Raw genomic sequence first — 107,275 nt, 5'->3', positions numbered from 1 at the left:
GTAATCTACTTATACATAGCCGCTGGTTAGCTGAGTCTATACTGTTACCATAAGTGCTTTTTTCTCGATAGGACATGCGAATTGTTATTTGATTGATTAGATATTTTGTGTCTTAACAATCTGAAAATACTGATTGGTTGGTGGCAACGGGCGGGTGAACACCTTTTCCCATTCCGAACAGAGCCGTTAAGCCCCGCACTGCCGATGGTACTGGTGTCACGACCGGGAGAGTAGGCGGCCGCCACCTCAGCTATTAGTGAAGAGCAACTCAAACGGGTTGCTCTTTTTTTGCTTTATAAATAGAGTAAAGACCTGATAACTAGGTTAATAATTGCTCTTTCGGACAAAAAAGGGTTGTTCGACCACCTACTTCCGTTCGACTGATTTTAGCGCCGCAGCGAGGACATTTCGACAATGCTTCGACGTCGTCATAAGGCGAATCATCCCATTGCCGGACGTGTATTAAAAAATCAGTTGGGAAGTCTCGATATCGGGCTTCATGCTTAATCGCTGTAGTTAATACCAAGCTGATGGCTTCATAAAGGGCATTTACTTCTTTGTTTGTTAGTAAGTTGGCTCTTTTCTCAGGGTGTATTTTCGCCTGAAAAAGTACTTCGTCGACAATCCAATTGCCAAGGCCGGCCACAACGGCCTGATCCAATAGCACAGGTTTAATTAACGACCCTCGCTTTTTCAGATTGTTTGCAAACTGGTCAAATGAAATGTTGAGTGCGTCTGGTGCCAACTTCTTTGCTTTTGCGTAGCCTTCAACAGAATCAACCAGACCAATGCGTTCAAATTTTCTGGGGCAAACGAAACCCAGATTAAAACCGCTGGCAAATTCAAAGACGATGCGGGCATGGCGCGGTCTGTCGAGGCTATTGTGATAATAAGCCAGATCGCCGGTCATACCAAAATGCATCCGCAGAATTACGTCTTCCCGGTCCGTATAAATAAACAGGTTTTTGCCAATACGTTCGGTGGAAACGAACTGACGATCAACTAACTGCTGCTGAAGTGTGACATAGTCTGTAGTAAGCAATTTAATGTCTTCTACCAAAATAGACATGATAGGTTGGTGCAGCGATGTAGCTTCCAGATATTGTCGTCTGATCTCGACTTCGGGTAATTCGGGCATTGGTTTGTGACTGATTTTTAGAGACAACAAGCCCACTTCATGAATGTTCGGCAGTAAAAAATTATCATCAGTTCTATAATACCACGCAAATCATGCTACTTTTGCCACTGCAAACGGGGTGTAGCGCAGCCTGGTAGCGCGCTACGTTCGGGACGTAGAGGTCGTGGACGGTCCGCCGCTGCGGTTCGAATCCCGCCACCCCGACATAGATACAAAGACAATGACACAGCTCGTAAACAACGCATGGTGGTGGCACTTTTCCTGCAAGGGATGAAGGTTGCCGCATTATGTCTGTTACGAATACGTACAACAAAAAGGCTCACCGACATCCCGGTGAGCCTTTTTGCGTAATAAGCCCTTCAAATTAAGTTTGATCATGGTACAGGAAATTAATAAAAAGCAGACGTACACAGTGCACACGGTGCATCGTAAGATGCTGGCCGATATCATCACGCCGGTTAGTATCTATTTGCGCGTTCGGGACAAATACCCAAACAGTATCTTGCTGGAAAGTGCTGATTATCATGGGAATGATAATAGCTACTCGTTTATTGCTTTTGATCCAATAGCCCGGTTAACATACCAGAATGGTACATTAAGCACACTCCTACCAGAATTGCAGGAGGAGCATCAACAAACGACTGCGACTAGCATAATTCCTGCTTTGCGCGGTTTTAAAAATCGGTTTAAGGCAGAGAAAAACAGTTTTCCATTTGTGACAAATGGGCTATTTGGCTATCTCGGATTTGCAGCGGTAGAGGGCTTTGAAGATATACACCTCACTGCGCGGCAAGCCGACGAAAATCAGATTCCGGCGGCTGTTTTTCAGGTGTATCGATACGTGGTAGCGATCAACCACTTCAAAGACGAACTCTATCTATTTGAGCATCAGTATGTACTGGATGGTCATGAGCTTGGTGAAAGCAAACTAGACGAGATAGCTGCTTTCATTACCAGTCGGAATTTTGCGCTGTATTCGTTTACGGCTACTGGCGAAGAAACATCCAACTTTACGGATGATGAGTTCCGGAATGTTATTCAGCATGGAATTGACCATTGCAAGCGCGGCGACGTGTTTCAAATTGTCCTGTCGCGGCGATTTCAAACGCCATTTCGGGGCGATGAATTCAATGTGTACCGGGCGCTACGGTCACTGAATCCATCGCCTTATCTGTTTTACTTCGACTACGGCAACTTTAAGTTATTTGGCTCTTCGCCCGAATCACAGATTGTAGTGAAACAGGGGAAAGCTACAATTTACCCCATTGCAGGTACGTTTCGGCGGACGGGTGACGATGCTAAAGACGCCGAACTGGCACAGGCACTATATGACGACCCCAAAGAATCTGCAGAGCATGTAATGCTGGTTGATTTGGCCCGAAATGACCTTAGTCGTAACTGTGACGTGGTCAATGTAGAGACGTTCAAAGAGGTGCAGTATTACTCACACGTGATTCACCTAGTGTCGAAGGTGGTGGGTGATCTGAACGCTGACGCTGATCCGTTGCAGATTGTGGCTGAAACATTTCCCGCAGGTACGTTATCGGGAGCGCCCAAGCATATGGCGATGCAGCTCATTGACCGTTACGAGAACCAAAGTCGGGGTTTCTATTCAGGCAGCATTGGCTACATGGGTTTTGATGGGGAATTTAACCATGCCATCATGATCCGCACGTTTATGAGCCGCAATAATGCTTTGTATTACCAGGCTGGCGCAGGTGTAGTTTCTAAATCTCTGGTAGAGAATGAACTACAAGAGGTGCATAACAAACTAGGCGCTCTCCGGGCTGCTCTCAAGCAAGCACAAGCGATTTAAAAAGTTAGAAACAGTAAACTAAAAAACAGCAAACTCATTTTCGATGAACATTCTTGTTTTGGATAATTACGATTCGTTTACCTACAATCTTGTTTACATACTGCGCGAGTTAGGCCATCGCCCCGACGTGATAAGGAATGACAAGATGACGGTAGAAGATGCTTCCCGGTACGACAAAATCCTCCTCTCGCCGGGGCCGGGTATACCCGATGAAGCCGGTATTTTGAAGCCACTTATTGCTGAATATGGCCCAACCAAGTCGATTATGGGCGTTTGCCTGGGACATCAGGCTATTGGAGAAGTATTTGGTGCTACCCTCGAAAACCTCGGCGATGTGCTACACGGCGTGGCTCATGAAGCTTATGTGCTTGATTCAAACGAGCTACTCTTCGCCGACCTGCCTGAAACATTGACCGTAGGCCGGTACCACTCCTGGTCGGTTGTGCGCGATTCGATGCCTACCGATCTGGTGATTACGGCTGAAGATGAGCAGGGGCGTGTGATGGGAATGCGCCACGCCCGCTACGATGTTCGTGGGGTGCAGTTCCACCCCGAATCGATCCTGACTGTGGGAGGTATGCAGATGATGAAAAATTGGGTCAACGCATGAAAGAGATATTAAATCACCTGTTTGAATACAAAACGCTGGCCAAAGAAGAAGCTAAGCGCGTGGTTATTGGCATTGGCCGGGGCGAATACAACCCCGCGCAGGTGGCCGCGTTTATGACCGTATACATGATGCGAAGCATCCGTGTGGAGGAATTGGAAGGGTTCCGCGATGCCATGCTGGAACTGTGTCTGCCTGTTGACCTCAGCGCCTACGATGCTATGGACGTTTGCGGCACCGGTGGCGACGGAAAAGACACGTTCAACATCTCGACGCTTTCGGCGTTTGTGGTGGCGGGCGCGGGGCAGCGTGTGGCCAAGCACGGTAATCATGGGGTATCTTCCCTGACAGGGTCAAGTACAGTGATGGAAAAGCTAGGCTATCGGTTCAGCAGCGACATAGGTGAACTGGAACGGAAGATTGAAACGGCGGGAATCTGCTTTTTGCACGCGCCCTTGTTCCACCCAGCCATGAAAAACGTGGGACCAATTCGGAAGGAGTTAGGCGTGAAAACGTTCTTCAACCTGCTGGGTCCGATGGTGAATCCGGCACAGCCGAAGAAGCAACTGGTGGGGGTGTTCAGCCTTGAATTGGCCCGCCTTTATGCGTACCTTTATCAACAGACAGACAAGCGGTTTATGGTGCTGCATTCGCTGGATGGTTATGACGAAATATCCCTTACGGGTTCATTCAAGGCCATTTCCAACCGAACAGAGAATCTGATGACGCCTGCTGATCTGGGCTTCGAGTCGGTAACTGCCGAGGCACTGTCGGGGGGTGAAACGGCAGATGATGCCGCCCGGATTTTCCTGAGTGTGTTGAGTAACGAAGCAACTGTGGCCCAGACAAATGCCGTATTGGCCAACGCCGCCATGGCGTTACTCACGGCGGAAAAAGTTACTACCCCCGCAGATGCCGTAGCCATGGCCCGCGAATCGTTGGAAAGTGGCCAGGCGAAGCGGTCTTTCGATCTACTAATGAACTAGTACGCATGAATATTCTTGATCAGATTATGGCCCGGAAGCGGGTGGAGATAGCTGAACGAAAGGCGGTCATTTCGGCCCAAACGTTGCGCGAATCGCCTTTGTTTGGCCGGGTAGTAAACTCCGCCCGGGCCTCTATTCTGGCTCCCGGCTCGACGGGTATCATCGCCGAGTTCAAACGCCAATCTCCATCGAAAGGGGTAATCAATGATCAGGCCGATGTGGCAACAACGACGGCTGGGTACGTAGCGGCAGGTGCTGCAGTGCTCTCGGTGCTGACCGACGAACCTTTTTTTGGCGGCAAACCTGCCGATCTGCAGGCGGCCCGGCAAGCCAATCCTCACACGCCCATTTTACGTAAAGACTTTGTAGCCGATGAGTATCAGTTGCTGGAAGCCAAAGCCTGGGGTGCCGATCTGGTCCTGCTGATTGCGGCCTGCCTAACCCCTGCTGAGGTACGTTCGCTTAGTGCGCAGGCGCATGACCTGGGTTTGGAGGTATTGCTGGAAGTACACGATGCTGATGAACTAGAACGTTCTTTGTGCGAAACGGTTGATTTAGTGGGCGTTAACAATCGCAACCTGAAAACCTTCGTCACCGATATCGGCACGTCGATGCAATTGGTGAGCCATATTCCAGATCAATTTGTGAAAGTAACTGAGAGTGGTTTGCACGATGCTGCTACAATGGCATCGCTGCATACGGCTGGTTATCAGGCTTTTTTGATTGGCGAGGCGTTTATGAAGACAACTAATCCTGCCGGGGCATTGCAGACTCTGGTGAATGAATACAATCCCCTAATTATGCGAAAGCATGCTCATGTAACGGTATGAAGATTAAAGTATGCGGTCTGCGCGATGCGGCCAACCTAATGCAAGTGGCCGATCTGGCTCCCGACTTTATCGGATTTATTTTCTACGATCAGTCGCCACGGTTTGTGGGCGATACGCTGGATGAGGAAGTGGTGAAAGCACTGCCCAAATCGATTCGGAAGGTGGGCGTTTTCGTAAATGCCAGCCCTGACTACGTTTTGCGGACGGTGAAGAAGTACGAACTTCAGTATGTACAGCTTCACGGCAATGAAACGCCCGATTACTGCCGCACGATCCAGAACCGAGGTATCAACGTGATCAAGGCGTTTCGGGTAGACGGGAGTTTTAACTTTTCGATGCTGAACAACTACAAGGCCGTTTCTGACCTGTTTTTGTTCGATGCCAAAGGCGATCAACCCGGCGGTAACGGTGTGGCTTTCGACTGGGGCGTATTGAAAAACTACGACAACGCGAAGCCGTTTTTCATTAGTGGTGGCATTGGCCTGGAGAACCTGGATCAGCTGGACCAGCTAAAAGGCATGAAGCTTTATGGCGTAGATGTGAACAGTCAGGTTGAAACTGCGCCGGGCGTAAAGGACGTAGCTAAAGTAAAAGAACTCATTGCCCGCCTGCGGCCAGTTGAGGAGGAAGAAGAGGCGTAAGCTGAACCTCACTTAAGCAGCGCAAACATTGACAAATAGCATACGAAATACGGTACTGATACTTTCTGTTATGCAAACGACATTTGAACCACAAACCTCTTTCGAGGTATCAAATAAAGGCTTCTATGGCCATTTTGGCGGAGCGTTTATTCCCGAAATGCTTTATCCCAACGTAGAGGAACTACGGCAGAACTACCTGGCCATCATAGCCGAGCCGTCGTTTCAGGCCGAATTTCAGAACCTGCTGACCGACTATGTAGGTCGGCCTACGCCGTTGTTTCTGGCAAAGCGGCTGTCGGAGCAGGTGGGGGCCACAATCTACCTGAAACGCGAAGACCTTTGCCACACTGGTGCCCATAAAATCAACAATACGATTGGGCAGATTCTGGTGGCGCAACGGCTGGGCAAGAAGCGCATTGTAGCCGAAACCGGCGCAGGGCAACACGGCGTAGCTACGGCTACGGTTTGTGCCCTTATGGGCTTGGAGTGCATCATCTATATGGGCGCTATCGATATTGAGCGGCAGAAGCCCAATGTAGACCGGATGCGAATGCTGGGGGCTGAAGTACGGCCGGCGCGGTCGGGGAGTCAGACGTTGAAAGACGCGACCAACGAGGCTATGCGCCATTGGATCAACAACCCCGTCGATACGCACTACATCATTGGCTCGGTGGTGGGGCCACACCCATACCCCGACATGGTGGCTCGTTTTCAGGCCGTAATCTCGCTCGAATCGCGGAAGCAGTTGCTGGAAAAGGAAGGTCGCGAAAACCCCGACTATGTAGTGGCCTGTGTGGGTGGAGGCAGCAATGCCGCCGGTGCCTTTTATCACTACCTCAATGAGCCAACAGTGCGCCTGATTGCTGCCGAAGCGGCTGGTCATGGTGTCGAATCGGGGCATTCGGCGGCTACCACGGCCCTTGGTAAGCCGGGCGTCTTGCACGGTAGCCGGACTATTCTGATGCAAACCGAAGATGGTCAGGTAACAGAGCCTTACTCTATTTCGGCGGGGCTTGATTACCCCGGCATTGGCCCCCTCCACGCCCACCTGTTCGATTCGGGACGGGGTGAGTTCTACAGCATCACCGACGACGATGCCCTGAAAGCTGGTTTCAACCTCAGCAAACTGGAAGGTATTATTCCTGCCCTCGAAACAGCTCACGCGCTGGCTGCCTTAAACTATATGTCGCTGACTAAGAGCGACATAGTAGTGGTCTGCCTGTCGGGCCGGGGTGATAAAGATTTGAGTACGTATACAAAGCATCTGTAATATGACCCTGACCCAGAACCGTATCAATGACCTGTTTGCGCAGAAGAGCGAACGGCTGCTAAACGTCTACTTCACGGCGGGCTTTCCGCAACTGGCCGACACCCGCACCGTGCTGCTAGGCCTGCAACAGGCGGGCGTTGACCTGGTGGAAATCGGGATGCCCTACTCAGACCCCGTAGCCGACGGCGAAACTATTCAGCAGAGCAACGGCGTGGCACTGGATAACGGTATGTCGATCAGGCAGTTATTTAATCAACTGGACGGGTGCCGGACAGACGCCGAGAACCCCATTACGGTGCCTATTTTGCTCATGGGCTATATTAACCCGGTGCTGCAATTTGGGGTGGAAGCCTTTTGCCAAAAGTGTCAGGAAGTGGGCGTAGACGGCGTTATCCTGCCCGATCTGCCTTTTGATCTGTATGTAGATGAGTACAAGGCCATCTTCGACCGGTATGGGCTGCTGAACATTTTTCTGATTACGCCCCAGACGTCTGATGAGCGAATCCGTTTTATCGACGAGGTGTCGGAAGGGTTTATTTACATGGTCTCGTCTGCGAGTATTACGGGGTCGGTGAGTGGCATCAGCGACGTGATGAAGGCTTATTTCGAGCGGATTCAGAGCATGAACCTGCGCAATCCCCGGCTGATTGGCTTTGGTATCAACAATACCGAAACATTCGACGCTGCCAGTGCCAATGCTAATGGCGCCATTGTGGGCAGTGCATTCATCCGGCACTTGCAGGAGCAAGGCACATCGGCCGATAGTATTCAAAGGTTTGTGAACGGCATCCGCGCATAAGCGGGGCCGCCGGGTAAGCGTAACGGTTTGTTAACGAGCCGACAGGTGCTTTTGGCTACCTTTGGCTACGTTTAAAATACAGACTCTATGCGTTTTTCACTGCTCTTCTCGTTTGTTATACTGCTCACTGTGAACCAATTAGCTGCTCAGTCTACTGCCCGCACCTACGACCTGGAAGGCCACCGGGGCTGCCGTGGGCTGATGCCTGAGAACACCGTACCTGCGTTTTTGAAAGCTCTTTCGCTGGGTGTAAATACGCTGGAAATGGACGTGGTCATCAGTCAGGATGGTCAGGTGGTGGTGTCGCATGAGCCGTATATGAATGCCGAATTCTGTATCCGGCCCGATGGCGTTCCCGTAACCAAGGCTGAGCAGAAAGCGCTGATCCTGTATAAGATGCCCTATGCCGATATTAAGCAGTACGACACCGGATCGAATGGAAATGGGCGTTTCCCGGAGCAGCAAAAACAGAAGACCTACAAGCCCCTGCTGAGTGAGGTCATTGCCGCTGCCGAAGCCTACCGGGCTGAAAACAAGCTGCCATCGTTTGGGTATAATATCGAACTGAAAAGCGAACCTGACCAGTATGATGTAAGTCAGCCGCAGCCCGCCCCGTTTTGCCAGTTGGTCAATGCGGTGCTGACAAAAGCCAGCCTCGACCCCTCGCGGATTGTGATTCAGAGTTTTGATTTTGCCGTCTTGCAGGAGTGGAATCGGCAGATGCAGGCCAAAAAAGCCCTTTCAGTACGGCTGTCGGCGTTGGTTGAAAACATACGAGGTGTGTCGCACAACCTGGAAAAACTGGGTTTTAAACCGGCTATTTACAGTCCGGCTTATCAGTTGTTGAGTAAAGATGGCATTGCCGAATTGCATCAGCAGGGCATCAAAGTCATCCCCTGGACCGTCAATAACCCGGCTGACATGCGCCGACTACTCGAATTGGGCGTCGATGGGCTGATTACAGATTACCCGGACCGGGCAAAAGGTCTTTAAACAAGGGACCGCCTGGCAGGTTTGCAGTTAGGAATGCATTCGCGTAAGTTTATCTGTAAATAGCTCGACGCGCCCATCGCTGTATGTCCCTGTTAAACACCACGCTTACCTGGCTTCTTCGTCGTCGCCTGTCCCGTATTGAGGCCCTGAAGGCTCAACCGGGCGTGGCGCAGGCGCGTGTGTTCAGGCGGTTGATTCGACAGGGACGCAACACCGTCTGGGGCAAACAATATCGCTACGCAGGCATCCGGTCGGTGGCAGACTTTCAGGCGCAGGTGCCTATTTCGGGCTACGAGGCCGTTTTTCCATACATCGAGCGAATGATGAAGGGCGAAGCCAAGGTACTTTGGCCATCGCCGGTGCATTGGTTTTCCAAATCGTCGGGTACGACCAACGCCCGTAGCAAGTTCATTCCCGTGTCGCCGGAGGCCCTCGACGATTGCCATATCAAAGGGGGAAAAGATATGATGGCGCTCTACGTAGCCAACCGCCCCGACACCCGTGTTTTCGACGGAAAAGGGTTGTCTATTGGGGGGAGCCTGCACGAAAACCCATATGGTAAGCAGGGCGTGGTTGGCGATATAAGCGCCATTGTGATGAAAAACCTGCCTGTTTGGGGGCAGGTGATCCGTACGCCCCTGCTCAGCGTGGCCCTGATGGACGAGTGGGAAAGCAAGCTTGAGCGCATGGCGCAGATTACGGCGCAGGAAAACGTAACCAGCATTTTGGGCGTACCTACCTGGACAATGGTGCTGATTCAGAAGATCTTAGCCCAAACTGGAAAGGACAGTATTCTGGACGTGTGGCCCAATTTTGAAGTGTTTGTGCATGGTGCGGTGGCGTTTCAGCCTTACCGGAACCTGTTTAGCCAGCAGATTTTTGCCAACAGTCAGGTGGGTTTTCAGGAAGTCTATAATGCGTCGGAGGGATACTTTGCCATTCAGGATGACATGACCCGGCCCAACGAGATGATGCTCATGCCCGACTACGGCATTTTCTATGAATTTGTGCCCGTAGAAGAAGCAGATGGGCTTTTTCCGAAATCATATACACTGGAAGAGGTCGAGCTGAACCGGAATTACGCGCTCATTATCACCACCAATGCCGGTCTGTGGCGCTACAAAATCGGGGATACCGTTCGGTTCACGTCGCTTTATCCGCACCGGATTCGGGTGAGTGGGCGCACCAAGCAGTTTATCAATGCCTTTGGCGAAGAGGTGATCGTGGAGAATGCCGAAACGGCTATTACCCAAGCCTGCACGGCCACCGGCGCGATTATTGCCGATTATACCGCCGGCCCAATTTACATGCGCCATGACCGCCTGAATGGGCCTCAACAAGGAGGACACGAGTGGGTGATTGAGTTTGCCCGAGAGCCTAGCAGCATCGAGTTGTTCACCCAGGTGCTCGACGAGACCCTGCGTCGCATCAACTCCGACTACGATGCCAAGCGCTACGGCGACATGGCTCTATTGCGCCCAGTGGTACATAGCGTACCCCGCAATACCTTCTATGCCTGGATGGCGCAGCGCGGTAAAGCCGGTGGTCAGCACAAAGTACCCCGCCTCAGCAACTCCCGCGATTACCTGGACGATCTGCTGGCAGAAAAATGAGCTCATCCCCTCACTAACTTCTTCTCGATCAGGTAGTTATTGGTTAGCACGGTTTTTTCTGGGTGAAGCACCACCTGTTTGATTACCTCGCAACTGAAAATCTCGTGGTCTTCGCTGTCGGTGCTGGAGAGGACGCGGCATTGGGCGTAGCCGATGGCGTCGGTGAGGTAAGGGCAGCCGCGTTCGTCGAGGGCGTAGGGTAATCGTGCAAACTTATCTTTGTCGCGGCCCGACTGCCGACCGAGTTTCTGAATCAGGTTCGTTTGGTCCTGAGCCAGCAGGTTCACGTTCAGGATGCCACTTTCGCGCACCAGTTCAATGGTATAATCCACTTTATACAGCGCCACAGCTAGGCCTTTTCCACCCAATACGGTCTGCATTACCCAGGTAGCGATGTTGGCATTCCGACGCTCGCCCGAAACCGTGGTGATGGAGTGGACATCATAGTTTTTATATTTCAACAGGCGCTTCGGCATGGCGTTTCAGGGCAACGTTGTAACGGTAAACCTCCAGAGTAAGCAAGACAACAACAGCACCGTATTCAATGATAATCAGCAGGTTGTCTTCGCGAACGGGTGTTTGTCGGTAAGCAGAATACGATAGCCAGACCAGGCCAGACCAAAGCAGAGGATAGCGGAATTGCCAGCGATCTGTTGCTGTGAAAACAGCCGCCATTACCAGCGACGTTATATACCAGGGATGTACCGTAGTAGCCATGGCAAAGTAGACCGTGAGCATCCAAAGCACCCGAACGGCAGGCGGGTATTTTTGGTCAAAGGCAATGCTAAGCAGGACAATTGTGGTGGCTACAGACAGCCACAACCCAATTGAGCTCAACACGTTATAACCAGTAAACCAGTAGCCTGCCGAGCGGATCAGGTAATAGATGCTGGCGTTGAACTCAAACATGCGGAAGTATAAGTCAATGCTTGTCAGCATGTTACGTATCATATCCAGATCGAAAAAAGGCAGGAATAGTAGAACGACAAACCCGCCTGTGATCAATGAATAGGTCAGCCCCCGTCGCCAGCCAAGCCGAGCAATTATAACGGGTAGCAGTATAAGCGGTAGCAGTTTTGTGCAGATAGCCAGTGCCAGTGCCCCCGCCGAAAGCGCCATTCCCCGGCTGGTGTTGCCGTACTGTTGCCAGAACCAGATGGCCAATAACACAAAAAACAGCATGACGGCCTCGAAATGCACATTGCCTGTTAGTTCCAGAATCACCAGGGGATTCAGCCCGTAGAGTAGTGCCAGATTTGGATTCCGGCCAGACCGGCGCAGTAACTGCACCAACAACCAAAGCGATCCTATTTCGGCCACTAGAATGGGTACACGCAGCCAGATCACAACAGCCTGTAAACTCGCTGGCGACAGGCCCGCCGCCAGGGCAAAAAGAGCCTGATTGAGCGGAGGGTAGACAGTATAATAGTTGGATGAGTTGAGTAACTGATACAGCGCCGGATTAGGCGTAAATGATGGCGCTACGCCCCCGGCCATGAGTTCGGCGGGAAGGTACTTGAACGGATTTATGCCGCTTAACAGTAGTTTTCCATCCCAGATGAAGCGGGCGTAGTCGTTAGACAGGGCAGGCATTGCCAGGATCAGTAGGAGGCGAAAAAGTACCGCTGCCGTAAACAAAAAACGGTCTGGTTTTGGCCGAAATTCATTGTCTTTCAGTTCATTGATCAGCAATGGGCGAATACGCAGACTATAGCTCCACAGTAAAAGCAAATACAGACCGATAAGTACCGAAAACTGAGAACGGACCGTATTATAGCCCAGCAGAAAATATAAACAGGCCGATAAAATCAGCCAGCCCCAACGAACCAGCGGTACTCGAAACAGGGTGGGAGCGAGGGTCATGCAACGGCACCAGCCGCGCGGCGGTCGGCGTCGAACGTGCCCGATATGGGGCGCCGAACCGCCGATTGCCGCACGGTGTGGAGCAGCGAATATACGAACACCATACCGAAGCCAACCGTGAGCATGCAGTGGAAAAACAGCATCCGATAATCGTTGAGGTAAACACCCAGCGCAATACCACCTATGAAATAGAGCATCATGATGCCTTCCAGCAGGGTAAGCCAGGGAAGACCTTCTGCTATGTATACATTAGCCCGCCAGGTATCTGACCCATTGGCGACGTTGAATTTTGGCGTACGGACAAAGGGAGTTTTTCGACCTATGTAGCCTTCAATGACGGCAATTGAGTTATGCAGAGATAGCCCAATCATCAATGAAGAGTAAGCCAGAAAATGCACCATAAACCGAATCAGCGACCGACTACCACTCAGTTGCTGATGTGATCGCCAGAACGGAATGCCGTAGAAAAGGAGCAGAATGATCAGGTTGTACTGAAAAAGGTTGATCACGAAATAGGCCGATGCCCATTCGGGGTGGTTGCTGCGAATGTAAAGAACGGGTACGCTCAACACAGCCAGTACAAACACTAACAGAAATGTGGAACTGCTAAATAAGTGGAAGAAGGCGTGTAATTTATTTACAAAAGGCACTTTCGGCGCTCGCAACACCGTCGCCATGATCTTGCGGGCACACTCGGCGGCCCCTTTCATCCACCGATATTGCTGTGACTTCAGGGCAGCCATAGCCACGGGTAGTTCGGCGGGAGAGCCGATATCTTCCCGGTAAATGAATTTCCAGCCTTTTAGCTGCGCCCGGTAGCTAAGGTCAAGGTCTTCAGTAAGCGTATCGCTACTCCAGCCACCAGCGTCATAAATGGCTTTTTTGCGCCATACGCCTGCGGTACCATTGAAGTTCATGAAGAAGTCGGCGGCGTTGCGACCACCCTGCTCAATAAAGAAGTGCGCATTCAGGCCAAATGCCTGCAGCTGGGTCAGCAACGAGTAATCTTCATTCAGATGTGTCCACCGGGTTTGCACAATGCCAATGGCGGGATCGGCAAAGTGTGGGATCGTCTTCAGCAGGAAATCGGGATCGGGCACGAAATCGGCATCGAAAATGGCAATGAAGTCGCCCATTGCCCGATCCAGACCATAGGCTAATGCACCAGCTTTAAAGCCAACCCGTTCGGGCCGACGAATAAGCTTGATGTTTATGCCCTGCAACTGGTAGAAAGCTACTTTACGGGTGCTGAGTTCAATTGAATCGTCGGTAGAATCGTCGAGTACCTGAATCTCTAATTTATCGGCAGGGTAGTTCAGCGTGGCAACGGCATCGATCAGACGTTCAACTACGTACCGTTCATTATAAACGGGCAACTGCACCGTTACGGTAGGCAGGCTATACCACTCAGATGAAGCGGGCACTACAATATTGGCCCGTCGTTTATGTTCGCTGCGCAGGTAGATAACAATCAGGCTAAGCTGCCCCAGGTTATAGGTCAGCAACAGAAGCAGCGTAGCCGAATACACAAACAGGGTAATCCATTCCATACAGTCAGACAGATAAAGTCTGTTGCTTAACGTGTTGATGAGCAGTTTACTAACGCTGGTGTTAAAAGCAAATCAGGCATATTTAAAGATCGTTGTCAGGATCTTGTAACCCGCCAGTATTGTGCCCTTCACCGTACCCGATATTTTGGAATGACCAATTCGGCGACGATACCGAACGGGTACTTCCACACTACGCAGTCCCTGCTTTGCGGCTTTCACCTGCATCTCTACTGTCCAGCCATAGGTCTCGTCGCGCATATCGAGTGCAACCAGACTGCTAAGCCGAATAGCTCTAAATGGCCCCAGGTCGGTAAAATGAACACCATAGAAGAGCCGTATCAGCCAGGTTGCCAGCCAATTACCAAACACTTGTTGTGGCGTCATAGATCCTGACTGCCGTTGCCCCAGCGCCCGTGAGCCAATGACCATATCGGCCGAGTTGGCCAGAATAGGAGCAATTAATTCTACTAACTCTGCCGGATAATCTGAGTAATCAGCATCAAGGAAAACGAGGATATCGGGTTTTTGTTGGCGATTCTGAGCGTAAGCAATACCTCGCAGACAGGCTCTTCCATATCCTTGTATGGGTTCATCGAGCACGGTGGCTCCGGCGGCGGCGGCCTGCACGGCCGTTAGGTCGTTTGAGTTATTATTAACAACTATTATTTCATCTATCCATTCTCTTGGGATATCCCTGACTACTTTCCCTACCGAGTTCTCTTCGTTAAACGCAGGAATGATAACAATAACGGTAGGCTTGGATTGGGCAGGGGTCATGAACGGAATGTAAAGCACTTATGTCTTTGTATATACGAAAAAAGCCGGTAAAGGGTTAACCTTCACCGGCTTTGCTATTTCAGGTCGCCTTAGTCAATCTCGATGACCACATTGGCCGACGCTGGGTGCGCAACGCAGGTAAGAATATAACCGGCTTTAATTTCAGATTCTGACAGGCCGTCTTCTTCATCAAGCGATACCTTGCCTGACACACATTTGCCCAAACAGGCTGTACACATACCCGCCTGACAGGAGTAAGGCAAATCAATATCCTGTTCCAGGGCCGCTTCCAGAATAGTCTGATGAGGTGCCACGGCAAATTTGTATTCATTGCCTTCGTAGAGCACGGTTACGTCCTCATTGCTGCTTGCTGCCGCCACGGGTGCGTTGTCAAGTACTGTGCCAACTGCCTGTGCTGTAGTGGCCGTCTGAAAACTTTCTTTGTGCAATTGACCAGCTGGCACAGAAAATACGCTGAGCGCTGACCGAACCTCGTCCATCAGGCCATCGGGGCCGCAGAGATAATAGTCAGCCAGGCGCAAATTTTCGGCGGGCTGTTTTTCCATGAGCTTTAGTAATGTAGACTGGTTTATGCGGCCGCTAAGGCCGGTCCAAGTGGCTGAAGGCTGGCTTAGTACATGCGTTACCATGAGGCGATCTTTGTAAACTTCAGCCATGGCGTCCAGATGCGCTTTGTAAATGATAGATGCCTCATTGCGGTTGCCGTAGATGAGCCAAACACGGCTCTTAGGCTCCACGTGTAGGATCGACTTCAGCATAGAAAACAGCGGCGTAATACCGCTTCCGGCGCCAATGAGAACATGAAGTCGTTGGGCGGCGGGGTCTAGTTTAGGCACAAATGTACCCAGTGGTTCAAGCGTTTCGAGTACATCACCTTCCTTCAAAAAATCGCATAGATGGTTGGAAACCAAGCCTCCAGGTAACCTTTTTACCGTAACCGAGAGCGATGCATCGACATGAGGCGACGACGACATCGAATAGGAACGCCGAACGGTAGTACCATTGACGGCAAGCGTAAATGTCAGAAACTGACCAGGTTGGTACCGAATAACTTCGCTGATGGGATGCCAGAAATTGACGGTGATAGCGTCGGGTGTTTCACGCACGACGTCTTTTACTTTCAAATAATATCGAGTGGCCATATACTAAATAACGACAAAAAGGCTGCGTTGTTAAGAACGCTGCGACATCGTACAAAGGTCGCTACAAATAGGCGAACACCAGGTTTTGCGTTCGCTTAGATTGGTGAGGAAGTTTAGGAGATTAGGAATATATTTGTTTGGCAGCCAATGAAGTCGAGAGAATCTATCGACCAATTAATAAATTTTCTGCACGGTTTTTGATATGATCTTATTAGCCTCGATAGTTGCGTTAAGTGTAGCTAATCGCGTGGTACTAAGCATTGCCTTATCTGATTTCAGATAATATGTGCTAGACCAAGTGATTTGCCTTTACCTCCTTGTTCTTCTGATTCACTGCGCTGTTGTTGACTGTCTAGCCTCTCAGTCAGCATCAGATTTGTCTAACTGAAACGTTTACACGCCAACCGTGACTTATGATTTTCCTGCAACAGGCTAAGAGGCTTTCTTTATTCATCTTTATCTCAACGGCTTTACTAGCTAACCTAAAGGCTTGGTCACAGACACTGCCTGACGATGGCAAGCGGTATGCTATGTTGGTTGTTTATTCGCCCGATGGACGAGATGACTCACAAACCGCTCGCACGGCCAAAATTTCATTCGAAAAGGGGTGTAATGCTATATCAATTGGTATTGACTGGGAGGAGGTCTTTCCAACACCAACGAGTCCTGGGCGCTGGGAAAACGTTGATTACTTTGTGAAGATGGCTTTGGATAACCGTGCCAAAGTAGCCTTTATGATCAAGACTAGCAGGCGAAATAAAGGTGGTTGGTGGCCCGATGAACAGAACATGCGCGACACAAGGGGAGCTGCCATGTTTATTGATGGGATCTCCCATTTTCGTTTTGGTTATGAACCTGGGATTGTCAAAGCACAAGAATTTATCCGGTTGGTAACGCAACGGTATCAGTACCTTCAACAGCAGGGTAATTTACTGTTCATGTCAATTACGTTTAATCCACAGTGGGAACATGAATATTGGGGAGGAAACTACCCTACAGACGGTGGCCCCGGCTATGGAACGTCATACGATTTCAGTGAGTTGACCATCGCCGACTTTCAACGTTGGGCCGTTCAGCGCTACAAAACGTTAGATGAGGTGAACCGGGTATGGAACACCAGCTTTCGGGCTACAACAGATATTCGCCCACCTATTCCAACGAAGCCAACCAGCTTATTTCCCGGTAAGATAGGTGCTGACTGGTTTGTTTTCCGCCACGGTCTGTTCAAGAGTTTTGTTGATAAGACAACGATGGCTGTAAAATCGGTCGATCCGACTATTCGGGTAATCAATCAGCATGGTGCTGTGTATGATGCTGAAGCAGGAAACCGTGGCACATACGCTTTTAAAAGCCTCAACGAATTCTCTGATGGGGTAAAAGTTAATGATGGTGCTGAAGGTATGCATCAGCTATCCATGGATTTGTTACGCAGTAATGTGAAACCTGGCGACTGGATCATTGATGAAATGGATGGATCCCGGTTTAAAGAATTGACTTTGGAGCAATTCCATAACGGGATGCGCAATAGTTTCAAATATGGAGCAAAAGCCATTACGTTTGCGGGATTCTTTGTCGATTACAATGAGCCATTATTCCGAGCTGTGTTAGATGATTTGAAGCAGCAAAATTTATTAAATGAGCCTGTAGCCGTAGTAGCACCAGCAGGCACAGTTACCTATAAACTCTCAGATATTGTTCGAAGTAACATATTTGAACTGGGTATTTTTGGGGCATGGAATGCTGTCCGTGGTAACAATGAGAAACCAGTACGAATAGTGCTTGACGAAGATTTGCTGCGAAATAGCCCCGGTCTGAATCAGTCCCCCACAGTACAAAACCGGATACCCAACCAAACGGCATCAATAGGAAAGCCGTTTACGTTCGTCATTCCCGACAACACATTCGCCGATGCCGACGGGCGGATTACGTCCGTTACTCTAAGTGGTTTACCTATTGGGTTTAGCTATGACGCTGGTAGTCGCAAAATTAGTGGCACGGGTTCATTGATTGGCTCTACAGAATTGACTGTAACTGCTACCGATGACCAGGGAGCTACGGTGAATGACTATTTTTCATTAGTCGTACAGCGGGCTACGCAACCCCTGCGCCTGCTTGATCCTGTTCTGGATTGCGCCACTGGCCGGTTCGAACTCCGTATTACAGATGGTGATGGTAGCGCCGTTGAGTTTAAAGCAGATAATGTATTTGACTGGACGTCGCAAGCGGTGCAAACACTAGCCGCTGATAAGCGCGTGAATACGGCACTGGTATTGAAAGCTCGCCAAAGCGGAAGTGAAATTAGCCTGAACTACACGAGTACATGCCCGGTGCCTAATCAGCCGCCCGTAGTAACTAATGCGTTGTCGAATCAAACCGGCATTATAAACAAGACACTATCCTACACGATTCCTGAGAATACGTTTTCAGACCCTGATGGTAAGATAGCCTCAATTGCGGTTAGTGGCTTGCCCGCTGGCCTAAATTATGACGGCACGAATCGGCTTATTACAGGCACCGCTTCTGCCACGGGCACTACCACAGTGACGGTAACTGCTACCGACGATAAGGGTGCTACGGTGAGTACCACGTTTACAATCACAATTAATCAGGACGTTAAACCCCTAAAGTTAATCGCCCCTACCCTGGATTGTGCCACGCAACGGCTCGACTTGAAAACGACCGACGGTGATGGCTCAACAATAGAATTTAAGCTGGATAACGGCGTGTGGAGCACTGAGCATTTGTACACATTAACAACTGCTGACGCGAGTGGTAAAGTGCTGGTTATTGTGGCTCGTCAAAATGGCAAGGAAACGGCTCCACTCAGCTATACTACGTCTTGCATCGCACCTAATAAGCCTCCCGTAGTGGCTAATCGCCTTAGCAATCAATCATTTACAGTAAATAAGGCTTCGTCATATACTATTCCTGATAATACCTTCTCGGACCCAGACGGTAAGATTGCCTCGATCAACGTGACGGGGCTACCGGCAGGGATGTCGTACAATGCTGGTACTCATACAATAACAGGTACGCCGTCTGCCACTGGTACGGTTACCGTTACTGTCACAGCAACTGATGATAAAGGCGCTACGGTGAGTACTACGTTTACGGTCACTGTGGCTAAACCATTGGTACTCTTAACCCCGTTACTGGAATGTACATCCGGGCGGTTTACTATGCGCACCGCCGACGGCGATGGAACACCAGTTGAGTACCGTCTTGAAGAAGTGACCAATTGGGGAACTACAAGTGAACTGATCCTACCCGCTGACCGCAAATATGGCGGTGTGCTTCAGGTAAAAGCCCGACAAAGCGGCACGGAAATAGCCCTTAATTACACAAACATATGCACCAGGCCTAATAGAGCACCGATTGTTGCCAGCCCTATTGCCGATCAGGTTATTACGGTCAGTCAATCTAGTACAGTAGCCATTCCTGCCAGTACATTTACCGACCCCGACGGCGATGCACTGACTATTGCTGTCAGTGGCGCTCCTGTGGGGATGACGTATGATGCTACCAGGCGCCTAATTCGAGGGACGCCCGTGTTGATCGGCTCCAGCCGAGTTGTTGTTAAAGCAACGGATCCCAGCGCTGCGGCTGTGAGCGACACGTTCCGGATTACGGTTAGAGCCGCGCCACGATTCAGTGCTACGGCCTCACTTCTTGACGATAAAGGCGTGCTCATCAAAGAATTAATTGATGGCGATCTGCTCGACAGCCGTAAGCTTCCTGCTTTAGTCAACTTAGCCTGCTCACCTAAATCGACATCAGGAAGCGTACTGATGGAGCTGACAGGCAAGGTGCGCAGAACCGTTTATGCGAATACAGCTCCCTACAAACTATATCCCGCTGGTCAGGGGCTAAAGCCTGAGGTTGGTTCGTACCAATTAGCCATCTCTGTCTTTACAGGTCTGAATGGTACAGGTAACTTACTGGGTTCAACCGTAATTCATTTCGACATTGTGCAGATGAACGAGCCAGGTAGTATTGGCGGTAGTAGTGATGAAGCCAAATGATCAGGCTATTGCATGATACTGCATCAGCCCCGACATGGGTGCTTGTAGAAACTGCCCTGGTTTCATGCTCAGTGTGTGCATAGCCTGCCGGACTTCACGGTCAAAATAGTGCCCGATTGAGCCAACCACGTGGATTGAGTACTCTAAATGATGAGGTAGCCGCTGTACGTAAAGCCCTAGAAAATCGGCAAACGATTTTTGAAGCAGTTCCTGCACAAACGGTTCATCTCGATATGCTGACAGAAACGGGGCAAACTGTGCGAAATAACGATTTGGGTAGGGTTTGTTATAAGCATGGTCAAGTACCATCAGCCGGTCGAGGCCATAGCTGGTGGTAAAAGCCTGCGCTAGCCTGTTTGGTAGCTGGTTATGCAAAAAAGCCGTCACCAGTCGTTTGCCAAGGTTGCCACCACTACCCTCATCGCCCAGCCAGAAACCGAGTGAATAGCTGGGGCTGGTCAGCCAAGCTCCGTCATAAGTTGCAGCGTTGGCCCCTGTGCCCAGGATACAGACTATACCAGGCTGGTGTCTGGCAGCACCTCTGGCGGCTCCCAGCATATCGCTTTGCACGTCAATGACGCCTGTTTCTGGAAAAACAACTTTCAACGCATTGGCTACAATAGTGTTGCTGGCAGGGCTGTTGCAGCCTGTTCCGTAAAAAAAAATATCGCCAGGTCTGGTATCACCTAGGGTGGGTAGCAACTGATGTTGCAGCGTTGTAATAATCTGCTGCGTATCCTGAAAATACGGATTAATGCCCTCGGTGCGCAAGGTTAGAACAAGTTGGTTATTTCTAAGCAGGCACCATTCAGTCTTAGTAGAGCCGCTATCGGCTAGTAAGCAATCCATAACTGAACTATCGCTGATGTTCGTGTATGGAAAGATAAACAGTAAATCAACCCCACGACACTACTACTGGCACAAACCAGCTAATTATAAACGGACGAAATGTGGAGGAAAAAGGTCATCGGCACTCCATAAGGAAGCATTACGAAAAGGCTGCTTAGGAGCAATGATTGTCCGTTCATGACCTGTTTTAAGCCAGGCTGCCCACCAACTAAACGTGCTATTAGCAATGATAGCATGTTGTGTAGCATTCATCAACCTGAAATCATCAATATCAGAGAGTCCAGTAACGAGAGTAACGTTCTGTGGGAGAACGAAATCTGACTTCCATTCAGGGTCATCCGAAAATACGTACCAGTTAAGAGATTTATAGCGATTTTGTAAAAATGTTATAGCATCGTTATAATAGGTTTTGGGCAATACGTTAAACATGGGGTTGCTGAGATAATCGCCCCGGCGTATATGTATGGCTACAGATGGACTAGACTGAATTCGCTCCATTAGTCGTGCAGCACAGTCAGATGGAGGGGTTACGATGCGCAGTTCACTACTTATTTTTTCTTGATAGTCTGCGTAATAGCGCCAAGCTTGCCAATATCCCGTTACAAAGGTGCGGCTTGGAAACTTCCACACATTTGAATCATACTGGTAAGTTTGTTCATGAATTCTTATTCGCTTGTAATAAGGCTTTAAGAGGCGATGCCATTGTGTGTCAGCAAAGATGTATTCATCAATTTCCTGCCAGGTGGCTTCTGGTGCGTCAATACCGAAATGTGATAGGCCATACCGCCTGACCTTATAATTGCTTTCATGTTTAAACCAATAGGGATTTGTTTTTAGAGGAACGCCATGGTATAAAGATAATACCCGCCCAAAAGCGTACTGAAACAGTTGATTCCCAAGTCCATCGCTGAGATTGGTGATAATCATAAGTTGAGTTGATAGTGGTAAGTATCTTAAAATTCGTAACTGTTCCTCGAATAAGCATAAGATATACTTGTAGTTTTATTAAGCGGTTAGTAAGTGTTGACAAGACATGTCACGTGTTGCTATAGTTGCAACACGCCAACAGCCTCAAATCGCAGAAAAACTCGTTCATTATGGGGCGCGTCGGCTAATTCATTGGTGAGGTCCTGCCCGGCCCAGTGTTCGTAGTGCTTTCCGTTTCGCCACAGGCGCGAGGGCGTTACGTCGTAGATAACACCCTGATAAGCGCACCAGATTTCATCGCGGTCGTTACCATTGCGTAGGGCCAATTGAGCGCGGCTGTAGCTGGGTAGTTGGTGCTTATCTGTTACCATTTTAGGCCGGAAAATCAAACGAAGAAAAAATTGAAACCTGTTGTATTCTATTTTTGCACTAAACCCAGTACCTTTAGCTTTGCAGGTAACTACAAATTTGGCACATGAAAAACACACATTACGCCCTACTTTTCTCTTTAACCGTGTTAGCGCTTTTGGCTAGCTGCGGAAAAACTCCTGTTACCCCTGTGTCAGATCTCATTAAGAAGAGTTGGACAGCTAGGGTCGTGACCGAAGGTGGTACGGTTAAGTATACGGCTGGTGCTGCCTCGAATCCAACCCCTGGTTATTCAAAATTTATTCTAAACCTGGCTAGTCCGCCTAATGTTACACTGACGACTGTTGACGGCAATACGTTTACAGGTAAATACGAGTTGCAAAATGACAAAACGATTGTGCTAACCGGGTTGACGCCTGTTCCAACGGGAACCAATGGCACTATCTCCTATACCATTGACAGTGTAACGGATGCTGAGCTTAAGGTAACCCGCACCACGGCTGACCCTAAAACGGGCGGTAGCTTGAATTCATACACGCTCAAAAATCCATAGAGTCTATCTCATTGGCGTAACCGGCCGTTTCGGATCACCGAAGCGGCTTTTTTTATGACACCTCTCCAGACCATTGGCGAGCGCGGCCTCATTCAGCGTATTCAACAGGAAAATGCCGCGCCAGTTCAGCCCGGTACCTTACGTGGTATTGGTGACGATGCCGCTGTTTTTGCCCTTAACGATCAACTGCACGGCCTGCTCACTACCGACCTGCTTGTTGAAGGCATTCACTTCGACCTCACCTACATGCCTCTACAGCATCTGGGATTTAAGGCAGTGGCCGTAAACGTGTCGGACATTGCGGCTATGAACGGACTACCCACCCAATTGACCGTGGGTTTGGGCCTCAGCAGCCGTTTTACGGTAGAGGCGGTTGACGAGCTCTATGCGGGCATTCGGGCTGCCTGCGAAGCTTATAACGTTGACCTGGTGGGGGGCGATACCACTACCTCCCGGTCAGGATTGGTCATTGCCATTTCGGTGGTGGGGCAAGTGGCACCTGACAGAATCACGTACCGGAATACAGCCAAACCCAACGATGTGATCTGTGTGACGGGTGATCTGGGCGCGGCTTACCTGGGCCTTCAACTGCTGGAGCGCGAAAAACAGGAATACCTGGCTAACCCCGACATGCAGCCGGATTTGTCGGAAGAGCGAGCCTACCTGATAGGGCGGCAGCTTCGCCCCGATGCTCGCACCGACATGGTTTATGAACTTCGTGACCTTGACGTACTGCCCACGGCTATGATTGACCTGTCGGATGGGCTAGCCTCAGATTTGCTCCATCTCTGCACACAGTCGGGCACGGGCGCGGTCATTTTCGACGAAAACATCCCGATTGATGACCAGACATACCTGGCCGCCGACGAATTCAAGATTAGCCCGCTGACGGCTGCACTGAACGGGGGTGAAGACTATGAACTGCTCTTTACCGTGCCACCACAGGCGTTTGAGAAGCTAAAAAACCACAGCCGCATTACGGCTATTGGTTACATGACCGACATGCCAGATCAGGTTGTGCTGGCCACCAAGGCCGGACAGCAAACTCCCATTCGGGCGCAGGGGTGGAATCGGGCATAAATAATCCTGACGTAGCTTTGCCACCTACTATACTTCACCTGGCATCATCTATTATGACGAAACGCGTTGATGTAGCGGTTATTATTTACGGTAAACCCTACAATACGATTGTGGCAATCAAAACCCTTCTAGATCACAGTCGACAGCATATTGATAAAATTTACCTCTCTTATGAATATCGGCAACCACATAACGACTGGGGAGGGCTTCATAAAATACTAGATTATTTCAAACTAGACCCGATCACGTTCGTTGTTCACCGCCCCACTTATTTTCTGGCTCCAGATACCCACGACGTAGAGAGGACCCGCAACGATGAACGGTACAGGCAGAGCATCATGTTTCAGTATGCACTGGAAAAAACAGATAAACCTTACCTATGCGTTATACACAATGACCTGCTCTTTCACCGCGACATGATTGGTGACATGCTGGCTATTTATGATCGTGATCCCGGCTTGACGGGGATTGGGTCAATAGGTCAATGCTGGAGTTGCCCAGCCTCAATGTTCTTTTCAAAGCGATGCACGTCAACAACAATGCATGAATATGTACCTTCAAAAGAAGAGGCACTTGCGTTGCATAGAGATAATAATACACCCCGAAAAGTGCTTGACATCGAGGTAATTGAGGCTGGTCGGGTTCATCCACTACCCGAATGTAGGCTCAATGAATACTGTGCTTTAATTAATATCGATATCTACCGAGCTAACACCTTGCCTGTGGGCGACGTAGGCTGTTACGGTGGTGGCTGGCGAGGCGCTGATATGGCGACGGTATTTTTCTACGAGATGTTCAATCGTGGATTCAGATTTCAGCATATAGTACTAGAAAATTACCTCGCCCACGCCACTTTCGATGACAGCGGTGCGGGTAGCGAAGCCTACAATAAGGCAGAGCGGTACTGGCTTTCAGAACAGCTGGCCCGTAACTACATCAATGATACGTTTCCCAAGAAGGCTGTCTTCGGGCCTGCTGTTCAATTAAAGACCAAATGGGATTTGGTCAAGCGCAATAGTTGGCTTATGACAATTCACGCTGTCGGGTTAGCCAAAAAGCTCGTTGGGCGGAGTTAGCTGTTCATTATCGAAACCAACTGGCATATAACACGTAGTTATTAGCTGTCCGCATGAAGATTTCTGCCTGTTCTGGTGAAACGGTCTTAAGAAACCGGGCTGGGTTACCTGCATAAATACTACCGGAAGGAATAATCATATTTTGGGTAACAATGGCACCAGCGGCAATAATTGACCCGGTACTCACCACAGCCCCGTCCATAACGATGGCCCCCATGCCTACTAATACCTGATCTTCCAGGATACAACCATGCACAATAGCGTTATGTGCAATGGATACACAATTGCCAATGATAGTGGCGTGTTTTTGATAGGTGCAATGGATGACGGCTCCGTCCTGAATATTGGTCCTTTCGCCAATGGTGATACTGTTAACATCACCACGCACTACTGCGTTGAACCATACGGTACAGTCGCGACCAAAGGTTACGTCACCCACTATGGTAGCGTTGTCGGCGAACCAGCACGAATCGTCAAATTGGGGGGCTACGCCACGTACAGGTTTAATAAAGGCCATATTGCGGGGTTTGAGGCCTCAAATCTCTTTCGTTAATAGAATTAAAACAAACAGATCGGTCGGTACTAACCGAAGTTGGTACCGACCGATCTGTTTGTCAGAACCATTACTTTTTGCCGTCTGCTGGCTGCGCCATCTTATCTAGTGCATCTTCTGTCTGGTCAATCAGGCGATTCGTCTCACGGCGTACCTGCCGGAAGTCATTTTCAGACGTACGCTGCACTTTGTAGGCCTGATCGGTTAGTTGCCGACGCTGATCCTGAAGCGTTTTGGTACCGTCTTCGCGCGACTTGCGGGCATTCCTGTTCTCGTTAGGCGCGGCATTTTTCATGCCGTCCAGTTGCTTGTCGAGTTTGCCGATGGTCTCGTCGAGTTGGGCCATCAGGTCCTGCCGGTCATTAGTAAAACGGTCATTTGTGTTCCCATTCGTACGGTCGCCGGTGTTCGTATCGCGGTAACCATTGCCCAGCTGGCCCGAACCACCTGTCATGCTCGAGTCGCCCATCTCGCGATTACCGTTACTGCCATATGAGTCGCGTCTTGATCCCATCATACCCGATGCATTCGACGAACCATTGTTGTAGCTGTCGTAGCTAGGGTTGCTGTTCATATTCCGGCTAGAATACGAATCGTTGCGCTGCTGCCGCTGCTGCTGATCGTTACGATTACTGTTGTAGCGGTTGCTATCGTCTACATCGTAATTCTGGCCGCTGTAGCCGTAATCGTTCGACATCCGATCATTTGCCGTGCGGCCGTGGTAATTGTTCGACTGCTGGTTATCTCGATCGTTGTCGTTTCGAGTGTTATAACTCTGGTCATTATAACCATTTCGGCTATTGTCGTTGCGATCGTTGTAGCTGCGGTTGTTGTAGCTCCGATCGTTGTTGTTCCGGCTACTGTTGCTGTATGTCTGATCGTTGTAGCCAGGATCCTGGGTATTGTACCGGTCTGAGTTACGGTCGTAGCCGTTCGAGTTGGAAGAACGGCGGCTGTTTGATGAGTATCGATCAGTCTGGTTGTAATCGCGGTCGTTGGAAGAGTCGTTACTGCGGTCTGAGGTATACCGGTTGTTATACGAGCTGTAGTTCCGGTTCGACGCATACCGATCGTCTGATGAGTTACTGTCTCTACCCGATGCATACCGGTTGTTATATGAGCTACCCCGGTCCTGACGTGACGACGTATTCCGGTCATCGTCACGGCGGGCAAACGAACCACGGCCGTCGTCGGATGACCGGGACCGGTCGTTGCGGTCTGATGTCGCCGTTGATTTGCGGGCCTGGTTATCATCTTTATAGAGCCACCCTTCTACCGTTGCGCACGACGATAAGCTGGTGATGGCAGCCAGCATAGCCCCTACTACCCATACGTTGCGTTTCATAACGTTGAAATTTTTAGTTGAGATAAATGTCAACGAATGAACGGCTCAAATTTGGTACCAATGCCGTTTCTGACGCTACAGGGCCAATTCCAATACTGATCTGATTGTAAGATTCTACATAAACTGTAGAATAAATTACCTGTTTTTTGTATCATCACTAGATAGCCTGTCGACAAGTACAGGTAGGCCAATAACAGTTATTTTTACGCCACTCGGAAAGGCCATTTTATAAACTGGTAGCCATACTATTGTTCTTCGAGTCACTTTATGAAGCGAATCTTATTTTTTACACCATTTGGTGGCCGCACCGGTTCGGAGATGTTGCTCTGGAATATTATAAAGCAGCTTGACAACACCCATTATGAGGCAATTATGTATGCCGATCAGGTCGGATCGATGAAAAACGACTTGCCAAGATCGATACCATTTCACACATCGCCATATAATGAAGGGCTACTAAATCGGACGGTTAGTAAAGTGATGAGCGCAGCGGGAATAATGGCTTATGAACGTCGAATTTTAGCTGTACACAACAAATACAAGCCTGATTTTTGGTATCTGAATACCATTATGATGGCCCATATAGCTAAACTGGCTAACCGCGTGGGTGTACAGACGATTGCCCATGTATCAGAAATGCCCTATGTGCTCTACGAACCTGTGAAAAAACATGAACTAGCACAGATGCTGGAAGCTAAACTGGTTTTTGGTTTATCAAAAACAGCCTGTAAATCGCTGAAAATTCTGGGCGTCGCATCACCCAAATTGCTGTATCCATCTATTGATTTGACCGAAATAAATCCCGACCCTAGGCGGGTAGCTGCTCTGCGGAAGCATTACCAAATACCTGATAATGCTTTTGTTTGGGGAATGTCGGGTAGTTTGATCTACCGGAAAGGCATTGATTACCTGCCGCAATTAGCTAGCCGTATGAAACAGGCCGGCCGTACCTGTTATTTTCTCTGGATGGGCGGTGGGTCAGACAATGCTGCTGAATACTATATGCGCTGTGAATTAGCTTATTACGGTCATACAAACGTGATTCTGACAGGAGCGTTAAAAGAAACCTATTACGAACATATGGCTTTGATGGATGCCTTCCTGTTGCTGTCGCATGAAGAAACATTTGGCATGGTCAACATAGAGGCAGCTTATCTGGGAAAACCTATCATCACGTTCGATAGTGGCGGTGTGACCGATATTATGACCGATGGGATGGGTAAGGTAGTTTCTAGCTGGGATGTAGACGATTTTGCCACTGCCATGATTGACCTTATGGATGGCCGGATCGGAGTTGATCCGGCCGTTTCCAGAAGACGAGCGCTTGATTTCGCTCCTGATAAATTATATAAGCAATGGGATGCTTACATGAGTGAACTGAACTGAAACGCTACTCGACTCGCAACTTTCCCGCTCCATGATAACTGCGTAACTCAGGGTTATACATGGCATCGGCGGAGGCGGGGCCGAGGATGAACGTACCCCGTGACACCGCCCGGACCATGTAATAAAACGTTTTTGGCTTTTGGCCCGCCGAGGTGAAGTAGTTAATCCGGTCGTCGCGAACGTCGAAATGATCGGGGGTGCTGGCGTCTTTTGCCCAACTCAAATCCCGCCCGTCGCCATCTTTTGCCTGACTGACCAAGCGCGGGTTTTCAACTTCAAAACCTGCGGGTAACAGATCAGTAAGGACCACGTTCTCCACGGGTAGGCCGGTAGTACTCGCCACCGTCAGCTTCACCACCACCAAATCATTTTGTTTGAATCGGTTCATGGGCGCGCCGTCGCGGGTGAGGAACGTGCGGCGCACGGTGAGGCCCCGGTCTTCGTCGGGCACGCTGCCGCTGATGGGAACGCCCTCACTTTGCCCAAAATAATACAGGCTGCCGGTACCTTTGGTGGTCAGCGTAAGCGGCTGATTAGTAGGTAGTTTGCGCAGAAGCAGATCCTCGCCGGTGAAATTACCCAGGCTTTTACTACCTCCCGCCAGGGTGGCGGTGGCGGTGCTGCCTGCGTTTTGGCGGGCCAATTTACCCAGCGCTAAAAACGCAAATGCAGCCTCCTGCGTATTCAGATACGGACTTTGCTGTACCACCGTATTCAGTTGCCGGGCCAGCGTGGGTACCTGCAAATTATCAGGGTCGGCATCTACCAACGCGCTCAATACCAGCGCGATATTCCGGATGGGTGACGAATAGCTTCCACCCGTTTGTCGCTCACCAGCCGTCAGCGCATACTGTTTGGGCAACAGGGCATTGCTGTTTTTCTCATCACCGAGGCGGGCATAGGCGGTGGCCAAGAGGTAGCGCTCGTCAGTCGAGAGTAGCTTGTCGGCGGCGTCTTTGTAGTAGCTCATGGCGGCGCGGTTGGGCTTGCCCGCGTTGGCCAGCACATAGAGGCCGTAGATGGTGGTTCGGCTAGCTACGTCGCGGTCGGTGCGGCCCCCGGTTTCGTCATACACCGACTCACGTTCCAGAGCCGGGTTGCTCGTGAGCGTGGTAAGCCGGTCGATGGCTTTGCTCTGCGATTCGGCCCGTACCTCGAACCCGGCTTTAGCGGCTTCGGTCATGAAATGTAGGGCGTAGGCTGTGGCCCAGGGGTCTTCGGTGTTTTGGTCCGACCAGAGTGTGACGCCGCCGTTGTACAACTGCCTGCTGTCGATCTGTTGCAATGCCGCCCGGACGTTGGTGGCTGGGTTGAAGTCCGAATCTCCCTGACTAACCGTGTATACGTTGCCCTTCTGCACCGACCGCGTGAGATCGGCAAAATACAGCTGCGGAAAGGCTTTCGAGATCGTTTGTTCCGTGCAACCATACGGGTAGCCCAGCAGATACGTCAGCGTTTTGGCTTGCTGCACTACTGGCGACCGACTGATGGTCAGGCTATTACGCGTGGTGCCGGGCAGGAAATTGCCCGTGAGCGAGATCGTTTGCGTCCGTCCGCCTGCTACCACACCCGCCACGGTGGTCTTTTGCAACGGCGCAGCAGGCCGGACGGTGATGTCGGTGCGCTCCACGTAATTCTTACCCAACGCATTGACTGTCACCGTGATATGCCCCGGCCCAACACCCCCCGTCGAGCGTACCCGGTACGTGACCCGGCTTTCGCGGCCAGCGGGCACGGTTAGTTTTTGGGTGGCCGGTGTGGCGGCTCCCGCGGTTGGCGTTGGCACTACAGCGCCCGTTGAATCGGTGATGCTGGGGGCTGGCGCAGTGCTGGTGACGACTTCCAGCGGCCCACCCACGCTGACCGTGGCCGTGAGACCCGCCGCGTTTTTGGTTGTGTTATTTAACGTCACAGGCAAGGTCAACTCATCGCCCGGCGAAAGAAACCGGGGTACGCCTGCGCTAATGACCACGGGGTCTGAGACGATCATGTTTTTCTCCGCCGACCCAAACGCGTTGTCTTTCCAGGCCACGGCCATCACGCGTAATGATCCCGAAAACTGCGGAATATCAATCGTAAACTCAGCCTCGCCCGAAAAGCCCGTTTTCAGGATGCCACTCCAGAGGGCTACCAGTTGCACCCGCTTGTTGCTCAAGGGGTTAACGCGCCGCTCCAGATCATACCCGTCCCCGCCCGAACTCGACCGGTTGCGGAACATGAGTTCGGGATAAAGCAGCGCGTAACCATCATAGGCTTGCACTTCCAGGGCGCGTTTCTGGAAAAAGAAGCCGTGGGGATCAGGGGTTTTGTCGTTTTTCAACTGTAAAATACCCTCGTCAACCACTGCCACGGTCACTTCGGTGTTGCGGGCGGTCTTGACCCGGATGGTCTGCTTGGTCTTGGAATACGACGTCGCCACGGCCTCAATCGTTACGGGCAGCTTCGTGTCGGGGTTGGTCACGGTGACGGGTGCAAAGCCGTGGGCCACAGTGAGCGGCAGGTCGGTGCCGTCCATGGCGCGGATGAGTGTGGCCGTGACGTAGACGTTGGGCATGTGATCTTCGCCTACGGAAAAAGACCATTGAGCCGCCTTATTTTCGACTGTTAACCATTTCTGTTCCAGCACATTGTTGCGTTCTACCGTCACCAGCATCTTACCGTTAAAGGGTGCCTTGAACAGGACGTTTACCTTGCCACCAGTTTCGTAGGTAGGCTTGTCGAACTCCATTAGTACCTGCCCTTCTGTGCTCACAACAAACGACGAGGCCGTAGTGCTGCCGTAGCCATAGGCGTAAAAGTCGGCGGCGGTGTAGCCCAACACGCCCAGCGCCGCATCGGCGGGTTGGTTGGGCCTCCGTACGCGTACCTCATATTCGCCCGACACCGTGGGCACGTACTTGAACTGCGCAGGTTTGCCCGACAGCCGCAATACGTTGGTATACACCACTTTCTCGCGGCGTTTGGTGTTGTATTTGATACTGCCGCCTTCCTGTTTCTCCATTACCGTCTGGTAGTCGAACCGCACTACCTGCACCTGCGCCGAGGCATTCTGAGGAATACCAGCGGCGTTTAGGCCCACCACTTCTACGGCCAGCGGGGTGTTGGTGGTCAAGTAGCGATCAGCCATACGGACGCCATAGAGCACATCCTGCGTTTGCACCTCGAACCGCCGCAGCCGGTTAACGGGTCGGCCATTTTCGTCGAAAACAGTGATGAACAGTTTGCCGTCCAGCAGGCCCATGTCGTGGTAGGTGGCGGGGATGTCGAAGACCTCGGTAAACTGCCCGGTGCCGTTGGTGCGCCCCTGCCGCAACACTTTTTCGAACGTGCCGGGGGCCGGTTGGCCCGGCACCTGCTGCGCCGACGGGATCGTGAAGGTGTAGTCAGTGTAGCCTTTGGGCGCAAATTCCTTACGTTTCAGTTGTAGTTCGGCCTCATAGGCGCGGTCGGCGGCGGGTGGGCCAAAGAGGTTCTGCGCCGTGGCCGACAGCGTGATCGTTTGCCCTGACCGGTAGGCGTCGCGGTCGGTTTTCACATCGACTTTGATGCGGTCGGGAATAAACTCTTCAATACTCAACGCCTTAGAGGCCAGCAGCGAATTGTTGCCATCGTAGACCTCTACAGTGTAGCTGCCCGTGACGGCGGCAGGGTCGACGGGAATATCGGCGGTGACAGCTCCCTGCTCGTTGGTGGTTTGGCGAAGCTGCTGATACTCGTTACCGTTGGGTAATAAGATCTTGATAGTCAGTGGAATGGCGCCCACGTTCTGAGCGGCGGCTTTGCGCAGAATTGTGTTCAGGTGGATCGTTTCGCCGGGGCGGTAGATGCTGCGGTCACCGTAGATAAACGCATCGATGCCCGCCGCGCTGTTGCGTTTACCATCAACCTCAAACCGCGACGTTTCTACTTCGGTATCAGCCAGATACAGGAAATTGAAATCGCCCGGTTCGGCCTCGCCACCCTGCCGGGCGGTGAGCATGGCGATGGTGAAACCGGGCGCTTTCTCGGCCACCTTCTCGAACCGCGCAAACCCGTCGCTGTCCGTTTTCAGGGTATATACCGTCTGATTATTGCTGCTCACCAGCGACACCTCCACCCCACTCAGCGCGTCGGTGGTCTGAATGGAATTGGCCCACACCAATATATCATCAGCCGATTTCCGCACAATCAGCCCAATATCCGACACCGACACCAGTTGCGTGGCTGATACATAGGCTTCGTTTTCCGACTGCACCGACACCAGGTACGTGCCGCGCAGGGGCCTGCCGGTCTGCGTGGGGCTGGTGTCAGGAATAGACAGGTTCAAAGCCGACGTACCCCGCACTTTAGGTAAATCGCTCGTTTCCACCAGTTTATTGACCAATACCTGGCTTAGATCCCCGTTTTCGTCGTTGCCGTAGGTGAAGGAACCACTTGCTTCGCCACCATCGTTGTAGTCTTCGTAACGATTGTTTTTCAGGAATTGCAGGATATTGTTCTCAAACAACCGGGCAATTTTTACCTGCACTTTGGGTACGTTGGTAATCGTCAGCCCCACGTTTCTTGACCCTTTTGAGGAGAGGTACAGGGCCTTTTTCTGGGCAAATTCCAGTCCGGCGGGCATCTGTCCAAAAAACACATCGCGTGAAACGGGTTCGGCCAGTTTCGGCCCCAGCACCCCGCGCATGGCTGTGGTGAGTGTGAGGACGTAGGTGTCGGTTTCGTTGAAATCGCCGCGAATCAGCAGGCCGTTTTCCGTGAGTTCGGCGGTGGTCTGCACCGTGGGCTGAATGGTGTAGTACTGGCTTAGGTTTTCGTTTTGCAAAGCCTGCGTGGTGGCTACGCGGATGAACCCTTTTTGGGCCGAATAGCCCGTTTGCACGTCGCCCACCTCAAGCCGCTTCGGCGTAGGTAAGGTGGCTGTTTGTTCAATCACATCTTTGCTCTCGTAGGCCGTGCCGGGCACTTTCAGCCCTTTGTCGAGGTGTACCGAAAGTGGCCGTTCGTTGGCCTCAGCGGGGGCGTCGGGCAGGGTTACGACAAGCCCGCCGTTGGTACCCGACATAAGTGCCGACCCTGCCTGACCGGCCTGTATACTGCCCGTAGTCAGTTTTTGTTCTTCCGACTGCATCTGCAAACGGGTAGCTACCTCGGCGGCGGGCAAATCGTAATTAAACACCAATCGTGATTTAGCCACGGGTTTACCCCCGTCGCGGTCACGCGTCCACCAGGTTTCGGTGCCGGTGAGTTGCAGGTAAGGCGTGTGAAACGCAATCTCATCGCCCGACACCGACAGGCCTTTGTCGGGTGCTGCCTTGATGATTTCCTTCGTCAGTTCGGCGCGGTAATTGGTGGCGGGGTCGAAGCTGGTTTCGGGCGAAAAGACCAGTTCGTTCGGTGATGTCCAGCGAAATTTCCCGGCAATAGCAGGTTTGAAGGTAATATAAGGCGTTGATTCCCAGTTGCTTGTGCTGGGGCCAACGTTTTTGTTGAACGAGAAAATCAGGTTCTGCGCCTGCTGAATTTCCTCATTGAAGTTGCGGCCTGTTACCTGAACGGTGTTGGAGAGACGGGCGCAGTGGGTCAATAGCAGGCACAGCAGCACAACGGGCAGCAGGCGGGCGCGGAAGGGAGGGTACATGAAAGGCCGGGGTTAAGACCGGCCAATTAACGCATAATTTGGAAGCGTTGATATATAGGTAGGAGGGTAGTGACTGAATGGCTGATCAGCTGCCCCTTACGTCGGCACAAAACGGCTCTGTCTCGGCACTTGGTTTGACTTTTCGTGTAGAGACACGTAGTTTACTTCTGTAAAAAACCTCAAAAACCATATGAAAACTACCCTGCTTTCTTTCGCCGCGCTGCTCTCGTTATCAGCCACTTACGCCCAAACCACTTGGAAAGCCGACAAAGCGCACTCACGCGTGGGCTTCACCGTAACGCACCTGATGCTCTCTGAAGTTGATGGTAACTTCAAAACCTTCGACGCTAAGCTGACAGCTACTAAACCAGACCTGTCGGACCTGGTAGTTGATCTGACTGCCGACGTGAACACGATTAATACGGAAAGTGACTACCGCGACAACGACCTGAAAAGTGAGAAGTTTTTCGATGTGGCCAAGTTTCCGTCGCTGACGTTCAAAAGCACGTCATTTCAGAAAGTAGAGGGAAAGAAATACAAGCTCATGGGCAACCTGACCATGCACGGCGTTACCAAACCCATTGCGCTCGATGCCGTGCTGACGGGACCGGTGGTGATGGAGAACCCCCGTGGCAAGCAGGAAAAGGCCGGTTTGAAGATAAGCGGCACCATCAAGCGGTCCGACTTTGCGGTGGGTACCATCCCCGTAGCCGTAGTAAGCGATGAGGTGGAGTTGAAAGCCAACGGCGAATTTGTAAAGCAGGATGCTGCTATGGCCGAGAAGAAATAACGGTCGTAGACTTTGCCAGGTGATGAAACAGGCCATCTACGTAAAGGCGTAGGCAGTAGCCTGCTAAACGTCCCAAACTGTGCCGAACACCCCATTTGCCTGTACTGGTCGGTGGGGTGTTTTTACGTTTGTGCCTGTTGAACCAACCACGAACACGGGCATGAAAACGACCCTGCTTATTTCGCTAATTCTGGGCCTGCTACTCCTTAAGCAGACACTACCCTATGCCGAGGGCCAAAACATACAAGCTGACTACCTCAGTCAGCACAAGGCTATTTTGCTGCCCGAAACGCCCCAATCGTATGCCCTTTTCGACACCTCTTTTTACCAGCACGACCTGTTTATGCTGGGCGAAGTACATGGTTATGCCACCCCGCAAACCCTCGACTTTGCCTTACTCAAGCACCTCAACCAGCGGGTAGGGCTGCGGTATTACCTGGCCGAAATGGACGGGGCACAGGCTGCACTCGTGAACGCATACCTCGAAACTGGGCAAACGCCTTTGCTCGACTCGCTGTTTTCGGGTTTCCTCAGACAAACCCACGCGGGCACGTCGCAGTGGGGAAATCAGGAATTCTATAATAAGCTGATACGCATCAGAGCTTATAACCACACCCTGCCCGATTCGGCCCGGATTCAGTTTCTGGGTGTAGACTGGTTTCAGCAGAACGGCTATTATGCCTTGCCGCAACTGCGCGCCATCGTTCGTCAACGACCTCGCCCGGCGGGTGCTTGTCCTGAACTTGATAGTCTGATTCGGGTGTGCCAACAGCCAAAATTGTCTATTGGCCAGGTGCTCCCTTTCGCAAAGGCCATCCGCGCCGACCGTTTGGCACAACCCATTGTGTACAAGCAATGGCTTGAAAATCAAAATATTAACTTTTTTCAAATTATTGAGGCTCTGTGCCTTTATACCGAAAATATTCGCACTCGCGACGAAATTGCCGCCCGACTCACACAGTTCCTGATACGGGAACGCGGGCTGAAAGGCCAGAAATTATACGGCCTCTGGGGCTATACACACGTGATGAAAGCCACGGTCAACAAAAGTCGAGGCGTGGCGGAATTGCTGGGAAAGGCGGGTCTCCGGGTGATGACGATGCCCATTTTGTTCGGCGATAGCTATATGCTTATTCATCGCCGCAACCTGCCGTTTATATTCCGGGACAAAGGCGAGTTTCAGCAATCGAAATTGCTCAATGCCGACGGGCACGTGTTTAAGGTAGATGGGTTTAATGAACTGGCTAAACTGGCCGGTTCGGGTGAAACAACCCTTTTCCGGCTCGATGCGGACGGTTCACCTTACCGCAACGCTCTGCATCTGGTGAAGGTAGGGGGCTTTACCGGTTCTAAAATGTCGCCCGATGACCCTCAAAACCACGTGACAACAGACTACTTTCAGTACGTTTTTGTGGTCAAGAACTCACCTGCGCTTACCGTTTGGGAAAAGGGAAAACAGCAGCTAGTGCCCGATTCTGTTGAGGCCCAGACTACCCCTTCCCCGCGTTAAATTCGTATTTTTGCGGTCTTAAATCGGCACCCGCCGAGCTGACTGCATGATTGCGAAGACGTATTCCCCCCAAGAGATCGAAGCCAAATGGTATCAGTATTGGCTTGATAATAAGCTGTTTACCTCTACCCCCGACGAGCGCGAACCCTACACCATCGTGATTCCACCGCCCAACGTGACGGGTGTGCTGCACATGGGCCACATGCTCAACAATACCATTCAGGACGTGCTGATTCGGAAGGGGCGCATGGAGGGAAAAAACGCCTGTTGGGTGCCCGGCACCGACCACGCCAGCATTGCCACCGAAGCCAAAGTAGTGGCCATGCTGAAAGAGCGGGGCATTTCGAAAAAAGACCTCAGCCGTGACGAATTTCTGGCTTACGCCTGGGAGTGGAAAGAAAAATACGGCGGCATCATTCTCCAGCAGCTTCGCAAAATCGGGGCCTCCTGCGACTGGGACCGCACCCGCTTTACGATGGACCCGGCGCTGTATGAGTCGGTGATCGACGTGTTTGTAGACCTCTATAACAAAGGCCAGATCTACCGGGGCGTGCGCATGGTGAACTGGGACCCCCAGGGCAAAACCGCCGTTTCCGACGAAGAGGTAATCACGAAGGAAGTTCAGCAGAAGCTGTATTATATTAGGTATGAAGTGGTTGGCAGCGTAGAGCGAAGAGCCGAGAGCAAAGAACTGCCTCTTAGCTCTGCGCTCTCGGCTCTAAACTCCGTTACCATCGCCACCGTCCGGCCTGAAACTATCATGGCCGATGCAGCCGTAGCGGTGAACCCCAATGACGAGCGGTATATCCACCTGCACGGTAAAAAGGTACGTATTCCCTTGATTAACAGGGAGATCCCAATCATTCTGGACGAGTATGTTACGATGGATTTTGGTACGGGCGGCCTGAAAGTAACCCCCGCCCACGACCCCAACGACTACGAACTGGGCATCAAACACAACCTACCCGTTATTGACCTGCTCAACGACGATGGCACCCTGAACGAGAAAGCCCAGATTCTGGTCGGGATGGACCGGTTTGCGGCGCGGAAGGCCATTGTGAAGCTGCTGGACGAGGCCGGTAATCTGGAGAAAGTGGAGGAATACACCTCCAACGTGGGCTTCTCGGAACGGACCAACGCCGTGATCGAGCCGAAGCTGTCGTTGCAGTGGTTTTTGAAGATGGAGGACCTGGCCCAACCTGCGTTGAAGGCCGTAATGGAGGATGTGGTGCAGTTGGTGCCGCCCAAATTCAAGAACATGTACCGGTCCTGGATGGAAGCGCCCCGTGACTGGTGCATCAGCCGCCAACTGTGGTGGGGACAGCAGATTCCGGCGTTTTACATGCAGGACGGTACGATCATCGTGGCCAAAAACAAGCGTGAAGCCCTGCGGAAAGTGCAGCACGAAAAGCTGCTCTTCGCCATGACCGAGGCTGATTTAACCCAGGATGAAGACGTGCTCGACACCTGGTTTTCGTCGTGGTTATGGCCTATCTCGGTGTTCGACGGTATCCGCAACCCGGATAACGAAGAGATCAACTATTACTACCCCACCAATGATCTGGTAACGGCTCCCGAAATCCTTTTTTTCTGGGTGGCCCGGATGATCATTGCCGGCTATGAATACCGGGGGCAGGAGCCATTCAAAAATGTGTACCTCACGGGCATCGTGCGCGACAAACTGGGCCGTAAAATGTCGAAATCGCTGGGCAACTCCCCCGACCCGCTCGATCTTATCGACCAATACGGGGCCGACGGTGTCCGCACGGGTATGCTCTTCAGCTCACCCGCCGGCAATGACCTGCCGTTCGACGAAAAACTCTGCGAACAGGGCCGCAACTTCTGCAACAAAATTTGGAACGCATTCAGGTTGGTAAAGGGGTGGACGATAGCAGAAGGCGTAGAGCAGGGGGCTGAGGGTCGCTCCGCATTACCCATCACCTGGTTCAAGGCCAAGCTGAACGCCTCGCTGCTGGAAATTGAAGACCATTTGGGCAAGTTCCGTATCTCAGATGCCCTCCAGAGCATCTACAAGTTGATTTGGGATGATTTCTGTTCGCAATACCTCGAACTCATTAAGCCCGCCTACAACGCCGAAACCGGCACGTCGGAACCGATTAACCGCGAAACGTACGATACCACGATCAACCTCTTCGAGCGGCTGATGGCCCTGGCGCACCCGTTTATGCCGTTTATCACCGAAGAAATCTGGCAGGAAATTCGCGAACGCAAGCCCGGCGAAAGCCTATGCGTAGGTAAATACCCAACGCCGAGGCCCGGCGGTGTAAATACTGCCGTGCTGGCCGATTTTGAGGTGCTTTTTGAGATCATCAGCAGCATTCGTAACATCCGCAATAGCAAGCAGATAGCGCCCAAAGTGGCCCTGCCGCTGGCCATTCGCACGGCATCGCCAGACCGGTTTGCCGAACTAGAAAGCATGATTCGGAAGATGGCCAACGTCTCAGAAATTACGTATGTGTCAGAGAAGCTGAACGCAGCCCGACCCGACAACGCCACGTCGTTCCTGATTAAAGGCGACGAGTTCTACGTTGACCTTGCCGACGAGCTCGACCCAGCGCAGGAGCTTATCAACGCTCAGAAGGACCTCGATTACCAAACCGGCTTCCGCGATTCGGTGATGAAAAAGCTCAGCAACGAAAAATTCGTGGCCAACGCTAAACCCGAAGTAGTGGAGCGCGAACGCCAGAAAATTGCCGACGCCAACGCCAAAATCGCCGCCTTAGAAGAACGCATAAAGCAGTTGCGGGGCCTGTAGAGCCGCAAGATTTTGCGGCTCACACACGCCAGCCACACATCAGGCCACAAAAAATGCCCCTCCAGCGCTGGAGGGGCATTTTTTGTGGCCTATTTATCGCGGATGAACAGCCGTTTTAGCGAGTGCTGAACCTTTCGTATTGGGCTTGGCGGGCGTGAGTAAGACGTGACTACTACTTCGCCCATAAACGCTACGATTTCCTCTTTCATCTTCACCACCAATGCGCTCCTGTTTTCGGGCGTAACAGTCATTTCCTGGGAAGCGAGGCCGATTTGGGTAAAGAACAGGCGTATTGGTTTTCCTTCATCTGCTTTGTAAATGGTCAGCGTAAATGCACCACTGGTATCTGTCACAGTGCCCCGGTTAAGCTCTTTTAGTATCACGTTGATGCCGGGAAGGGGGTGGTTTTGGTCGTCTACAACCTTACCAGCTATTGAGTAAAGCGTATACCCACGGTCTGGTGTACGAACGGGAGCCGCCACTTTTTTCGCTGTTGTTGCTACCTGCACAGGCAGTGGGGGCGGGGTTAAATCCTGTGTTGGTGGACCTTGCTGGGCTTTTGCCGTTTGCCAGCCCATCACCAGCGCCACCGCCCAGCGCAACCAATGACTACCATCCGTTGCAGCAACAGACTGATTATCATACAACGAAGTCTGCAACTGACCGTCGCGGAGGCGGCCACAGACGGGGCCTTCATGCTGCGCAAACCAAGCGACCACTTCAGCATCGGTAAACTGGCTAAAATCCTGCACCACCTTCCGGCAGGAAGCGCAGTGCCGCCCGCCTGCTTCGGGCTGCATCTCATCCCAAGCTTGAGTGCAGGGCGTAGGTATGGCGAGCTTGAGCATGGTTATTTTTTGGCAAACAGCCGTTTCAGAGACCACCAGGCCCTTCTGGGAAGAGGCGCGCGCTTAGCCACAATACCCCCACCCATAATTGTGTATGGAGAGTGGTCCAGCTTAACCAGGATTGGCGGCCCAACCTGTTTGGTCGACACTGTTATGATTGCGTCGCCGCCGCTGATGCGAATTTTCAACGAATCAGCCTGCTGATCGGAGGCAAAAATGGGGACCTCGAAGTTGCCGACTTGATCGGTGTAGAGCTGAACGTCCTGATTCTTCCAGACCCGCACCTGGGCTGGCTCATCGTTGGCGTAACGCACCTGCCCGCGAACAAAGAAAAGGACTGGTTCCTCAGCTTTGCCAATGAGTACGGTTTGTCGGGGAGTCAGCGGGACCGTTGCCGGTAACGCCACCCGGCTGGAAGCTGGATTTGGCGAAGCGGTTTGTGCCTGCGCCGTTTGCCAGCCCATGACCAGTGCCACTGCCCAGCGTACCCACCTGCCCGCCAGGCTAGCGGTTGGCTGGGAGTCATACAGCACTACATTCAGTTGATCGTCTCGTAGGCGGCCGCAAGCGGGGCCATTGTGTTGCGCAAACCAAGCAACTAACTCAGCGTCGGTGAACTGAGTGAAGTCCTGCACCACCTGCTGGCAAGACGTACAGTGCCGCCCGCCTGGTGTGGGGTTCATGTTCGCCCACGATTCGGGGCAGGGTGTGGGGATAGACAACGTTGTGGCCAGGCGCATAGGCGGTTCGTTTACAACAAGATACGTAAATTATGCTCTGTTGCGCCAGGCTGTTTGGCCAAAAACGAGGCACCGGCCCGCAGTACGCCGTGTTCCTACCGCGACACCAGCACTCGTTTTGTCTGTGTACCGCCTGCATCGACAGCCCGAAGCAAATACACACCGGCGGGCCAGGTGCGCACGTCAACGGTGGTATCGGCAGTGGTGGTCAGCTGCCGGTGGTACAAGTGGCCGGTCATGTCGGTCAATTCCATAATCGTTTGCGGCACCAACCCAACCACCTGAAGTTGCTCACCAACGGGGTTGGCCAGCAAGCGCAACCCCGCGTCTGGGCGATTGATCGTGACCGCCCGGACCGGCGAATACGTAAGGCTGCCATCTGTGTCGACCTGTTTCAGTCGGTAATAGCTAACACCGGTGGGGGGAGCCTCGTCGGTAAACTGGTAGGTTTGCGTGGCGGTCGTGGTCCCCATGCCGTTTACCCGCCCCAACTGGACAAACGTCTGTGCGTCGGGGCTACGCTCAACGTCGAAATAGGCGTTGTTGCGTTCGCTCGTGGTGCGCCAGCTGAGGGTGGCCAGGTAGGTATCGGTCGCTCTGGCGGTAAACGAGATCAGCGTAACGGGCAGGTTGGCGCTTTGGCTGCGGTAGAACGTAAAATTGTAGGGCGTCTGGCTCCAGATTGTGCTGGCCGGAAACGATTTGGTTACGCTCCCCTGCGTCTCTATGGCCCCAATGCCGTACCACCCGTTGTTCACGTAGCTGGTCATGGTCACGCCCACCAGGCTAAACTGCGCGTTGTTGATTGTGAAAGCGGGTTGCTGATTGCCCGAAAATGACGAAGCCGGGTACACCAAACCGCCCAGTATTTCGGTGAGGCCCCCGTTGGTGGTGTTGGCAATAACCGCCCGTCCTTCTGTTTTCAGGCCCAGTATCCAAAACTTACCCCCGTTGTTGTCGAGGTCTTTTTCGTTTTCGGGCTGCACCTCCGGGTTAAGCTGACGTGCCCAAAACTGCACCGGAAACCGAGGGCGAAACGGCATAGGGGCATCTTCAATGAACACTTTGCCGTTGGTGTTTTGCGCGGTGTTGGTGTATTCCGACTCCGCTGTGCTGCGCATCACCACCGTACGTTGGCTGTTGTTATGAACCCGTACGTTGCGCAGACCCTCGATGTGCAGAGGTGCGCTCCCGTTGCTGTTGATAACGAATCGGCTTCCGTTATAGAAAGCAAACTTCGCCAGGGTCAGGCCCGTGATCAGCTCGACTGAGGCAGGCACCACAATGTCGGCGTAGACGCAATAGCTGGTGCCATTGTCACCGATTTTGCCTAGGTAAACCACCTTTTTGCCCGAATTGAGCGCGGCCTGAATACCCGCCGTAGCATCAGAAAAGGCGTAGATGGGGTTGGTTGGGTTGGCGCCGTAGGTGGTTACGTCGGCCCAGTCGGCGGGGGTATTGTTGACGTAGTTGGGGGTTTCTTCAATGGGCAGGTTGAGGGTTTTACCATCACTGGCAAACTGCGAGTAGTCCTGCGCAGCCGGGTTGGCCGATGTCAGGTATTCGGTGATGGTAGCGGGCGTAGGGGCGGGCGTGTTGCCCAGTAAAATAGCCGGGTTGTAGCCGGTTGTTTCTACGTTGCGAGCAAACAGCAGGCAGCCCGTGCAGTTTTTTATGGCTGCATTGGCGTTCAACCCGCCATTTAACTTACTGTCAATGAGTACAATACGTCCCTGATTATCAATAGCTGTAACCTGGTTGTTGCTCTGTAGCTTACGAATAGACAGGGTATTGCAGCTGTTGTAGAGACCCGCCGTTTTTTGGTTGGTCAGCGTCACATCTTCAAACGTCATTGAGTATTCGCAGGTGGCCACCCGAATACCAAACTGATGCCTGTCGATGGTCACATCCTTAAGTAGTCCCGGCCCCGGCCACTGTTGTTCCATCGAAATGCCGCAGTAGCCGTTGCCATCGCCCGACACGATTTTTACGTTTCGGATGGCCCCGTAGTTGCTCGTAACGTAGTTTAGCCCCACAGCCCCCGCGTTGCCCGATCCTGTGTTGATGGTCAGGTTATGGAAATAATTGCCAAATGCCTGATTGCCGCCCCGTGTAATAAACATGGCTAGCGGGCTGCCTGCGTTCTGGAATTTGGGTGAATTATCGGCTAGCTTGATGACCGTCTGGTCCTTATCCTCTCCCTGCACCAATAAGAGCGCATCATAATACCCGTTTGGCGAACGAAGGCTGTCTTTTATGAGGTAAGTTCCCTTGGGGACAAACACCGCAATCTGCGAATTGTAGGGGTTTATATAGCTTTTCAGGGCACGCTGAAACGCCTGCGTGTCATCGGTAACACCATCGCCAACGGCGCCAAAGTCGGTTTTGATATTTTTCCAGAATACGTTAGCCGACGGAAAATAAGTTTGTTGCGCGTTTCCGTTAACGGAAACGATTAGCCCGGCAATTAATAAAAGGGCAATCAATAGTCGACGGCGCTGTATGGGGTTCATATATAGTTAGTTGGTAGAACAAAGCAATCATACCCGTGTGATTATATAGTCCTAATTTTTCGTCAACGGACTGTTTATTTTTACTAGTAAATTACACTAAGCGGTTGCGGCCACAGTGAACAGCTAACTGGGTATAGAGCATAAAAAAAGCTCCACCTGCGCAGGTGGAGCTTTTTGGTAGCAGAAAAAAGGTGACTAAACGCCGGCCTCTTTGTTGCCATACTTCTTACGGAACTTGTCGATACGACCGGCGGTGTCGAGCAGTACGTTCTTACCTGTGTAGAACGGGTGCGACTGCGAGCTAACTTCCACCTTTACCAGGGGGTAGGTCTGACCTTCGTGCTCGATGGTGTCTTTGGTTTGAACCGTTGACCGGGTTACAAATTTGTAGTCGGCCGACAGGTCGTGGAATACCACGTCACGGTACTCCGGGTGAATGCCCTTTTTCATTGTATCTATCTGATTATCTGCCTGGTTTCGGTTTCCGACCGAAAAGGACTGCAAAAGTACGACCCTTTTTTTGCTCCTCCAAGCTGCGGCGGCTCATTGTCAACGATTTAACCATTACCTAATAAAAGATCCAAAATTCGGTTGATGAGGCTGGCATTTTTGGGCATTAAAGTGGTACTTTGATTGCGTTCTTCGGAGCCTTCCTCTATCACCGTTAACTAGGTGCAGCACATGACCTTTCGTTCGTGTGTTGGACTTTATCAACCAAATAGCACATTTCTTAGGCCTCACTTTCTATAGGCTTTTTGGTAAGTGCTTTGTCATCAGCAAATAACCATTCTAGTAGGCGTTTACAGATTTTCACTTTTCAAAGGAATCAGGCAAAGGGTGAACCTTTCCACCCTAAATACGTCTAAAATCTAGAATACCACCAAGACCGGGACTACTACTAGATCGCAACATAAACCATTGATAATCAATTGGTTTTTTGTGATTTAGTAGACTTCAGACTAGTTATAGTCATCACTGTACATTGTCACTTAATAAATACCAACGCATCCGCTAACCCAATCAAACACCATGTATGTAATTAAACGAGATGGCCGCCGGGAGTCGGTCAAGTTTGACAAGATCACGGCCCGTATCGAGAAACTATGCTACGGCCTCGACCCCGCTTACGTGCAGCCCGTTGAGGTAGCCATGAAAGTGGTTAATGGTCTCTACGACGGGGTAAACACCACCGAACTTGATAACCTCGCTGCCGAGACGGCCGCGTCGATGACCACCCGCCACCCCGACTATGCTATTCTGGCAGCGCGAGTAGCTATTTCCAACCTGCACAAGGAGACAAACAAGTCGTTTTCGGGTACGATCAAACGTCTCTATAATTACATAGACCCCAAAACGGGTGAAAACGCGTCGCTGATTTCAAAAGAAGTCTACGAGATCATCCGGGAAAACGCAGCCATCCTCGACTCGACGGTGATCTATGACCGCGACTATGGCTATGACTACTTTGGCTACAAAACGCTGGAAAAATCGTACCTCCTGAAGATGGAAGGTCGTATTGCCGAGCGCCCGCAACACATGCTTATGCGCGTGGCTGTGGGTATTCACATGGACGACATCGACGCGGCCATTGAAACCTATAATCTGCTGAGCGAGAAGTGGTTCACCCATGCTACGCCTACGTTGTTCAACGCCGGCACACCCAAGCCGCAGATGAGTTCGTGCTTTTTGCTGACCATGAAAGATGACAGCATCGAAGGTATTTATGACACGCTGAAGCAGACCGCCAAAATCTCGCAGTCGGCGGGGGGCATTGGCCTGAGCATCCACAACATCCGAGCTACGGGCACCTACATTAAAGGCACCAACGGCACCTCAAACGGCATCATCCCGATGTTGCGCGTGTTTAACGACACGGCCCGCTACGTCGATCAGGGCGGTGGCAAGCGCAAAGGCTCGTTTGCGGTGTATCTGGAACCCTGGCACGCCGATATCTTCGACTTCCTGCAAATGAAGAAGAACCACGGCAAGGAAGAAAACCGCGCCCGTGACCTTTTCTACGCCCTCTGGACGCCCGATCTGTTCATGAAACGGGTGGAGGAAAACGATGTATGGTCGTTGTTTTGCCCGCATGAGTGCCCTGGCCTGAGCGACTGCTATGGCGATGAGTTCGAAGCCCTCTACACCCGCTACGAGCGCGAAGGCCGCGCCCGTCGCACGGTGAAAGCGCAGGAACTGTGGCTGGAGATCTTGGAGAGCCAAACCGAAACCGGTACGCCCTACATGCTCTATAAGGATGCCGCCAACCGGAAATCGAACCAGAAAAACCTCGGCACCATTAAGTCGAGCAACCTCTGCACCGAGATCATGGAATACACCTCGCCCGACGAAGTAGCGGTGTGTAACCTGGCGAGCCTGGCCCTGCCGAAATTCATTACCAAAGGCACCGACGGCGTACTGCGGTTCGACCACCAGAAGCTGAACGAGGTGACGCAGACGGCCACGCGCAACCTCAACAAGATCATCGACCTCAACTACTATCCCGTTGAAGAGGCCCGCCGCAGCAACATGCGTCACCGGCCTATCGGCTTGGGGGTGCAGGGCCTGGCCGATGCGTTTATCATGCTCCGGATGCCGTTTGAGAGCGACGAAGCCCGCCGCCTGAACGAAGACATCTTCGAGACGATCTATTTCGGAGCCATGACCGCCTCGCTCGAACTGGCTAAGCAACACGGCCCCTACGAAACTTGGAAAGGCTCACCCATCTCGCAGGGCCAATTCCAGTTCGATATGTGGGGCGTTACGCCCAAATCGAACCGCTGGGATTGGGAAGGCTTGCGGAAGGAGGTAATGGAGCACGGTGTGCGTAACTCGCTGCTGTTGGCCCCCATGCCGACGGCCTCAACGAGCCAGATTCTGGGTAACAATGAATGCTTCGAGCCGTACACGAGCAACATCTACACCCGCCGCGTGCTATCGGGCGAGTTTGTGGTGGTGAACAAGCACTTGCTGCGCGACCTGGTGAAGCTAGGCCTCTGGAACGACGCCATGAAGAACAACCTGATCCTGGCCAACGGCTCGATTCAGCAGATTCCGAACATTCCGCAGAACCTCAAAGACCTCTACAAAACGGTCTGGGAGATCAAGCAGAAGCACATCATCGACATGGCCGCCGACCGGGGCGCGTACATCTGCCAGTCGCAGTCGCTGAATATCCACTTGCAGGATTCTAACTTCGGCAAGCTGACCTCGATGCACTTCTACGCCTGGAAAGCGGGCCTGAAAACGGGTATGTACTACCTCCGCACCAAAGCCGCCACCGATGCCGTGAAGTTCACCGTGGTGCAGCCCCAGGCCGAAGCGCAACTCCAGCCCGCCCTCGCCGAAACCGCCCCCGTGGAAGTCCCCCTCGACTACGTAGGCTACGCCAAGGAACACGCCGCCCAGGCCGCCGCCTCGGCCCCGCAGGTATCGGAAGCCGAACTAGCCTACGCCGCCATGCAATGCTCCCTCGACAACCCCGAAGGCTGCGAGATGTGCGGATCGTAACGAGTTGATATAGAATAAATTAAGCTCCCGATTCTGGCAACAGGGTCGGGGGTTTGTATGATAATCAAATCACATTGATTCAAGACTTAGGAAACAGTCCCAACCGTTCCCGCTGCTCTAACGTCAACTGGCTTAGATGATAGTCAGCAGCATCTAATTTTGTCCAACGTTGAGAAAACTCTCGCCATTGAAGACCTTTAGGTAAGCGGTTTTGTGCCAGTTCGAGGTGGATAACGCGGCGGTTGGCAAAGCTGGTGCTCTTTGAAGATGCATGAACCAATAAGGGACGCATAACCAGTAAACCCCCTTTGGGTACATTGCAGGTAACGGCTTTAGTTTTGTCTAATGCCTGTATGTCAGGATCGGTTAGAATACCTTGTTGATGGCTACCAACTAACACTTTCAATGCGCCATTGGTCTCATTACAATCGTCGAGATGGATGCGGACGGTGTATAGTTGGTTTAGGTAATAGGCTGAAGGCTGCACACTCCACTGCCCATGGCGATTCGTCCAATTCGTCCAACCGTAGACATTTTCTTGCCTATCAACGGAAATCTGTAGATCCTGATGCCACGGCACCGTCCAGTTAGATCCGGCGAGCTTATCGAAATAGATACCTTTAACCCCATGATAATAGTGACCAATCAGTTTATCAAGTAAGATGTTGAATGGCCGCTGCCAAAGTAACTTAGGTAGAGAAGGCACTTCCTGAAGCAGATTTCGGATAGCAAAGACATCTGCGGATTGCCGGATGTTTGGGCTGTGTGCACTTACCACATTGATAGCTTCAGCTAATCCGTCAAGTTGGGATGTCGAAAAGACGTTTGGAACAACAGTAAAGCCTCTTTGTGCTAATTCAACTTTTGCTTGATCGTTCATACGGCAAGTTTACTGCGTAATAAATAGATTTTATCCTCGCTTAACAACCTACTACCATGAACGATACCACACCTGAAATGGCTGAGCTGCAAAAACGGCTGATTATGAGCCTGTCGGAAGGGGAGCGGTTCAAAATGGGGTTGCAAATGGCGGAGGATGGGTGGAACCTGATGCTGTCGGGGATACGGTCGCGGCACCCTGAAACGGCGGGTGATGAGCGGGCGTTTCGGCGGGCGGTGCTTGCGCATCTGCAACGCTTCGACCCGGCGGGGTACGGCTGGATACGGCCGGAGGATGTCTAGCGGCTATTCCTATTTTTGTTGGTTATCCGGTAAGGTACTGGCCCGTTAGTTGCATGACGTGCTGAGGGCTAACTATTTTTCCATCAACCATGCGCTTACTGACTTTATTTATGGCCCTGATGCCGTCGCTGGCGTTGGCGCAAACGGCTTATGATCAGCAAATTGCGAAACATCGGCAGGCTTATCGGGCTGAGTTTCTGGCTTCGGCTGGGAGTCCGCTGAAGACGCAGGAGGCGGTGTCGTTGTTGCGGTTCTATGCACCTGATCCTGCCTATCGAGTGGTAGCTACGGTGCTGCGAACGCCCAAAGCGCAACCCGTTGCCATGCCTACGCATACGGGCCAAACCAGCGAACAAGTGTCCTACGCGCAGTTGTCGTTTGTGTTGAACGGGCAACCACAAACACTGGTGGTGTACCGCAGCCTGGCCCTGGCCAACAACCCCCTCTACCGCGATTATTTGTTTCTGCCGTTCAAAGACGGCACCACCGGAGGGGAAACCTACGGCGGTGGCCGTTACCTCGATTTGCGGATGGGCGAGATCAAGAATGATTCGCTGGTGCTCGATTTCAACAAGGCTTACAACCCCTACTGCGCCTATAGCGAGGGCTATTCGTGCCCCATTCCTCCGGCTAGTAATAAACTGGCTGTCAAGGTGTTGGCTGGTGAGCGGAATTACGATAAGACACATTGAAAATTGCTTTCACCCTAGCGTAAACGTATCGGCATCTAGGTAAGCAGGAAATTTGGCGCGGAAGGCTTGCAGGCTTTCCAGCGAGAGGGTCTGCTGATGAACCGCCTCCGTGTCGTATTGCCGGAACAGGACATCGCCCTTGAAATCAATCAGGGCCGTACCGCCGGTATATGGGTGTCCGATACCGTCGGTGCCGACGCGGTTGACGCCCGCTACGTAGCTTAGATTTTCAATGGCGCGGGCCTGTAGCAGCGTGTCCCAGGCGGTTTGGCGGGGGGCGGGCCAATTGGCTACGTAGAGCAGCAGGTCATAATCCAGCATACCGTCGGGGTAGGCGTGGTTGCGGCTCCAGACGGGGAAACGGAGGTCGTAGCACACCAGCGGACAAATGCGCCAGCCCCGCCACTCGCACACAAGGCGCTGATTGCCAGCCATATAAGCCTTCTCTTCGCCCGCCATGCGGAACAGATGCCGCTTATCGTACGATGCCCATTGCCCGTCGGGTTGCATCCAGATCAGGCGGTTATAAAACCGTTTGCCCGCTGCATTGCCTTCCTGCACCACATAGCTGCCCGTAATGGCTGCGTTGGTTTGCTCGGCCATTTGGCGCATCCACCGGAACGTGGTCAGGTTCATGGGTTCGGCCACAACAGCGGCTTCCATCGTGAAGCCCGAGGTAAACATTTCGGGCAACACAATCAGGTCGGTAGGCTGGGGGAGGGTAAAGATCGTCTCCTCCAGCATAGCGCGGTTCGCCACGGGATCTTGCCAATGCAGGGCGGTCTGGAGGAGGGTGATGTTCATGAAGCTATTTCAAGAACCGCATCTTATACTCCACGTCTACGTTGCCTTTGGTGATGTCGGCGAGGCGTTTTTTGAGGAGTTGGCGTTTCAGCGGCGACATATAGTCGGTGAAGAGCTTGCCTTCGATGTGGTCATATTCGTGCTGAATAATCCGGGCGGCAGTGCCTTCGTAGGTCTCTTCGTGCTCGTTCCAGTCTTCGTCGACGTATTTGATCGTGACTTTTTCGGGACGATACACATCGTTGCGGATGCCGGGAATGCTCAGGCAACCTTCTTCAAACGCCCACTCGTCGCCGTCTTCGTCCAGGATTTCGGCGTTGATAAACACCTTTTTGAAGCCCACCAGCGTGGGGTCAATGTCCTCCTCATTTTCGCCTTCGGTGAAGGGTTGCCCATCAACGACAAACAGCCTGACGCTCTGCCCAATCTGAGGTGCGGCCAGGCCTACACCCGAGGCGGCGTACATGGTCTCGAACATATCGTCGCTCAACTTTTTCACGTCGAGCGATCCTTTTTCAATCGCTTTGGCCTTTTTCCGCAACACCGGGTCGCCGTAGGCTACTATTGGGAGAATCATACTTTATTGAATGTACAATGAACAATGAATAATGTACAATGCGGTCCGACGGGTCGGCTTCGCGCTGTAGATGTCCGAACGCGAAGCCGACCCGTCGGACCGCATTGTACATTATTTATTGTTCATTGTACATTAGTTTTGCTTTCCATAAATGACTGGAGGATGATCGTAGCGCTCACCATGTCGATGTTGCCTTTCTCGCGTCGGTCTTTTTTCGAGGTTCCCCCCGCAATCATAGACTGCAACGCCATACGCGAGGTAAACCGTTCGTCGTGCTGATGAACGGTTTGTTCGGGGAACATCGTTTTCAACTTCTTGATCAGCCCCCGCACGGGTGCTGTGGTGTGGGTGTCGGTGCCGTCGGTGTTGGTGGGCCAGCCGACCACAAAACCCTCAACAGGTTCGGTAGCGACGTAGGCCTTGAGCCGGTCGAGCAGGGTGTGGGTGGGCACTGTTTCCAGGGCCGTAGCAATGATTTGCAGGGGGTCGGTCACGGCAAGGCCGGTCCGTTTGTTTCCGTAATCAATTGCTACTAACCGCGCCATATCAGTGGCAAAGGTACGAACTGGATGACGGCTTTGCGTTTGGTGCCGTTTTCGTAATACTTATTACAGCGTCTCTTCATCGCAAAAACGATCAAAACCTCTAGACATCAACCCTACTTTCAGCACGTTATCTCTTGTCCATAACTCAGCGTCAATCTCAAGTGCGAGTGCTACATACGTGGTGTCATTTTCGTCAATGCCTTTGCAAAGGTGAAAAGCTTCAAAAAAATTAGCTGTACTAATTAACTCTTCGTTATACAGATGAATTTTCTGTAGAATCTGACTAAGGTAACTCAGCACTTCCTCTTCTGACGCTTTCGCCTTCTCTACAATCCGGGGGCGGTGTTTAAACAGCTCCACCACCAGAAAGTTAGGGGTGTAGAAATGGCAGTTCGAGTCTAGCAGTTTACGCCGTGTATATGAGTTCCTTGTGTGAATAGCTGCAAACAGAATGTTATGGTCTATTACGATCTTTCTCACAGTTGCTCGTTGATAAACCGCTGCTTGTTTGCTTGCCACCAACCCGTATTAATCTCATCGCCCAACTCCAGCAATGAATCGTCGAAATCAATTTTTTGGGCTAGTTGCTCCAATTGGAGATTTTGCAATAACCGAAGTAGTGCGTCTTTATCCATCGCCGTTTTAGCAATGCTAATGATGTATCGGTCGGGTTGATTTTGAATGTCTATAGCCAGCATACAGCGTGATGTTTTCGGGGAAGTTAAAGATACGTAAACGACTGCTAATCAACGATACAGCTACACAATCCGCAACTTGGCGAAGCTGAGCAGCAATGTCTTTTCGCCCACTACGTCGAACTGGATAATGGCTTTGCGTTCGGTGCCGTTTTCGTCGAGTGATTTCACCGTGCCGAAGCCGAATTTGGCGTGCTCCACTTTCATGCCTGCTGCCAATGCCGCCGTGTTACTAGGTGCAAAATCGGCTGAGGGGGTGTGCGTGACTGTGGCGGGGGGGATCTGCCGTTGGGCCGTTTTCTGCGCCAATGACCGCACGAAGTTCATCGACCCCGCCGAAGGCATTTCGTCTTTGTTGCGGCTCGCGTAGGTGTCATCGCCTTTAAAGCGTGGCTTGGGAGGAGCCACGGCCTTGCTCATCGTCAGAAACGACTGGTCGACCTCCATCAGAAACCGGCTTGGTTCGCAGATTTTCAGCCGCCCGTAGTGATATCTGCTTTCAGCGAAGGAGAACGTCAGGCGTTTTTCGGCGCGGGTGATGGCCACGTAAAACAGCCGCCGCTCTTCTTCCAGATCGGCCCGGCTTTCCAGCATCATCTGACTGGGGAAAAGGTCTTCTTCCAGACCAACGATGTGTACGTTCTTGAATTCCAAGCCTTTGGCGGCGTGGATGGTCATCATCGTTACTTTGTCATTGTCGCCGTCGTCTTCTTTTTCGTCGGCGGTGGTGAGCAATGATACCGTTTGCAGGAACGAGCTAAGGCTCTTGTCTTCGTTGTCGGGGTTATCGACAAACTCCTTGATGGCGTTGAGCAACTCCTGCACGTTTTCGTAGCGCGCCAAGCCCTCTACGGTTTTGTCTTCATACAGCTCCTTCAGAATGCCCGACGTCTTGGCCACGTGCGAGGCCACCTCATACGCATCCTTTTTGTCCAGCAGCAGCATGTAGCTCTTGATCAGGTCGGAAAACTGGTCGATAGCCACGCTGGCCCGCCCGGCAATGTGGGCCGTAATGTTGCTCACCACCTCCCAGATCGGAATGTTCTTCTCCGACGCCAGCACCGCAATTTTAGCCACAGTAGTGTCGCCGATGCCGCGCTTGGGTAGGTTGATGATCCGTTTGAAGGCTTCCTCGTCGCTTTGGTTGACTGCAAAACGCAGGTAAGCAATAAGGTCTTTAATTTCCTTGCGGGTGTAGAACGACAGGCCCCCAATGATGCGGTACTTGATGCTCAGCTTCCGCAGGGCCTCTTCAAACGCCCGCGACTGAGCGTTGGTCCGATACAAAATGGCGAAGTCGTTGTTACGCAGGTTCTGCTGCATTTTAGCCTCGAAAATGCTCGTGGCCACCAGCCGACCCTCTTCATTGTCAGACGACGCTTTGATCACCTCAATCAGCGGGCCGTTTTCATTGTCGGTGAAGACGCGCTTTTCGAGTTGATTCCGGTTACGGGCAATGACCGAGTTGGCCGCCTGCACAATGGTATTAGTGGACCGGTAGTTCTGCTCCAGCTTCACGATTTTCACCGTGTCTTTGCCGTAGTCCTTCTGAAAATTCAGGATGTTTTCGATGTTGGCCCCCCGGAAGGCGTAGATACTCTGGGCATCGTCGCCCACCACAGCAATGTTCTGATGTACTGCTGCTAACTTTCTGGTAATCAGGTACTGCGAGACGTTGGTGTCCTGAAACTCATCGACCAGTACGTGCTGAAACTTGTGCTGGTATTTGTGCAGAATATCGGGATGGTCGCGGAAAAGGACGTTAGTGTTGAAGAGCAGGTCGTCGAAGTCCATAGCGTTGGCCTGGAAGCAGCGACGGGCATACTCTTTGTAAATCCGACCCACCTCCGGCATCCTTGCCGATTCGTCGTCGGCGCGCAGGATAGGGTTCATCAGGTACTCATCTGGCCCTACGAGGCGGTTTTTAGCGCTCGAAATCCGGTTGAATACCGCGTTGGCCCGGTACACTTTGTCGTCGAGGTCCATCTCGCGCAGAATGGCCCGCAGGAGTGATTTCGAGTCGTCGGTGTCGTAGATGGAAAAGTTGCTGGTGTAACCCAGGGCTTTGGCTTCGATACGCAGGATTTTGGCGAAGACGGAGTGGAACGTGCCCATCCAGATATTGCGGGCCTCATTGCCAATCACCTTTTCGATCCGATGGCGCATCTCGCCGGCGGCCTTGTTGGTAAACGTCAATGACAGAATGCGGAACGGGTCAACGCCCCGGTCAATCAGGTGGGCAATGCGGTAGGTAAGTACGCGTGTTTTGCCCGAACCGGCCCCCGCAATAATCATCATCGGCCCGTTGCCGTGGGTGACTGCTTCGCGTTGCGGCTCGTTCAAACCAGCTATATAATCGATCATTGAGTGGTGTCGTTGTCTACGAAAATAACACCCAAAAATACGAAATAATTGCCCCGTTGGCGGCGTGTCACTCCGTCGTAGAAAGCACCTCAGCAGGCCCTTGTTGGCATCCAGATACCTATACTTGCTTATAAATCAAGCGCACAACGTCATGGTAGAGTTGGAAAGCTCGCACGGATTTATTCGCGTAAGCGGCACTTGACAAAGACGTGCGAGTGTGTATCTTTGTCTTACTCAAGCGGGAGTAGCTCAGTCGGTAGAGCGGCAGCTTCCCAAGCTGCAGGCCGTGGGTTCGAGACCCATTTCCCGCTCCAAGAAAAACCGTCAAATCAGCCGATTTGGACGGTTTTTCTATTTCAAATCCAATAAGTGGCAGTAAAGTGGCAGTGCATACACTCGCTTTTTCGCCGAGTCTGTGCATGCAACAAGATCCAGCCAAGACTTTCCCTCACAAACTTCCTGAACTCAACGACTACGACGGCGATATCTCTCAACCCTGGCTCATCACCTATTATGCCTGGAACATCGACCGGCATTTTAAGCAGCGCAAACGGGTAAAAGTCTCCGAGGGCACCACCCTGAGTGATCGGCGCAAGCGGGCGAAGGCCGACATGAAGGAGATTAAAGAGTTTCTGGAAAATGGCGGCTACACCTTCGACAAAGAACCGTTACCCCCTGAACCGCAACCAGAATCCGCACCAACGGAAGATCAATACACGATCAATCAGGCCATTAAGCACTACAACACCTATTGCGAAAAGACGCTGAAGCGGAAGACCTATAAAAGTTACCAGTCACATCTCCGGCGCTGGGTGAAATACCTGGATCGGAAAAACCCTGAAGGGGAAGATCGTCCGTCAAATACGTTACGAGTATCCGATTTTGATGCCAAAGCGGTACAGCAGTTTTGTGACTTTCTAATCATTGAAGAAGGCAAGATTGCAAATCGGACCTACAATAACATCACGGATAGTCTCTATACGTTTTATGAATTTTGGGTAAGTCGGCAGGTGGTCGTTAAAAACCCCCTGGATCATATCAAGGACCTTACCGCCCGCTCCGAGAAGCACACGCCGTTTAATCGCCGCCAGGCGAAGCTATTGAAGGAAGAAATGCTGGAGCGCGGTGAAGAGCAGCTATGGCTCTTCTGCTCGTTCATCTATTACACATTTGCCCGACCCAACGAAGAAATCAGGTTGATGAAAATTGGCGATATCAAAGCCAAAACCATTGTCATCGGGGTGAAGACATCGAAAGGGAACCGGCAGGAATCCGTTCGCATCCCGCCCGGCCTGGAGGCGTTGATTCAACAATATCACTTGCGGGACTACTCACCCAACTACTACATATTCTCCAAGTCAGGTCAGCCCGGTCCGTCATTTGTTCCCGAAAAATGGTTCTGGAAGAAGCTCCGTGCCATCCTGACGGATCTGCGGATGCTGCTTCCAGACACCTCTTATTCGGTTTACAGCTTCAAGCCCTTCGGCGTGATAGAACTCTATAATGCCTGCAAGGATATTAAACTGGTACAAAGGCAGTGCCGACACAAGGATATTAGCACCACCGATAAATACATGCGGGATTACGGCCTTTTTCTCGACGACGACGAATTGTCGATGTTCCCTGTGCTGGACATTGTTCCGACAGGTAATAGCCGGTCGAGCAAGCTACCGGCTAATACCTGTCGGCCTTACTGGCTTCAGATACGCCAAAGCTCGGTTTCGCATACTATCGGTCCTTCAGTGGTTAAGTTGGCTTTTAGCAAGCCGACCAAGTAGTTGACCCCACCAATATGAACCTTGTTGCGGAACGAGAACGTGGCCAGGTCAGCCGGGCGTAACAATACGTTCTTCCTGACCAGCATCGTGTCGGCCCGAAACCGTTCATACCCTTGCCAAAAACGGTTGACTAGCCCCGTTTCACCGGGCCAAGTCAGGTCACGCACCCCTACCCCATTGGTCACCAGTGGCACCCCGCCCCGGTTGTCGCTCGATAGCAACAGCCTGAAACAGCTAACGGGTTTGCTGTCTTTGTTGAGCACCGAATAGCCGACCTGGTCCGTAACGTACCGACCAGCCGACTGCACCAGCGTCGAAAACTTCGACCGGATTGGCAGCAACGTGGCTCCTTCGGTCAGGGTTGTTTCAGCCGTGCGGTACACGTCCATGCCTAGTGGCACTGGCTTCAGTTCAGCATCATTACTGTCGAGTTCATAGCCCAATTCCAACCGGCTGTTCGTATCGGGTGACTTCACCCCACCTGGTCCGGCCAGTAACGTCCAGTTCAGTACCTGGTCGGCGGCCAACACCGAATCAACCAGATCGATCCGGCAAATCTTGCGCCGTACATCAAAATCCAGATACAGGTTGAACAGGTTGCGTAGTTCGATCAGGAGCCGCCCCGCCGTCAGGTCTGGCAGGTGATTCGACCACACCACCGACGACGCTACGTCGAGGGCAGTCAGGTTGTAAAATTGGAGCTTCTTAAAAAAACTGCTCTCCCAGAATTCCCCCGCGAACGTCCACCCCGTCAGTTCACCAAACCGCTTCAGTACACCCTCGACGAAGAAAAAAGGTACCTGCTGGCTAAATGAGGTGCCTGGTTCGTTCACAATCCCGTTCCAGCCAGCCGGAGCCGCGTTGCCATAAAACGACGGATTGATAACGGGTACGAAGCCAAACGGCTGGCCTGTTGCGCCCGGAGCAGGCACCGGCGACATACCTAACTCCGTGATTTCACTCAGCAGACGGTCCTGATAATCGCCAAAAATCTGGCCTAAGTTCTGCGTAAAATACAGGCTATAGGAGGTGCTGATCTCCTTGAGCTTTACGTACCCGGTCTCAATCAGGTTAGTGCTCAGGTATTTCTCGCACCCCCACCGCCGACGGGGTGAGGGTGCCTGTGCATGGCCCGGATTGCCAAACAGCCGCCGGTTCGTTGGGGTATCGGGCAAACTGAAATCCATCACTTTCGTGCCGGGCACGGTCGTGAAATCAAACATCGGGTTGAACCGCTCCAGCGTGAGCTGCGTGCCGGGCGTCAAATCGGCCTGCTGGCCATCAATACGAATATCAAGCATTATCGTAGGTTAGAATCTTTGTTGATCACGTTCACTTGGGTCCATACCTGCACCACGTTGTTCACGCTCACCGACCATTGTTTGTCGGCAATGATTTTCAGGAGGTACGATTGCCAGCCGAGATCGCTTTTCACCCGGTTGGTGTTCCAATCCAGGCTACCAACCATTGCCGATGTCTGGCTTTTCGTTTCGCTGATCAGCGCTGAGGCCTGGCGTTTCATCTCGTTGGCCATACCCCGTAACTCACTGGCCTGGTTGGCATTCAGCGTGTTCAACTGGTTCCGAATCTCGTTGATGAACTGCACGTACCGCTTCTGGTTGGTGTCGCTCATGTCGGCATAGAGCCGGTTCAACTGGTTGGTCGTCGTCGTGTGCCGACTACCTGCCGCTGTCGAGGCCGCCGCATACATCAGGAGCAACGTTTGTACTAAATTCTGATGCTGCCGCTCGTCGAGCGACCGGTCGGCATTACCCTGGCGCTGGATCTCACTCACCAATGTAGTCTGTTGCCGGGCCTGGTCGTTGCGCTGTAAATTACCCTGACGCTGCAACTCGCTGACGATGATGGCATTCTGATTGCGGTTAGCATCCGTCAACCGGCGAAGCTCCAGCAGCAGGTCAGTACGCGTCTGGTTGATCAACTGATTCATCAGGCCACGCGTCGCATTACCCTGCGTTCGCATTTCACCTATCATCCGTGTCGCTTCCCGGTTCTGCGAATTCTCCAGCGAATAGCCCGTATTCTGGATCTGCCAGCGCGTGTAATACGCCTGGTTAGCTATCGACGAGAGGAACGTACCGTTCAGGTAGGTCATCAGCGCCGTGATCTGGTCGGTCGTGGCCAGCGTGTTCTTGGCAATATCTTCCATGAGCTTCATGCTCTGATCGATCTGCTGTTCCGTGTCGGCCGTCGTGTCGGCGGCCTCATCGGGTGAACCCGTACCGAAATCATCGCCACCGCCGCTATCGGCCATCTCCGAACCAGAGGCATACATTTTCCCCTTCCGAAGTGGTTTCAGGTAATCTGAGTAGCTACCGCCATCGGACCCCATTAGCCCACCAGACCGGAAAATCGGGGCACCATTTCGATGCAACGAACTGTGCAATAGGCGGTCGATGATCGGTCCGTTATTCTTGTAAAGGTTCCGGCTGAGAATCATCACAGGTTCACCGCCCTCCATCTCGCCTTTTTCTTCACCATACCCCCCGTCAGCCGTTCGCTCCACAATGGCCAGGCCACTCTTTCCGTAGCTGCTACCATGGGCGGGGCCATCGGGTATACCACCATTGACGAAACCACCCTTCTCGAAACTCGGCGGTTGCTGGTTCTTGATCATCGCGATCTGAATGCCCCCCATCACCCCCGATACCGCCGCACCAATCAGACCCAGTGGCCAGCCCATCATGGCCAGCGACTTGATAACGGCTTGCGCCGTGTTGATCAGCGCCATGGCAATCTGCATCGCCTGGTCCCGTTTCCAGGCCTTCAGCTTCTCGGCTTTCTCCTTTTCAGCAAACTCTTTATTGATTTTGTCGATCCCTTTTTCGTAGGTCTCCTTATTGATTTTGCCCTTCTTATACTGCTCATCCCAGTCTGCTAGTTGCTTCGACTTCTCCTTAGCCAGTTTGTTCAGTTTGTCTTCCAGGTACTTCTGGTTCAACTTCTGCATGGCCCCCACCACCTGACCAGCGGTATCGAGCGTAGCCGACGATTTTTTGGCAAAATCCTGTAGCCCTTGCTGGTTAGCCGCTTTTTCGTTCTTCAGCTTCTTACCCAGCAGATCCATGAACGATGTGTAATCGCCATTCATCAGACCTTCCACCGCCCCGAAAAACTCCTTCGTATTCTGTTGCCGCGTGGCCAGGTGCTCCTGGTTCAGCGTCGTCATATCCTTGGCGTGCTTCGTATCGGCTGAGTTCAACTGGCTATTCTTCCAGTCATTGAGCGTCTTCAACGCCTTCATCCGCTGATCGTTATCCGAGATATTGTTGGTGATCTCGGTCACTTTCGCGGTGTACTCCTTCAGGATGCTGGCCTTCTGTTCGGTCAGCGCATCCGCCATTTGCTGCTTTCGGACATCAAACTTCTGATTCTCCGTCAGCTTGGTCAGCGACAAATCAATTTCCTGATTCGTTGACCGTGTGGCCTTCTCATAATCGGCCAGTTCGGTAAACAGCGACCGCTCTTTTTGGGCCTGCTGCTCTTTGTCATCGAGGTACTTCTTCATCGCCGCCGTCTCGGCAGCCTCCTTCTTATCCCGAAAATCTTTCTGTGTAGCCGCCACGTCGGCCTGGTACGATTTCTCCAGCAATGACAACTGATCGGCCTTCATCTTCTGATCGGCCTTCGATTCGTCAATGCGTTTGCGTTCCTGATCCCGCTCAAAGGCCAGTTGTGCCAGCTTACGGGCCTGGTCATCCTGAATCAGTTCGATATTCTTTTTAGCAATCGACTCAACCGCATCAGCATTAGCCTTCTTTCGCTCGTCGGCCAGCTTTTGCGTGTGTTCAGCTTCTTTCTTGGCCTCCGACTCCCGGTGCTTACCGTTGTCGGTTTCAAGATCCCGAAGCACCCCACTATTAGCTTCTTTTTTATCACTGGCCTGCTGCTTCACAGCCGCACCGGCTTTGGCTGTTTGCCCGGCGTGGTGCGCGTCGTGATCGACATTATCCTTAGCCCGCGCGGCCGCCAGTTCGGCCTGGTAGGTCTCCTTAAAAGCAGTACCCATTTTTTGGCCAGTCTCTTTGGCCCGGGCTACCAACCCATCGATGTGCAGGAACTCGGCTACGGCATTCGCGGCCTCCTTCACCTTCTCCACCCCACCCAGAATGGTGTTCCACAAGCCTGCAATGGCCGTCTTTACGGGAGCTACGCGATCCAGCAACCCGCCCAACGCATCGACCGCCAGCCCGAAGACCGCTTTGTGCAGGTCTACCACGTACCCGGCACCGGTGCGGACCAGGTTCCAGAACGTACCCATCGCCGAGCCAATAGACGAAAAATAGGGCTGCAACGGGGCCAGTGCCTCACCGATAAACGACACAAACGCGCCCGTCAGGTCGGTGATAGCCTGCCAGCCAACTTTCAGCGCCGCCCAAACCCCGTTCACAATCCCCCGAAACGTTTCTGACCGCTGGTAGGCAGTCACCAGTGCCGCTGCCAGCACCGCCAGTACCGTGATCACAATCCCAATCGGGTTGGCCCGTAGGGCGTTATTGAGGGCTGTTTGGGCTACCGTCCATCCATTGGTCAGAACAATCTTAGCCTGTGTCAGCAGGTTACTGGCCGTCGTTTGTAGGGCGGCTAACCGTTCCTGCACCGTTAGTTTTTGCGACTGCACCGTTGCAGCCTGGTCAGCCGCCGCCGCGCGGGCTGCTGCCTGTGCCCGGGCGCTCTCGGCGGCCGTAGCAATGGCCGAGGCAATGGCCTGTGCTTTTGTGGCAGCGGCACCGGCTAAACTGGCTACCTGTGCTCTGATCAAATTGGCATTGAGCGAGATGAGACCAACGACCAGCAGACCTATCGCCACCCGGTTTTCGCTGACGAAGGCAGGAATGCCCATCAGCACCCGCCCGACGGTCAGCAGGGCGTTTCCTGCACCAATCAGCACCGGCAGCAGGCGGTTACCAACTTCCACCCGGATCACTTCTACCACCTTGCCGAACTTATCCAGTTGGGCAGCGGCCGTTTCGTTTTTGATTGAAAATTCCTTCGTCAGCGATGTGCCTTCCTGCATCGCCTTGTTAGCCAACAACTGACGATCTCGAACCAATTGGGTCTGATCTTTCAGGAGCGACATCACTTTCGTAGCCTCCTGGCTCTTGATCCCCAAGTCGTCAAGCCGTTTGGCTACCTGATCGGCGGGTAATCCCTGGAGGGATTGCGCCAACTGCAACAGGAATTCGTTGGGGTTGGTATTGATGAGCTTCTTCATCTCCACCTCCGAGATGCCCAACTGCTCGGCGAATAGCTCCGTCGCCTTCGAGGCGCTGAGCAATATATTGGTGATACCCCCCGCTGAGATCTCGGCTGACAAACCAAGTTCCTGGAACGCCGCACCCAGGCCCAATGTCTGGCCAATTTCCGGTGCCAGATCACCCAACTGGCCAATACGCGTGGCAAAGTCAGCCACAACCGGCCCGGTTGCACTGCCGGCAGCACCGAGTTCGTTGATAGCCGAACCAATATCATTGATGGCCTTACCAGCTTCCAGGTCTTTGGTTTCCCGGAACAGCTTCGAGAGGGTGCCCATCGTGTTGGCCACTTCTTCGGCACCCCCCGAAAACTCGTCACCCAGAGCCACGTTGGCTTTGTCGACCGACTCGGTAAAGCCTTTAATCTCTTCTTTCGCGATACCCAACTGACCACCCACCTTCACGATGTCGAGCAGGGCTTCCTGCGTAGAACGGGTGTCGATGTTGCGAAGCTCATCATTCAGCGCCTCCACTTCGGCGGTTGTCTGGCCGGTGGACTTCTGAATGTCGGCAAAGGCATCCGACGTTTTGGCGGCACTTTCTACCGATTCCCGGCCAAAATCCATCACCCCGTCTACCAGATCGTCGAATTGCAGGGCTGCGAACGTACCCATGAACGAGTCGTTCCACTTATCGAAAACGCCCTTCTGGTCATCCAGTGCCCGCCCTAACAGGTTCGCTTCCTCCCGAACGTCCTCCAGCCGCTCCTTCACCTGGTTAACCTGCCGGGTCTTTTCAATCCACTCCTCCGAGCCTGCCGTCAGTTGATTTTGCTCACTGACCAGCAGGCGTAGGCTGGCCTTCAATTCATTCACCGACGCATCATTGAGGTCGATGTTTTGGGTATACTCTTTGATCTCAGCGTTCAGATCCTTTTGCCGTTCCTTCAACTCCGCATACGCCTGTTTCTGCTCATCAGACCAGTCTTCCGAGACCTGACCCATTTCTCTCAATTCACGCTTGACGTCGCGCAAATCACTCTTTAACCCCTCCAGCGACACGCTGGCCTCGTCGGTGTCGATCTCCGTTCGGAGCTTAATTATTTCGTCTTGCATCGCTAAACATGAAAAAGCCTCGATGCAAACTGCACCGAGACCTAGACCGTCAACAGGACGAGTAAACGAGCTATTGGCAGTTGCTCATGCCAAACACATTGATGTACATCCGTAATGAATCCGGTATGCCGTGCTGCTTCCGGTATTTCTGCCAGGCTTTGGTATAGGCAACGTCGCGTTGCTCCGACATCTTCATCGCGGTCGGAATACCGTATTGTGCCTCCATCTTTCGGCGAATCTCGTCTTCAGAATTGCCAATCCATCGGTACACCTGACAGAGTGATAGACCCTGCTTCTCCAGAATGGCTTCTGTTTTGGCCAATGCAGCCTGATCCGCATCATGCCGGGCACGATCCGCCGGGTCACTGTCGATGACCTGTTGCTCCAGCGCATCCTGCTTAACCATTTCCTGCTGTTTCTGCTCGTAGCCTTTGGGGTCGCTACACTGCGCCACCAGGCCAATGCTGCCTAACAACACCAATACTCCGAGGGGTACACCAATGACCCACGTTAAACCTTTTTTCATATGAGCGTTATAGTAAAGCTGCAAAGATATTGCGGCCAGGCTAGCCCACATCCGACAGCTCTCTCTTCTTCTGGTGTTTACTATTGTGGAAGGTTAGTGAAATGAGAGAGCCATGTCGGCTATCAGAGATAAACGTTTGTAGGCTAATCATCTGATTGCGGTCTAGCGCATCGTCAATTAGTTGAGCGGCAGCGTAAATTGACTGACGGTCTTTTTCGGGTAAGTCTAGTATTGTTTGCATCGTGCGTAAAACTACATTAATCGGCTGATTGTGCCTGCTGCTGCATCCCTGCTTTAAACCACTCGTCGAGCCGATCTGCCAGCTTCGCCTTGGCCACGTTTACCATGTTCAGCGTCGTCTCGTTATACCATGTACCCGTAAATTTCCGGTTAACGGTCTTCCCCCGTTTGCTGAAGCCGATGCCCGCCGCAATCCTGGCCACGGCGTTGGTCACGGTCGGTACGCGCCGGGTCGCCTTGTAGCCAGGCACATAGGCAAAGTTGTTCTCCCCAATCTTCGCCACAAACGCCTCCATCACATCCGACGGCGGCCCGGCCTTCGTGTAAGCCAGCCGCCGCATATCGCGCATACGTCCGTAGTCGGCAAACTGCACTTCAGCCACCACCTGGCCAGCCAGTTGAATAATCTGGTAGCGAAACGAGCGCATCAGTTCACCGGTCAGCACTAACCCTTTGGCGGCCAGTGCCCGCTGGTAGAACTGGAGCAGGTCGGACGTCACGTCGGTTAGTACCTGTGCGGCTATTTCGTCAAAGGGTACCTGTACGTTAGACATAACGAATATGTTCAAATTCAATGTACACCCGATCACCACTCACCACCGGCACGCCGTCAAACAGCATAAACGGACCTGCGTTATACGGCCGATCATCTGACCGCTTCAGGACCCCGTTCACGTACACCCGGATTGTACCCACCCCGCCTTGTGTCGTCGTCAGACTAACCCGCCAGTCAGCGGTAGACCCGGCCAGGAAATTCATGTCCGCCGTGCCAAAAGGATACACAAACGGCCCGGTCGCTGATCCCCACTGGTTGCCCTGCATGGGGGAAGCATTGGTATAAATCAGCACGATACGCGGGTGCGTCAGCCGAACGTGAAACTGCCCATTCGGCACGTTGGCCGCATAGTTGGCCGGGTTGGCATCACAGACACCAGTGGCATCGGCCGTCGCCTGCGTGTTGAGTTGCGACCAGGCCGCTTCGGCTTTCGCATCCGCATCCGCCTGGCTGATTTCCGAGCCGTAAGCACCGGCAGCAATCCCAATCAATGCCTCTACGCCGGTGTAGCCAACGCCACACGTAGCCCGTTTATACGTGCCGTACCGGCTGATCGCCGCCGATACGAAGGGAGTCTGCTGGCAGTCTGGTGAACTGATCGGACTCAGATACCCCTCTTCGTTGGGCAAATTGGCCCTGATCTGGGTTGGTTTCACTACTTCACCCGTATCCTGGTAGGTCAATTGCAGCAGTGTGGCCAGCTTACGCCCGGTCCGTTTACCCCGGCTGTCGAGTTCACACGAAAAGGCAAATACGTTCCAGATCGTTGGTCGGCTGGGTAAAGCCGGTGCCACCGCCAGCCGACCAGTCGCATTCCGTTCCCGGTTGGCATACCGGAACGTCAGCGACCGCCCACCCAGTAGTTCCGTCGTATCACTGGCCGGGTAGTCCTGGTTCTGAATCAACAGGGGTAAATGCGACCGGTCCGTAACGACGTAGATCTCTTCACTTAGCAAGAGATCCTGTAACCAGGTACGCTGGTCAGGGGCTATCAGTGCCGTATTCGCCGTGAGTTCCCGCTCACCGGTGACCTGACTCACCACCCGCTCGGCGTAGGTTGGCAAACCAAGCGGGTCAGTCGGCCGTTCGCTGATCAGGCGGGTGTAGCCAACCTTTTCCGACGAATCGCCAACTAAGGCAACGGTATCGAACCCACCCAGTGAGTTGGCAAACACGATATAGCGATAATCGGGCATGTACCGGTTATCAACAAAATAGAGCCGGGTTTCACTGACGGGCTGGTCCTGCTCATCGGTTAGCCAGACCGCATACCGAACAATCTGCCGGTCTGCCTTGGCTAACCCCAACGCTACAGGGCCTGTCGGCACGCAATACACCGACATCGTAGCCAGGCTATCAAACGTGCTGCAACAACAATCGGCCTTCGTCGAATCACTATACAGCACGGTGGCCATCACCTTGATCCGGGTTGGCGACGTCGAGCAGTTATTCAGCCAATACAGGTATTCAGGTTGGTTCGGCAAAATCTGTTTGCCATCAGGCTGGTTCGTCAAAAACCGACCGGCTAACCCCTCTGGTAGTGTAAACACCCGCTCCTGCCAGGCCGACCAGTCACGCTCCGCAATGCCGGCCTTCAGTACCCATTGCGTTGGTAAGCGCCCGGCACTGACGGGTAAACCATCCTGACGCACGGTCGTATCGACATAAAACTGACGGGTCATGCCTTCGCAGACGCTGATCTGAGTTTGCCCAAAGCGCGGTGCCGTGCGGGTCAGGTGCCCGTCGAGCAGATCCTGCAACTCAAACAGCGCACCCGGATATACCAAGGCACCTCCCCGTCGTTCAGGCGGGGTTTCCGATCCCTGCAATGGACCATTACTGGCTGGCACAAACGTACCCGCCCGGTACCAGGGCTGAAGCTGCACGTCCACGTCATAGCGTAACGTCGAGCGATTGACCACGGTGCCCGGTCCATAGGCATCCATCCGGGCCAATACCTTATTTCGACTGAGTTGAATCGGCAAATACATTAGTTCAGAAAAGCGTTTAGGTTAAACGTGCATTGGATTTCCAGCCGCCAGCCTCGGTGGTTATCGAGCCATAACTGCGAGATGGGTTCTTTCTTCATCCCGCTCAGCTCACAGAGGATCTTCCCGTTTCGGTTATCAAGCCGTAGCTGTTTCTGAAGGCGGTAGAGAATGGTGAGGGTCAGTTGCTGCACCTGCAATTGTTTCTCGTAATCATCATCAGGGGCTTCGCCAAGCACCGTGATGCCAAACTGGTAGAGTTCGCTGTAGTCACTGGCTCCATTATCGAGGGTGGTGATCACCGGCTCTTCCAGCCAGAACAGCGGGTAATCAAAATCCGGGTGCGACCGGGCCACTTCTACCCCTTTCTCAACACCCCCAAACAGAAAAAACCGCACGTCGGCATCCTGATCAGCCCACGTGCGGAAGTAATCGACGAAGTTCGTCAGCGTTCCAGTAATCATAGTTGCCGTTAGTTTTTTGTCAAACCTATGCGGAATGACTAACCGGCTACAGGACGCTAATCGCATCATTTTTGGGTGAATCAGGTAGTCAAAGCCTTTCTATGTCTGTCAGAACACAAGCTTGTATGTCCAGTTTTTGAATGAATTGGTAAGTTGAGGTGCGCTCTACAAACTTTCCAATTGCCTCTTCTTTAGTCACGGCATCAACAACGCGGATGATTACTTCTACATTAATCTTTGTATCGGTTCCGAGTTGAAAACGCTCTGATACGACCTGTTGCCAAACTAAGAATGAATTCATTTTTCGAGAAAAAAAACGGTTGAACATCTTCTGTTAAGGTTTATCCACTAATCAGCATTATTACGCTCACGCTCCAGTTCAGCGTCTTCTTCAGCCCGTTGCTGTTGAGCAACCCGGTGCTTCAGGAATAGAAAGATGGTGTGGCAATTTTCGGCACATACCGCCTTAAACGGGCCATGTGCCCCGATCACGGCCACGTCCTCCAGCGCGGCAATCCAGCCTTCCCCTGCCGGGTACAATGGTTTGGCCTGTTCATCGGCCTCGCCAAATACTTCACCATATCGTTTCAGAAACCGGGTATACATCGACTCCCAGTACTGCACCACGGCCATGATCACGCCGAACGGAATTGGCTCGAACTGCTTTGCCCGGTTCTCCGCCAGGATGGAATTATACTCTTCACGCAAATCGCCGTTAAAATCCGTCGACGTCGACCAGGCTTCATGATCCGCACGGCGCGGACGGCAAAGCGTGGTCACCAGCAGATAAGCCGCCTGCATGTTTGGCTGTTGAGGCCGGGCATATTGAAGGTAGTAGATCGACGCCATGGCCAGTTCAATGGCCGACGTGTTGGCCAGCTCATCGGCAGGTAGTACGTAATCAACCCCGTCGACCTGGAAGGAATCAAACGGACGGCTGGTTACCCGCTCCGACAAAGCCCATTCGACGTAGGGCAACAAGCGCTGTAACTGCTCACCCGTCAGTTGGTTGAATAGCGTCGCCGGCGCGGTCGATAGTAGCCGTAGCAACAGCACCTGCCAGTTAGCCAGTAGTGCCGGATTTGTATCCGCCTGGTAGCGAAGCTGGAGCATCAACCCCTGCACAAGCTGTACCTGGTTGCATTCGCTCCAGCTTTCGGCTACCTGGTAGGCCACCTCATTTAACCAAAACTTTTTCATGCTCTTTCTGTACTTCGTCTTTAATCTCCAGCTTCATCACCCGGCGTTCCAACTCGTCGAGCTTATCCAGTCGTTTCTCAATCACCTTCCACACTAAACTGGCCATGCCGAAGGAGAGCGCCGACCCAAGCAAATTACTTAACAACGCTTCCATTCAGGGCTTTCATTAGTTTCGCCCGGTATGAAGGTGCCGGGCAAAATCGTTTGCAGATGTGATCGATGTAAGCCTGTTCACCTCGAATCCCATACACTCGGATCACCGCCTGCTCATATTGGCCATAATCATCGAGCGACGCCTGGTAGGTGGCAAACACCGCATAGCCAAACCGAAGACCGATGTAATTCTGTCGGCGGTTTGCCTTCATGGCAAACAGGTTCCGCTGTTGGATGATCGCCGTCGACGGGTGCCACCCACCGGTTTCAACCGATGAAATGGCCAGTGCTATGCGGGGGTAGACGTACCCGTTGGTCAGGATCAGTTGCCGAAAGTTGTTCCGGCTTACCTGGTCCCGACTATCAGGCCTAAGGCGGTCAGGGTGCCCATCCGCCACAACCAGTTTTCGAGCCGTGAACGGCGTAGCTTTCGCGTCGTCAGAGCTAAATCCGTCGTGCACATCGCCGATTCGTTTCGGGCTTGCTGGCCTTGGCTGTTCATCGACCGGATAGCCCGCTGCTGCTGAGAAATCATAGCTGTTTGGGCTGACAGCAACGAGTCCTTCAGGACAATCATGCCCCGGCTCGCCAGTGCCTCGACCCGGAACCGGAGGGCCGCCCGCGCTCCTTCCTCGCTGAACAGGATCGTTTTGGCCTGAACGGGTTGGAGGCGTTTGAGGCTGTCGGTCGGCATCCTGATTGAACTGGCGATCAACTTCCCGCTGAAGATCAGGACCATGCAGCCCATCAATACGGCGTTTCTCCTGATCCAGTTGCCCCTTGAGTTGCTTGATCTGTGTGTCATGTTCCTTGATTCGACTGTGAAACTGATAGTTTAATTCTCCCTGCTGGTAGAGGTTTTTGTAGTAGGTCGTCGAGTCGAACCCCGGTCCTGCACGCTGTTTGGGTTGTTCAGATCGGGTGGCGATATACCACCCGCCTGCCAGCAGCAGGGCTACGACGACAATGACACCGATACCATGTTTATCGAAAAAGTCCTTCATGATGCACTCGATTTAAGGTTTACGTCTCGGTGGTGGCGGTAAGGGGTTGCGCATGGGCGGAATACCGGTATAGCACGTTTTGTCACACCGGATACACCAGTGCATTCCCCTGCCACCAACGATGACAAATTGATGCCCACGCAGTAGGCAGGCCAGGCGTTTAAGGATGTTCATCAGGTTTCTGGAATAAATCGAATGATGTGCCGGACGATGGACTTTGGCCGGGGAATATTGGCGTACACGCCCTGACGGCCGTTCCCCGCCGTTGTGTTACCCCCGTTGGCAATGAAGATCCTGATCCGGGGGTCCGGTGGCCACCGCTTCACCAACTCACCATGACTCCAGATCGTGTAGGTCACCACGTCGGCGGGAAGCGGTGTCTGACCAGGCTTTAGCCGCCAATTAGTCATTCGGTTATACGCCGCTACCGACGTCAGCGTACCCTTGGGTAGGGGCACCTTACACTGGATAAAGACCCACGCCACAAACGCCACGCAGTAGGGTTTGGCCTGCCACTTCATCCGCTCCGGGTGCGGGATACCCGCCGCCCGGAAATACACATCAATCTGCGGATGATCGTTGCGGTTCGTCAGCTCCTGCACGTGCGTTTGCCCTTCGGCCGTTTCCAGCACACAGGCTCGTTTACGCTCCAGCGAGTCTAGGCGTACATTGCCTGGTAGTAGCTGGCAAACACCTGCATGAACGTATAGAATAAGCCCAACAAGCAGGCCAAGACCACCCAGGCGGGGGCTTCGTTGATAAGCGATTCCAGCGACCGCTCGCTGTCGATTCGATTGTGCCATATGCGATAGAATTGTGGGAAGGCAACCCGGATGAAAAAAACTGAAACTAAAAAGGTGGCAAACGTCAGCGTGAAGGCCAGCAGGCCACGGGGTGCCGCATTGACCAGCATACTTTGGCCCATCGCATTCATGGGGTCTTTGATGATCGACTGACCGAAATACCAGGTTGCCCCGCAAAAGGTCAGAAACAAACCAAGGATCGTCCAGAGGGCATTGCTCGTCGAGATGGCCTTGGGAATTAATTTGCTCACCGGCGCTGGTGTCGCTTCGACCAGGTTTAGCTCCACGCCAAGCTGTGTGGCTTCTGTCTCAGCATCTTTCGCCCGGCGCAAATAATCTTTCCCCTTCTCGGCATCGATGGCGGTGCGGGCCATTTCGCGCCAGTCGGCGGCATCGTCGAGCAGACTGTTCCGCTTCTCTACCTTCTCCTGGCGTTCTTCCGCCACGATTTTGTCTTTGGCCTCTTTCAATTGGGCCTCCTGTACAACAAGCCGTTCACGGTCGGCGGCAAGGGCTTGTTCCTGCTCATTAATCACATCCTGACTGGTCTTCATTCGATTTTCGGCCTTAGCGGGGGCCTGCCCGTTTTTGCTGATGGTGAAGGGATTAGTCCCTTCTTGCCGAGAGGCGGTCATAACACGAAAGGTTTTTGTTTATCGTCGTTTTTGGGTAAGCGGTACGGTTTTCGATCACTGACCACGTAGGCCGGTGAGTGATAATAGACGGTCAGCACGGTTGCTGACGCATTGGTATCCAGGTACTTCTTGAGCTTCACCGCTTCGTTTTCGGCGGTCGCTTCACAGGCAGTCTTCATCTCTGACCTTCGCGCTTCGGGCAACGTATCCTCGTTATTGATGCCATCGGTTTCACTCACCAACCGCCCATCCACGTTGATATTGATGTAGGAGAGCGACCGCGCGAAGGCATCATGGGCCACAATTGACCGGATCATGGCCAACACCTCATTCTCTTCCTCCGAAAACACCGCCTGTGAATCGAGCAGTTTGCCTTTCAGGTGAGCGAGAAACACCTTCCCAGTGACCGGTAGCACGGCTTTCTTCTCCGCCTGCATCAGGTACGGACGTAGCGCCACGTAGAGCCGCCGACTGTGTTGCACCGCGCCGAATGACGCGGTATACTCCGTAGCCGAAGCCAGGAACAACGAATGGTCGACCGTATAGGCCACTGACTGTTTCCAGGTTGGAAAGTCGTTGGCATTGGTCTCCAGGTACTGAAGCACCCGCTCTATGCTTCGGTCGGCTTTGTCCCTGGCTTCCTTAATCCGGGCAACGATGGCCCATTTGCCCGGTGCCTGCTGATTCGGAGGACTGGCTACCGAAATACCGCCGTCGCCTTTCTGAAGCAGCACAGACAGTTCACTGTCCATTTCCACGTAGTGGCCAAGGGCAATGCGAACAAACTCCAGCAACCGTTTCTCCTTCACCGACCCAACCAATGTATCATCGGTGCCGATCTGGTTGCAGAGGAAATCAAGCAACTCCTCCCCAATGGCTGGCAGGATATGATCGTAGGTAGCCTGGCGAACGAATGGCATCCACGTTGGCCAGGCTGACTTCTTCTGAATGCCACCCAGGAGCGTTTTTAGGGTCTCCGTACTATTGATTAGTAGTTCCGCCATCGTCTTTCTTAGGTTTTTTAGCTGGCTTTTGCTCCTGATTATCAGGATTGTTAGGATTCACCGCCGCATCTGTCGGCGTCACATCAGGCGTATACACCTCGATGTTTTCAAACCAGAACTCTACGGCCGGGTCCCATCCGTTCAGCCGCCGGGCGATCCAGAGGGGCCTAAGCAGCAGTTGCCGATCTGAGTACGTGCGAAACCGCTGCTGGAAATTGGCCGCTACCTCCAGTTCTTTCCCCGATCCACCGAGTTTGCCCCCCGTATCGACGCCGGCTAATGCCGGCAGAATGCCGTGGCCACTGGCTTGGGCCTGGTTAGCCGTGTTGTAGAGCTGCACATACGCATCATCCGTCATCGTGTTCTTCATCGGAATGATCTCCACACCCGGCAACGATTTCATCTGTGAGATATCGTGCTTGTAGAAAGTGACGACCGCACGGTCTGACTCTCCGGCCAACGACTCCTTCATCTGCTGAAGCACTTCATCCTGAAACGCCTGACGCTCCTCATCGGTCTCCAGTCCTTCTTTATCGAAATAGTCATCCGGAATACGGATGAGGTATTTGATGTTGTAGCCGTTGGTCAACCCTGAGATGTGGTACGCCGGAATTTTGTTGGCTACCTCCGTCCACGCTTTGGTGCCCCACCAGGCCGGAAATGAATAGAAGGGTTGACCCGGCAAGCGGTGTTTGGCGTGGTAGATCGCCGACGGGTAGGCATCAGGCCGAAGCGGATCATAGATCGGCACGGCTACACTCTCATCCTTCTTATAGGCTTTAGTGCCAAAATTGGGATTTAGCAAAAACGCCGAGAGCCGATGTTCACCCGCCTGCAACGCCCGGTAGCGCGTTTCAAAACAGTCACGCAGGCTAAAGGGGAGTAGCTTCCCGTTGGAGGCCGCAAAATCAAACTGCGAGAACACCTGACCCGAATAACAGGCCTGCATGGCACCATCGATGTAATAACCAGTTTCCGTTAGTACGTCGTTAAAGTCCTTGATCTCACTGAAATTCTTGTGCTTCGCCTCCAATGGAACGGGCTTGCCCTCCACCATCGTCCCAAACCGCAAACCAAGGCCAACGATGAAATCACGCCGCGTCTCCAGCAGTTGCCACTTCGTGTCATTGTCGGTGGCAATGGCGTGCATCTCATTGGGCTTGCTGTTTTTCGCACCCCACGCAATACACTCGTTCACTCCTGACGCGGTACCCGCCGACGTGGTGGTGTTGGCCTGGTCTTTGGTCGACGGCGTGATCTCTACATACGCACCGGCACGGCTTGGCTCGTGACGTAGCAGAAAGATGTTGTTACTTAACCGGTGTACCGACATAATTAGTAGTTGTGCATGACGCGCATGCCATTGAATTCGACGATCAGATCAATGCAGAGGTCGAACGTGCGGCTCTTGGCCGGCTGAAATAGCCGAAGCAGCCCGTTGCGGTTCATCTTCTTACGCTCCTCCAGTCCGTTGGCCACCGGTAGGCGGGTACAGCCAATTTTTTCGGTAATGGAGCCATCGACCTTGCGGGCCTTGACCGAAAACACCGCTCCTGGTTTATTGACCAGTGAGAGCACACCGCCCTCACCCGTCAGCGCAATGGTTTGCTTCACGTTTTTTGCCTGATTTGACCCGTCAAACCTACCCTACCTGGTCACCTGGCTATAGGACGGGTTCTATTTTGGGGTTGGTAGGGGGGTGTTTTCAATGGATTTTTTCGCAGACCAAACAGAATCAAGTTGTTAGCAAAAAAAAGAGCGTTTGAGAGGGGTCTCAAACGCTCGACAGTGGCCCGCACTATAGCGGATTCGGCAATTGCCGGTTTCTGAAAATGGGATATAACCAGCCTCCTGGCGGAGTTGTCAGACTAATTCGGAAAGGGGTATTAAATTCTTGCCAGGTGATTGCGCTGGGGACCGACGTTGGCGACGAACTGCTTGAACTTACCCCACAGCAGGTAGTCTAAGGCATCGGTGCCATCGGTAGCATACTCTCTGTTCTTCGCCGTCTTCTCGCTACCCTTGTCTTTGCCAAAGCTTCCATCGGTCTTGACCGGCGTGGCCTTCATGGCGATGAGCAGTTCCTTGTTATGGTGCCGGTTGAAGCGGAGGCGTGGTGCTCGTGGGTTCGACTGCTCCAGCAGCAGGCCGATCAAGTTGTACTTGCTCTTATGGCCTGGGTTGCGCCCGCCCTGTGCGTACCGCTTCACTACCTTCCACCCCATGTCTTCTAACACCTTAACGAAGGTCTCAAAGAAGGGCCTGTTAGACTCGTCATTACCAGCACTCCTGTTGTTGCCTGACAGGTCACCCCATACATGGACGGTCTTTTTCTCATGCCCTGAGTAGGCATCCCCCCATTTTTTAGCCAGGGTTTTGATGAGGTTTTTTTCGGGTTCCGTGACGGATACTTTCTCAAACAGGCTCCTCAGTACCCGAAATTCGGTACTTACCTCTTGGCCTGTAACACACCAGCAAATGTCGGCATTGAAATCAAGGCTTATCTCCAGGTCCCGATCTGAGAGGTAGTCATTAGAGCGGTATACGTGCAGCTTCAGCTTATCATCCCACTGATAATCGTAGGATTGCTGGTAATAATGCACCGCTTCAGAGAGGGCGAAATAGAATGAATTGGGGACTTTCTTCAACCGGACATTAAGAACCTCGACGTCGAATTGTAAATCCGTCAGCAGCTCACGCAGATTATCCGCAAAGTCGGCAGGCAATACATCCTGATTATCCACATAAGTTGCTTCGAGCCATAGGTGCGAGGGTGGGGTTTTCTCTTTGTCTTCGGGCGTCATCTTCGACCGGATCTCCATCATCCGGTGGTACGCCTCCTCCGTCTTTAGAATCCAGTTGCCGCTATCGGTCCAGGGAGCCGACGAAAAGTCGTAGAATGATTTCCACTTATGGCTATTGGCAATCGAGCGGTACTTGTTTGCCCGCATCGTTGGTAGCACCACTTCACCCAAAAAAGATTCGTTCAGCAAGGCTGATTCGTCCGCTCGTACGGCATCCGAGTTGATACCCCGGTGCGTTTGGGCGTTATCCTGGCTGACCATTTGATAGGCCAACCCATTGATAAACGAAATGGTGTAGGGAATGGCTCGCTTCCCCACTGGCTCATAGGGCGTATCCCAATGATCCGGGGGTTTTATGCCAACCACATAGGCACCATAGGGTTGTGATTTGCTATACTCGAAAAGGCCACAATCAGCCAAACCAGCCTTTAGGCCCGGCAGCACAACCGAGTCGAGCTGCACGTAGGTTTCCCCTGTCAGCAGCACTTTCCCCTTGGGCAACTCCCAGAAATTTTCGTAGGTATCCTGTGCCAGGGTTCGGGTTTTGCCCGAACCCCGACCTCCCAGAAACGTTTTTCGTTTGGCCCGGCTCCGATGATATTTCCGCTGTTTGTCATTGGCGTAGACGTACCTGGTATCGTCCCGACGTGGCGGGGCCTTGTGCTTATTCGTCGTCGTCACGCTGCTGCTGCTTCAGTACGTTGATATTGCCAACAAATACCACGTTGGGCTTCGTCAGGAAGTCGCTTGGATCGAAACCACTGGCGTCTTCGCGGTACAAACCCTCCAGTTTTTTAGCCTCCACCCAACACGCTTCAGCGGTTTTGTAGTCTTTTTCGGCCCTGGCCAGGTTACTCAGCGTTTCCAGGTACACCACGGCCGCACGGGTCTTACCCCGCTTGTTCACCTCACGGGCATTACCATAGATATGGTACGACTCGTCGATCACGACCCTGGCCATGCCTTCCTTGATCTCAAACTGCTTCTCCAGTGCCGACCGCACCATTTCGTCGGTTCGGCCAATCGAGAGCATTCCCCAGGCGAAGGAATACTTCAGGAACATTTCCCGCTGGGTCTGGGTCATGGCCGGTTTTCGCGGCTGCTTTGGGTCCTGCTCCCAACTCAACTCATCGTTCAAATACTGTAAATACACGTCGAGCTTATCGGCATCGACACCCAACTGCCGATTCATTCGGCGCATTGAATTCCCTCTTATTTTCTTTGCCATCGGTCCTAACCTAAAATCACCAGCGTAAACCTACGCTGGTGACTAGGGGGCCTATAGGACGAATTTTAATCGAATAAGCTGGTACCCGTCGGATCGCTGATCGCCTCCATCGCCTGCATCCGCATCTCCCGTTCGCCCTCGACGTCGTGGTGTGGGTAAAGCACCGTACCCTCATCGAAGAAGTGTGCCCAACTGCGTTTGAGTTGCCTGCCACGTTCATTGTGCTTGTCGTAGGCGAAATCCGGCACCGGCAGCTTACGATGTGGGTGCGTCAGCCAGGCCCATAGCAACGTCCAGTCAATCATCCGTGACTTCCGCGCCCGGCAGAGCAGCAATACCGCGTGCGTCAGGAACAGTCGTTGGGGTTCATTCTTATCCTCCTTTTTCTTAGCCTGCTCTCGGTAGCTCTCATAGAGTGCCCATATGTTGGCAGGCATCATCGGTTCAGCCAGGCCAATGTCCTCCGAGCACATGATCCGGAGCCGCTTCCAGACGTATTCGCCGTAATTGCTAGTGTAAAGCTCTACCGCCCAATACATCGCCTCGGCTTCCCGACCGCGCCGGATGCACTTCTGCATGGCCGACGATACCTCGAAGAAGTCATACCCCTTCTGGGTTTTCAGATCGTATTTGCTCATAGCTGGATCGTGATTTTACCGGCCTCGACACTGACCGTTACCTGTTGACCGGTCGCAAACCCGGCCTCACTCATCCATTTGCCGGCCAACTGTAGGGCTGGCATCCACACCAGCTTATAGCGGGCATCGCGGCGGGTCATTGACCCAATTTTTCGTTTACTTTGCACTGTCAGATTTGATTTCGTGGTTGAACTCGACTTTGACACCAGTGCCCGGCAGGCTCCACCCTGCCGGGCACACTTCATTTAAAAGAGGCTCACTTGGGCTACGTTGATTGCCTTCTTCCGCATCCCGCTTCGGATATTCATCCAGGCATCCCGCACACACTCACCGAAGAACAGCCATACCTTCTTTCTCCAGAGGCGGTGTGCCTCCTGCATCACCAGCCGTAATAGGGTCTTCTTCTTTGTCATTTTGGGGTTCTCGAACTTCCGTACTTTGGGCACATACACGCGCGTTCTAGCCATGTCGTTGGGTGTAGTCTTGATTGGTTTGTGGTTGAACTACTCCTGTATATTCTCCCTGCAAAACGGATTGACAATGCGCCAAATCGTGTTTTTTTCAGGTGAAATCGTGTTTTTTTTCAGAACAATTGAAGCTGTCCGGTACCGCCACTGGCTCCAGTTATCACTCCCTTTGCAGGTTCCTTTGCATAATCCTTTGCCGGTATTACCTGTTGCAAAGGCATTTCGGGTGCAGGCTTCGCCTTCGCCCTGGCGTAGTTCATGATGTGCGATTGCTCCGCCGTGATCGGCTCAATCGTCGGCTGGCCAGTAGCCCGAAGATGGGCGTTGATCCGGTAGCCAAACCGCCATTCCATCAGCAGCGAATCCATGCATACCGCTTCGCCTTCGCAGCCGTGCAAGGCCATGTTTACCGCCGTCATCCGGGTGCATATCGGGTCCACGTCGGCACCAAAGGTGTAGTTGCCCGGCGCAATCGCCTGCCAGGCTAGCAGTAGTCGGCCTGATCCGCACGCCGGGTCATGAATCGTCTGGCCTTGGCCGGTCAGCTTCTCGTCGGCACCTGTCATCATGGCCATCAGGTCACACACGTCCGGTGGCGTGAAGAACTGACCCAACCACTGCGATTTACCCCGGCTGTTCAGCACCTCGTAATAGCTACCCAGGGCGTCATACCAGCCTCCGACACCGTCCTTGACGATCTGCTGATCTTGCAGCTTAATCAGCGACCGCAGCAACTGCACGAAGCTGTCGAGGGAGCCATATTGCGTTTTTAGGTTCTCGTAGATGCCAACCCGCTCCGGCATAAACGATTCGGTCATGAAGTCAATGAAGTCGGCGTAGAAACGGCCGTAGTTCCAACCATGCTCCAGTTGGCAGAATAGTTTGTTGAAGTCACGCAGATCGTGCGGTACATCGGTCGATTTAATCATTTGGGGAGATTTGAAAGTCGGTGAAACAAAAAGCCCCGCCTGATCAGGCGGGGCATGGGCATCAAAACGGTACGTCGTCGGTCAGGGCCGGGTGGTTGATCAGCGCCGAGCGCATCAGGTGCTCGGCGTAATAGTCTTTGATCCGGAAGCCGGTCAGTGACTGAAACCGCTCTTCAATGCGGGCTTGCAGCCAGGCCGGTGGCGATACGTACCCATTGGGTTTCCAGGACTTCACAAAGGCAATCGCATCCTCGATGCTGACCGGCACCGGCGCAATCTCCAGAATCTCCTGGATCTGCACATCCAGTTCCAGACCGGTCTTCTTAAACCAGCTTTTCGACACGTCACCCAGGCAGTTACGATCTCCCCACCGCTCAAAGTTTTCTTTCGGAAACGGGCGTAGGTGCATCGACAGCACTACCTCAATCGACAGGTGCATTTCGGCATCGAAACGGGCGGTTTGCCACATCCGGGCCAATTCAAGGGGGTTCGTCGAATGCTCCAGCAGGTAACTGTGTTCCTGCTCTTCGGTGTCTATGCCGTCAGGCAATGGCGTTGGCAGTTGGGCTAAATGGGCTACCGTGTAGATGCCCATGCGCTCACAGATCGTGCGGTCCAGGTTGCCAATATGCATCTTGCGGCCTACCTGCGAGGCCCATGCCTGGTAGTCGGCAATACTGCCGTTGGTCGCTGCCTGGAAGCGTTCCAGGTTCGTGCGTGGGGGTACGGTTGCGGTCGTCGCTTCCATATATCAGATGTAGGTTTGTGGTTGAACTACCTCTGTATATTCTCCCTGCGGAATGGATTAACAACATGACCAATCTGAAATATTTTCCATAAAAAAAGCCCTCCCATTCAACTGGGAGGGCTTTTTTTATGGATTGAAACTATGCGATATCAATTTCAAAATCACCAGTTTGTTTGGGCTTTATTTCTGATACTTGAACGCCTATTGCATGACCAGAAACGCCATTTGAAAGCTTGCCAAAAATTTGATGAACAGAATGTACAATGTGGGTAGCGGGTGATGACATCGTTTGAATAAACTCCTCTAATGACGTTTCGCTGTTTGGAGGAAGGAGGATTTTGTCTCCTTCGGCAAGGTGTGGTGCTGATTCAAGGCTAAGGGACAAAAACTGCTCCAGCTTAGATTCATCACCAAGCGAACGCTTCAAAAAAATGACCAATACCATAATACAGTATGTTTGAGTTGAAATGGCAAGCTAATAAAAAAACCCCCGAACATTGTCCGGGGGCGGCTTCATAGTCACTATGTAGTGAGGTCCACGCTAACCTCTCCAATGGCCAATCAAAAAATGGCTTTTAACCTAAAAAGATCTGTCTATATAGAACACGCTGAAATAATGAACGGTGTCCTCTTTCTCAGATGCTATTGTATGGAGGTAATTTGTGATCTCATGCTCTGCATCGGAAAGTTCTTGCAAAACTGGATTAACCTCATATTCAATGTAGTGCTGGAACTGATCATCGCCAGGCAGTTCGCCAGCTTTCTGGCGTTCAATGAATTCTTGCTTCGATACGCGGATAACCCGGATGGCTGGTGCAGGCATGTTTAGAACGGAAGTTTGAGGGTTTTTTGAAAGGGGTGCTTCAGCTTCGATTTTGCTGAAGACTTCTTCAAAGTAACCACCTCCGACCCAAACACGCGCTGCAATAGCTGAAAATCTTTCTCCTCCGCATCCACGTTCCGAAACTCAGCCAGGCCGCCGGCATTCACAAACGTATCCTTCTGCGCAAAGTAAAAGCGGTTGTCTTTCCAGCTAAACCGGTGTTCGTACGCATTCAGGCACGAGATCCAGTAATCTTCGTTTACCTTGATATCGCCAGAATACCACAGCTTCGACCCCTTCAGTACCCCATGGGCACAACCGGTGTGGTAGCCCGCTACGCTGATCGGCTGCATCGGGTTGTAGAGCACCGGTGCTGGCACGTGGGCAAACGAGAACAAATGCCCGCCCATCTGTCGGCAGCAGTCGGCCGCCACCTGAATCAGATCATAGGCCGTAGCCGGGTCCACCTGGCTTACTTCGCCTGGCTCGGTATAGACACGTTGCATCGAGCCAATATCGTCGTCGAGCATGAACACATCGCCAAAGTGCCGAATGATCCAGTCCCGTTTCCTGGCCAAACCAATAACCGAATCTGGGTGTGTCACCACCTCAATGCCGGGGTTATTGGCCCGGTAAGCATCCGCCTGGCTATCGGGCACGCAAATGATCGCGTTGGCCACTACCGCCGTCGTCCTGACGCGCGTAGCCCGCTTGTGGCTCGGTATTACGACTTTGCATTCCATGCCTCCACAAACTGTTTAGCCGTGATCACCCGCGTTTGCCCAACCCGCTCCGATTTGTAGCTTTTGGCCTGGCCGAGTCGGAGCAACTCCGCGATGTTGTTCTGATCGATCTCGTTCGTCGAAACGATAACAATAGCCTGGTACTGCTCTGAGAATTTGGCCACGATGGGCATTTCGGGCGTTTCCTGCACACCCGCCATTTCGGCCACGTCCGCATCCAGGGTGGCAAAGTCAATCCCAAAATCGAAGTCATTCAACAGATCGGCAAACTCATCCTTCAGCAACACCGCATCCCATTCGCCAAACTTGGCGTTCTCAATCACCATCACCTCCTTAAATTCGGCTTCGGTCAGCTTCCTGCTGGCCACCCGCACGTCGATGGGTTCCGTACCGCGGCCAAGCAGTTGCAATGCCTTCAGCCGCTGATGGCCACTCACCAGCGTCCCGTCCTGATCAATGATCGGTGTCGAGATCAACCCGTACTTCTCCACCAGGTCAGTAAGCTGTTTTTTCTTCGCCGCCGAAATCTTCCGGGGGTTCTTCTCATACGGTACCAGGTCATTCACTACCCGTTGCCCGTTCTCAAAACGTATTGTACTCATCTATCAAAAATTGGTTAAAGCGATTGTAGTTTGGCCCTTAGCTGCTCAATCTCGGCCTGCCAACGGGCTATCATCACGGCGTTCCGTTGCCGGGTGCTGTCGTTTTTGGCTCCCTGGCTCCGTTTCCCGGCCTTAATGATGTTCGATTGTAGGCACTGAATCTGGTACCGAAGCTTCTCCTCGTCGTTGGGCAGTTCCCGCGCGTTCGGTGTCTGCACGGCTGGCAGCGCCCCCAACTCCAGCAGCAACCTGATCGCATCCTGTTTGCTCTTCCAGGCTTCGCGGAGGGCCAAAATGCGCTTCACCGTGTCGGCCGCGCTCATCGAATCCGGAATACTGTGCAGGGTGTTGGAGAGACCGGCCTTCTCGGCATGAATCGCGTTGCGCTCGGTGGTCAGGGTCTCAATCCGTTCGCGCACTTCAACGGGCAACTGCTCTACGGGTATGGGTGCCCGCGCGGGCCGGGGTATAACCACCGGTTCAGCTACCTGGCGTTTGGCAAACTCCGACGGGGAGAAATGTTGGAGGGCGGCCAGTTGCTGGCGGGCTTCTTCCAGTTCAGGCGCGGGGGCCTGGCAACGCTCCAGTAGGCGAAGGTTCGCCTTGGCCTGCATGATCTGCTGTTGTTGCTCCTGCTCTGTCATGGGGCAAACCTACGTCCCCAGCGGCACCCGCGTCAGGACCTGTTGTCGCCAGCACGTCGCGAAACGCTTCTACCGCACTCAGGTAGTCATGCTCATTAATAAACGTCAGAGGGTCGTCCATCTGATTGTTGGCCGCAACCCGGTTGCGCAACTGCATCAGGTAATAATCAATGGCGTCCAACAGGGTTGAAACGCCTACACCAGCCGATTGCAGGAACTGCGAAATGGAAGGAAACCCTTCAGGGGCTGGCGGTATCATAGAAAATCTCCGACTGGTCACCGTTCACACAGTACGCCAAGGCGACCGTATAGGTACTTACAACCCTATGCCAGTCGGAATGCCTTCCGACCGGTCGCATTGACATAATTGCACTGTGTGAACGGGGGCAAACATACGAAAAAAGGTTGTCGGCATCGCCAACAACCTTTCGTACTCACCTGCTCATTCGTCTATTTCACCCTTTTTGCTATCGCGCGGATCATATAACGCCGCATAATCCTGTATCACGTTCGAGGTGTCCGGCTCTTTATTCAGTAAGGTCTCTAACCGAGACATCGCCTTTCGTTGTAGCTGCTCCGCCCGCGGTAGTACCTCCGGTGGCATTTCCGCCTGTAGTGTCGGTTCCTGGCTTTGCTCCGGTACTACCAGGTCGGATACTGGTTCCGGGCTTGGCTCCGGTGGCAAACTTGGCTCCGGTTGTGTCGGCACTGGTGGTTGCGCTGGCTCCTGGTCTTGGGGCGGTTGCGCTGGTTGTCGTTTTGCCACTGGCTTTAGGTTTAAAGTACTGGGTAACTCCCAACAAAATCAGTTTATCCGCGATCTCATCAGTCAATTCCGCTTGGTTGATCATCACGTCTCCATGTCCTGGAACGATATGACGAACGCCCCCCTCGGGAACGTTCGTCAAGTCATACTTCGTCAGCATTGGGCTGGATTAAGGGCCTGCTACTACGGCCTCCTGGTCAAACGGCGCAATCGGCAGCGTGGCCATCAGCGCGTCAGGAATCACGCAGGGTTCCCACATCATCCCGTCCACGTCGCCTTTCAGCGTGTAGCCGCGTTTGTCATTGCCTTTCTTGCCGCCTTTGAACGATGATTTGGCAAAAATTGGATCGTCAGAACTACCAACAACCACATACTGCTCGTCTTTCAACTGAAAGATGTAGACGCAACCAGCGTTGATCTGCTTCTTCATCTCCGTCCGGATCTCTTTCGAGAAACCTGCCAGCATCAACTCCACCGTGTGCTTACACGACTGGTAACCCGGATCACCGCTCCAATCCCAGTCTACGCTGGCGGTACCATCAGGAAACAGGATCTCCGCCCACTTGGTACCTACGGCCGTGTAGGTAGGCAGGGCTGTCAACTCGTTCTTCTCGTTGATCTGCGACCGCTTGGGCCACTGATCCTTAATCTTACGGCTGATCATCACCAGCACCCGGCGTACCCCACCGGGGTTGCCTTGCTGAAATGATTGCGCGTCGATGCTTGCAAAATTTGTAAACATGAATTCTAAAACAGAGGGAGGGTTAAACTCAGTTGGCAACCCCCCTCAGGAATGGTTGCCAACTGTTTTGTTTCAATACGGCTTAGGGTTTGTCACCGCTCCAGATTTGTTGCGGTAAGCAAAACTTGCTCGTCAACTGGAAGTCCATCACATACGCGATGTCCCGATTCCGCACGTTGTAGTCGAACACCAGCTTATTCTGCGCCGACTCGTCGTCGTAGATCCAGGCAATGTTGCCGCGGGTAGTGATGATCGGGGCTTCAAACGCATTCGGACCGGTGGTCAGCATACCCGGCTCCACCATAAACTCAATGGTAGTACCCTCGATGGTTTGCTTCTGGAAACCAGCGTTATAGGGCGTGGTGCCATACTGCTTCCGGTAATTGCGCTCATACGCCTTCAGATACGCCAGCGGCGTCAGGCACACCAGGTCTTCGTAGTAGAACTCGGTTGGAATCACGTCGATCAGCTTCTCAAACTCATCCACGCCGTTCAGCGGACTAATGGCCCCAATCGTGGCAATGTTTCTGGCTGGAATACCCGCACTGGCTACCAGTTGCTGGTACTGCAAAAACAGGCCGTCCATCGCGTCAATGGCTGACGTACCCGCGTCGTTCCGCACCCCGTTGATGAAAGCAATGTTGCGGAGTTCGCTCTTCAGCTTCACCACCACCGCCTGAATCAGGTACTGCTCGAAGGGAAACTCATCCTTCTTGATGGTACCGCCCTTCACCTGGCCGTAGTAGGTTTTCCAGAGGGCCTGCACCTTCTTCTCGGTAAACAGCAGGTCCACCTTACAGGGCTTCACCTTGGCCACGCGCGGAATGATCTGGAGCGTGTTCGTCGACGGACGAAAACCAGTCTGGTTGCTTGGTTGCAGCACTGATCCAATCTGTAGCTCCGTCAGCAGCACCTCATCATTGGTCACCATCGGTGTCACAAAATCGGCCAGCGGCCGTACCGGCGTGCCGGCAATGCCATTCAGGCCAGGGGCCAGGGCATTCGTAAAAATCTGGTCCCGGTTCTCACGGGCAAAGTCGGTGGCGGTACCCGCCAACCGACTAAGATCTAATGAATCGTTCATCCTAAAAAAGTGCTTGTTAAATCAGGTGTTTACCCAGCATTTGCAGTATCGAATTACTGATTCCAGGGGGCTTGCTTCCAGGACTGATTACCCCCCTTCGCCGTGTCGGCATCCGCCGCTGCCAGCAGCCCACCGCCCTTGGCGTTCTGATGCCAGGTACGCAGTCGTTCCAGTTCCGCCTGGTTCGTTCGCCAGCTGCCGGCATCCGCCACCAGCGCGTTATAGTCGGCTTCGCCCATCTCGATTTCCCGAACCATCTCAGCCGATGCCTCCGTTGCGGGGGGAGCCACGTCATCACTCGCTTCGGGAGTTGGGTTCACTGACTCTTCTTCGGATTCGGCTTCTACCTCGTCCGTGGTGGTGTCGTCGGCCTGGTCAGCCTCGGCGACGTCGGCGGTGGTGGTGTCGTCAGCGACAACATCCACCAGTGTTTCCTGCTCTTCAGCGGCCTGCTGCTGGAAAAAATGCCGCAGGCTCAATTTGATTTTACGCATATAACTCGTTGAAAAAAAGTTGCTTATCCTTTACGTGCCAGTAAATCAGCCCGCCGAATGGCATCGCCGAGGTAGCCAATCCGGTCGGCCATGCCGTTGGCAATAGCCTGCTTTCCGCTGTACATCTTGCCCGAAAACACGCCGCTCGTGTCGCTGGCCGCGTCGGCAATGGCGGGTCGGCCTGCCTTCACCGTCTTGATGAATTGCGCCCGAATCGGGTTCAGTGCAGCTTTGGTTTCGGCCAGTACGTCCGCCGACAGCGGCTCGAAGCTGTTGAACAACGCCTTCGACTCCGAGCCATCCGCCCGTACAATCGTGACCTTGTAGCCTTCCTTTTCCAGGGCAAGGGTCTGGTCTACGTGCATGGCCAGCACACCAATGGACCCTACTTCGCTACAGGTCTCACTCTCCAGCATGATCTCGTCGGCCTGGCTGGCCACCCAGTACGCGGCTGATGCCGCCATACCGGCTACCCAGGCCACCACTGGCTTCTGTGATTGCTTCACCGCCGCGCCGAACATCTCCACGCCGTCCACTTCACCACCCGGCGAATTCAGTTCGAGCACAATGGCTGAAACCGTCTCATCGCGGTTGGCTTCCAGCACCCAGTTGGCCATGTCTTCGCAGCCCCACGAGCAGTAATCACCGTAGCGGCTCATCGTGCCCATGATCGGGATCACCACCACGTTACCGCTTTTGGTCCCTGCTTTCGAGAGGTATTCATAGCCTAGCACGGCAGCCGACTTATCGGGACCCCAACCATCCCCTTTGCCTTTTTCATCACGCCCGGTCAGGCTGACAAAGCGGGGGGTAGCCCGGTCGGCAACGGCTTCGATGGGTGCTTTACCCAGGCTTAGGCGGTGTAAAACCACCGAGGCCATCCTCTGGTGGAAGGAGGGTTCCAGTGCCCACTTGGCCCCCATCATCATTGCCAACATATCGTTTGTGCAGCTTAATACGCAGCAAACATGAGGGTACTCAACGCCAGCAAACAGGACATAAAAAAAGCCTGCTACCAATCGGCAGCAGGCTTTTTCGTGGCGTAGTGGCCAGGTCAATGCTTAGTTCGAGAATCCCTGTTTGTCAGGCTTAGCCATCATGTTACTAGCGGTAACATGGGTGGAGCTAAACGAATTGTTCTTGTAAACGATATAACCAAAATTGTTGGTGTCCACCAGCGGCTCCATCAGAAACGTGTTCCCCACGACCGTGTTGTAGTCGGCACCGCCATCCCACTGGAGCAGTTCATACGGACCGCCATAGTTGTTTGGCCGTACCCCACCCGGCAACGCATTAGTAATGGTGTTGCCGTTCAGCGTGTTGTACATGCTGCACCAGTACTTACCACCATCACCGCTCGGATGGAAATTCAACACTGGCTCATTAGGTTGCGTGGCCCAAAACAGGTTGCCCGTAAACCGCGCATTCTTCAGGATGAAATCGTTACCCTGTATACTTTTAAACTGGTTACCTGTCAGCGTCAGCCGCGTTACCTGATAGGCTTGAATAGCCCGTTTGTTGGTCGTGATCACGTTCCCGACAATGGTAATATTGCGGGTCAGTGGTCGCAAACCCAACGCAGGCACCTCGAATTGGGCATTATTCGTGATCGAGATGCCCACGCACCCCACCACGTTCGCCTCGTCAATCACCACGTTATTGTCGATCAGATCATCCTGGCCGTTCACGATCTCGATAGCGTTGCCCCGCACATTCCTGATGTGGTTGCGGGAGGTGGCACACCCTGAATGTAGCCCATCCCAAGAAATGGCCATGCCGTAGTTATCAGGGCTTTTGCCACCCAAATTCCAGCAATAATTATCCGCAAACCGGCAGTCTAAATACCTAAGCGTAAAGTCGCCGTACTTCGCCCCGCCGTTGATAAACTCCGCACCCATCCTTCCGACGTCGTGAATCAGGCAGTGGTGAATGTTCACCCGCCGCAAAATCGAGGTGCCGCCCGGATTGTTACTTACGTCGCGGTAGGTCACGAATAAGAAGAAATCCTGATCCGCGTTCGGGGTGGTGCATTCCAACCGGTCGAATTCTAGCCCGTCAATGATAGCGTTTTCGTTGGTCGTTACGGTGGCAAAATACCCATACTGACCACCATAGGGTAGGGTCGGCGACGTGTTCAGAATATGGCCATTGGTCACGCGAACATTCCGGCACGTGCCATTGATATACAGCATGGTACGCGTCGAATTGCCCGTCAGCGTTGCACCGTTGAGGTCTAATGTAAAGTCGTTTTTATTGATAATTTGCAAACATTGGGCATCGCCAAACGTGCAGGTATCGAAATCGAGCCGAACCGTTTTACCCGTGCCCGCGCTGTCAATGGCGGCCTGAATACCCGCTACGGTGTTGACCGTGCAGGAAATTATATTCGGGTTACTGCTACCACCCGACCCTGAGCCTGAACCAGCCGGGCCAGCAGGCCCAACCGGACCTTGTGGGCCAACCGCTCCCGTATCGCCTTTAGGTCCCTGTGGGCCAGCCGCACCAGCCGTCATGCCCGCCAGCTTCTGTTTCTCGGTATCGGTGTAATCGTTGGTCGACAGGCCCTTCCCCGTGATTTTATCCACTTTCCCCGTCAGCGCCGATACGTTGGCCTTCCGGCTGTTGACATACTCCCAGAGCGCGTTGGCCATTTTCCACGTCTCGGTGTAGTTCATGTAGTTCTGTCGAGACGGGTCAGGGGGTGCCGAACCACCCTGTAAGTAGTTTTCCCAGTTGAGCGTATTGCTAGCCGGAAACTCGTAAAACTGCCGAAGTAGCGTAAATATGTATTCTTCCGAGGCAAAGCCCGTTTGCTGCGCAAGCCGTAGAACAGCACGTGTAACCACGTCGGTCTCGCTGTTAGCATCCGGCGTATCTGCGTCCACGCTGAACTCTTCCCAAACGGATGCATTTTGCATCATGCTGCTTGTGGCCATCAACCGCGCTTTCCCCGCCGTGGTGGTGGTGGCTGCGGCTACGCTTCCGCCACTACCACTGCCAGCCGGTCCCTGTGGCCCTTGCGGTCCCTGTGGACCAGCCACACCGGCATCGCCTTTCGGTCCCTGCGGACCAACCGCACCCGTGTCGCCTTTAGGTCCCTGTGGCCCTTTAATGTTGCCATTGGCCAACCATCTGCCTGACCCCAATTGCTTATACACGTCGCCGGTCGCCGTGTCGAGATACAGATTCAGTGTACCATCGGTGCGAGGAGTGGTGCCGGAAGCATCAGCCGGTACACCAGCTCCCGATGTCCATGTGGCTCCATTATAGCCGTCACCCCCTTTGATGTTCACGGCATAGGCAATGTCGGTGGTATACACCCCGCCAATGGCCAGGTATAGCGGGTTAGCCAGTGAAGGCTTTGGTCCTTCACCACCGGCGTAGTCGAACACCTGAAGCACCAACGTTGATTTGCCCCCCATGGGCAAGCCCGCCGTTAGCCCTAACTGGGGAGTCCAGCCGTTGAACCCCTTGTCACCCTTTGCGCCAGTATCCCCTTTCGCGCCGACATCACCTTTGGCACCCGTCGCGCCAGCCGTGCCGACATCACCTTTCGCACCTGTGTCGCCTTTGGGTCCCTGCGGGCCTTTAATGTTGCCATTGGCCAGCCAACGACCTGACCCAAGCTGTTTATAGACATCGCCGGTCGCCATGTCGAGATACAAATCCAAGGTGCCATCGGTGCGAGGAGTGCCGCCCGACGTATCAGCCGGTGCCCCGCTTCCTGCTCTCCACGTGGCTCCATTATAGCCGTCACCCCCTTTGATGTTCACGGCATAGGCAATGTCGGTGGTGTATACCCCGCCAATGGCCAGGTATAGCGGGTTAGCCAGTGAAGGCTTTGGTCCCTCCCCACCTACAAAATCGTATACCCGGAGCACCATCGTTGACTTGCCCCCCATGGGCAAGCCCGCCGTCAAGCCTAACTGAGGGGTCCAGCCATTGAACCCCCGCACACCACGCACGTCCACCGCCTCGGCTATCGTGGCCACATACCCCGTTAGCCCAACATAGGGGAAGGTATTGGGTTTCGGACCCACCCCACCCTGCCAGTCAACCACGTGCCAGCAGAGCCGGTCGCCATCAGGCACCAACCCAAACAGTGGTGTCCACGTCTTGATACTCAGCGTATCAATCAGATTTAATAACGCCTCTAATACAGAAACCGCCGTGTTGGAACGCGGCGGATCAATCGGACTCGTATGAATTGCGGCTCGTAACTGGTCTTTGACCTGTTCGGGCGTCAGTGGCAGCGCCATATATATTAAGAAGTAAAAGTTGTGTCGAACGAAAGATCGAACTCCGGCCGGTAGCTGGTCAGTAGCTCAAAATCATCAAGTAGCCAAAGTGGGTGGTTAAGTCGCACCGCCAGGGTGAACTGGTGTTTGCCGCCGTCAGGGCGTTTGCGTCCGGTGCCGCCGTTTACTTTCAGCCGTGCACCGTTGGCGGGATCGCCAATAACATATGCCTGGTCATTGGCATCGACCACCAGCGCCACCCAGCGCCGGGCACCGTGTTTGGCCAGCCACTGTAACAGGGCTACCGAGTGGGGCACCTCCCAACTAATCAGGCAGTCGGTCTGGTAACCGTTCGCGCCGTACTGATCATCATGGGTAAACTCAGCCATGCCTGGCAACAAGCGCCAGTCAACCACCAGGGCACCCGCTGCAATCAGCACATTGTTGGCCGCCAGGCCAGGGTAGGCTAACCCCGGCGAAGGGAAGCGGGCCGGGTCAAGCACCGTCAGTGCCGGTGTGGCTTCCACCAACCGTAATCGGCGAATACCCCCCGCACTACTTGCTCTGTACCCGGCCTCCAGCGTCGTGACTTCCATGCCACGAACGTACCTATATAGGAGGGCCAACAACAGGACACCCCCGCCAGCCTGACCCCTACCCCCCCATAGCACCAAACCCGCCCAACGTTGGGGTAAAGTCGTCCTAAATCGTGGACAACTTCCCCCCAAAATTGGACGGGTTCCGGCTGGTACAAGACGCATTTAGCGTCTACAATGTAATTAGGCTGCTTGCGTAGTGGCCACCGACGGTGTGGGTTTGAACAGTGCCCGCTCCCGCCGTTCGCGTTGGGCAATCTTGATCGCCGCCTCTTCGGTCAGCTCATCCTCCCGAATGTTATAGACCTTTAGAAATAACTTCACGGCCGACATCTCCGAATCGAACAGGGTGCGTCGGCCGAGCGTGTAGAAAAACAAACAGGTGCGGAAGTAAGCCATCAGCGCCCCGGTGAGCAAAACCCGGCTGTTGGGTGAGAGCGCCGACCGCCGAAACGTCTCGCCCAGTTGGAACTGAATCGGCGTCAGGTTATCCAGATCTGGCAACTCATCGTGGCTAAGCTCCATGGCCTCCAGCGGCACCGACTCTCCCTTGGCAAAGGCCAGCAGCAGAATGCCCCCAAGGTCACTGTTGGCACGAACGGCAATCGGTTCACGGCCAAATTCCTTCAACAAAAAACGACGTACGCAGGGTTTCACCGGTACAGACAGTAGCATAACGTATAGTGATTAGTGTGAAACGTTTGAAAACAGGTTACGGGTAAAACGCAGCATAGCGCCTTCGGGCGAATCGTTGGATAGCCGCTGACCACGGCGGTAAGCATCCGCCAGGGCCTGAATCCGTTGCCGCCGATGCTGCCGAAAGCCACGCACAGCCCCAATGCCATACACCACCAGCACGAGTGTGCAGAAGCAGCCAGCAACGAACAACAAAATGAGCAAACCAACGTTTAAGTAAGGAATCATTTTTTTCGAAGTGATTTCTCTTTTTAAGAGTATTTATTGCAATAATAAGGAAAAGGGAGGCCCGATTTTGAGGCCTCCCTTTCTACATCCGTAGTAATCACTAATTAAAATGGCAGATCACCGGCTTCATCATCGGGTAGCTTAAACCCGGTTGCCGATGTCGATGAACCTGCTACGGGCGGCTCCCCCACTGGCTCCTTCGGCACCGACTGCACGGCTGCTTTCAGCGACGTCCGCTCCACCTGCTCAATCCGGTAGGCTTGCAGGCTGGTCATTATGCCAGAGCGCCCGTCTTTCTCCCAATGGCGACCCTGCACCGTAAAGTACACCGTCACCTCCTGACCCCGCCGTAGGCCATCGGCCATCCCGATGTAATTGCCCGTGAGCTGAAATTCAGGTGTGCTTGCAAAATCCGGGCTGGTGCTGTTGTCGATCTTGATGGCCTGCACCTTAAACCCGCTCTTGCCTACTGATTTGACCGGGAAGGCCTCCATAAACCGGCCCGTAATAGAATTGGTATTCATCTGACTGTTTGGTTAAACGCGTTTGTACTCAATGGCCGTCACGGCTTCGGCAAAGCGGAGTGGCCTGGGAAATACTTCCCGATCCGGTGCGAACATAAACCGCCGCCGACCGGCATCAATGGCCACTTTCCCAATCTCCAGGAGGTACGTTGCCTGCACCACATACACCGCCCTCGCCGTCGGATGACAGGCAAACCGATGGCCTGTTTTTAACTCACTGGCCGTCATGTTGCTTTGACCATCTCACCTAATTTCAGCCCATCAAGTATCGTTTCGTATAACTCGTCGGGTGTTAAGATTTGGGCATGAATCACCCCGCTTACTTTGCCCCTTTTACGGAAGGCATTGAACGCCTTCTCGTAGCTGATATGCTTGACAACACCCAATATGTTGTCCTGCTGAGTGATGAGATACAGCTTGGCTTTCATTATAGACCTATCGGTTCGATCATCGCAACCTGTGCGTCAATCAGTTTGTCTAACTCTCCCTCCAGGTGCCGCGCCAGCTTAAGTAGCTTCCTGTCACGAAACCGCCCCGTACCCGAAGCGAAATAGGCAATTTGTGTATCCCGTACCTGCTTGGTCAGGTCGAGCAATTCAAGGTGTGCTTGTGTCATGGATGTAGCGGCCAGTGGCCAGCATGGTGTTAAAAGTGTCCTGTGCCTGTTCTTCATTCGTCAGGCGTTGGGCAAACCCCCAACCGCCCGTTTCGCCCTTTATCTGAATCACCCAGATACCGTTGAGCTGTACCAGACGGGCTTTCTTGTCAGCAGGAGCCAAGACCAGCGTCTCGGCTCCAAACAATACCTCATTCATACCAGGTGCTTTTCCTGAAATTCCTCGATATCGTTCCGCGTAGCAGCAATCCGCACGGTCAGCGCATTGGTCTTTTGCCAGAAAGCTGCTTCGTAATTGCCCGCATCTTCGGCTTCTTCCGTGAATTCATCCCAGAGGTCAATAGCCTCATTCAGTTTCTCAATTACTTCGTCCAGCTTCGTCATCTGTGGTGGTTTTTTTAAGGTTGTCGTTAAATATTGGCCTCGTAACCAGCCACTTCGCCGATATCGTCTTGAGCTATCAGCACCTCCCCGGCGTTTAATGCCTTCAGGTAGTTATAGGTCGCTTCAATCTGCGTGACATCCTCGCAGTTGGTCAATTTGGTGGCTAGTTCCACAATGGCCGCTTTCATCTTCAGTACCGGCACCCGCTCTTCGGGTGTCAGGCTACCCAGCAGATTACCCCGGTATTTGTCGGCCTGCTTCGTGATCTGGTCCTGCAATGGCGAATCGGCCAGTGCCGCAATGGCGAAGTTTTGGAGCAGGTACGTGACCACTTCATTCCGCTGTTTCATCTTCATGTTGACTGTTGACGCCAAAGCGTCTTGTTTTAATGCAAAAAATTGGTTAACTGCTTGATTATTAGATTTGCCTACCGGTCAATTAGAGTAAACATTTTGCCGGAAACCGTACCCCATAACTCCCTGATACTCACGGGTGCGTTGTCAATGTTGGCTCGTTGACGTTGATTGACGCCGCGTCAACATCTGTCAACCTTCGGCCATTGACTTTGTAGTATTGATTATCAGCGGGTTACGTGTTCTGTTTCCGGCGAAATGTTGACATTTGTTGACAGGACTTTACATTGACTGTCAGCGCGTTAGCTGTCGAATAGGACAAAACCGCGTCAACATGTCAACGTGCTACCGTTTTCGCAATCGACGACCAAGTACAACGACCTGATGACCTCCGGCGAACTCGACAAGCATGTTGCCGTTCTTGCCCCGGATGCACTTACCCTGCTGGCTCAAAACAGCCGTGCAGGTAACTCCTTTCAGGGATTCATCCGTGAGCCTATCTCCGAGATACGTGTATGCTTTCATGGCCTACAACAGGGCTAATTGACCGTGCTTGGCTCTGGTGACAGCTTCAGGTTCTGGCACCTTCCAGATCTTGATCTGACCTCGCCAACCATTCACAATCTCCGTCAGGTGATCATCTTGCGGCACGTACCCGCCAAAACCGCTGTACTGCTCATCGCGCGTAGTACGCTTGCAGCCGTGCTTTAAATAGTCGTCAAGCCGAATAGCTCTGTAGCAGTGGACCTTCACGCCAGAAATAGGCTTGTAGCCGCGATACCACTCCCAATGATCCCAGTGTTCATCTCCCAGGATCTGAACGCTCGTTATTAAGTACGGCTGATCGTTATGGTGATGAGTGCCAAGGGTCCAGTCACCTGCTTTCAGGCAATAATCACCTATCACGTTCGGGATGATGAAATCAGCCATCCGCTCCGCTTCCGGTAAAGCCATGAAAGCGTCACTCCGCTTCTTGAGCATGGGATGGGTGTCTTTCCCCGGATACCAGATGTAATCCGTAAAATCTGGGTGGTCTTCAAATCGGTGTTTCATAGCTTACAGCAGGGTTAGTTGCTCCGCGTCTTCACCTTTTTCAGGTACTCTGATTGCGCCGTCATACGCCCCGGTCAACGTACCCGCTACCTGGTAGATGTTGACGCTCCAAACGGAGAAGCCACTCAGCCCAACCACCACAACTTTGTTGGTCGTCGCGCCGTGATGGCCAATCATTGCGGTTGGCTTACAGCGTGGGTGCGCCCGGTTAGCCCTGGCCACCACGGCGGCAACGTGCGTCTTAAAATCATCGACCGATTCGATAATCTGACAATCGAACTGCTTGAGCTGCGAGGCTACATAAGCCTCCAGCTTGTTCTTGTGACTATGGTTGGTGCCTGGCACCGTGAAATACTGTTTTTTTGACATTGTCTATTGATCTGTGGTTGAACTCATTAGCCGTTCTTTGCCCCGAAGGCCGAGGGGAATTTGTCGATGTAATCACGAAGCTTCCGGTTCACCGCCTGCTTCGATACGCCGAGGTGGTCAGCCAGTGCCGTTTGGTTGTGCTGGAACGCCTTTAGCAGCGAAGCAAACTCCAGCACTTGTGGCGGCACCAGCACCTTGTTTTTAGCGACCTGGTAGGCTTCGTAGCCCGTAGCCAAAAAGTAATCGCAGACTTTCAGGGCTTTGGCTACGTACTGCTCGTCGATGCCGAACTTCTCCAGCCTGGTCAAATCAGGCTCCCAGAAAGCCCAATCCATAGCCGCCAGTATCAGGCTGATTCTCAGTACGTATTCCTTGATTTTGCCGAAAATGCCCGCCTTCACGTTCTTATCGGTCAGACCATCCATCTTGTTGATCGTGATGGTGTGCCTATCCTGCCATTCCTGAAAAAGCTGAATGCCCGGCCGGTTGAGCTTCACTACCTGTGGTTCGCTGTCTTTATCCTCCATCTTCAGTTCCCGGAACAGCCTGGAAATCATGCCGTAATACGGGTCCAGGATCTCTTGAGGTAAGGCAAACATCAGGTTGGGCGAAATCACGCGGTCAGTTTCGGCAAACGCCCAAAGCATCCGGAAGATGTAGCCAGTGGCCAGCCGGTTCTGTTCATAGAAGCGGTACAGCACGTCCGGTTGCGTCGATCCCATTACCGAGGCCACCAGGTGGTTTTTCTCAATGAATGTCAGCTTCCCATTCGAGCGCCGCATACTAAATGATGACGACGGTGACCACGCGGCCGTCCAGAATGAGGCTTCCGACTTGCCGGTTTTGTAGCGGTCCATATCGTCGATCCACTTCAGCAATTCGTCTTCATAGCGCGTCACGCCTTTGAAGTTGTTGCCGAACACGTCCCTGATCAGCGACTCGAACGTGATGTCCGAGTACAGTAGCACCTTCTGCGGGTGCATGGTGTCTGGATCACTCTTGCACTTATCCACGTATTCCCGGTTGTAGTCATCCTGAAACTTGTTGAGGGGTTTGAGCAGAATACCCTGGATCATCGACTTCCCCGAACTGGAGATACCCACCGATGCCCCCCACATACTCAGGCACACTTCCCAGTTACCCGTCGATGCCCGGAGCGATGAGCCGATGGACGAAGCCGCTGCCTGCAACAGCGTCAGGCCAATAAAGGCCCGTTCGCCGTGCAGATCTTCCACTAGTCTGGCAATCAGCGCCTTCAACCGATCAGGAAACACCTCCAGGGGAAACACCAGCCCCTTGCGCCGCTTTTTGGCCTCTGCTTCGAGGTCATCATCCGTAACCAGGGCGGCATACGGCCCCGGCTGCGATAGTTTTTTGTTGTCAATTGGTTGACCATTAGGGTTATACTGGCGCATTAGAGTTGATAGTCATATTTTAGGAAGTCAAGTAAACGGATCGCCTCCGTTACCGACAGGTCAATCTCACCCACCGCCGTGTGCAGTTTTCGGCTGATCGGACGGAACACAAAGTGTCCATTCATGCCAATGATCAGGTCCTCGTTGATCTTGTACATTCGGTCGTTCGGCGGCACGTTTACCTCCGTCGTATGGTGGATCACCTGACGGGGTGCCACATACTGTTGCTGCACCAAATCACGCCCTGGTGCCAGTTGCTGTTGGTTGTACGTGTCGTAGCGTTCACCGTGGATATGCTTCGGTGTACCCGCCGCTACCTCCAGTCCTTCAATCAGGTCAATGGCCGCGTTCATCGTCCGCTCCACCAATTCAGGATCGGCTTCCGTACCGGATATGTGTATACGTTCAGCCAGTTCACGCTGTAACTCGGCAAACGCCTGTTTCTTAGGGGCCAGCACGTCAAAGGCTGGCCTATTCGGCTTAGGATTCATATTCGGAAGGGTCTAATTCGTTCTCATTTCGGTACTCAGTCAGTACCTTTTTCAGGTTCAGCAGAGCACACGCCACCAGCGTGATCACACCCATGGCCAGGTTAATTCCCCTCATGGCTGCACAGGGGTTAATTCGCCAAATACACCCTCCGCAATGGCCACAAATCGCATGTGCAGTTCCCACCGCTCGTAGCCTGGCAACAAGGGCGTTTCTTCCTGCTGTTGCGCACGAACGGCATATTGCAGTACCTGGCGAAGGTTGGCCAGCACGGGGTAGACCAGCACCACCTGACACGCCACCGTTGGCACCGCCCGGTAGAGTTCCTCCAGTTGGGCTTCGGTCAGGCTCGTGGCCACCCTGGTACTGAAGCAGGCCCCAAGCCGCACCTTCAGCAGTTCATAGTAGATGAATTCACGAAGCAGCCGATTGGCTTCGTTGTCGTAAAACGGTACTTCAAACCGGCGAAAAGCATTCACCGCCCGCCGATTGTCGGCGGGTAATACTTGGATAGACAGCATGGTCAGGGGGGTTAATCGTTACAGCCGTAACGGGTGTTGAGTAAGGTAGTAATCGTGCAGATCGTCTGTTCCAGCCAGGCTATCGTTACCGGACGCGGTAAACTTGGCGACGTGTAATCGGGCTTCCCGAATTGTTTCATCACGGCCAGCAGGTTCTCCATCAGCGACCGCATAGCGTCCAGAATATCGTCGTCCTGTTCGGCAAGGTGGCCAGCATCAGCCAGTTGGATAATGTCAAGCAGGCTCACTAAAACCGGCTCATTCGATGTCATTTTCATAGCGTTAGTGTAGGTTAGTAGGTGTAGCCACCCATGAGCCGACGAAGCAGCGTGTTCCAGGATACGCCTTTCGTGCCGCACATATGCTTGTCAACCAGCCGGTCTGATCCATAAGCGTAACCGCCTCCCTTGATGTAATCCGGCTCATGAAACTCTTCCGGGTTAGGAGAGGTGGCCAGGGAAAACAACCGCTCGACGATCACCGTCGGAATACCCCAATCAGCGCGGGCTTTCAACTCCGCCAGGCAGGCCTGTGCCTCCTCCAGCGTGTTGAACGTATCGACCTTATTGCGGAAATAATCGTGTTTCTCACTCCAGCCAGCCACCGAGTAGCCAGTACGAACTTTCACAACGGTTGGATCTGACAGCAGCAACGCCTTCAATTCAGTACGCAGCTCACGCTTTTCTTTCCAGATGGCCTCCCAGGTCGCTTCGGGCATCTCATGCCGACTACGCATGCAGACAGAATTTATCTGCTCACCCGTATTCGGGTTGGTCCAGTTAAACGGTTTGTGGGTCTGATCGAATAATTCGGCCAGGCGGGTACGTATTTGTGTCGATCTATCGACGGGGTTTGTAGATGCCATTGTCAGCATGTTTTGTGGTTGAACTCTTGCACTCTTGCCATAAACCAATCAGGGCTAAACCGCCTGACAGTAACAGGATACCGATCAACAGACCGGGCACTAACTGGTAGCTCCGGGCTACCCATTCGGCTTCGTTCATGCGGTCGCCAGTTTTTGCCGTTTCGCCAGCGAACGTCGCCGCTTCCCTTTGCTCTCTTTCTTGTCGAGCAGACGCTCCACCGTCTGCACCACTCGTTGCGTGTTCGCCAGGCATGCTCTTCCTTTTTGCACTTGCAAGAGCATATTCAACCCATCGGCGGTTGAGAAATGCGCCTCAAATGCGCCTACCTGCTTCATCCATTCTCGGTCAAGCTTGGGCCTTAACTCCTTGAATTTGACCCGCCAATACATGACCGTATACTCATTACTCTCGTTTTCTCCCATCAAGTGCATGGTTTTTATCTTTTTGTGACCAATCATTGCAGTGTTTTCCCTGCACTGCAATAACTACACTGCAATAATGCTCTTAAAAAGATAATTATGCAACTAAAAAGAGAGAATAATTCTCCAGAATACCCTTTCGGTACCCTCCTCCGAACCCTCCGTAAAGCCAACGGCCTGACCTTGAAGCAAGTCGGTGCCCATTTTAATGTGCAGCATCAGGCCGTCCAGAAATGGGAAACGGGCATCAGCAAGCCCAAATCACAGGACTTGGCCAAGCTGGCTCAACTCTACAAGGTGCCGGTTCAGCAACTCACCGATGCAATGGAAGGGAATGCTCCTGATCAGGAGCAACTAGGGGAATCGAATGCCCAACTCGTGGTTCACACAGTAACCAATAATAAATTAATCGACCTGCCGTATGTGCCTGCTCAGGATCGTAGTCGCTTCAGTGTCGGCGAAGGCCCCAGTAGCGCGTTCGGTTTACTTCAACGCATGACTATTATCCAGCAACCAGGGGAAACCTATGAGAATAATCTCCTTGTCGAAATCCACAATGACAGTATGGAACCTTACTACCCGAACGGGACGATTGTCCTGGCCGAATGGGAGCAGCCCAGTCAGTGGCCCTATATGCCGAGTGGCGTGTACGCAATTTTCTACAACAACTACTTCATCGTCAGACGTATCGTATCGAATGATCTTCTACAACATCAACAGTTGGCACTCCATGCCGACAATCCGACGGGCGGTATCATCAACGTACCGGCCGATCAGATCCACCACGTCTTCCGCGTGAAACACATCGTCTATGCACCCGCCAGATAGGGGCAAAAACGTGGCAGTAAAAAGGAGATAAAATGGGAAATGGGCAGTAACCTTCAACACAATGGCATCACAAAAGCGCTCAGAATCAGATGATAAGCAGTATATTGCCAATAAAGAGAGGGTTCGAGACCCATTTCCCGCTCATTGATTATCAGCCAGCTAGGTTCGTACCTAGCTGGCTTTTTTGTTTCTACTATCACGTTTGCTAGCATACGCTCATGCTCTGCGTTGGCTGTAAACGTAATCGACGTTCGATGATTTACCCTTTACTATTGGGTTTGTAACGACGAGGGGTATAGACCAAGGTAGGCGGCCGAGAAGCCCAAAATAAAGCCCACCAACTGCCCCGTTGTCTACGAAATGGATAGCACCAGCACCCCTAGCGGCGGCACCGTGACCGGCACCCGCGCCCCGGCCGTGATGATGGTTTTGGTGCGAAAAATATCGGAGTATTTGTAGGCTTTTTTAGTCGGCATCTTCATGGCTGACCAGGCGTCGGCGGGGATGGTCAGTTGCGTGGTGATCGGCGCGTTTCGGTCGAAGTTGCAGACAATGAGCAGTCTTTGGTTGGCTGAAAAACGCAGGTACGAAAACAGCCGCTCCTGACCGGCGGGGGCCGGGCCGTACTGTTGCAGGTCCCGGAACGCCCCCGTCCGAATGGCCCCGCTGCCGTTGACGAGCTGCCCCAACTGAACGTAGAACTGCCGGAGCTTTTTTTGCGCCGCCGTCAGCTTCCCCCCGTCGAAACGGCCGCCGTTGGTCCAGGCCTGGTACTCAGGGATGCCCCAATAGTCGAAAATGGTGGTCCGCCCATCGTCGCCCTGAAAACCTTCGGCCTGGGTAGGGTTTACGCCCACCTCCTGCCCAAAGTAGGTCATAATTGGTCCCGTGTGCAGGGTGGCCGAGAGGGTCATGGCGGGAATGGCGGCCAGTGGGTCACCGGCAAATTGCCGCGACGCCAGGCGCTGCTCGTCGTGGTTTTCCAGGAAACGAAGCATGTGTTTACCCAACGTGCCCGACTCGCCGGCGCACACCCGCGAGAGGGCGGTGGTGCTGCCTTTGCCTTCCATCAGGGGCCGCACGGCATCGTAAAGTCCCACTTTGTCATAGAGGTAATCAAACCTGCCGGTGTTGATGTAGTTGGCGTATTGCTGCGGGTTGTAGATCTCGGCAATAAACGTGACGGCACCGTCGGCCCGGCTCGCTTTGATCTGCGGAATAACCCACCCCCAAAACTCAACCGGCACCATCTCGGCCATGTCGCACCGGAACCCGTCAACGCCTTTTCCGGCCCAGAAAAGCAGGATGTCGCGCATTTTGGTCCAGGTGCCAGGCCGATTCGCCGAACCGCCCGGCTCGAAATACGTTTTGCGCCCGTTCTGAATGTCGACACCGTAGTTCAGCTTGATTGTTTCGTACCAGTCGTTCTTATCGGGCTGGGCCTTAAACACGTCGTTGCCGGTGGCTTTGGCGGGGTTTTCCACGTAGGGCGGGGCCGTTATCGTTTCCGGGAGGGCGAGGCCGGCGGGGGGCACAAAGGCTTCGTCGGGCAGGTAATAGAAATTGTTGTTGGGGTCGAAAGCCTTCGTTGGGTCGTCGGTTTGGCCCAGGTCCTGCACCCCCTCCGGCTTGGCGTTGGAGGCGTATTCGCGGGCCAGGTGGTTGGGCACAAAATCGATGATGACCTTCAGCCCGTTGGCGTGCGACCGCTTCACCAGCGCCTCAAACTCAGCCATCCGGTTGCGCACGTCGACGGCCAAATCCGGGGCCACGTCATAATAATCCCGGATGGCGTAGGGCGACCCGGCCCGGCCTTTCACCACCAGCGGGTTGTTGGGCGGCACCCCCAGCGACGAGTAGCCGGTCATGCTCGCGTGCTCGATCACGCCTGTGTACCACACGTGCGAGGTGCCCAGTTTTTTGATTTCCTGAAGCGCCTTGTCGGTGATGTCGTTGAATTTGCCCACGCCGTTTTCGGCCAGGGTCCCCCAGGGCTTATTGGTGGTTTGTGTGTTGCCAAACAGCCGCGTAAAAATTTGGTAGACAACGAGTTTATCGGTTGGCGTGGCAGGAGGGGGTGTTTTCAGAAGTTCCGTTGCGGCCTGCATCAGTGGGCTGCTCAGCGCGCCGGTGGCGAGTAGGCCGGTGGTGAACGCCCGGCGGGAGAAGGTGAGTTTTGTGCGACGCGTACGAGTAGGCATAGGGAGGCGAACAGATTAGGGTTGCAAGTTCAGCCTTACGGGCCAAAAAGCCAGCCGGGGCGGACGTTATTCACTGCGGCTATGCAACGCGCGTTGTGAGGCTGTTAGACAGGCACCTGGGTTTGTTCAGCCCTCATACTGAGCCAACGAGCTGCTTTTGGTCTTGCCCTAGATGGAGAAAAGTGTTAGCCGATGGGTATCTAACCGAGTTCTAATCTGTGACTAATACCCGCCTAATCAGCTGGTTTCATCTTTGTCCGGTCAGTTTAGCTCCTAATCGGCAAGCTGAATCGCCATGAAACCAAACCGATTGTTGTCTGCCTTTGCCGCTTTGCTGTTGCTGATTGCGCTGAGCAGCTGCGGCCCATCGTTTATAGGCGTTCGCACCGGCCCCCATTTTGGCCCCGGCCCCTGGGTGGGTGGCGGCGCGTGGGCCGGCCCAGGCATGTGGGGGCCACGTGTTTTTCGTGGGCCAAGCCCCTGGCTAGGCCTTCATCGCCCACCGGTTATTATCAACCGCCATTTCTACGGTGCCCCACGCTACGGCTACAACAACCGTTCGTTTGGTAGTCCGTATGGTGGGGGGTATGGCGGTAACAGGCCAGGGCCTGGCTACGGCGGCGGCTCCCGTGGGCCTCGCTAACCGCAATGATGCCGTTGAGTGATGGGAGCTGACGGCCCATAAAGGCTTGGTAGCTCCCAACTGTTTACTACGCTACATTTAGCTACCCCTACACCATGAAACTCGTTTATTGGCTTTGTCTTTTCGGAACAATGACAGCGGTGTATCCATCACAAGCTGCTGGCACACAGTCTTGTCGGTCCGACTCGTTAGCCCTGCGCTCGGCCAACGCCCTCGTTGCTGACATGGCCCGTTTAATTAAGCAGTATGCGTATTTCAATACCGGAATGGGTGCGTTTAGCTACGACGCCTGGGCCGATACTTCAAATGGGCTTAAGTTGTATGTTGGCGAACGGATTACTTCCTGGGGCGACCGCTCCGAACCAGACTGGTATTGTATTGACTTTACGCACCCGGTCGGGACAGGCGAAATCAAAGTAGTGATGGGTAATAACGATAACTTTTTTATGGAAGTGGCTAAACGGATTACCCACAGAACTAAAAATGGTCGGCACAAATGGCTCGGCATTTTCTTCTTCACAAACAGGAGAAAACGAACCACTGATTTCAGGCAGTTGCATGATCATTTAGCGCTGATTATTAACCAGTTAACTACGTCTCATAAATAAAATGAATGCCTGATGTTAACCGTTGGAAATGGGGCGTACTGGACACGCCAACTGCTAAGCGAACAGCTGGCCGTGCTGGGCCTGCGGGCGGGCGATGCGGTTATGACTCATGCCGGGTTGCGGGCGGTGGGACCCATGCTCAACGGGCCAGATGCGCTGATTGGGGCCATTCTCGACGTGGTGGGTCCGGCCGGTACGCTGTTGGTCTATGTTAGCTGGGATGAGCAGTATGAAGACGCGCTGGAGGCAGGTGGGTATGTGCCTGCCGCGCTCAAACCACACCTCCCACCCTTCGACCCCGCCCGTTCCAGGGCCAACCGCGATCATGGGGTCTTCGCCGAATTTGCCCGCACCACGCCCGGAGCGTTTCGGAGCACTAATCCCGGCACATCGGTGGTTGCGTTGGGTCACCGGGCGGAGTGGTTTACGGCAAACCATGCCCTTCAGTACGGCTTTGGCCCTGACTCGCCGTTTGCTAAACTAGTAGCGGCTGGCGGGCAAGTCCTGATGATAGGTGCCCCCCTCGACACGATGAGCCTGCTGCATCATGCCGAACACCTGGCCGACATACCGGGCAAACGCATTATGCGTGTGGAGGTGCCCCTGTGGTTGAACGGCGGCGTCAGTTGGCAGCTAATTGAAGAATTCGACACAACAGACCCCGTTGTGGATGGCTTACCCGCCGATTATTTTGCCCACATCGTCACCGATTTTTTAGCTCAAGGGGGTGGGCAGCGGGGCCAAATCGGTCACGCCGATGCTGTGTTGGTGCCAGCCGCCGATGTTATTGCTTACGCCGTTGAGTGGCTGGAAGAGCGATTTACCAAGTAGCCAATTTCAACCAGGCCTATTCCGGCCCGTAGCCGCCCTGTTACTATCAAATAGCCAAAGCAGCCAGCGCACAACCACGCCGTCAGGTGGGGGTGGGGTTTCCGTAAGCAATTGAGCAACAGCCTAAGGTCTTCAGTCAACATAGAATGATTCAGGCGAAAAAAGGTCCGTTACACAACGGGTTGTTTCTGCCGAATTAGTTGACCAGAACTTAGGCAATTAGCTTGGGTTTAGCGTCTGTGTCGGCGAAAAAGGGCTTGTAATCAACCGGTTATGACGGTAATAAGGTAATGCCAAGCTGTAGGTAATCGGCTAGATACGTTCTGGTCTACACGGCAACAACGTAGCTGTAGCCTAGGAAAGAGGAACAATGTGGGCGGCAGACGGTTTTGGACGCACAACTCAACGCGATAATCCAATGAATAATCAACCTCAACCACGCTCTCCGTGGCTGCTTTTAGCCCGGGGTGTGTGCTACATTTTACTTGGCGGAGCCATGTTTGTCTACGCCAATAACTTTACTTACGGCACTGGCCGTGCGCTAGGCGTAATCTTGCTGCTGGCGGGCTTGGCGGGCGGGGTTTATGCTCGGTTTAACAGTCGAATAGATCCCAACAATTTCTGGGTTACGCTGCACGCCCTCAACGACCTTATCTTCGGAGTTGTTTTCATTATCATGGCATCAAAAGGTATCAAAGGTTTCATTGACATGATCGGCTTCTGGGCCGTTGTTTATGCCTTCATGCAATCGGTGCGGGCTATGTACGTAGCACTTATGGAAGGCGGCTCATCATTGGCCATGAAAGCTGTTCACTTCCTTAGCGTGGCCGTGGCAGGCTACCTGGCATTCAACACCATGCTGCGCCCTATTGGCCTCACCGACTCGCTGGGCATCACAGGCTTTTTTCCCATTGCACTGGGTATATTGGTGATCCTGACCGCGCGCTTGACCGTGGTGAAGCCTACGTCTGTGGCTAGATAACCTGCTGCTCAACAGCTAATATCCCATTAAAAAGGGTTGATTCAGCACACATGAATCATGGCTGAATCAACCCTTTTTAATGGGATGTTAGCTGTCGGTTGCTCTTATACGCCCACGGGTAGGTCGGTGCCGAGTTCACCCTGTTCAACGGCCTGCTTAATCTGCTGCCTTAACGGTGTATACTCAACCTCACAGGGGTAACCAAACAGGCAATTGTCTTTTATCTGCTTCACCACCGGGGCGGGCACCATGCTCTCCCAGCCGTCTTCGCCCGCCTGAATCATCTCCAGCACGCGGTCGGTCGAGATGTGCAGGTTCTGTTCGTTGTAGTCAGTGATGTCTTCCAGCTTATCGTTGCGGATCAGGTACTGAAACAGGGGTTCCAGCGTGGGGGGCAGTTCGAGCTGATCGCAGGTGTAGATATGCCCGTTGCGCAGTGTGGGGTAAATAAACAGTTTTACTTTCCGGCTAAACAGGGCCGCAAATGACTCCAGGATACCCCCCGCCAGGTAGTGGTAATGAGCCTCGTCGAAGATGTATTCCAGGTTGGGAATGCCCATAATGAGGCCAATTTTCAGGCGCGTCAAGCGCGAGAGGTACGCCACCAGCCGATAATACTCGTGGTAGTTAGAGATCATTACCGTCTGTCCCAGCCCGCACAAAATATCGACCCGGTCCAGGAAGTCTTTCTCATCGATGCCCTGCTCGTTAGCTTTCAGGTTGTGCAGGGTCAGTTCCGACAGTAACAAAACGCGGTCCTTATCGACGTCAGGCTCTTCGCGGAACTGCTTGAGGCCATTATCGATCATGTCGAGTTGCACGTTAGTGACGGGGCGCAACCGGCCACGCATCACCACGATGTTTTTCTTGTAAAGGGCCTCCTGCGGTTGCAAAACCCGTCCATCGGGACCGAAAAGAGCCGCGTCGGTGAAGCCGTTGCGTACCAGATAGAGGCTCAGCAGCCGGTTGTCGACACCCTCGAACGTAGGACCTTCGCAGCGGAGGGTGTCAATTTGAATCCGCTCGGGCGAAAGATCGTCCATCAGCGATAGCACCAGCGTTTCGGGCGATTTGGCGTAATAAAAGCAGCTGTAGATCAGATTTACGCCAATAACGCCCAAAGTTTGCTGTTGCAACACGTTCTCGTTATCGAGCAGCCGCACGTGGATAATCACATCGTTGGGTGGGCTGAGGGGGTCGCTTTGAAACCGGCACCCCAGCCAGCCGTGGCCTTCGTTAGTCTTCTGATAATTGAGCGCCACCACGGTATTGGCAAAGGCAAAAAAGGTGGTATCGGCCCCGCGCTTCTCAGAAAGGCGTTTTTCCAGCAGGCTGTACTCTTTGTTGAGCATTTTAATCAGCCGCGACTCTACCACATACCGACCGCTTTCCTCGTTGCCGTAGATCGCGTCGCTGAAGGTCATGTCATAGGCCGACATGGTCTTGGCTACCGTGCCCGACGACCCGCCGGCTTTAAAAAAAACGGCGGCGGTTTCCTGCCCGGCTCCTATTTCGGCAAACGAGCCGTAGATGCGTCGGTCTAGATTAAGCCGAAGCGCTTTCTGTTTGGTGCCTATATTTTTCTCGTACATGTGCTGATGGAAGTTCCTGACAAAGGTATAACGTGGGAAGTAGCCACGCGGTTGCGGCTGGTGATTGGCGGGTAATTCGCAGGCCAAAACGAGGCGGTGACAGGGCTTAGGCCCACTATAGTTTGAACGAAAAAACGCCCCCTTCCGGTTTATCAGCGTTGTTTTTGCCTATGACGGAGTCAGTACGCCCAGGGGCACCCACAAACTTACTACTGAACCCTCGCCGGGCTGCGACCAGACCGTGAGCGCGGCCCCCAGGCTGTTGGCCCGTTCGTGCAGGTTGGTGAGGCCCATACCCGTTTTGGCCGTGTCGGCCCCCATGTCAAACCCCACCCCGTTGTCGCAGATGAGCAGGTGTAATTTGCCAGCTTGCTGCACCAAATCTACCGTGGCCTGACTGGCACAGGCGTGTTTCAGAATGTTATGACATACCTCCAGTGCAATGGCATATAGCGTAAACTCAGTCTGTTTGTCGAGCCGCTGAGTAAGGCCTCTCGTGTTAAAAATGAACTGCGTCTGCTGGTTTAGGTTCAGGTTGCTCAGCAGCGTGGTCAGGCCAGAGACTAACCCCTGCTTGGCTAGTTCGTCGGGGAGCATGTTGTGGGCAAGGTGCCGCATTTGCTGAATAGCCATGCCCACCATATCCATCAGTTGTTGATACGTTGTTTGCTCTTTGGTGTTTAACTCATTGGCGTTCAGGCTTTTCATGGTGAGTCGAATGGCCGCTAACGTGCCCCCCAGTGTGTCGTGGAGTTCGGCGGCTACGCGTTTGCGCTCCTGAGTTTGGCCTAGCAGCAGGGCCTCCTGTGCTTGTTTTTCCAGCGTTTTCTGCCGCAGTTGCAACTCGATGCGGGTTCGTTCCAACTGTCGGGTGCGTTCGCCGAGGGCCAGCGAAAAGCAGAGCATTTCGGCCAGAATACCCAGGATCAGGTAAACCGAAGGTGTATTTAGCAGGATAGCGGTGGCCGATTGGCCCTGCTCGTTTCCCCAAAACAGCACCCCCAGCATCACTACATAGCCCGCCGTAATGAGTAGCAGGCCCACCAGAAAATAGCCACTGAGGGGCAGGTTTCGGTAGTAAGCTAGGCCCACCACCGCGAGCACGCAGCCAGTGAGGCCAATAGTAAAGGCGGTGAGTAGGGGCAACCCCGCCAGCGCCACCATACCTGCCGACTGATCTATGAGCAGCGGCGTGAACCAGAGTGAGAGTATGAATACAACGCCGCAGCCCATAATAAGCCCATTGGTTAGCCGGTGCAGGCGGGGGGCATTCTTTTTCAGGTGTAGTAACTCGCTCAGAAACAGCAGGTAACACCCGGCTGCTCCTGAGTTGATGGCGTATTCGTAGGCAAAAAACCGGTGCACCAGCAACGAAACCGTCCGTATCTCCAGGTTATAATCGGCGATTCGGATCACCATCAGGGCCGAAAAAAAGGCCACGCCAGCGTAGTAAATCAAGGCCCGGTCGCGGCGGGTGGCGTATTGAAACAGGGCAAAGCTGCTGCCAAAAAACAGGCTTCCGATCACAAAGGCGTATAGAATGAGCAGCCAGCGTTGCCGAAAAAACAGGTCTTGCTTGAACGCCCGGTAGCCCGACAGGCTGTATAGCACGGGCGTTTCCAGGCCGTTGTTGAAGAAGAGTCCTGGTTGCAGAGCCAGTAGCAGCGTGCGGTGCTGACCCGGCAGTAGACGAAAAGGTAAGCCATAACCATCTGGTATATAACTTGTTGCGGGCCAGTCGGCCAAGGTGCCGCCACTGGCCGTTTGCTGGGGCTGGCCGGTTTCGTTCAGTACATAGAGCTGCAGCAAAGGTTGCCTGCCCGCATATACCACCTGCGTGAGGGTGTCGTGCTGGCTGGGGTTGTGGGCTACAAACCGCAACCAGAGTGTGCTGCCTGCCATCTGTTTCTCCGCGACTGAATCGGCCTGATAGGGGCAGAAGCGTGGTGCAGCGGCTGGCTGCGTCAACTGAGCGGCTGTAACGGTGCTGCCGGCGTCGTGGAAGTAAGTGAGTTGACCTACAGACTGTTCTGACTGCGCCATTGCCGACGTGCCCCTAACAGCCACAATCAGCCAGAGCCAGACCCATGTTGGCAGAAATCGGAACAGTTGCATGAGGGTAGGCAGGTACGGTTGTGGGTGATAATCAGTCGAAAGTACGCACACACCACGAACCATTGATCGCTCACCACTAACTTTCGTACCTTAGATGGTGACTTTGCTTTTCGACCAACAAGCCCATTCCATGCAGCCTGAACTAACGCTGACCCGCCCCAAACGGCACTTTTTGCCTGAAAATTACGAACTTAATGCCTGGGCCGACGCGCAACCCTTTTACGACAACCTCCTCAGCCGACCGCTCACCAATGCCGACGACCTGCGGCGGTGGTTTGCCGACCGGAGCGAACTGGAGTCGTACCTTTCCGAAAACTTTGCCTGGCGTTACATCCGCATGACCTGCGACACGGCCAACGCCGACCTGACCGAGCGGCTCAACTTTTTCATCGAAACCATTCAGCCACCCATGACCGAACTGGGTGACGAACTGGATAAAAAAGCTCTCCAGAGTCTGCTCCTGGCTGATTTGACCACGCCTGAGTATGCAATTATGGTGCGTGGGATGCGGCAGGCGAGCGCTATTTTCCGGCCCGAAAACATTCCGCTTCAGACCGAATTACAGACCGAAGAGCGCCAGTATGCCGCTACTGTGGGGGCCATGACGGTGGTGATCGACACCGACGGGATGCGCGAAGAAGTGACCCTGCAAAAGGCCTCAGACCGGCTGCAATCGACCAACCGGGCCGTGCGCGAAGATGCCTGGTTTCTGATTCAGCAACGCCGGTTTGATGACCACGATAAGCTGGACGACCTCTTTACCCGGCTGGTCACACTCCGCCATCAGATGGCCCAAAACGCCGGTTTCGCCAACTACCGCGATTACGCCTTTGCCGCCCTAGGCCGGTTCGACTACACGCCCGACGACTGCTTCACGTTCCACGCCGCCGTGGCCGAAGCCGTGGTGCCGCTGGTGAGCCGCCAAATGGCCGAACGCCAACAGAAACTAGCCCAAAACGACCCATCTGTAACCACCCTGCGCCCCTGGGACCACAAAGTTGACCCTGACGGCCTGCCCCCGCTGGTGCCGTTTACAACGGGTAACGAGCTGATCGAGAAGACAATACGCTGTTTCGATAAGCTCGACACCAGCGGCGAACTGGGCGGCTACCTGCGCGTGATGCGGCGCATGGGCCACCTCGACCTGGAGTCGCGGAAGGGCAAAGCGCCGGGTGGGTATAATTATCCGCTGGAAGAGATTGGTGTACCGTTTATTTTTATGAACGCCACCTCCAGCCTGCGCGACCTGGTCACGATGGTGCACGAGGGGGGCCATGCCGTGCATTCGTTTCTGACGCGTGAACTGCCCCTGAAAGCCTTCCGCAACCCGCCCATGGAAGTAGCCGAACTGGCGTCAATGGCTATGGAACTGATCTCGATGGACCACTGGGACGCGTTTTTCGACCCCAACGACAGCCGCACACCCGAACAGGCTGCTGAGCAGCTACGCCGTGCCAAACGCCAGCACCTCGAATCGATCATTGAGATGCTGCCCTGGGTAGCCACTATCGACAAGTTTCAGCATTGGGTCTACGAACACCCGCCTGGGGTCGCGGACGACCACTCCGTTGCCGACCGCCGGGCCAACTGGACCCGCATCTTTACCCAGTTCAGCGACACTGTGACCGACTGGAGCGGATTGACGCACTTTCAGGAATACCTCTGGCAGAAACAGCTGCATTTGTATGAGGTGCCTTTCTACTACATCGAGTATGGCATTGCCCAACTGGGGGCCATTGGCGTATGGCGCAACTACCGTCAAAACCCCCAACAGGCTCTCCAGGGCTACAAAAACGCCCTCAAGCTAGGCTACAAAGCTCCCATCCGCGACATCTACGCCGCCGCTCACGTCCCCTTCGATTTCTCCAAGGACCACATTGGCGCGCTAATGGCATTTGTGCAGGAGGAGATTGATAAATTGTAGTTTTCAGTTTGCTTCGGCATA

General features: G+C 53.2%; 106 protein-coding genes, 2 tRNA genes and 1 rRNA gene. 30 read left to right on the top strand and 79 right to left on the bottom strand.

Annotated elements, in window-relative coordinates; all coding sequences use genetic code 11:
* Positions 1–136 precede the first annotated feature (136 nt).
* Positions 137–247: ribosomal RNA gene (gene rrf, locus J2I48_RS23450) — 5S ribosomal RNA — on the top strand.
* Between the two features lie 72 nt (positions 248–319).
* Here rrf and J2I48_RS23445 read toward each other — a convergent pair.
* On the bottom strand, positions 320–1,138 hold the full coding sequence (locus J2I48_RS23445) for an Fpg/Nei family DNA glycosylase (RefSeq protein WP_207337946.1): 819 nt from the start codon (positions 1,136–1,138) through the stop codon (positions 320–322).
* Between the two features lie 114 nt (positions 1,139–1,252).
* Between J2I48_RS23445 and J2I48_RS23440 the strand changes: the two genes are divergently transcribed.
* From J2I48_RS23440 to J2I48_RS23395, 10 genes are all read left to right on the top strand, one after another.
* Positions 1,253–1,342 (top strand) — tRNA-Pro (locus J2I48_RS23440).
* Between the two features lie 172 nt (positions 1,343–1,514).
* Complete coding sequence (locus tag J2I48_RS23435) at positions 1,515–2,954, top strand: anthranilate synthase component I family protein (RefSeq protein ID WP_207337945.1); 1,440 nt, start codon at positions 1,515–1,517, stop codon at positions 2,952–2,954.
* A gap of 43 nt (positions 2,955–2,997) precedes the next feature.
* Entirely contained in the window at positions 2,998–3,564 is a 567-nt protein-coding gene (locus J2I48_RS23430; protein WP_207337944.1) for an anthranilate synthase component II, read from the top strand.
* Positions 3,561–4,547 carry an anthranilate phosphoribosyltransferase gene (trpD, locus tag J2I48_RS23425; RefSeq protein ID WP_207337943.1) on the top strand — a complete coding sequence of 329 codons (987 nt, stop codon included), beginning with the start codon at positions 3,561–3,563 and terminating at the stop codon, positions 4,545–4,547. The genes J2I48_RS23430 and trpD overlap by 4 nt, the downstream gene beginning before the upstream one ends.
* 5 nt (positions 4,548–4,552) lie before the next feature.
* Positions 4,553–5,377, top strand: a complete 825-nt coding sequence (trpC, locus tag J2I48_RS23420; protein WP_207337942.1) for an indole-3-glycerol phosphate synthase TrpC — start codon at positions 4,553–4,555, stop codon at positions 5,375–5,377.
* On the top strand, positions 5,374–6,018 hold the full coding sequence (locus tag J2I48_RS23415) for a phosphoribosylanthranilate isomerase (protein ID WP_207337941.1): 645 nt from the start codon (positions 5,374–5,376) through the stop codon (positions 6,016–6,018). Before trpC ends, J2I48_RS23415 begins: the two co-directional genes overlap by 4 nt.
* 70 nt (positions 6,019–6,088) lie before the next feature.
* Entirely contained in the window at positions 6,089–7,288 is a 1,200-nt protein-coding gene (gene trpB / locus J2I48_RS23410; RefSeq protein WP_207337940.1) for a tryptophan synthase subunit beta, read from the top strand.
* A gap of 1 nt (position 7,289) precedes the next feature.
* The gene (gene trpA / locus J2I48_RS23405; protein ID WP_207337939.1) at positions 7,290–8,087 is read left to right on the top strand and encodes a tryptophan synthase subunit alpha; all 798 of its coding nucleotides are present in this window, start codon (positions 7,290–7,292) and stop codon (positions 8,085–8,087) included.
* Between the two features lie 87 nt (positions 8,088–8,174).
* Complete coding sequence (locus J2I48_RS23400) at positions 8,175–9,080, top strand: glycerophosphodiester phosphodiesterase family protein (RefSeq protein ID WP_207337938.1); 906 nt, start codon at positions 8,175–8,177, stop codon at positions 9,078–9,080.
* A gap of 83 nt (positions 9,081–9,163) precedes the next feature.
* Positions 9,164–10,693, top strand: coding sequence for a GH3 auxin-responsive promoter family protein (locus J2I48_RS23395; RefSeq protein ID WP_207337937.1), 1,530 nt, complete (start codon positions 9,164–9,166; stop codon positions 10,691–10,693).
* Between the two features lie 2 nt (positions 10,694–10,695).
* On the opposite strand, the gene J2I48_RS23390 is transcribed toward J2I48_RS23395, so the two are convergent.
* The 5 genes from J2I48_RS23390 to J2I48_RS23370 all read right to left on the bottom strand — a co-directional run bounded on the left by J2I48_RS23390 (position 10,696) and on the right by J2I48_RS23370 (position 16,046).
* Positions 10,696–11,169, bottom strand: coding sequence for a flavin reductase family protein (locus J2I48_RS23390; protein ID WP_207337936.1), 474 nt, complete (start codon positions 11,167–11,169; stop codon positions 10,696–10,698).
* Positions 11,144–12,556, bottom strand: coding sequence for an MptA/MptB family glycosyltransferase (locus J2I48_RS23385; protein ID WP_207337935.1), 1,413 nt, complete (start codon positions 12,554–12,556; stop codon positions 11,144–11,146). The genes J2I48_RS23390 and J2I48_RS23385 overlap by 26 nt, the downstream gene beginning before the upstream one ends.
* Positions 12,553–14,106, bottom strand: a complete 1,554-nt coding sequence (locus J2I48_RS23380) for a cellulose synthase family protein (protein WP_207337934.1) — start codon at positions 14,104–14,106, stop codon at positions 12,553–12,555. Before J2I48_RS23380 ends, J2I48_RS23385 begins: the two co-directional genes overlap by 4 nt.
* A gap of 72 nt (positions 14,107–14,178) precedes the next feature.
* Complete coding sequence (locus tag J2I48_RS23375) at positions 14,179–14,883, bottom strand: glycosyltransferase family 2 protein (protein WP_207337933.1); 705 nt, start codon at positions 14,881–14,883, stop codon at positions 14,179–14,181.
* 89 nt (positions 14,884–14,972) lie between these two features.
* Positions 14,973–16,046 (bottom strand): ferredoxin--NADP reductase, encoded by a 1,074-nt coding sequence (locus tag J2I48_RS23370; RefSeq protein ID WP_207337932.1) that lies wholly within the window; start codon positions 16,044–16,046, stop codon positions 14,973–14,975.
* 413 nt (positions 16,047–16,459) lie between these two features.
* Between J2I48_RS23370 and J2I48_RS23365 the strand changes: the two genes are divergently transcribed.
* A complete protein-coding gene (locus tag J2I48_RS23365; protein ID WP_207337931.1) occupies positions 16,460–20,068 on the top strand; it encodes a putative Ig domain-containing protein in 3,609 nt (1,202 codons plus the stop codon).
* On the opposite strand, the gene J2I48_RS23360 is transcribed toward J2I48_RS23365, so the two are convergent.
* From J2I48_RS23360 to J2I48_RS23350, 3 genes are all read right to left on the bottom strand, one after another.
* Positions 20,069–20,839 (bottom strand): N-acetylglucosamine kinase, encoded by a 771-nt coding sequence (locus tag J2I48_RS23360; protein WP_229376713.1) that lies wholly within the window; start codon positions 20,837–20,839, stop codon positions 20,069–20,071.
* A gap of 162 nt (positions 20,840–21,001) precedes the next feature.
* The gene (locus J2I48_RS23355; RefSeq protein ID WP_207337929.1) at positions 21,002–21,844 is read right to left on the bottom strand and encodes an alpha-1,2-fucosyltransferase; all 843 of its coding nucleotides are present in this window, start codon (positions 21,842–21,844) and stop codon (positions 21,002–21,004) included.
* 119 nt (positions 21,845–21,963) lie between these two features.
* Positions 21,964–22,215, bottom strand: a complete 252-nt coding sequence (locus J2I48_RS23350; protein ID WP_207337949.1) for a cytochrome b5 domain-containing protein — start codon at positions 22,213–22,215, stop codon at positions 21,964–21,966.
* A 104-nt stretch (positions 22,216–22,319) separates the two neighbouring features.
* Between J2I48_RS23350 and J2I48_RS23345 the strand changes: the two genes are divergently transcribed.
* Genes J2I48_RS23345 through J2I48_RS23335 form a run of 3 tightly spaced genes read left to right on the top strand, consistent with a single transcriptional unit; the run spans position 22,320 to position 24,922 of the window.
* The gene (locus J2I48_RS23345) at positions 22,320–22,766 is read left to right on the top strand and encodes a hypothetical protein (protein ID WP_229376711.1); all 447 of its coding nucleotides are present in this window, start codon (positions 22,320–22,322) and stop codon (positions 22,764–22,766) included.
* Positions 22,767–22,820: 54 nt separating this feature from the next.
* Positions 22,821–23,846: a thiamine-phosphate kinase gene (gene thiL / locus J2I48_RS23340; RefSeq protein ID WP_207337928.1), complete on the top strand. Its 1,026-nt coding sequence runs from the start codon at positions 22,821–22,823 to the stop codon at positions 23,844–23,846.
* A 53-nt stretch (positions 23,847–23,899) separates the two neighbouring features.
* Complete coding sequence (locus tag J2I48_RS23335) at positions 23,900–24,922, top strand: hypothetical protein (protein ID WP_207337927.1); 1,023 nt, start codon at positions 23,900–23,902, stop codon at positions 24,920–24,922.
* Between the two features lie 7 nt (positions 24,923–24,929).
* Here the strand turns inward: J2I48_RS23335 and J2I48_RS23330 are convergent, their stop codons facing one another.
* Together J2I48_RS23330 and J2I48_RS23325 are read right to left on the bottom strand one after the other, a co-directional pair.
* A complete protein-coding gene (locus J2I48_RS23330; RefSeq protein WP_207337926.1) occupies positions 24,930–25,439 on the bottom strand; it encodes a gamma carbonic anhydrase family protein in 510 nt (169 codons plus the stop codon).
* Between the two features lie 106 nt (positions 25,440–25,545).
* Positions 25,546–26,820 carry a hypothetical protein gene (locus J2I48_RS23325; protein WP_207337925.1) on the bottom strand — a complete coding sequence of 425 codons (1,275 nt, stop codon included), beginning with the start codon at positions 26,818–26,820 and terminating at the stop codon, positions 25,546–25,548.
* A 267-nt stretch (positions 26,821–27,087) separates the two neighbouring features.
* Between J2I48_RS23325 and J2I48_RS23320 the strand changes: the two genes are divergently transcribed.
* Complete coding sequence (locus tag J2I48_RS23320) at positions 27,088–28,206, top strand: glycosyltransferase family 4 protein (protein ID WP_207337924.1); 1,119 nt, start codon at positions 27,088–27,090, stop codon at positions 28,204–28,206.
* 4 nt (positions 28,207–28,210) lie between these two features.
* Here J2I48_RS23320 and J2I48_RS23315 read toward each other — a convergent pair whose 3' ends face one another.
* On the bottom strand, positions 28,211–33,826 hold the full coding sequence (locus J2I48_RS23315; protein ID WP_207337923.1) for an alpha-2-macroglobulin family protein: 5,616 nt from the start codon (positions 33,824–33,826) through the stop codon (positions 28,211–28,213).
* A gap of 190 nt (positions 33,827–34,016) precedes the next feature.
* Here J2I48_RS23315 and J2I48_RS23310 point away from each other — a divergent pair, with 190 nt between their 5' ends.
* From J2I48_RS23310 to J2I48_RS23300, 3 genes are all read left to right on the top strand, one after another.
* Positions 34,017–34,616 (top strand): YceI family protein, encoded by a 600-nt coding sequence (locus J2I48_RS23310; RefSeq protein WP_207337922.1) that lies wholly within the window; start codon positions 34,017–34,019, stop codon positions 34,614–34,616.
* Positions 34,617–34,776: 160 nt separating this feature from the next.
* Positions 34,777–36,126: a TraB/GumN family protein gene (locus tag J2I48_RS23305; protein ID WP_207337921.1), complete on the top strand. Its 1,350-nt coding sequence runs from the start codon at positions 34,777–34,779 to the stop codon at positions 36,124–36,126.
* Between the two features lie 46 nt (positions 36,127–36,172).
* A complete protein-coding gene (locus J2I48_RS23300; protein ID WP_207337920.1) occupies positions 36,173–38,902 on the top strand; it encodes a valine--tRNA ligase in 2,730 nt (909 codons plus the stop codon).
* Between the two features lie 89 nt (positions 38,903–38,991).
* Here the strand turns inward: J2I48_RS23300 and J2I48_RS23295 are convergent, their stop codons facing one another.
* The 4 genes from J2I48_RS23295 to J2I48_RS23280 all read right to left on the bottom strand — a co-directional run bounded on the left by J2I48_RS23295 (position 38,992) and on the right by J2I48_RS23280 (position 43,453).
* Positions 38,992–39,750 carry a carboxypeptidase-like regulatory domain-containing protein gene (locus J2I48_RS23295; RefSeq protein ID WP_207337919.1) on the bottom strand — a complete coding sequence of 253 codons (759 nt, stop codon included), beginning with the start codon at positions 39,748–39,750 and terminating at the stop codon, positions 38,992–38,994.
* Positions 39,751–39,752: 2 nt separating this feature from the next.
* The gene (locus J2I48_RS23290; protein ID WP_207337918.1) at positions 39,753–40,490 is read right to left on the bottom strand and encodes a hypothetical protein; all 738 of its coding nucleotides are present in this window, start codon (positions 40,488–40,490) and stop codon (positions 39,753–39,755) included.
* Positions 40,491–40,585: 95 nt separating this feature from the next.
* Positions 40,586–43,003, bottom strand: a complete 2,418-nt coding sequence (locus J2I48_RS23285; RefSeq protein WP_207337917.1) for a glycosyl hydrolase family 28-related protein — start codon at positions 43,001–43,003, stop codon at positions 40,586–40,588.
* A 195-nt stretch (positions 43,004–43,198) separates the two neighbouring features.
* The gene (locus J2I48_RS23280; RefSeq protein WP_207337916.1) at positions 43,199–43,453 is read right to left on the bottom strand and encodes a type B 50S ribosomal protein L31; all 255 of its coding nucleotides are present in this window, start codon (positions 43,451–43,453) and stop codon (positions 43,199–43,201) included.
* Between the two features lie 579 nt (positions 43,454–44,032).
* Between J2I48_RS23280 and J2I48_RS23275 the strand changes: the two genes are divergently transcribed.
* On the top strand, positions 44,033–46,510 hold the full coding sequence (locus J2I48_RS23275; protein ID WP_207337915.1) for a ribonucleoside-diphosphate reductase subunit alpha: 2,478 nt from the start codon (positions 44,033–44,035) through the stop codon (positions 46,508–46,510).
* A 79-nt stretch (positions 46,511–46,589) separates the two neighbouring features.
* Here the strand turns inward: J2I48_RS23275 and J2I48_RS23270 are convergent, their stop codons facing one another.
* Positions 46,590–47,390, bottom strand: a complete 801-nt coding sequence (locus J2I48_RS23270) for a phytanoyl-CoA dioxygenase family protein (protein WP_207337914.1) — start codon at positions 47,388–47,390, stop codon at positions 46,590–46,592.
* A gap of 56 nt (positions 47,391–47,446) precedes the next feature.
* Between J2I48_RS23270 and J2I48_RS23265 the strand changes: the two genes are divergently transcribed.
* Positions 47,447–47,692, top strand: a complete 246-nt coding sequence (locus J2I48_RS23265; protein ID WP_207337913.1) for a hypothetical protein — start codon at positions 47,447–47,449, stop codon at positions 47,690–47,692.
* Between the two features lie 89 nt (positions 47,693–47,781).
* Entirely contained in the window at positions 47,782–48,384 is a 603-nt protein-coding gene (locus J2I48_RS23260; RefSeq protein ID WP_207337912.1) for a DUF1684 domain-containing protein, read from the top strand.
* 9 nt (positions 48,385–48,393) lie between these two features.
* Here the strand turns inward: J2I48_RS23260 and J2I48_RS23255 are convergent, their stop codons facing one another.
* From J2I48_RS23255 to J2I48_RS23230, 6 genes are all read right to left on the bottom strand, one after another.
* Positions 48,394–49,188 carry an amidohydrolase gene (locus J2I48_RS23255; RefSeq protein ID WP_207337911.1) on the bottom strand — a complete coding sequence of 265 codons (795 nt, stop codon included), beginning with the start codon at positions 49,186–49,188 and terminating at the stop codon, positions 48,394–48,396.
* 4 nt (positions 49,189–49,192) lie between these two features.
* Positions 49,193–49,765, bottom strand: coding sequence for a peptide deformylase (gene def / locus J2I48_RS23250; RefSeq protein ID WP_207337910.1), 573 nt, complete (start codon positions 49,763–49,765; stop codon positions 49,193–49,195).
* 122 nt (positions 49,766–49,887) lie between these two features.
* Complete coding sequence (gene ruvX / locus J2I48_RS23245; protein WP_207337909.1) at positions 49,888–50,310, bottom strand: Holliday junction resolvase RuvX; 423 nt, start codon at positions 50,308–50,310, stop codon at positions 49,888–49,890.
* A gap of 63 nt (positions 50,311–50,373) precedes the next feature.
* The gene (locus J2I48_RS23240) at positions 50,374–50,790 is read right to left on the bottom strand and encodes a PIN domain-containing protein (protein ID WP_207337908.1); all 417 of its coding nucleotides are present in this window, start codon (positions 50,788–50,790) and stop codon (positions 50,374–50,376) included.
* Entirely contained in the window at positions 50,787–51,008 is a 222-nt protein-coding gene (locus tag J2I48_RS23235; protein ID WP_207337907.1) for a hypothetical protein, read from the bottom strand. Before J2I48_RS23235 ends, J2I48_RS23240 begins: the two co-directional genes overlap by 4 nt.
* Positions 51,009–51,068: 60 nt before the next feature.
* Positions 51,069–53,369, bottom strand: coding sequence for an ATP-dependent helicase (locus J2I48_RS23230; RefSeq protein WP_207337906.1), 2,301 nt, complete (start codon positions 53,367–53,369; stop codon positions 51,069–51,071).
* Between the two features lie 238 nt (positions 53,370–53,607).
* Between J2I48_RS23230 and J2I48_RS23225 the strand changes: the two genes are divergently transcribed.
* A tRNA-Gly gene (locus J2I48_RS23225) sits at positions 53,608–53,683 on the top strand.
* Between the two features lie 105 nt (positions 53,684–53,788).
* Positions 53,789–55,147 carry a tyrosine-type recombinase/integrase gene (locus J2I48_RS23220; RefSeq protein ID WP_207337905.1) on the top strand — a complete coding sequence of 453 codons (1,359 nt, stop codon included), beginning with the start codon at positions 53,789–53,791 and terminating at the stop codon, positions 55,145–55,147.
* Here the strand turns inward: J2I48_RS23220 and J2I48_RS23215 are convergent.
* The 53 genes from J2I48_RS23215 to J2I48_RS22965 all read right to left on the bottom strand — a co-directional run bounded on the left by J2I48_RS23215 (position 55,069) and on the right by J2I48_RS22965 (position 95,569).
* Complete coding sequence (locus J2I48_RS23215) at positions 55,069–56,448, bottom strand: hypothetical protein (protein WP_207337904.1); 1,380 nt, start codon at positions 56,446–56,448, stop codon at positions 55,069–55,071. The two genes, J2I48_RS23220 and J2I48_RS23215, sit on opposite strands and share 79 nt — an antisense overlap.
* A complete protein-coding gene (locus J2I48_RS23210; protein WP_207337903.1) occupies positions 56,448–61,478 on the bottom strand; it encodes a phage tail tape measure protein in 5,031 nt (1,676 codons plus the stop codon). Before J2I48_RS23210 ends, J2I48_RS23215 begins: the two co-directional genes overlap by 1 nt.
* 70 nt (positions 61,479–61,548) lie before the next feature.
* Entirely contained in the window at positions 61,549–62,004 is a 456-nt protein-coding gene (locus tag J2I48_RS23205; RefSeq protein ID WP_207337902.1) for a hypothetical protein, read from the bottom strand.
* 40 nt (positions 62,005–62,044) lie between these two features.
* The gene (locus J2I48_RS23200) at positions 62,045–62,245 is read right to left on the bottom strand and encodes a hypothetical protein (RefSeq protein ID WP_207337901.1); all 201 of its coding nucleotides are present in this window, start codon (positions 62,243–62,245) and stop codon (positions 62,045–62,047) included.
* Positions 62,246–62,261: 16 nt separating this feature from the next.
* Positions 62,262–62,798, bottom strand: a complete 537-nt coding sequence (locus J2I48_RS23195; RefSeq protein ID WP_207337900.1) for a hypothetical protein — start codon at positions 62,796–62,798, stop codon at positions 62,262–62,264.
* Positions 62,791–64,791, bottom strand: a complete 2,001-nt coding sequence (locus J2I48_RS23190; RefSeq protein ID WP_207337899.1) for a DUF5977 domain-containing protein — start codon at positions 64,789–64,791, stop codon at positions 62,791–62,793. Before J2I48_RS23190 ends, J2I48_RS23195 begins: the two co-directional genes overlap by 8 nt.
* Complete coding sequence (locus tag J2I48_RS23185; RefSeq protein WP_207337898.1) at positions 64,791–65,252, bottom strand: hypothetical protein; 462 nt, start codon at positions 65,250–65,252, stop codon at positions 64,791–64,793. The genes J2I48_RS23190 and J2I48_RS23185 overlap by 1 nt, the downstream gene beginning before the upstream one ends.
* 88 nt (positions 65,253–65,340) lie before the next feature.
* On the bottom strand, positions 65,341–65,580 hold the full coding sequence (locus J2I48_RS23180) for a hypothetical protein (protein WP_207337897.1): 240 nt from the start codon (positions 65,578–65,580) through the stop codon (positions 65,341–65,343).
* A 20-nt stretch (positions 65,581–65,600) separates the two neighbouring features.
* On the bottom strand, positions 65,601–66,452 hold the full coding sequence (locus J2I48_RS23175) for a hypothetical protein (protein WP_207337896.1): 852 nt from the start codon (positions 66,450–66,452) through the stop codon (positions 65,601–65,603).
* Positions 66,430–66,558: a hypothetical protein gene (locus J2I48_RS28510; RefSeq protein WP_262899107.1), complete on the bottom strand. Its 129-nt coding sequence runs from the start codon at positions 66,556–66,558 to the stop codon at positions 66,430–66,432. Before J2I48_RS28510 ends, J2I48_RS23175 begins: the two co-directional genes overlap by 23 nt.
* Before the next feature lie 28 nt (positions 66,559–66,586).
* Entirely contained in the window at positions 66,587–67,609 is a 1,023-nt protein-coding gene (locus J2I48_RS23170; protein ID WP_207337895.1) for a glucosaminidase domain-containing protein, read from the bottom strand.
* A 173-nt stretch (positions 67,610–67,782) separates the two neighbouring features.
* The gene (locus tag J2I48_RS23165; RefSeq protein WP_207337894.1) at positions 67,783–68,241 is read right to left on the bottom strand and encodes a hypothetical protein; all 459 of its coding nucleotides are present in this window, start codon (positions 68,239–68,241) and stop codon (positions 67,783–67,785) included.
* 26 nt (positions 68,242–68,267) lie between these two features.
* A complete protein-coding gene (locus tag J2I48_RS23160) occupies positions 68,268–69,047 on the bottom strand; it encodes a hypothetical protein (protein WP_207337893.1) in 780 nt (259 codons plus the stop codon).
* Entirely contained in the window at positions 69,044–70,051 is a 1,008-nt protein-coding gene (locus J2I48_RS23155) for a DUF6712 family protein (RefSeq protein ID WP_207337892.1), read from the bottom strand. The genes J2I48_RS23160 and J2I48_RS23155 overlap by 4 nt, the downstream gene beginning before the upstream one ends.
* Entirely contained in the window at positions 70,029–71,384 is a 1,356-nt protein-coding gene (locus J2I48_RS23150; protein ID WP_207337891.1) for a hypothetical protein, read from the bottom strand. The genes J2I48_RS23155 and J2I48_RS23150 overlap by 23 nt, the downstream gene beginning before the upstream one ends.
* A gap of 2 nt (positions 71,385–71,386) precedes the next feature.
* Positions 71,387–71,665, bottom strand: a complete 279-nt coding sequence (locus J2I48_RS23145) for a hypothetical protein (RefSeq protein ID WP_207337890.1) — start codon at positions 71,663–71,665, stop codon at positions 71,387–71,389.
* A 272-nt stretch (positions 71,666–71,937) separates the two neighbouring features.
* Positions 71,938–73,536, bottom strand: a complete 1,599-nt coding sequence (locus J2I48_RS23140) for a terminase large subunit domain-containing protein (RefSeq protein ID WP_207337889.1) — start codon at positions 73,534–73,536, stop codon at positions 71,938–71,940.
* Positions 73,520–74,056 carry a hypothetical protein gene (locus tag J2I48_RS23135; protein ID WP_207337888.1) on the bottom strand — a complete coding sequence of 179 codons (537 nt, stop codon included), beginning with the start codon at positions 74,054–74,056 and terminating at the stop codon, positions 73,520–73,522. The genes J2I48_RS23140 and J2I48_RS23135 overlap by 17 nt, the downstream gene beginning before the upstream one ends.
* 92 nt (positions 74,057–74,148) lie before the next feature.
* Complete coding sequence (locus tag J2I48_RS23130) at positions 74,149–74,721, bottom strand: AAA family ATPase (protein ID WP_207337887.1); 573 nt, start codon at positions 74,719–74,721, stop codon at positions 74,149–74,151.
* Positions 74,718–74,888, bottom strand: coding sequence for a SymE family type I addiction module toxin (locus J2I48_RS28575; protein WP_207337886.1), 171 nt, complete (start codon positions 74,886–74,888; stop codon positions 74,718–74,720). The genes J2I48_RS23130 and J2I48_RS28575 overlap by 4 nt, the downstream gene beginning before the upstream one ends.
* A 78-nt stretch (positions 74,889–74,966) precedes the next feature.
* Positions 74,967–75,188 (bottom strand): hypothetical protein, encoded by a 222-nt coding sequence (locus J2I48_RS23120; RefSeq protein WP_229376701.1) that lies wholly within the window; start codon positions 75,186–75,188, stop codon positions 74,967–74,969.
* Between the two features lie 116 nt (positions 75,189–75,304).
* Positions 75,305–76,117 (bottom strand): N-6 DNA methylase, encoded by an 813-nt coding sequence (locus tag J2I48_RS23115; protein ID WP_207337885.1) that lies wholly within the window; start codon positions 76,115–76,117, stop codon positions 75,305–75,307.
* Positions 76,118–76,178: 61 nt separating this feature from the next.
* On the bottom strand, positions 76,179–76,865 hold the full coding sequence (locus tag J2I48_RS23110) for a hypothetical protein (RefSeq protein WP_207337884.1): 687 nt from the start codon (positions 76,863–76,865) through the stop codon (positions 76,179–76,181).
* A gap of 139 nt (positions 76,866–77,004) precedes the next feature.
* Positions 77,005–77,310 carry a hypothetical protein gene (locus J2I48_RS23105; protein ID WP_207337883.1) on the bottom strand — a complete coding sequence of 102 codons (306 nt, stop codon included), beginning with the start codon at positions 77,308–77,310 and terminating at the stop codon, positions 77,005–77,007.
* A 135-nt stretch (positions 77,311–77,445) separates the two neighbouring features.
* On the bottom strand, positions 77,446–77,688 hold the full coding sequence (locus J2I48_RS23100) for a hypothetical protein (protein ID WP_207337882.1): 243 nt from the start codon (positions 77,686–77,688) through the stop codon (positions 77,446–77,448).
* 2 nt (positions 77,689–77,690) lie between these two features.
* Positions 77,691–78,431 carry a GREB1-related protein gene (locus J2I48_RS23095; RefSeq protein WP_207337881.1) on the bottom strand — a complete coding sequence of 247 codons (741 nt, stop codon included), beginning with the start codon at positions 78,429–78,431 and terminating at the stop codon, positions 77,691–77,693.
* Positions 78,413–79,033: a ParB N-terminal domain-containing protein gene (locus J2I48_RS23090; RefSeq protein WP_207337880.1), complete on the bottom strand. Its 621-nt coding sequence runs from the start codon at positions 79,031–79,033 to the stop codon at positions 78,413–78,415. The genes J2I48_RS23095 and J2I48_RS23090 overlap by 19 nt, the downstream gene beginning before the upstream one ends.
* 14 nt (positions 79,034–79,047) lie before the next feature.
* The gene (locus J2I48_RS23085) at positions 79,048–79,677 is read right to left on the bottom strand and encodes a hypothetical protein (protein ID WP_207337879.1); all 630 of its coding nucleotides are present in this window, start codon (positions 79,675–79,677) and stop codon (positions 79,048–79,050) included.
* Positions 79,592–79,936: a hypothetical protein gene (locus J2I48_RS23080; RefSeq protein ID WP_207337878.1), complete on the bottom strand. Its 345-nt coding sequence runs from the start codon at positions 79,934–79,936 to the stop codon at positions 79,592–79,594. The genes J2I48_RS23085 and J2I48_RS23080 overlap by 86 nt, the downstream gene beginning before the upstream one ends.
* A 676-nt stretch (positions 79,937–80,612) precedes the next feature.
* Positions 80,613–81,185 carry a hypothetical protein gene (locus J2I48_RS23075; RefSeq protein ID WP_207337877.1) on the bottom strand — a complete coding sequence of 191 codons (573 nt, stop codon included), beginning with the start codon at positions 81,183–81,185 and terminating at the stop codon, positions 80,613–80,615.
* A gap of 82 nt (positions 81,186–81,267) precedes the next feature.
* Positions 81,268–82,269: a hypothetical protein gene (locus J2I48_RS23070; RefSeq protein WP_207337876.1), complete on the bottom strand. Its 1,002-nt coding sequence runs from the start codon at positions 82,267–82,269 to the stop codon at positions 81,268–81,270.
* A gap of 53 nt (positions 82,270–82,322) precedes the next feature.
* Positions 82,323–82,763, bottom strand: a complete 441-nt coding sequence (locus J2I48_RS23065) for a hypothetical protein (RefSeq protein WP_207337875.1) — start codon at positions 82,761–82,763, stop codon at positions 82,323–82,325.
* 23 nt (positions 82,764–82,786) lie between these two features.
* Positions 82,787–83,701, bottom strand: a complete 915-nt coding sequence (locus J2I48_RS23060; RefSeq protein WP_207337874.1) for a S49 family peptidase — start codon at positions 83,699–83,701, stop codon at positions 82,787–82,789.
* 123 nt (positions 83,702–83,824) lie between these two features.
* Positions 83,825–87,022, bottom strand: a complete 3,198-nt coding sequence (locus tag J2I48_RS28505) for a right-handed parallel beta-helix repeat-containing protein (protein ID WP_207337873.1) — start codon at positions 87,020–87,022, stop codon at positions 83,825–83,827.
* 5 nt (positions 87,023–87,027) lie between these two features.
* Positions 87,028–87,597 (bottom strand): hypothetical protein, encoded by a 570-nt coding sequence (locus tag J2I48_RS23050; RefSeq protein ID WP_207337872.1) that lies wholly within the window; start codon positions 87,595–87,597, stop codon positions 87,028–87,030.
* A 183-nt stretch (positions 87,598–87,780) separates the two neighbouring features.
* Entirely contained in the window at positions 87,781–88,272 is a 492-nt protein-coding gene (locus tag J2I48_RS23045) for a hypothetical protein (protein ID WP_207337871.1), read from the bottom strand.
* 12 nt (positions 88,273–88,284) lie between these two features.
* Positions 88,285–88,521, bottom strand: a complete 237-nt coding sequence (locus J2I48_RS23040) for a hypothetical protein (protein ID WP_207337870.1) — start codon at positions 88,519–88,521, stop codon at positions 88,285–88,287.
* 104 nt (positions 88,522–88,625) lie between these two features.
* The gene (locus J2I48_RS23035; protein ID WP_207337869.1) at positions 88,626–89,045 is read right to left on the bottom strand and encodes a DUF3127 domain-containing protein; all 420 of its coding nucleotides are present in this window, start codon (positions 89,043–89,045) and stop codon (positions 88,626–88,628) included.
* Positions 89,046–89,057: 12 nt separating this feature from the next.
* Entirely contained in the window at positions 89,058–89,273 is a 216-nt protein-coding gene (locus J2I48_RS23030; protein WP_207337868.1) for a hypothetical protein, read from the bottom strand.
* On the bottom strand, positions 89,270–89,473 hold the full coding sequence (locus J2I48_RS23025; protein ID WP_207337867.1) for a hypothetical protein: 204 nt from the start codon (positions 89,471–89,473) through the stop codon (positions 89,270–89,272). Before J2I48_RS23025 ends, J2I48_RS23030 begins: the two co-directional genes overlap by 4 nt.
* Positions 89,473–89,661, bottom strand: a complete 189-nt coding sequence (locus J2I48_RS23020) for a hypothetical protein (protein ID WP_207337866.1) — start codon at positions 89,659–89,661, stop codon at positions 89,473–89,475. Before J2I48_RS23020 ends, J2I48_RS23025 begins: the two co-directional genes overlap by 1 nt.
* Positions 89,642–89,860 carry a hypothetical protein gene (locus tag J2I48_RS23015; RefSeq protein WP_207337865.1) on the bottom strand — a complete coding sequence of 73 codons (219 nt, stop codon included), beginning with the start codon at positions 89,858–89,860 and terminating at the stop codon, positions 89,642–89,644. Before J2I48_RS23015 ends, J2I48_RS23020 begins: the two co-directional genes overlap by 20 nt.
* Positions 89,857–90,045 (bottom strand): hypothetical protein, encoded by a 189-nt coding sequence (locus J2I48_RS23010; RefSeq protein ID WP_207337864.1) that lies wholly within the window; start codon positions 90,043–90,045, stop codon positions 89,857–89,859. The genes J2I48_RS23015 and J2I48_RS23010 overlap by 4 nt, the downstream gene beginning before the upstream one ends.
* 26 nt (positions 90,046–90,071) lie before the next feature.
* Positions 90,072–90,395, bottom strand: coding sequence for a hypothetical protein (locus J2I48_RS23005; RefSeq protein ID WP_207337863.1), 324 nt, complete (start codon positions 90,393–90,395; stop codon positions 90,072–90,074).
* A 531-nt stretch (positions 90,396–90,926) separates the two neighbouring features.
* The gene (locus tag J2I48_RS23000) at positions 90,927–91,451 is read right to left on the bottom strand and encodes a hypothetical protein (RefSeq protein ID WP_207337862.1); all 525 of its coding nucleotides are present in this window, start codon (positions 91,449–91,451) and stop codon (positions 90,927–90,929) included.
* Positions 91,452–91,454: 3 nt separating this feature from the next.
* Positions 91,455–91,820, bottom strand: a complete 366-nt coding sequence (locus J2I48_RS22995) for a hypothetical protein (RefSeq protein ID WP_207337861.1) — start codon at positions 91,818–91,820, stop codon at positions 91,455–91,457.
* A 26-nt stretch (positions 91,821–91,846) separates the two neighbouring features.
* Positions 91,847–93,235, bottom strand: a complete 1,389-nt coding sequence (locus J2I48_RS22990; protein ID WP_207337860.1) for a DUF3987 domain-containing protein — start codon at positions 93,233–93,235, stop codon at positions 91,847–91,849.
* Positions 93,235–93,726, bottom strand: coding sequence for a hypothetical protein (locus tag J2I48_RS22985; protein WP_207337859.1), 492 nt, complete (start codon positions 93,724–93,726; stop codon positions 93,235–93,237). Before J2I48_RS22985 ends, J2I48_RS22990 begins: the two co-directional genes overlap by 1 nt.
* The gene (locus J2I48_RS28500) at positions 93,716–93,841 is read right to left on the bottom strand and encodes a hypothetical protein (protein ID WP_262899106.1); all 126 of its coding nucleotides are present in this window, start codon (positions 93,839–93,841) and stop codon (positions 93,716–93,718) included. The genes J2I48_RS22985 and J2I48_RS28500 overlap by 11 nt, the downstream gene beginning before the upstream one ends.
* Positions 93,838–94,245, bottom strand: coding sequence for a hypothetical protein (locus J2I48_RS22980; protein ID WP_207337858.1), 408 nt, complete (start codon positions 94,243–94,245; stop codon positions 93,838–93,840). Before J2I48_RS22980 ends, J2I48_RS28500 begins: the two co-directional genes overlap by 4 nt.
* Positions 94,246–94,256: 11 nt before the next feature.
* On the bottom strand, positions 94,257–94,523 hold the full coding sequence (locus J2I48_RS22975) for a hypothetical protein (protein WP_207337857.1): 267 nt from the start codon (positions 94,521–94,523) through the stop codon (positions 94,257–94,259).
* Positions 94,524–94,537: 14 nt separating this feature from the next.
* Positions 94,538–95,110 (bottom strand): hypothetical protein, encoded by a 573-nt coding sequence (locus tag J2I48_RS22970; RefSeq protein ID WP_207337856.1) that lies wholly within the window; start codon positions 95,108–95,110, stop codon positions 94,538–94,540.
* A 135-nt stretch (positions 95,111–95,245) separates the two neighbouring features.
* A complete protein-coding gene (locus tag J2I48_RS22965; protein ID WP_207337855.1) occupies positions 95,246–95,569 on the bottom strand; it encodes a hypothetical protein in 324 nt (107 codons plus the stop codon).
* A 60-nt stretch (positions 95,570–95,629) separates the two neighbouring features.
* On the opposite strand from J2I48_RS22965, the gene J2I48_RS22960 reads away from it, so the two are divergent.
* Complete coding sequence (locus J2I48_RS22960) at positions 95,630–96,358, top strand: XRE family transcriptional regulator (protein ID WP_207337854.1); 729 nt, start codon at positions 95,630–95,632, stop codon at positions 96,356–96,358.
* Positions 96,359–96,711: 353 nt separating this feature from the next.
* Here J2I48_RS22960 and J2I48_RS22955 read toward each other — a convergent pair whose 3' ends face one another.
* A complete protein-coding gene (locus tag J2I48_RS22955) occupies positions 96,712–98,559 on the bottom strand; it encodes an alpha-amylase family protein (protein WP_207337853.1) in 1,848 nt (615 codons plus the stop codon).
* 295 nt (positions 98,560–98,854) lie between these two features.
* On the opposite strand from J2I48_RS22955, the gene J2I48_RS22950 reads away from it, so the two are divergent.
* From J2I48_RS22950 to J2I48_RS22935, 4 genes are all read left to right on the top strand, one after another.
* Positions 98,855–99,202 carry a hypothetical protein gene (locus J2I48_RS22950; RefSeq protein ID WP_207337852.1) on the top strand — a complete coding sequence of 116 codons (348 nt, stop codon included), beginning with the start codon at positions 98,855–98,857 and terminating at the stop codon, positions 99,200–99,202.
* Between the two features lie 95 nt (positions 99,203–99,297).
* A complete protein-coding gene (locus tag J2I48_RS22945; RefSeq protein ID WP_207337851.1) occupies positions 99,298–99,810 on the top strand; it encodes a hypothetical protein in 513 nt (170 codons plus the stop codon).
* Positions 99,811–99,822: 12 nt separating this feature from the next.
* The gene (gene aac(3), locus J2I48_RS22940) at positions 99,823–100,641 is read left to right on the top strand and encodes an aminoglycoside 3-N-acetyltransferase (protein ID WP_207337850.1); all 819 of its coding nucleotides are present in this window, start codon (positions 99,823–99,825) and stop codon (positions 100,639–100,641) included.
* A gap of 418 nt (positions 100,642–101,059) precedes the next feature.
* On the top strand, positions 101,060–101,623 hold the full coding sequence (locus J2I48_RS22935; protein WP_207337849.1) for a DUF308 domain-containing protein: 564 nt from the start codon (positions 101,060–101,062) through the stop codon (positions 101,621–101,623).
* Positions 101,624–101,727: 104 nt separating this feature from the next.
* Here J2I48_RS22935 and J2I48_RS22930 read toward each other — a convergent pair whose 3' ends face one another.
* Entirely contained in the window at positions 101,728–103,215 is a 1,488-nt protein-coding gene (locus tag J2I48_RS22930) for a TonB-dependent receptor (protein ID WP_207337848.1), read from the bottom strand.
* A gap of 168 nt (positions 103,216–103,383) precedes the next feature.
* Entirely contained in the window at positions 103,384–105,330 is a 1,947-nt protein-coding gene (locus J2I48_RS22925) for a histidine kinase (protein WP_207337847.1), read from the bottom strand.
* Between the two features lie 130 nt (positions 105,331–105,460).
* On the opposite strand from J2I48_RS22925, the gene J2I48_RS22920 reads away from it, so the two are divergent.
* Positions 105,461–107,254 (top strand): M3 family oligoendopeptidase, encoded by a 1,794-nt coding sequence (locus J2I48_RS22920; RefSeq protein ID WP_207337846.1) that lies wholly within the window; start codon positions 105,461–105,463, stop codon positions 107,252–107,254.
* The last annotated feature ends 21 nt before the right edge of the window (positions 107,255–107,275 follow it).

It is taken from the genome of Fibrella aquatilis, from assembly GCF_017353255.1.
Taxonomy (GTDB): domain Bacteria; phylum Bacteroidota; class Bacteroidia; order Cytophagales; family Spirosomataceae; genus Fibrella; species Fibrella aquatilis.
The sequence above is the reverse complement of the archived record's forward strand: the minus strand, read 5'-3'. Positions and strand labels throughout refer to the sequence as shown.

What these genes read in the sequence shown, in the direction of transcription:
- J2I48_RS23445 (WP_207337946.1), bottom strand. Translation starts at nt 1,138, where the DNA reads ATGCCCGAATTACCCGAAGTCGAGATCAGACGACAATATCTGGAAGCT.
- J2I48_RS23435 (WP_207337945.1), top strand. Translation starts at nt 1,515, where the DNA reads ATGGTACAGGAAATTAATAAAAAGCAGACGTACACAGTGCACACGGTG.
- J2I48_RS23430 (WP_207337944.1), top strand. Translation starts at nt 2,998, where the DNA reads ATGAACATTCTTGTTTTGGATAATTACGATTCGTTTACCTACAATCTT.
- trpD (WP_207337943.1), top strand. Translation starts at nt 3,561, where the DNA reads ATGAAAGAGATATTAAATCACCTGTTTGAATACAAAACGCTGGCCAAA.
- trpC (WP_207337942.1), top strand. Translation starts at nt 4,553, where the DNA reads ATGAATATTCTTGATCAGATTATGGCCCGGAAGCGGGTGGAGATAGCT.
- J2I48_RS23415 (WP_207337941.1), top strand. Translation starts at nt 5,374, where the DNA reads ATGAAGATTAAAGTATGCGGTCTGCGCGATGCGGCCAACCTAATGCAA.
- trpB (WP_207337940.1), top strand. Translation starts at nt 6,089, where the DNA reads ATGCAAACGACATTTGAACCACAAACCTCTTTCGAGGTATCAAATAAA.
- trpA (WP_207337939.1), top strand. Translation starts at nt 7,290, where the DNA reads ATGACCCTGACCCAGAACCGTATCAATGACCTGTTTGCGCAGAAGAGC.
- J2I48_RS23400 (WP_207337938.1), top strand. Translation starts at nt 8,175, where the DNA reads ATGCGTTTTTCACTGCTCTTCTCGTTTGTTATACTGCTCACTGTGAAC.
- J2I48_RS23395 (WP_207337937.1), top strand. Translation starts at nt 9,164, where the DNA reads ATGTCCCTGTTAAACACCACGCTTACCTGGCTTCTTCGTCGTCGCCTG.
- J2I48_RS23390 (WP_207337936.1), bottom strand. Translation starts at nt 11,169, where the DNA reads ATGCCGAAGCGCCTGTTGAAATATAAAAACTATGATGTCCACTCCATC.
- J2I48_RS23385 (WP_207337935.1), bottom strand. Translation starts at nt 12,556, where the DNA reads ATGACCCTCGCTCCCACCCTGTTTCGAGTACCGCTGGTTCGTTGGGGC.
- J2I48_RS23380 (WP_207337934.1), bottom strand. Translation starts at nt 14,106, where the DNA reads ATGGAATGGATTACCCTGTTTGTGTATTCGGCTACGCTGCTTCTGTTG.
- J2I48_RS23375 (WP_207337933.1), bottom strand. Translation starts at nt 14,883, where the DNA reads ATGACCCCTGCCCAATCCAAGCCTACCGTTATTGTTATCATTCCTGCG.
- J2I48_RS23370 (WP_207337932.1), bottom strand. Translation starts at nt 16,046, where the DNA reads ATGGCCACTCGATATTATTTGAAAGTAAAAGACGTCGTGCGTGAAACA.
- J2I48_RS23365 (WP_207337931.1), top strand. Translation starts at nt 16,460, where the DNA reads ATGATTTTCCTGCAACAGGCTAAGAGGCTTTCTTTATTCATCTTTATC.
- J2I48_RS23355 (WP_207337929.1), bottom strand. Translation starts at nt 21,844, where the DNA reads ATGATTATCACCAATCTCAGCGATGGACTTGGGAATCAACTGTTTCAG.
- J2I48_RS23350 (WP_207337949.1), bottom strand. Translation starts at nt 22,215, where the DNA reads ATGGTAACAGATAAGCACCAACTACCCAGCTACAGCCGCGCTCAATTG.
- J2I48_RS23345 (WP_229376711.1), top strand. Translation starts at nt 22,320, where the DNA reads ATGAAAAACACACATTACGCCCTACTTTTCTCTTTAACCGTGTTAGCG.
- thiL (WP_207337928.1), top strand. Translation starts at nt 22,821, where the DNA reads ATGACACCTCTCCAGACCATTGGCGAGCGCGGCCTCATTCAGCGTATT.
- J2I48_RS23335 (WP_207337927.1), top strand. Translation starts at nt 23,900, where the DNA reads ATGACGAAACGCGTTGATGTAGCGGTTATTATTTACGGTAAACCCTAC.
- J2I48_RS23330 (WP_207337926.1), bottom strand. Translation starts at nt 25,439, where the DNA reads ATGGCCTTTATTAAACCTGTACGTGGCGTAGCCCCCCAATTTGACGAT.
- J2I48_RS23325 (WP_207337925.1), bottom strand. Translation starts at nt 26,820, where the DNA reads ATGAAACGCAACGTATGGGTAGTAGGGGCTATGCTGGCTGCCATCACC.
- J2I48_RS23320 (WP_207337924.1), top strand. Translation starts at nt 27,088, where the DNA reads ATGAAGCGAATCTTATTTTTTACACCATTTGGTGGCCGCACCGGTTCG.
- J2I48_RS23315 (WP_207337923.1), bottom strand. Translation starts at nt 33,826, where the DNA reads ATGTACCCTCCCTTCCGCGCCCGCCTGCTGCCCGTTGTGCTGCTGTGC.
- J2I48_RS23310 (WP_207337922.1), top strand. Translation starts at nt 34,017, where the DNA reads ATGAAAACTACCCTGCTTTCTTTCGCCGCGCTGCTCTCGTTATCAGCC.
- J2I48_RS23305 (WP_207337921.1), top strand. Translation starts at nt 34,777, where the DNA reads ATGAAAACGACCCTGCTTATTTCGCTAATTCTGGGCCTGCTACTCCTT.
- J2I48_RS23300 (WP_207337920.1), top strand. Translation starts at nt 36,173, where the DNA reads ATGATTGCGAAGACGTATTCCCCCCAAGAGATCGAAGCCAAATGGTAT.
- J2I48_RS23295 (WP_207337919.1), bottom strand. Translation starts at nt 39,750, where the DNA reads ATGCTCAAGCTCGCCATACCTACGCCCTGCACTCAAGCTTGGGATGAG.
- J2I48_RS23290 (WP_207337918.1), bottom strand. Translation starts at nt 40,490, where the DNA reads ATGCGCCTGGCCACAACGTTGTCTATCCCCACACCCTGCCCCGAATCG.
- J2I48_RS23285 (WP_207337917.1), bottom strand. Translation starts at nt 43,003, where the DNA reads ATGAACCCCATACAGCGCCGTCGACTATTGATTGCCCTTTTATTAATT.
- J2I48_RS23280 (WP_207337916.1), bottom strand. Translation starts at nt 43,453, where the DNA reads ATGAAAAAGGGCATTCACCCGGAGTACCGTGACGTGGTATTCCACGAC.
- J2I48_RS23275 (WP_207337915.1), top strand. Translation starts at nt 44,033, where the DNA reads ATGTATGTAATTAAACGAGATGGCCGCCGGGAGTCGGTCAAGTTTGAC.
- J2I48_RS23270 (WP_207337914.1), bottom strand. Translation starts at nt 47,390, where the DNA reads ATGAACGATCAAGCAAAAGTTGAATTAGCACAAAGAGGCTTTACTGTT.
- J2I48_RS23265 (WP_207337913.1), top strand. Translation starts at nt 47,447, where the DNA reads ATGAACGATACCACACCTGAAATGGCTGAGCTGCAAAAACGGCTGATT.
- J2I48_RS23260 (WP_207337912.1), top strand. Translation starts at nt 47,782, where the DNA reads ATGCGCTTACTGACTTTATTTATGGCCCTGATGCCGTCGCTGGCGTTG.
- J2I48_RS23255 (WP_207337911.1), bottom strand. Translation starts at nt 49,188, where the DNA reads ATGAACATCACCCTCCTCCAGACCGCCCTGCATTGGCAAGATCCCGTG.
- def (WP_207337910.1), bottom strand. Translation starts at nt 49,765, where the DNA reads ATGATTCTCCCAATAGTAGCCTACGGCGACCCGGTGTTGCGGAAAAAG.
- ruvX (WP_207337909.1), bottom strand. Translation starts at nt 50,310, where the DNA reads ATGGCGCGGTTAGTAGCAATTGATTACGGAAACAAACGGACCGGCCTT.
- J2I48_RS23235 (WP_207337907.1), bottom strand. Translation starts at nt 51,008, where the DNA reads ATGCTGGCTATAGACATTCAAAATCAACCCGACCGATACATCATTAGC.
- J2I48_RS23230 (WP_207337906.1), bottom strand. Translation starts at nt 53,369, where the DNA reads ATGATCGATTATATAGCTGGTTTGAACGAGCCGCAACGCGAAGCAGTC.
- J2I48_RS23220 (WP_207337905.1), top strand. Translation starts at nt 53,789, where the DNA reads ATGCAACAAGATCCAGCCAAGACTTTCCCTCACAAACTTCCTGAACTC.
- J2I48_RS23215 (WP_207337904.1), bottom strand. Translation starts at nt 56,448, where the DNA reads ATGCTTGATATTCGTATTGATGGCCAGCAGGCCGATTTGACGCCCGGC.
- J2I48_RS23210 (WP_207337903.1), bottom strand. Translation starts at nt 61,478, where the DNA reads ATGCAAGACGAAATAATTAAGCTCCGAACGGAGATCGACACCGACGAG.
- J2I48_RS23205 (WP_207337902.1), bottom strand. Translation starts at nt 62,004, where the DNA reads ATGAAAAAAGGTTTAACGTGGGTCATTGGTGTACCCCTCGGAGTATTG.
- J2I48_RS23200 (WP_207337901.1), bottom strand. Translation starts at nt 62,245, where the DNA reads ATGCAAACAATACTAGACTTACCCGAAAAAGACCGTCAGTCAATTTAC.
- J2I48_RS23195 (WP_207337900.1), bottom strand. Translation starts at nt 62,798, where the DNA reads ATGTCTAACGTACAGGTACCCTTTGACGAAATAGCCGCACAGGTACTA.
- J2I48_RS23190 (WP_207337899.1), bottom strand. Translation starts at nt 64,791, where the DNA reads ATGTATTTGCCGATTCAACTCAGTCGAAATAAGGTATTGGCCCGGATG.
- J2I48_RS23185 (WP_207337898.1), bottom strand. Translation starts at nt 65,252, where the DNA reads ATGATTACTGGAACGCTGACGAACTTCGTCGATTACTTCCGCACGTGG.
- J2I48_RS23180 (WP_207337897.1), bottom strand. Translation starts at nt 65,580, where the DNA reads ATGTTCAACCGTTTTTTTTCTCGAAAAATGAATTCATTCTTAGTTTGG.
- J2I48_RS23175 (WP_207337896.1), bottom strand. Translation starts at nt 66,452, where the DNA reads ATGAAAAAGTTTTGGTTAAATGAGGTGGCCTACCAGGTAGCCGAAAGC.
- J2I48_RS28510 (WP_262899107.1), bottom strand. Translation starts at nt 66,558, where the DNA reads ATGGCCAGTTTAGTGTGGAAGGTGATTGAGAAACGACTGGATAAGCTC.
- J2I48_RS23170 (WP_207337895.1), bottom strand. Translation starts at nt 67,609, where the DNA reads ATGAAGGACTTTTTCGATAAACATGGTATCGGTGTCATTGTCGTCGTA.
- J2I48_RS23160 (WP_207337893.1), bottom strand. Translation starts at nt 69,047, where the DNA reads ATGACCGCCTCTCGGCAAGAAGGGACTAATCCCTTCACCATCAGCAAA.
- J2I48_RS23155 (WP_207337892.1), bottom strand. Translation starts at nt 70,051, where the DNA reads ATGGCGGAACTACTAATCAATAGTACGGAGACCCTAAAAACGCTCCTG.
- J2I48_RS23150 (WP_207337891.1), bottom strand. Translation starts at nt 71,384, where the DNA reads ATGTCGGTACACCGGTTAAGTAACAACATCTTTCTGCTACGTCACGAG.
- J2I48_RS23135 (WP_207337888.1), bottom strand. Translation starts at nt 74,056, where the DNA reads ATGCGCCGAATGAATCGGCAGTTGGGTGTCGATGCCGATAAGCTCGAC.
- J2I48_RS23130 (WP_207337887.1), bottom strand. Translation starts at nt 74,721, where the DNA reads ATGAGCAAATACGATCTGAAAACCCAGAAGGGGTATGACTTCTTCGAG.
- J2I48_RS23120 (WP_229376701.1), bottom strand. Translation starts at nt 75,188, where the DNA reads ATGGCTAGAACGCGCGTGTATGTGCCCAAAGTACGGAAGTTCGAGAAC.
- J2I48_RS23115 (WP_207337885.1), bottom strand. Translation starts at nt 76,117, where the DNA reads ATGATTAAATCGACCGATGTACCGCACGATCTGCGTGACTTCAACAAA.
- J2I48_RS23110 (WP_207337884.1), bottom strand. Translation starts at nt 76,865, where the DNA reads ATGGAAGCGACGACCGCAACCGTACCCCCACGCACGAACCTGGAACGC.
- J2I48_RS23105 (WP_207337883.1), bottom strand. Translation starts at nt 77,310, where the DNA reads ATGGTATTGGTCATTTTTTTGAAGCGTTCGCTTGGTGATGAATCTAAG.
- J2I48_RS23100 (WP_207337882.1), bottom strand. Translation starts at nt 77,688, where the DNA reads ATGCCTGCACCAGCCATCCGGGTTATCCGCGTATCGAAGCAAGAATTC.
- J2I48_RS23095 (WP_207337881.1), bottom strand. Translation starts at nt 78,431, where the DNA reads ATGGAATGCAAAGTCGTAATACCGAGCCACAAGCGGGCTACGCGCGTC.
- J2I48_RS23090 (WP_207337880.1), bottom strand. Translation starts at nt 79,033, where the DNA reads ATGAGTACAATACGTTTTGAGAACGGGCAACGGGTAGTGAATGACCTG.
- J2I48_RS23085 (WP_207337879.1), bottom strand. Translation starts at nt 79,677, where the DNA reads ATGACAGAGCAGGAGCAACAACAGCAGATCATGCAGGCCAAGGCGAAC.
- J2I48_RS23080 (WP_207337878.1), bottom strand. Translation starts at nt 79,936, where the DNA reads ATGATACCGCCAGCCCCTGAAGGGTTTCCTTCCATTTCGCAGTTCCTG.
- J2I48_RS23075 (WP_207337877.1), bottom strand. Translation starts at nt 81,185, where the DNA reads ATGTTTACAAATTTTGCAAGCATCGACGCGCAATCATTTCAGCAAGGC.
- J2I48_RS23070 (WP_207337876.1), bottom strand. Translation starts at nt 82,269, where the DNA reads ATGAACGATTCATTAGATCTTAGTCGGTTGGCGGGTACCGCCACCGAC.
- J2I48_RS23065 (WP_207337875.1), bottom strand. Translation starts at nt 82,763, where the DNA reads ATGCGTAAAATCAAATTGAGCCTGCGGCATTTTTTCCAGCAGCAGGCC.
- J2I48_RS23060 (WP_207337874.1), bottom strand. Translation starts at nt 83,701, where the DNA reads ATGTTGGCAATGATGATGGGGGCCAAGTGGGCACTGGAACCCTCCTTC.
- J2I48_RS28505 (WP_207337873.1), bottom strand. Translation starts at nt 87,022, where the DNA reads ATGGCGCTGCCACTGACGCCCGAACAGGTCAAAGACCAGTTACGAGCC.
- J2I48_RS23050 (WP_207337872.1), bottom strand. Translation starts at nt 87,597, where the DNA reads ATGGAAGTCACGACGCTGGAGGCCGGGTACAGAGCAAGTAGTGCGGGG.
- J2I48_RS23045 (WP_207337871.1), bottom strand. Translation starts at nt 88,272, where the DNA reads ATGCTACTGTCTGTACCGGTGAAACCCTGCGTACGTCGTTTTTTGTTG.
- J2I48_RS23040 (WP_207337870.1), bottom strand. Translation starts at nt 88,521, where the DNA reads ATGATTCCTTACTTAAACGTTGGTTTGCTCATTTTGTTGTTCGTTGCT.
- J2I48_RS23035 (WP_207337869.1), bottom strand. Translation starts at nt 89,045, where the DNA reads ATGAATACCAATTCTATTACGGGCCGGTTTATGGAGGCCTTCCCGGTC.
- J2I48_RS23030 (WP_207337868.1), bottom strand. Translation starts at nt 89,273, where the DNA reads ATGACGGCCAGTGAGTTAAAAACAGGCCATCGGTTTGCCTGTCATCCG.
- J2I48_RS23025 (WP_207337867.1), bottom strand. Translation starts at nt 89,473, where the DNA reads ATGAAAGCCAAGCTGTATCTCATCACTCAGCAGGACAACATATTGGGT.
- J2I48_RS23020 (WP_207337866.1), bottom strand. Translation starts at nt 89,661, where the DNA reads ATGACACAAGCACACCTTGAATTGCTCGACCTGACCAAGCAGGTACGG.
- J2I48_RS23015 (WP_207337865.1), bottom strand. Translation starts at nt 89,860, where the DNA reads ATGAATGAGGTATTGTTTGGAGCCGAGACGCTGGTCTTGGCTCCTGCT.
- J2I48_RS23010 (WP_207337864.1), bottom strand. Translation starts at nt 90,045, where the DNA reads ATGACGAAGCTGGACGAAGTAATTGAGAAACTGAATGAGGCTATTGAC.
- J2I48_RS23005 (WP_207337863.1), bottom strand. Translation starts at nt 90,395, where the DNA reads ATGAAACAGCGGAATGAAGTGGTCACGTACCTGCTCCAAAACTTCGCC.
- J2I48_RS23000 (WP_207337862.1), bottom strand. Translation starts at nt 91,451, where the DNA reads ATGAAACACCGATTTGAAGACCACCCAGATTTTACGGATTACATCTGG.
- J2I48_RS22995 (WP_207337861.1), bottom strand. Translation starts at nt 91,820, where the DNA reads ATGTCAAAAAAACAGTATTTCACGGTGCCAGGCACCAACCATAGTCAC.
- J2I48_RS22990 (WP_207337860.1), bottom strand. Translation starts at nt 93,235, where the DNA reads ATGCGCCAGTATAACCCTAATGGTCAACCAATTGACAACAAAAAACTA.
- J2I48_RS22985 (WP_207337859.1), bottom strand. Translation starts at nt 93,726, where the DNA reads ATGAATCCTAAGCCGAATAGGCCAGCCTTTGACGTGCTGGCCCCTAAG.
- J2I48_RS28500 (WP_262899106.1), bottom strand. Translation starts at nt 93,841, where the DNA reads ATGAGGGGAATTAACCTGGCCATGGGTGTGATCACGCTGGTGGCGTGT.
- J2I48_RS22980 (WP_207337858.1), bottom strand. Translation starts at nt 94,245, where the DNA reads ATGCTGTCTATCCAAGTATTACCCGCCGACAATCGGCGGGCGGTGAAT.
- J2I48_RS22975 (WP_207337857.1), bottom strand. Translation starts at nt 94,523, where the DNA reads ATGAAAATGACATCGAATGAGCCGGTTTTAGTGAGCCTGCTTGACATT.
- J2I48_RS22970 (WP_207337856.1), bottom strand. Translation starts at nt 95,110, where the DNA reads ATGGCATCTACAAACCCCGTCGATAGATCGACACAAATACGTACCCGC.
- J2I48_RS22965 (WP_207337855.1), bottom strand. Translation starts at nt 95,569, where the DNA reads ATGATTGGTCACAAAAAGATAAAAACCATGCACTTGATGGGAGAAAAC.
- J2I48_RS22960 (WP_207337854.1), top strand. Translation starts at nt 95,630, where the DNA reads ATGCAACTAAAAAGAGAGAATAATTCTCCAGAATACCCTTTCGGTACC.
- J2I48_RS22955 (WP_207337853.1), bottom strand. Translation starts at nt 98,559, where the DNA reads ATGCCTACTCGTACGCGTCGCACAAAACTCACCTTCTCCCGCCGGGCG.
- J2I48_RS22950 (WP_207337852.1), top strand. Translation starts at nt 98,855, where the DNA reads ATGAAACCAAACCGATTGTTGTCTGCCTTTGCCGCTTTGCTGTTGCTG.
- J2I48_RS22945 (WP_207337851.1), top strand. Translation starts at nt 99,298, where the DNA reads ATGAAACTCGTTTATTGGCTTTGTCTTTTCGGAACAATGACAGCGGTG.
- J2I48_RS22935 (WP_207337849.1), top strand. Translation starts at nt 101,060, where the DNA reads ATGAATAATCAACCTCAACCACGCTCTCCGTGGCTGCTTTTAGCCCGG.
- J2I48_RS22930 (WP_207337848.1), bottom strand. Translation starts at nt 103,215, where the DNA reads ATGTACGAGAAAAATATAGGCACCAAACAGAAAGCGCTTCGGCTTAAT.
- J2I48_RS22925 (WP_207337847.1), bottom strand. Translation starts at nt 105,330, where the DNA reads ATGCAACTGTTCCGATTTCTGCCAACATGGGTCTGGCTCTGGCTGATT.
- J2I48_RS22920 (WP_207337846.1), top strand. Translation starts at nt 105,461, where the DNA reads ATGCAGCCTGAACTAACGCTGACCCGCCCCAAACGGCACTTTTTGCCT.